Here is a 115,343-nt window from a genome sequence, read left to right as displayed (position 1 = left end):
GAAGACGAGACAGGTGCTGATTACAAGCCTACAGACGTAAAGATTGCCATCAAATTAAAAGAAGAAGGCAAAGCTTTTAAAGTAGAGAAATACGAGCACACGTACCCGCATTGCTGGCGTACCGATAAACCTGTTCTTTATTATCCGCTGGATAGCTGGTTCATTAAAACCACAGCAGTTAAAGACAGGCTGATCGAGCTGAACAAAACCATCAACTGGAAACCAGAATCTACGGGTACAGGCCGTTTCGGTAACTGGCTCGAGAACCTGGTGGACTGGAACCTTTCCCGTTCGCGCTATTGGGGAACGCCGCTGCCGATCTGGAGAACAGAAGACGGTGAAGAAGAACTTTGCATCGGCTCTATCGCGCAGCTAAACGAAGAAATGGCGAAAGCGGTGGAAGCAGGTGTAATGGACGCCGCTGTAGACATACAAGACCTGCACCGCCCGTACGTGGATAACATCGTGTTGGTAAGCAAGTCAGGGAAGCCAATGCGCAGAGAAACAGACCTAATCGACGTATGGTTCGACTCTGGTGCGATGCCTTATGCACAGTGGCATTACCCAATCGAGAACAAAGAAATATTTGAGCAGAATTTCCCAGCCGACTATATAGCAGAAGGTGTAGACCAGACACGTGGTTGGTTCTTTACGCTGCACGCGCTGGCGGTGATGCTGGAGGACAGCGTAGCCTATAAAAACGTAGTCGCAAACGGCCTGGTGCTGGACAAGAACGGTAACAAGATGAGCAAGCGCCTCGGCAATGCTGTCGATCCATTTGAGATGATTGGAAAGTATGGCCCTGATGCGGTGCGTTGGTACATGATCTCGAATGCGCCACCTTGGGACAACCTAAAGTTTAATGCTGATGGCGTGGTAGAAACACAGCGTCGCTTCTTCGGTACGCTGCAGAACACGTACTCTTTCTTTGCGCTGTACGCCAACCTTGACAACTTTACGTATGCCGAAGCCGATGTGCCGCTGGAAAGAAGAACCGAAAGCGACCGCTGGATCATCTCGAAACTGAACACGCTGGTGCAGGAGGTAGACAGCTATCTGGCGGATTACGATCCGACCAAGGCTGCCCGTGCGATACAGGATTTTGTGGTAGATGATTTGAGTAACTGGTACGTGCGCCTGAACCGCAAACGTTACTGGAAAGGTGAGTACAACGAAGATAAGATCGCTGCTTACCAAACGCTTTACACTTGTTTGGAAACTATCGCAAAGCTGGCTTCGCCTATCGCACCATTCTACACCGAACAACTGTTCCGCGACCTGAATAGCGTGAGCGGCAAGAACAATGTTGAGTCTGTGCACCTGGCCGATTTCCCTGTAGTAGCCGAAGGCGCGGTAGACAAAGACCTGGAAGAGCGTATGCAACTGGCGCAGACTGTTTCGTCGCTGGTGCACTCGCTACGCAAGAAGCACATGATCAAAGTTCGTCAGCCGTTACAGCGTATCCTAATTCCTGTACTGAATGATCATACAAGAGAGCAGATACAGGCGGTGGAAGATCTGATCCTGAGCGAGGTGAACGTGAAAGAGGTGGAATATATCGACGATACCTCAGGCATTTTGGTGAAGAAGATCAAGCCGAACTTCAAGAAATTGGGTCAGGTTTTTGGTCCGAAGATGAAATTAGTAGCCGCCGCCGTGCAGCAAATGACGCAGGAGGATATTGCCCAACTGGAGCGTGAAGGTGGTTTTGAGGTGCTTTTGAATGATGATGAGCGTGCGATATTAACACCAGAAGATGTGGAAATCTCTTCGGAAGATATACCAGGCTGGCTTGTTGCTAACGAAGGCAAACTGACCGTGGCGCTGGACATCACCATTACGGAAGAGCTGAAGCAGGAAGGTATTGCCCGTGATTTGGTAAACCGTATCCAGAATCTGCGTAAAGATAATAACCTGGAAGTACAGGATAAGATACATATTGCGTTACAAGTATCTGATGCAGACGTAAAAGCTGCCGTAGAAAACTTCCGCGATTATATCTGTGCCGAAACGCAGGCGCTTTCGCTGAATTTGGTGGAAGAACTGCAGGGTGCCACGCTACTGGATATAGATGAATACCAGGTGTTCATCCAGCTTCAGACAGAGGCCAACGTAAACGCTTAGACACAAATGAGGCGCAGCGGTAAGTAGAAGCCTGCCGTTGCGCCTGCATTTGCTCATGAAGTATAGGTACAGCCATCGTTTAAATATAAAATGGCTGTTTAATTCTTTTTTATGAAATATTGGAAGTATTACCTGGCGAGTTTAATCGTCATTCTGATTGATCAGGCTGTGAAGCTCATCGTGCATTACAACATGGAGATGGGTATGCCAGGTGAAATTCATTTGATTGGCGATTGGTTGAAGCTGCACTATACCTTGAACCCAGGTATGGCCTTTGGTGTGGAGTTAGGCTCCGACTACGGCAAACTGATCCTGACGCTGTTCCGTTTGGTTGCCATGTTCGGTATCAGCTATTACCTGTATTACCTGGCCAGCCACAAAGCTCCTAAAGGCTTAATCTGGTGCATAGCGCTTATCTTAGGTGGTGCTATTGGTAATCTCATCGACAGTACCTTTTACGGTGTATGGTTCGATAATGCGCCTTATGGTTCGTCTACGCCTTGGTTTCATGGGCAGGTAATCGATATGTTTTATGTGGATATATGGGAAGGTTACATACCTGAATGGGTGCCGTTACTTGGTGGCCGTCCTATGTCATTATGGCCAATCTTCAACGTTGCCGATTCTGCCATCTTTATAGGTGTGCTGTTAATCCTGTTAAACCAGAAGCGTTTCTTCGGCACAAATGAAGAACCAGCACGGCAACATCAACCTACTTTTGAGCGAGAGCAGGAGCAAGGACTGTAGTGCTGCGCTTAATTAAGAATTAAAAATTATAAAATAGAAATGAGGCATACACTGCCGCATTCAATAGTTGACCCAAAGCATAAAAATAGAAGGGGCTGTTCCACATGGAGCAGCCCCTTCTATTTTTATATGATGCCGCATGACCTCACAGTGTCTTCCAGACCTGTTAGTGTCTTGCCAGCTACAGAGCAAAATGGTTTTGATCTTTTACGCCAGTACTCCTTTTTCCTGCAGCGCCTCCCGTAAGGCCTCAGGCGAAGTGAAATGTATAGACGGTATACCTATTTCCTCAGCTGCTTTTATATTGCGCAGGTTATCATCAATAAACAGCGTTTCCTCTGGCTTTAGATTATACCTGTTCAGTAGCGTGTTGTAAAAACTAGGGAAAGGCTTGCGGTCTTTTTCAGTACCCGACACCACAATGCCATCAAACCAGTTCAGGAATTCAAAACGTTCCTGCGCAATTGGAAACGTCTCCTCTGACCAATTCGTAAGAGCATAGAATTTATACTTGTTTTTTTCCTTCAACTCATTGAATATCTCAACTGTACCTTCAATAGCACCGCCTAGCATCTCCTCCCAGCGGCCGTAAAAAGCCTTGATGTTCTCCTCATGCTCAGGACACTGTGCTACCAGCAAATCAGTAGCTTCCTGCAACGAGCGGCCAGCATCCTGCTCCTCGTTCCAGTCGGGGGTGCAGATATTTTCGAGGAAGTGCAGCATATCGGCTTCTTCTTTAAACAGCTTGCGGTACAGGTAGTGCGGGTTCCAGTCGATCAGTACAGCGCCCAGATCGAAGATGATCGTATTTGTCATAGTTTATATTTTATCACTTTAATATTGTGGCTAAAGATAGCACCTCCTGTATCGGCTATCAAGCTTCAAGGTTTCAAAATCTAGGATGGAATTAAAAGCTTCAGTATAAAAACTCTTACTTTTACAACAACACAAACTTTCAACAAACTTGCCCAAAACAGCACCTATACTGCAGGTAAAGCACCTCCAAACTACTTTTTCCACACCGCATGGCACTACAAAAGCCGTCGATAATATTTCGTTTGAAGTATATCCTGGCGAAACAGTGGCGATAGTGGGAGAGTCGGGATCAGGGAAATCGGTAACGGCTTTGTCGCTGATGCGGCTGTTGCATACGCCACCAGCTAAGATAGCGGCAGGCGAGGCTATTTTTCAGTCGCAGAAGCTGGGGCAAGTGGACTTGTTGGCTTTACCTGAAAAGCAGATGCAACAGGTGCGGGGCAACGAGATTTCTATGATTTTCCAGGAGCCGATGTCGTCGCTGAACCCCGTTTTTACCTGTGGAAAACAAGTGGCAGAGGTACTGTTGCTTCACAAGAATGTTTCCAGAAAAGAGGGCAAAGAAAGAACTATAGCGCTTTTTGAACAGGCTAAGCTGCCAAATCCAGAGAAAATTTATGCCGCTTATCCACACCAGATTTCGGGAGGGCAGAAGCAGCGGGTAATGATAGCCATGGCCATGGCCTGCAAGCCCAGCCTACTTATGGCCGATGAACCCACCACTGCTTTAGATGTAACGGTACAGGCACGCATCCTGCAGCTGATGGATGAACTGCGGGTAAAGGAAAACACAGCGGTGCTGTTTATTTCGCACGACTTTGGGGTAGTAGCCGAAGTTGCGGATCGTGTGCTGGTAATGTATAAGGGCAAAATAGTAGAGCAGGGAAAGGTGCTGGATATCTTCACTAATCCGCAGCACCCTTACACTAAAGGCTTGCTGGCTTGTCGTCCGAAGATGTCGTTTAAGCCGCAGTATATACTTCCTACCGTTTCAGATTTTATGGAGGAGGATGCGTTTGGGAACATCATAAAGCAGACAAGAGAGGTACGGGAGCCATTGCTGGTTGGTGTGGTGAGTAACCATGAAAACATGGTGACAGACCTAAAGCAGCAGCAGGAGAAGCGCCTACAGCCGCCTTTATTGCAGGTGGAAAACCTGAAAGTATACTTCCCCCTCAGGAAAGGCTTCTTCTCCCGCACCATTGACTACACAAAGGCTGTAGATGGAGTCAGTTTTGAGATAAAAACAGGTGAAACAGTTGCCTTGGTAGGCGAATCAGGTTGTGGAAAAACTACCCTAGGCCGTGTGCTTATACGGCTTATAGAGCCTACAGAAGGAAATATTCTTTTTGAAGGCAGAGATCTTACAAAGCTTCAGGCAGAAGACTTGCGCAAAAGCCGCCGTGATTTTCAGATTGTTTTCCAGGACCCTTACGCTTCCCTCAACCCGATGCATACGATAGGCGAGGCTGTAATGGAGCCGATGCACGTGCATAAACTGTATGCCAGCACAAAAGAACGCCGTGGAAAAGCAATGGAACTGCTTGAGAAAGTGGGACTTTTGCCAGAGCATTTCGATCGTTATCCACATGAGTTCTCGGGTGGGCAGCGGCAGCGGATAAGTATAGCCAGAGCCTTGGCCCTGCAGCCGAAGTTTATTATCTGTGATGAAGCTGTTTCTTCCTTGGATGTTTCGGTGCAGGCGCAGGTGCTGAACCTGCTGAACCAGTTGAAGCAGGAGTTCCAGATGACATACCTTTTCATCACCCACGATCTTTCCGTAGCTAGGTACATGGCAGACAGCATCCTGGTGATGAACAAAGGGCAGATCGTGGAAAGCGACACACCAGATCAGATCTTTCAGAATCCGCAGCAGGAATACACCCGCACCCTCATCAGTGCCATCCCGAAAGGGGAACCAGCAGATATTATGGCGGCACAGGAGAGACGGCAGGCGATGCGGGTAAACTAAACCTGTCACCATTGCTTTTACGAGAGCGTTCGATATACCATAAATTGATATCTTGCGGCTGTACTAAGCATATCCGAAGTAATGTTTTGCTGTTGTTGTGTTTTCGTCACCACTTCCTTCCGCATCACTAATTCCCCTACAAAACCGTTTATATAGAAATTTCTCTATAACTTCACCTCAAATTACCCGCCTACTTTAACCTAAGCCCCTGCCTAAGGCGTATAGTATCTAAACTGCTTGGGTTAAAGAATTTTGGATTCGGCTGTCACATTGAAAGCCATCCATAGAGATAATATTGATACATGAGAAGTAAAAAAGACAACAAAGGCGGCAGAGACAAAGACAGCCGCAACGACAGAAGCAGCTCCCGCAGAGGAGATTCAGCCTCTAACAGAAGTTCATCAGGTAAAGGAGGCGAATCATCCTCCAGAAGAGGCGGCTCTTCTAAAAGGGGCAGCTCCCGTAGCGACAGAGAGCGCAAATCGGCCAAAACCATTGTGCTGGAGTCATTCTCCGACAGCCCTGATACCGTTTTCACGCAACGCCAGATTTTCCGCCGCTTAGGCATCGTAGATCAGAAAGGCCGTGAGTCGGTAACGGAAATACTCAAGAACCTGGTGCACGAAAACAAACTGCTGCTGATAGACGGCGATAAGTACCAACTGAACTTGCGCGTGAACATTATTACGGGCCGTGTGGATCTGGCTAACAGTAAGTATGCCTACATTGTGTCGGAGGAGATGGAAGAGGACGTGCGTGTTTTCAGGGAGCACCTGAAATATGCCATGGACGGTGACCTGGTGAAGGTGGAAGTGCTGCCAACTGTTCGCGGTGGTCGTGCCGAAGGCATGGTAGTAGAGGTGCTGGAGCGCTCGCGCACCGAACTGGTAGGCATTATGGAGCTCTCTAAGAACTTTGGTTTTGTGGTGCCCGATTTCAAGAAACTATATTTTGATGTGTTTGTGGGCGAAAGCGGCCTAAACGGGGCACAGGCTGGTGATAAGGTATTGGTGAAGATTGTGGAGTGGCCAAAAGGCGCTGGCAAAAACCCGACAGGCGAGGTAATTCGTGTGTTTGGTCCTGCTGGTGAGCACGAGGCCGAGATTCACTCTATTATGGCAGAGTTCGGTTTGCCTTTTGAATTTCCTGAAGAGGTAGAAGAAGAATCGGAAAAGATATCGGAGAAGATAACAGCAGGCGAGATTGCAAAGCGCCGTGACTTTAGAGATGTAACCACCTTTACCATAGACCCTGCCGATGCGAAAGACTTTGACGATGCCCTATCGATACAGAAGCTGGAGAACGGGCACTGGGAAATTGGGGTGCATATTGCCGATGTAACGCATTATGTAACACCACGCAGCGTGCTGGAGAAGGAAGCTTTCCACAGAGCCACCTCGGTTTATCTTGTGGATAGAACGATACCAATGTTGCCTGAGCGCCTCTCAAACGGCCTTTGCTCCCTTCGCCCGAACGAAGAAAAGCTGACTTTCTCCGCTGTTTTTGAACTCGATGATAACGGTAAGATTTACGACCAGTGGTTTGGCCGTACCATTATCTATTCCGACCGCCGCTTTGCTTATGAAGAGGCGCAGGAGCGTATCGAAACAGGCGAAGGCGACTTTGCAGAAGAGATCAACATTCTGAACAACATTGCACATAAGCTAAAAGACAAGCGCTTTAAAAACGGTGCTATCAGCTTTGAAACAACAGAGGTTAAGTTTAAGCTGGATGAGAACGGAAAGCCGCTGTACATCTATGTGAAGGAGCGCAAGGATGCACACAAGATGATTGAGGAATTTATGCTACTCGCAAACAAAAAGGTAGCAGAGTATGTTTACAACCTCGGAAAAGGCAAGCGTCGCCCTACCATGGTATACCGTACGCACGGAGCACCAGACCCAGACAGGCTGAGCACTTTCTCGTTGTTTGCCCTTAAATTCGGCTATAAAGTCGATCCTGAAGGCGACATTTCGGAAGAGTTGAACAACCTGGCCGAGGAAACAGTGGGCAAGCCTGAACAGAGCGTACTGCAGAACTTGGCCATCAGAACTATGGCGAAAGCAAAGTATAGTACCGAGCCAGAAGGGCATTTCGGTCTTGCCTTCGATCATTATTCACACTTTACATCGCCTATTCGTCGTTATCCTGATATGATGGCGCATCGCCTGTTACAGCATTACTTAGATGGTGGCAAGTCAGAAGACAAGGAGGAGTACGAAGAGCGTTGCCGCCATTCTTCGGAGATGGAGAAACGTGCCGCCGACGCAGAACGTGCCTCAATCAAATACAAGCAGGTGGAGTTTATGAAAGATACCATCGGCAACCAATACAAAGGCATTGTGTCTGGTGTAACAGAATGGGGTATCTTTGTGGAGATCGAAGAAAACAAGTGCGAAGGCATGGTGCGCTTATCCGACCTGAACGATGATTACTATGAGCTGGATGCAAACAACTACCGCATTATAGGTCGCCAGAGCAAACGCATTATTTCGTTTGGCGATGAGGTGATGGTAGAAGTAAAAAGTGTGAACATGAACGACCGTACCATCGATCTGGAACTAGTAGAGACACTAAAACAACATTAAAATTTCTGTGGATATCAGCACCCTTTCTGACAAGATAAACTATACTTTATCCACCCTCCGCTACGGCGAAAATCCTGCGGAACTGTACGAACCGATCCGCTACATTATGTCGTTGGGCGGAAAGCGCATAAGGCCTTTATTGGTGCTTTTGGCTGCAAAAATGTATGATGAGGATGTGGAAAGCGCACTTTTGCCCGCTGCGGCAGTAGAGGTTTTCCACAACTTCACGCTGATGCACGACGACATAATGGATAAGGCTCCGCTGCGACGTGGGCAGCAAACCGTGCACGAAAAATGGAATGCCAACATAGCTATTCTGAGTGGCGATGTGATGCTGGTGCAGGCTTACCAGTTGTTGCTGGGCGTAGAGCAGGACAAGCTGTCGCAGGTGCTGAAACTCTTCAGCAAAACCGCCGCCGACGTATGCGAAGGCCAGCAGTACGACATGAATTTTGAGCAGCGCGAGCAGGTAAGCATACAGGAGTACATCCACATGATTACGCTGAAGACGGCAGTGCTGCTTGGGTTTAGTTTAGAATTAGGTGCTGTACTACAGGGAGCACCAGCTGCCGATGCCGAGCACCTGCGGCTTTTCGGCAACAACATTGGCATTGCCTTTCAGCTCCGCGACGACCTGCTGGATGTGTACGGCGACAAAGACAAGTTTGGAAAGCAGGTGGGCGGCGATATCCTCTCTGATAAAAAGACTTTCCTGATGCTAACGGCGCTGGAGCAGGCGAACCAGGAGCAATTGCAAACGATAGTTGGCTGGCGCAGCCATACCAACGAAAGTATAGCCGAGGAAAAAGTACGAGCCATTACTCAAGTATACGACCAACTCAACATTCGTCAGCAAACCGAACAGCAGATAGAGCTATACTTCCAGAAAGCTATTGAGCATTTAGATTCGGTGCAGGTGCCAGAGGGGCAGAAAGCAGTTATCCGCGGCCTGGCTCTGCAGCTGATGGAGCGGGATAGCTAATCGCTAACTTGTTGTTAAATGGTTGGTTCTCTGAAATATTAGAACCCTTCATGAACCGTTTAACTATGTATCCAGTCAGTTATTCAATCATTCAGTCATTCAAAATTTAAAAATGAGCGTTACCATAATTCTAATTATCATCACCGTAGGCATCTCTTGGTATGCTTGGCAAAATGCTGACATTATGCATAAATGGATTTTCCAGCCCTATGCCGTGCAGCGCGATAATTCCTGGTACCGCTTCATCACCTCTGGTTTTCTGCATGCCGATTTCACGCACCTGCTGTTTAACATGCTAACGCTGTTTTTCTTTGGAGATGCTGTAGAAATGACTTTTAGTATGATTTTCGGCCCAACAACAGGTATACTGCTGTACCTTTTGGTTTATTTGGGAGGTATTATTGTAGCAGATATTCCTACTTATATCAAGCACCGTAACAACCCTGTTTATCGTGCCTTGGGTGCTTCTGGTGGAGTTTCTTCTGTGGTATTTGCTAGTATTCTTTTTTACCCGACAAATAATATTTGTCTATACTTTCTGCTTTGCCTCCCTGGGTTTATACTTGGTGTGCTGTATATTATGTACTCCTATTACCAAGACAAGCGTATGGGCGACAACGTGAATCACAGTGCGCACTTGGTGGGTGCCCTTTACGGCTTTGTGCTAAGCCTGATACTGGTGCCACAGGCCTTGCCTAACTTTTTTGAGCAGATCAGTAACTGGCGCATGTTTGGGTAATCAGTAATATCTTAATTAGCGGCTGGTAGAAGTATGAAGCTTGTTCAATATAAAAGGAGTATGGCTTTTGCTGCTCCTTTATAAATGTGATCTAGATAGGCATATAACACAGTGTAGATTAAGCTGTGTGGTGGGCTAAGCAGGATAGAAAGTTTGGTTGCTAAAGCATTAAAGTACAATAACTTTTGTACGGTTAAATGGTGTACAGTATATGTATAGTATTGGTTTTTTGCAGCTTAATAGCAATATTTATAAAATAAGTCTAATTTTGGAAGGAATAATATAATCCATTTTAATACTATCCACGTAAGAGGATGTAAGATTATGTACAACTCTAACATCCAGATATCCCAAGAGAAGTCTATAGTACAGGTTGCCCAAAACCTGTGCTACAAGTTGCTATACAACCCTAGCAAGAACAGGGTTTATTTCACTATTATTGGCTATTGGAAAAATAAAGATGCTGTGCCAGAGTTTTTGCAACATTGGAAAACAGCGTTACGTCTTGTTAAGCCCAATTTTACTATTCTTACGGATATGAGCTCAATGATTACTCATCCGCAAGAGCTAAACGATCTACACGCTCAGGCGCATAAACTTGTAATGCAAGCAGGTGTTGCAAGAACAGCCCACGTTATACCTGCCGATAAAATTGCTAATCTCCAAGCTAAGGCTATAGCCGATCATACAGGCTTTGTTGTAGGAAACTTTGCTACATTAAAGGAAGCTGATGAATGGTTGAACAAGGTTTCTGTGGAATATTAATTCATAAAACTTTACTCATCATCTCTGCTTTTATCTTTCCCTTATTTTACCGCCCGTGTAACCGTATCTGATTAATTGAAGTTATAGTTACCATTTTAATGGTTACGCCGCTATCAGGCTATTTTCTGCGCTTTTGTATATTAGCAAAAGAACAAAGGCAGTTTTTGCTAAACTATAACTTACCACCCATGTATGACTCTTGAAATTTGGCTGGTTCTAACCATTATAGGCATAGCTGTAGCACTTTTCGTAAGCGAAAAATTGCAGATAGACACGGTGGCAATGCTTACCATGGTGCTGTTTATGGCTACGGGTGTGCTTACTCCTGCCGAAGGATTAGCTGGTTTCAGTAATCCTGCTACTATAACGGTAGCAGCCATGTTCATTATCAGTACAGCTATTTTCAAGTCTGGGGCATTGAATAGCATAAGCACCATGCTCACGCGCGTGGGCCGCAAAAACTATCTGTTTTGTTTGTTGTCACTTATGCTAATCGCAGGAGGTTTATCGGCATTTATAAACGATACGGCTGTTGTGGCACTGCTTATGCCAGTTGTAATACAAGTAAGCCAGGAAACTAAAATTAGTCCATCAAAACTCTTGATACCTCTATCTTTCGGAGCACTAATGGGAGGTGTCTGCACGCTTATAGGTACTTCTACCAATATTTTGGTAAGCGGCATTGTACAGGCACATGGAGAGGAGTCTCTAAAAATGTTTGAATTTGCTCCCTTAGGCATTGTTTTTCTACTCTCTGGAGTTGCTTATATCTTTTTTATAGGAAGGCATTTGTTGCCAAACCGTAAATTATCTAAAGACCTTACAGAAGACTTTAAAATGGGCAAATATCTGACAGAAATCATTCTGCTGCCCGATTCTTCTTCTGTGGGGAGTTCTATAATCGATTCAAGCCTTGTACAAAATCTAGATATAGAAGTGCTGCAGGTAACACGTGATCAGGGCAAAGTACTTAAGGCATACCCATCTATGGTACTGCACGCAAACGATGTGCTGAAAGTACGTTGCGATGTAGAAAAACTGAAGAAGCTGAAAGCAGAAAAGGGCATAGAATTAAAATCGGAGCGTAAAATCAGAGAAAAGGATCTATACCTGAGCCACACGAAACTTTTTGAGGCGATCATACCCCCAAACTCTTACATAGAGGGAAAATCTTTGAAAGAGTTAAACTTTAGAGCCTATAATTACGGGGCTTCAGTTCTTGCCATACGGCATCGTGATGAGATTCTGCATGAAAAGTTAACACATGTAAAGCTTTCGCCAGGAGACGTTCTTTTAATTGCTGCTGATGCCTACCAGGCGGAGAAGCTTCGGATGAATGAGGATATTCTTTTAATATCGGAAACAGAACGTAGCTCTTACGACTACAGTAAAATTATTCCAGTGCTGTTGATCAGTACAGGGGTTATACTTACTGCGGCCATCGGTTTAGTTTCTATTGTGGTCAGTGCTTTGGTGGGTGTCATGCTGCTGCTTCTTTTTCGTTGCATCCGTGTAGATGAAATCTATAAAGCAATAGACTGGAAGGTAGTTATTATGCTGGCAGGCGTGCTTTCTATGGGTGCTGCTTTAGATAAAACTGGAGCTTCAAGGCTTTTGTCTGGCTTTATGGTAGAAGGAATTGGCAAGTATGGACCTCATGCGCTTCTATCGGCTTTTTTCTTTATTACGTTTATGGCTACCAACTTTATGTCTAATAATGCCACGGCAGCCTTGCTAGCTCCTATAGCTATTGTTGCAGCAGAGCAAATGGGGGTAAGTGTTAAACCTTTCCTGATGGCAGTTACCTACGCCGCCTCCCTCAGTTTTATGACGCCCATGGGTTACCAAACCAACACCATGATCTACGGCCCAGGCAACTACAGATTCTCTGATTTTTTAAAAGTAGGAACTCCTCTAAACCTCCTGTTCTGGCTGATCGCTTCTCTACTCATACCTTTTTTCTTTCCGTTTTAAGCAATGTTCCACGTGTGGCGTTGTAAAGGCAGATCACCTTTTGTTTTCACTGTGGTTGATTATGTGACTAAGTGCTAGAGTTGTTAGAGGCTGCTTTAGAGATAATCTTCTTTGGTAGAACTTAGTATTCTCTATTGCCATTTCAGATATCAACCGTGCCTTCCTCTTTCAATTCTTTATGTTATAGCTATACAAATTTCACCTTTACAAGCCTCACTTTTTCTGTAAAGTAACTCTAACCAATCATTTGATAGCTAAATATCAATTTATATCTTAACAATTTATGTTAAGTTAACGTTACTAAAACATTAACAAATCATTAACTAGCATAGTTGGTAACAATGCCACGCCTGAAGCATTTGCTAAGGTAAATTTTAGGGAGCGTGTACTTTTCTAAAAAATTACCAGATGTTATAACAATTAAATCCTACTGTTTGTTGGTAGAGGAATTAACTGTATTCAAGCCAGCTAATGTTTCTAATGCATGATACAGTGATGAAGGCTTGTTGTGAAGAGGAGTAAGAAATAGCATTAGTTAGCTATACTTATTGAAAGCAGAATAAAGAATACTATATTTTAAGATACCGTTTTGACATAGTTAGAAGAGTATATTCAACTATGTAGTACACCTTTTGAAAGCTCTCTGAATTCTCTAACTGTTATGAAAATATCTTTACAAGTTAAACCTTCCTCCATCTACCTCTTTTTGCTGAAAGTATTGGCAGTACTTATTCTGCTAAATTTCGTCTCCATCTTTGTAGATTCTTACCTAACCCGTATAGGTAAAGCCACCATGGCAGATAGCTTCACGCTTAAAACCTATGTGGTTCTTCTCTTCGATTTTAATGCGGAGAGAAACCTCCCAACCTACTTTAATACCTTGATTTTGGCTGCCAGCGCAGGGCTGCTATTCTACGTCTCCAAACTTACAAAGAGACAGGCAAACCCTCAATATCATAAGCAGTGGCTTTATTTAGGCTGCATTTTTGCATTTTTAGCTCTGGACGAGTTGTTCATGCTGCATGAGTTGTTGGGAACACCTTTCAGCTCCTTTTTAAGGAATACCTTTCAGCAGCAGGAGCTAGGTGTGCTGTACTACGCCTGGATTGTACCTTACCTGGTTATCTGCGCCTTTATAGCAGTATATTACTTCAAGTTTATTTTTTCCTTACCCAAGAAAATCTCTGTCAACTTTGTTATAGCAGGGACCATGTTTGTGACTGGAGCTGTAGGAATGGAAATGATAGAGGGCTATCTGGCTGACTTAGCAGGAGGTGATGCCGTGTATTCCGATATTTATTTCAAGTTGTGTGTAACTGTAGAAGAAACATTAGAGATGCTCGGTATTATCTTCTTTATAAGAGCCCTGCTTTCATACCTGGCTATGCAAGAGTACCCTGCCTCTCTTTCTTTAAATTTGGATATTGCCAACAGAAGTAAGCAGCCAAAAATAAAGCTTTCAGAAGTGGAGCAAATAGCTTTGAAAGATAAAGAAGTAGTATTAGGACTTTCTGATAACTAAAAAGCTGCCACTCTTCAGCCTACTAACTCTTTAATCCTCTAACTCTCAAAATCTCTAACTCAAAATAACATTTTACCTTACAAGTACCCCCTCGCTTGCAGCGTAAACAGTTCAGCATACTTGCCATTCTTTGCAAGCAGCTCCTCATGTGAGCCTAGTTCTTTTAACTGGCCCTGTTCCAGAAACAGGATACGGTCCGCCATACGCACGGTAGAAAAACGATGGGAGATGAGCACAGCTGTTTTACCCTGAATAAGCTCCGAGAAGCGCTGAAACACCTCGTGTTCGGCGCGTGCATCAAGGGCAGAAGTAGGCTCATCCAATATTAGTAACTGGGCCTCGCGCATATAGGCACGGGCTAAAGCTACTTTCTGCCACTCGCCTCCAGATAATTCTACTCCTTTGTTGAAGCGCTTACCCAGCACCTGCTCATACTTACCTGGCAGGCGTTGGATTACATTATCAGCGAGGCTTTTGCGGGCAGATGTTTGAATACGTTCGCTGTCGCTTATGTTGCTGATCTGGCCTATGGCGATGTTATCGGAGGCCGACATCTGGAAGCGCACGTAGTCCTGGAAAATGATGCCCACCTGGTGGCGCAGGTCGTTCAGGTCATAGTCGCGGAGGTCGGTTCCGTCCAGCAGTATACGTCCTTCTGTTGGTTCATACAGCCTGGCCAGCAGCTTTACTAAAGTGGTTTTGCCTGCACCGTTTTCGCCTACCAAAGCTAGTTTTTCGCCTGCTTTTAAATGAAACGACAGGTGGCGCACCGCCCAGCGTTCGCTGTTATGGTACTTAAAACCGACATTTTCGAAGGTAAAGCCGTGCTGTATAGGGCGAGGGATAGGCAGAGGGTTGGCAGGAGGCGTAATCTGCGGCTGCAGCTCCAGAAAATCAAACAAATCCTGCAGGTATAAGGCGCTCTCCGCAATCTGGGAGAAGCGTGTCATGATGCCTTGCAGCAGGCCACGCATATTGTTGAAGGAGCCTGCCAAAAAGGTTAAAGTACCCACCGTTATTGCGCCTGCCACCGTTTGGAAAAGTATAAACACATAAGCTCCATAGTAGGCAAGCGTTCCTATAGCAGAAAGTAAAGTTCCCCATATTGCTCTGCGCACAATCAGACTTTTGTTCAGATAGTAATATCTATCCGAGAGTGTTTTGAAACGCCCTGATAGAAAACCTGAAAGGTTAAATGTTTTAATCTCTTTGGCGGTTTCGTCGCTGGCCCCAATGTAGCGCAGGTAATCCAGTTCACGGCGTTCAGGCGTCCAGGAACGTGAAAGGGAGTAGGTACGCTCATTAAAATGACTTTCTCCCAGAAAAGAGGGTACAACGGCTACTAAGAGTATGAGTATAAGCCACGGGTTAAAGGCCACCAAACCAACGGCCAGAAAGGCAATGGTAATTACATCCTGCACCTGCGAGAGCACCTGCGACATAAGTACCACCCGCGTAACTGTTTGCCGCCTGGCCCGCTCCAGTTTGTCGTAAAAAGTGGCATCTTCAAACTGCGCCAGGTCCAGCTTGGCGGCATGTTCTATCAGGGATATAGAAGTTCTGTTAGAGAAAAGATCGCCCAGAAGGCTGTCCAGCAGCGTTATGCCTCTGTTTATAATATCTGAAAGCAGCGCCAGCCCCAGCTCTAGCGCCACCAGTATCCAGAGGTAAGATAAATTACCGCCATCTGTCACGTCTATCAGCCTGATCACCTCATCAATAATCAGTTTTGCCACATAAAGCATAGACAGGGGAATGGCCGCTTTTACCAGGCGCAGCAGCAGGTTGCCAATGGTCATGCGCTTGCTCGTTTCCCAGATCAGGCGAAAGAACTTTGGCAGATTCTTCAGGGCTCCCAGCTGCTCTTTAAAACTCTTTTTCTCTTCTCCTTCGGTTGCCGCGGAGGCTCTTCTTCCTTTTTTAATATCACTCATTACAGTTATAACAGCTGCTGTTCCAAACTTGTTCTTTCTGTACCTGCTCCTGGTGCTAATATTTTGATAACCAGAACAGAAAAATCATGGCGCGAAACAACAGTATACCAAAATTAAATTATATTTAGAAAGAAATATAGCTGTAGGAAGCATGAAGCATTTTTACCCCCTAAACAAACTTAACGGTGCCCGTTTTGCCTTTTTATTACTGGCCTTTTTCTGGCATTTCTCTGCCTTAGCGGCACCTCGCCATGTAAAGCATGCACCAGAGCCTACCTGGGTTAAAAAGCTCCCGCACAATATTCAAACTAAAATAGATCCGAAAAATGTAAACGGCGGCTATTATTACCTGCTGCTCGACAAGCAGTACGAGGTGGAGCAGGAAGAGGTGTTTTATCACAACATCTATAAGATCACATCAGAGGAAGGCGTTCAGAACAACTCCGAGCTTAGTTTTTACTTCGACCCGAACCACGAGCAACTGTTGATGCACAAGGTAATAATCTGGCGAAACGGTAAACCGCTCGATAAGCTGAACATAGACAAAGTGAAGGTGCTGCAGCGGGAGGAGGGAATGGAAAGTAAAATTTACGATGAAAGCCTGACAGCTGTGCTGGTGCTGGAGGATGTGCGCGTGGGCGATATTGTAGAATATGCAGCTACGATAAAAGGGGCAAATCCTGTTTTTGGAGGCAAGTTCTTTAATGTTTTTAACCTGCAGAACTACGACCCGACAGATGAACTGTTTGTACACATTGTAGTGCCGCAGCAACGCAAGCTTAACTTTAAGCTTTACCTTTCAGATCAAAAACCAACCATAGCCACTGCCAACGGCAAAACCAGTTATACCTGGCATGCCAAAAACGTACCTGCCACCGTAGTGGATGGAGAGGTGCCTGAGTGGTATGATCCCTATCCTGGTGTTTATGTGTCGGAGTTTAGTTCGTGGGGGCAGGTGGCGGAGTGGGCGCTTCCGCTATACGATATAAAAGCAAAGCCAAGTAAAGCACTCTCTGCCAAAATTGATAGTATAAAAGCCCAATATAGTACAGAAAGCGATCGTATTGTAGCAGCTTTACGCTTTGTACAGGACGAAGTGCGTTATTTGGGTTTGGAGGCAGGTATAGGAGGCTTCAAGCCACGCGATCCATCGGTGGTATTTGCGCAGCGCTTCGGCGACTGTAAAGACAAAGCTTTGCTGTTGTGCACCATGCTGCGGCAGATGGGTATTACGGCTTATCCCGCTTTAGTAAGTTCGTCTTCTCAGAAGCATGTTGAGGATGTTTTGCCTTCGCCACACGCTTTTAACCACTGCATTGTGCAGGTAGTGCAAAAAGGAAAGACGCTATGGTACGATGCCACCATGAGCAAACAGCGTGGCACTTACTATAATATTTACCTGCCCGAGTACGGCAAAGCACTTGTGATAGCGCCACATACCAAAGGCCTGGAAACAGTGCAGAGCAATGCTGCCAAAACAGCCAGGGTGAAGGTGCAGGAGATTTTTAACATCAACAGCGTAGGAGGTGCAGCAGAACTGGAGGTACACACAGAATACCACGGTTCCCAGGCCGACTACCAGCGCAGTTACTTTGCCTCTACCAGTTTAAAAGACATAGCGAAGTCTTACCTAAACTTTTACGCCAGCAGTTATCCCGAAATTGAAGCAGCAGCGGAAATACGATATGAAGATGACGAAGCCTCTAATACTTTCACCACCATAGAAAAATACAATGTAGCCGAACTCTGGGTGGAGCAGAAAGAGAACAAAGAAATAGTAGAGGCCAGTTTTTACCCGCAGGTACTGCGCGGCTATGTTAGCCTGCCAAAGACAACCAAGCGTACCATGCCATTGGCCCTAAGCTATCCGACAGCTGTTGAGCATAAGATAACAGTGTTGCTGCCCGAAGAATGGCCAGTAGCTAACGAAAACTACAATGTAGAAGACGATGCTTTCACCTTCACAAAAGATGTACATTATGGCCCTGATGGCAGAGAAGTAAATTTACTTTACACTTACCAAACCTTACAGGATCATGTGCCTGCTGACGCAGTAGCTTCTTTTGTGAAGAAGCAGAACGAAATACTGGATGAAATGAGCTATGGCCTTACCTATAATAAAGCCTTGACTGGTGGTGGCACCGCTACAGACTTTAGCTCAGTGTCTATTCTCTTTGCTTTACTTGTACTTGGTGCTGCCGCTTTTGGAGCCTACAAACTATATTATTATGATCCAGCTCCAGCACCCAGCTACAGTTTGGCCGATGGAGAGCCGATAGGAGGATGGCTTATTCTGGTAGCTATAGGATTGTTTTTAACGCCGCTGCGCATGCTGTTTGTTATTTTTGACGAAGTTTACTTTCAGCAAACAGTGTGGGATGGGTTTTGGGGGAACTCTGCTGCGGTCTCTGGTGCGTTAGCTGGAGTTGTAGTAGCTGAATTGGCATTCAACATAGCGTTCTTTGTGTATAGCTGTATACTTGTTTACTTGTTCTACAGGCGTAGAACAAGCGTGCCGCGCCTTATGGTTATCTTTTACGCCTCTAACTTTGTTTTTATAGTTGCAGAATACCCGCTAATGTACTTGCTAGACTTACCCTTGGATGGAGGAGGAGATGACACTACAACAGAAACGTTTCGTGCCTTTATAGCAGCGGCAGTGTGGATACCTTATTTTTACCTGTCGCATCGGGTTAAAGGCACTTTTGTAGAGCAATTACATCCTGCGCCAATTATAGAACCTATTATAACAGATGAGGCTGAGCAAGCAGGAGTACTAAACTAGCAGAGTAGTTAATTGCTGAAAATCAGGATAAATAGTACCTTCGTGTGTTGTAACATCAGAATTTAGCATCAACATCATTAATAGGGAAAAGTGAAAAAGATAAGAATGGCTATAGCCATAATAGCCACCATTTGTTTAGGGACCTCTGCCCAGGCGCAGGAGGTACGGTATTTCAATAGATGGAATCAGGAGGTGAACAAGGCTGAGGCTGATCATTATGATGTGATTGATGTTCAGAGTGACGGTTCAGCAGTTGTAAAAAGTTATACCTTGGGCGACACGCTTGTAAAGGAGAGCCATTTTAAAGATTTTGTACAGAACAGGAGTGGTAAGTGGGTTAGTCACGGCTTATTCCGAGAGTGGCACACGAACGGGCAACTGAAAAGCGCTGTCAATTATCAGCATAATAAAATTGTGGGGCAGTACACCTCCTGGTACAAAAACGGGCAGAAGCATTTTGAGAAGCGCTATGTAAATGGGGAGTTGCAGGATACCCTGAAAGGTTTTTACGATGATGGAGCACTCCGCCGATTGGAGATTTACCTTTCTGGTAAAATGATGAAAGGGGAGGTGTACGCGAAAGACGGTAGTATTTTGCCTTATTATCCTGCCGAGGAAATGCCTGAGTTTCCAGGAGGCATACCGCAGCTAATGAACTTCATAAGGTCTAATGTTAATTATCCTAAAGCTGCTCGCAAGGCTAAAGCTTCGGGAATGGTAGTGGCTTCTTTTATTGTAGAACGAGACGGCACGATAGGAGACATTATGATAGTGAGAGGTGTTCATCCTGATTTAGATGCAGAGGCGGTAAGAGTGGTGAAAGCTATGCCAAGGTGGAGAGCAGGTTCGCAGGAAGGAGAGCTTGTGCCTGTTCGTTATAATTTGCCAATAAGGTTCTCGCTATAACACGGCATTAAAAACATCATAAAGCCCATCTTCTGACTTGCTTTTGGCCGTGGCTTATACCTCTTTAGCACGGAACAAAGTTTTTAAAAGCTACAATGGATTACGAATCAAGATAAGTCAATGTAGATCAGCGCACTCGTAGCTATACTTTATTGGGTGCCTTTTTGCTGTCTTGAATGTGATGATTAGCATTAAGTTGAAATAAGTTTACCAGGAGCGTGTGTTTCTGAAGTTACAGGAGGATAACTTGTATAAGGCTCTGGAAACTTCTAAAATATATGCTATACTCAAGTTACCTGTCATAATGAAGAAACAGATTTTAATTTTTATTCTTGCCCTGTTCGTGCAAACAGCTCTCTTTGCTCAGGAAGTATTATATGTTTGGAGTCTGACAGGAACTGAATTAAAAAGAATGCCATCACAGGCAAGTGAAACACTTGAAAGCTTTCCATTTTCAAGCAAGGTAGTATTCAAATCAAGAAAGGAAGATTCAGTTCCTACCATTCAGTCAAGGGAGAGCGGATATTGGCTGCAGGGCTACTGGATGAAGATAGAATCGAAAGGTTTAGTAGGTTATATTTTCAGTGCAGATTTTTCAGCAACAGCTCCACCCAAGGTTATAGAAAATGGATTCGAAAGAATTAATATGGAAGCAATACTTGGGAGTAAACTTTCCGACACCTTGATCCTTGGTTCCACAACCATAGAGTCACAGGTGTATCAGACAGAGAATCACCTTACCAAATTCCAAAATGGCAGATATACTTATGAACCCTTTGATGGGTGCTTTGACCATACCTATACTTTTTATAGCTTAGATAAAGCTCAAGTGTTTCATTTAGCTTTGAGCATGTACCGTTCTAAAGTTGGTGACCAGTTGGCTACCCTTCAATTTTTTGAAGAACAGAATGGAGAGATAAAATTCTGGGGAACAGAAGCCACTGTGGAAGTAAAAATCAGCAAGTCAGATTTGGGATGGCAGATATTCTCCTACGACTGTACTTGATAAAATGACATCAGGTAACACGACACAGGCTTTATACTCGGCTTTGCCTCGTTCACAGCCTGTCCAATTCCGTTATAGAAAGCTACAGAAATGAGAAAAGCCCCACCAAAATGGCTGGGGCTTTCTCTCACCTCAAACAAACTAAACTAATCTAAACTTTACTAATCTTATCTTTTGCCTTGATAGGCTTTGTACTCAGTTACTCAAATTTTGATTTTTTTAGGGAATGGCAGGAAAAAATCAAAATAAAGCATCTCGTAACTTGCTTTATTAAAATCTGCATTAGATATTAACCTGCCGAAGTGTTCCTTCCCTTAAATCGGGTGCAAAATTACACTTTCTATTTCCTATTAGAAAGTAAAAAGCAAAATATTTTTCATTTTCTGAGAAACGGCGTCTGGAGAGCGTATAACCGCTCTTTTAACACAGATTATATATCTGCAGAACCTCTACGAACAGAGCCAAAAGAAAGAAGGAGGAATAGGACAGGTGCTGTTATAAAATTAAAACTGTTGTGTAGCTATTTGGAAAAAGGTTTTCGAGAGAGAAGAAGTGGATGAGCAGGAGGGTGTAAGGATATAACAAAAGTAAGGCAAGCGCCTTAACTTTTCATTTGCTTTTTTACACCTCTTGCACAATCAGATGCTCTTGCTACCCCAAACAATGTTCAGCGAAACACGCGCCGCAATGTACAGTATTTCCTCTTATACTATAATATCTGCCTGTTCAACACAATTAGGCGTAATCTCCTTCAGTTGTATCTTATATATATACTATATTTCTAATATTTTTTATATTGTATTAGGTTAAATATATTTAAAAGAACAAAAAGTAGTGGTTTGAGTATAGTAAAGTTCTGTTGTTAGTGTCATTTACGCTCTATTCGCTTCTCGCATGAAACATGTCTACACTATTCTGCATCCTTTGGCTGTTTTTGTTATCGCTGTGTTAATGCATTATGCCCGCACCGAAGCTTTCTATGCGGTTCCGTTAGTTGTTTTAGGGCTGCTGTATGTAGTGGGAATGGTTTGCGGAACAATGAGACATTCCTACTCCCTGCGTACAGAATAGATTACTACGAATTGTTGCTGCCTTTTCTCCCTCTTTCAGCAATTGGAGTAAGGCCTGACAACAGGCTCCAGCTAAAAAAGAGTATAGAGCCAAGGTTTCGCTAGTACGTTCTCCTGTCTTTTTAGCTGCTGCCTAGCAGCTTTCTTTTAATGAGCCTATACAACTTAGCAGGCAGTTTGGGAGTAAAAAAGAAGGATATGTAGTTTTGGTGCCAAATAAACCTGCAATGCTCTACGATTCAAGTCCTCAAAAAGAAGTTGTTTGTCCGAACTGCGGAAAAGTAGTGCCGCCCACTAAAAGGTGCCCGAACTGTGGCAATTACCTGCCGCGAAAAAAGAGGTTTGATTTTGAGAAGCTAACCGTGGGCGAAATACTTTTATTGATACTAGGCGCGATTATGTTGGGAATAGGCTTCGTGGCGCTTTAATTCTATCTAAAATATAATGAAGACACTGTCCCATCCTGTCTTCCTGGTCTGTTCATTCCTTTTCTGCCTTAACCGATTACTGGAGTTCAACGAAGTTTACCTGTGGCCACTCTACGCGTACCTCGATGACTTGCTCTGCATGCCTCTTTCTCTTTCTGTTGTTTTAGTAGCAGAACGCCTATACTTTAAAAACAATGACTTCATATTAGCCAATCGGTACATTGTATGGGCGGTGGTACTTTTTGCTTTTTTCTTCGAGCTGCTGCTGCCCCTCTTTTCCAATAAGTATACTGCCGATGTTTTCGATATAGTAGCCTATGCTGTTGGGGCGGTAGTATTCAATATAAGCATAAATAGGCCTATTTTAAAAAAGGCAGAGAGTTGAAGTAAACAAAGGTTTCGGGCTTCTTCTGTAGTTTCTGAATTATAAATTTTATAGCCTCAGGCAACCTTTCTGATTTTACTGCATCTTTAGATTGAGAGTCGCAGCTTACTTATACAATGCCCTTTCTTTTTCTAAGAAAATCAAGTTAAATCATAAATCAAGAAACTATGAAAGTCATGAAATCTCTTACCTCTTCTTTGGTTCTTTCTCTGATGGCCTTACTGTTTTTAGGTGTGCCAGCCTTTGCCCAAACCTTAAAGGGGAATGGCAACTTAAAATCTCAGACAAGAAAGGTTTCTGGTATTAGTGGTATAGATGTGAGCGGAGGATTTCAGGTAGAACTGACGCTAGGCAATAACGAGTCGGTGAGGCTGGAGGCAGAGGAAAACCTGCTGAGCAACATTAAAACAGTGGTAAGAAACGGGGTGCTGCATATCTATAACGACAAAAGCATCAGTTCCTCCAAAAGCATGAAAGCCTACATAACCTTGCGCGACCTGACGAGCATTGATATAAGCGGTGGTGTGAAAGTAGTAGGCAAATCGGTGTTTAAGCCGAGCAAGCTGACGCTAGATATGAGCGGCGGCACATCTGTAAAGCTGGCGGTAGAAACCAGCAGCATTAATGCCGATATGAGCGGCGCGAGCAAGATAGAACTTACAGGTAGAACGAATACTTTAGTAATGGATATGTCTGGTGCCTCTAACGTGAACGCAGAAGGTTTACAGGCTAAAAGGGTAAGTGTAGAGGCAAGCGGAGCCAGCAAAATAAGGGTGCATGCCACAGAGTCTTTAGATATAGATGCCTCTGGTGCATCCAACATCGCCTACAAAGGTAACCCAAGAGTCACTTCTGATACTTCTGGCGGTACTAAAATTTCAAAGATTTAAGCAAGAGAATACAACCGAAATACAACCGAAAGCTAATGAAAGGAGCAGCCTGCTGGGTTGCTCCTTTTTAGTGGCTGATGGTATACTTATCCTTCGGGAGTTGCAGTGCGTATAGGTATAGCAGAAATCAAAAAACTGTAAAACTATGAGCGAAGCTAAGAAAACAACTAACCATGATGAGATAAAGAAGTGGGCTGAACAGCATGGGGGCAAGCCTTCCATTATAAAAGGCACCGAAAAAGACGGGGGCGGCGAAGGCGTACTGCGCATCCATTTTCCAGAGAAGAGCGACAGCAACGGCAGCTTTGAGGAAGTAAGCTGGGATGAGTTCTTTGATGAGTTCGAGAACAGCAAGCTAGCCCTGCTCCACGACCCAAGCGGCAACTTTAATAAGCTGGTAAGTCGGGATTAGGTTCTTTGACAAAGGATGATTTGAAAAAAGACAGTTTGACAAAAGACTTCTTATAAATCATAAAGGCCGATGCAATCCAGCATCGGCCTTTATGATTTATAGCATTTCCCGATCGTTTGATTAACGAACAACGTTCAACGAAAATCTATCGCACAGGCGTTGGCAGCACAGGTAAACTTGCATTGCCATCAGCATCTACAGATTGTACTGCAAAATAGTAGTTGTCTTTGGAGTAAGGTAGCGTAACCGTAGTGCCATCTACAGCAAAAGAGCGCTCCCAAGTTGGGGCAGATGTTTCACGCATCAGTACTACATAACCTGCTGGCTTTTTTCCTTTGGCAGGAGTTTCCCACTTCAGCTCAGTTTTATTCGTCAAGCCAGAAGTAACCACTCCTACTTTTTCTGGAGCATAAGGAGCCATAGCCAAGCTTGCCATACTTGCCAGGTTTAGGCCAGCATTTTTGCGCAGGTAATTAAAGTCCATGTACTCTACCAGGTCGCCGTACTGCACACCGTTTTCTTTGCGCACGTTCTGGTGCTGGTGGTCAAAGTCTTCGTTCATTTCGCTCATGCGTACTGCGGCAAAGCCCTGCTGATTGAATGGTGTGTGGTCGCCGCCACGCAGGAAACGGTCAGCACGGTAGCCTAACACCACTTCAATCTGGTCTACATATTTTTCGCCTACCATTTTCATATAGCGGGCCAACTGGCGGCTGTCGCCATCATTTTCAGAGCCCAGAGTTCTGCGCATTCTTGCTGCACGCTCGTCTTCAACAGAAGGAGTGGCCTCGCTGAAGATACGTACACGAGAATTGTCATGTATGCCCATCTCAGAAGAGAAAGAGTTACCTAAAATGTCGTTGTTTTGCATGGCGATCAGGTTCCAGCCTTCTTCTTTAGCTCTTTTTGCTAAGTGGCTGGAGCCGTACAGGCCTTGCTCTTCACCCTGAAAAGCGACAAACTTAAGAGTTGCAGGAAAGTTACGAGAAGCCATTACGCGTGCCATTTCCATTACCAAGGCTACCCCAGAGGCATCGTCGTTGGCACCTGGAGCTTTGCTTTTGGCATCCATTACGTCAGTAGCACGAGAGTCTAAGTGCGCGCCGACTATAATTACGCGGTCATCGTTCGGGTCAGAGCCTTTTAGCGTAGCGATTACGTTGGCCATTTCGGTGTCGTTGGGTACGCGTCTGCCGTCGGCTTTCACCACGAACTTGTCCATCTCTACGGTCATGCGTCCGTTAGAGGCCTGGGCATACTTCTCAAACTCTGATTTTACCCATTCACGTGCAGCGCCTATACCGCGTTTCTTATCGGTAGTGGTGCTTAGAGTATGGCGAGTCTCAAACGACACCATTTTCTCTACCAGCGCCTTCAGGTTCTGGGCCGAGATCTCGTCCACCATCTTTTTGATTTCGTTATCCTGGCGGGCAATGGTTTGTGCGGTACTTATAGTAGTGCCAGCAATAGAGAAAGCTATTAGCAGCAAAACGGCCTTCAGGTGGGCAGTTAAATTAGTTTTGGTCATATTTAGAGTGTTAAGCTTAGTTTATCTTTTAAAGATAAGCCTAATTCTAAAAAGAGGCAAAACGACTTTATCCTATGTTAGAGTGAAAGTGGTAGGCTTAAGAGTAGCAAAGCCTGCATCGCTCGTTCTCCAGCTTGTATAGTTCCTGCTCCACGCTCAATACGCTTTTAGCCTCCGATAATTCAGTTTGGTAACGGCGGGAGAGGTCGCGGCGGCGGATAGCTTCCAGAAAGCGGCGGGTATCTTCGCGGTTTTCCAGTACCAGGCCAGGCACCTGGGCAGGTTTATCGTCTTCGCCTTTGGCCACCAAGGTAAAGTAAGATGTGTTAGTATGTTTTACAGTGCCTTTCTTTACGTTTTCAGCAATTACTTTTATACCTACCATCAGCGAAGTATTGCCAACATAGTTTACAGAGGCCAGCAAAGACACAAGATCGCCTACCTCCACGGGTTGTAGAAAGTTTACGGCATCAACAGAAACGGTGACACAGTAATTGCCCGCGTGTTTGGCGGCACAGGCGTAAGCCACTTTGTCCATCAGGGAAAGCAGGATACCGCCGTGTATTTTGCCACCGAAGTTGGCGTAGCTCGGTATCATGAGTTCAGTAAGTGTGGTACGGGAGTAGGAAGCCGTACGGAAAGCTGGTGTTGTCATGGGAGCAGAGAATTTAAATATAAGTATGACCCTATACTTAGTTTTCTGCTTTTCGGTTGTGCTATAGTTTACAGGAAAATTACATCTTTCACCACCTCCGTGCCAGCCTCACGGTTTAGCAATTCTATCACTTTGGATTTAGACATGTTCAGCTCGTGCTTGAGTGGAGCAGAGGTGAGCCGCACGAACAGTTTATGGTCTTTAAAGTATAGCTGCTGCGTTTTAATAGCAATTGGCTTGCCCATAATCCTTTCCCAGCTTTGCACAATATTTACCTCGCTCAGTTTGCCATCCAAATGGTACGCCTGCAGCAAGGCTTTTATACTTTCACCGATCGGTTGTGTATCGGCCTTGCGTTTGTCAATCGCCTCTTTCTTCTTATAATAGCGCACAGGGGAGTTTAATTTTGAATAACTGAATTTTGAATGACTGAATAAGGCAAAGATAGGGGATGTATTGTTAATCTTCGGTTTCCAGTGCTTTTATTACGGTTGTCTTCAATGGTAATAAATAGCGTTTTAGAATTGCCCAAACAATGGTGTTATCCATACTATCATAAGCATGAATCAATCTGTTGCGGAAGCCCACTATTTGCCGTGCATTGTCAAGAATTGTGTGTTGGCTCAATTTGTCAAATCGGTTTACGGCTTCGCCTATAATGCTTAGCTGCCTTTCAACAGCGCTTTGCGTCTTGATGTCCTGAACGTAAGATTCGCAAGTAGGTGTATCCTGAACAAAAAGCTCAATCTTCCTGACCGTTTTAATATATCAGACAAGTACTTTTTTCTCCTGATCCGTCATAAACAAGTACTTTTGTTTCGTCTATTGATTTTCGTAAGAAAGGATTTTTGATAGATGATTCTGTTAGCAGGTCTACCTTTCGTTGAAACAAAGCTTCCAGTGCATCCCAAAGAGACATCAACTTTTCGCCTCTTTCCACAGGATCAGGCGCGTCAATATCAACTAATAAATCAATATCGCTCGTGTCATAGTTGAACCTCTCTGTAACAGAAGACCCAAATGCATAAATATACTTTACCCAGTGGCTTCTGCAAAGTTCCAGAAAGCGCTTTTGGTTGGCTTTTATCTCTTCCTGTATGGTCATGGGGTTGATAAGAAAGGTTGATCAGTTATTGTTATACGTTAGTTATAGTTGCGCTTGTTGGTAGAAGTAGAACAAAAGTAGACTTTCATACCAAAGCAGTCTCACACGGCTTCTCGATGTTTAAAAGTGATTAATTTCCTGCTATTTTTAAAACGGCCACTACCATATTTTAGCTACTAAAATATTAAAAAGTAATTAGACAACTACCCAATTACCTTCACCGCTCCTTCCTTCACATCAAACCTAAGGATACTCTCCGAAAGTCCTTCCAAAATTTTATCTGTCCGCTCTAAATGCGTGTCAGTCAGGAAAATTTGGCCGAAGGTGTGGGCGGCAACCATTTCCATGAGTTTGGTGATGCGCTTTTCATCCAGGCGGTCGAAGATGTCGTCGAGGAGAAGGAGGGGCTTGTGCTGCTGTCTGTCGGCCATAATCTCGAAGTGCGCCAGTTTTAGGGCAATCACATAGCTTTTCTGCTGCCCCTGCGAGCCAAAGTTCTTTATAGGGTTTCCGTCCATCAAAAAAACAAAGTCGTCTTTGTGCGGACCTACCGTAGTGCGTTGCAGCGCTAGGTCTTTTCGCTCCGCCTGCTGTAGTTGGTGGGCAAAATCCGAGCCTAATAATTGGCTTTTATAGGTAAGCGTAACGTTTTCGCTACTGTCGGAAATGTGGCGGTAGTGCTTCTGAAACAGCGGAATAAACTCATCCAAGAATGCCTGCCGCTCCTGCGCCAGCTGCACCCCATACGGCACCAACTGCTCGGTAAGTATAGCCAGGTAATCGCGGTCGAAGTAGTTGCGATCGGCAAATTGCTTTAATAGCGAGTTGCGCTGCTTCAGAATGTAGTTGTACTGAATCAGCTGCTCCAGGTAGTGGTGGTTCAGCTGCGACATGAGGCTGTCAAAATATTTGCGGCGTTCTTCGCTACCCTCCCGAATCAGGTCGGTATCGTAAGGCGAAATAAGCACCACAGGAAAGCGGCCGATGTGGTCGCTGATCTTATCATAGATGGCTTTGTTGTGGGTAACGGTTTTTTTCTGCCCCTGCTTTAGGCTTACCTGTACCGTGTGCTTTTCCTCCTCCACTAGGAAACGCCCCTTCACCATAAAAAAATCTTCGCCTTGTTTTATGTTCTGTACATCAGAACCCATAAAAGCGCTTTTCGTGATAGAAAGGTAATGTATAGCGTCCAGCAGGTTAGTTTTGCCGCTTCCGTTGTTGCCGATAAAGCAATTTATATGCGAAGAGAAACTAAGCGAGGCTTCGTCGTAGTTCTTGAAAAAGAGCAAACTGAGATTTTCGAGGAGCATTAGTTTCTACTTTGATTTCTTTTTCCTTAATTTCGCATGCTAAACCCGCGAAAGGCTTTCAAAGCTACTGCTTTTAGGCTGTTAAACCTGCCGAAAATGCTAAACGGGTAATTTTTAACATAAAGACATTTACCAATGGCTGATACGAAAGATAAGGCACAAGCAAAGAAGCCTGCAAAGGCAAAGGTACAGGCTGAACCAAAATTTTCAAAAGAGACCTATATGTGGTGGTATGAGTCGATGAAACTTATGCGCCGTTTCGAGGAGAAGACAGGTCAGTTATACGGGCAGCAGAAAATCAAAGGCTTTTGCCATTTATACATCGGCCAGGAGGCAAGTGCGGCAGGTGCCGTTAGCGCGCTAACCAAAGACGATAAGTGGATAACAGCTTACCGCGACCACGCACACCCGCTGGCATTAGGCACTAGCCCGAATGCCATTATGGCCGAGATGTTCGCAAAAGCTACTGGATGCTCTAAAGGCAAAGGTGGTTCTATGCACATCTTCGATAAAGAAGTAAATTTTGTGGGTGGCCACGGTATTGTGGGCGCTCAGGTGCCAATAGGCGCTGGTATCGCGTTTGCTGAGAAGTATAACAAAACCGGCAACGTTTGTATTTGCTATATGGGCGATGGTGCTGTGCGCCAGGGAGCTTTCCACGAGGCCCTGAACATGGCCCAGACCTGGAAGCTGCCAGTTATCTTCGTAATTGAGAACAACGGCTACGCCATGGGTACTTCTGTGCAGCGTACTTCTAACGTAACGGAGCTTTACAAACTAGGGTCGGCTTACGATATGCCATCTGAGCCAGTAGAAGCCATGAGTGTAGAGAATGTACACGAAGCAGTGGCAAGAGCTGCTGAGCGTGCCCGTGCGGGTGAAGGGCCAACTTTGCTCGAGTTCAGGACTTACCGCTACAAAGGCCACTCTATGTCTGACCCTGCCAAGTATAGAACCAAAGTAGAATTAGAAGAATATAAGAGCCGCGACTCTATAGAAGCTGTAAGAGCAACTATTCTGCTAAATGAATGGGCGACAGAAGAAGAGCTTGACGCGATAGACGAAAAGATTAAAGAGCAGGTGGCTGAATCTGTGCAATTTGCCGAGGACTCTCCGTATCCAGACCCGAAAGAGCTTTACACAGATATTTACGTTGAAAGCGATTACCCTTATATTTTAGACTAATTTTATAGCAAGATTAAAAATTAGGAATTAAAATAGGTAAGTTGGTTGTTCATCAGTTAATTACCGAAAAAGGGAATCATTTTTAATACTAATTTTGAATTTCTAATTCAATTTATACTAATGGCAAAAGAAACAGTAAAGAAACACAATGATTTTGAGGAGCTGGTAGAGAACCCAGATGTGTTGGCAGATCGCCTTACAACGGGTTCTGAGGACTTTGTGAAGAAAAACAAAGCCACGCTGCTCGGTGTGTTTATCGCGATTGCCGCTCTTATTGTAGGAGGTTTCCTCTATTACAACTACCGAAGCACTCAGAACCAGGAGGCGCAGGAAGCCATGTTTCAGGCTGTATATTATTTCGAGTCTGACTCTCTTGACAAAGCTTTGAACGGCGATGGCCAGTACGATGGTTTGCTTTCGATTGCTGATGAGTATAGCGGAACAGATGCTGGCAACCTGGCTAATTTTTATGCTGGTGTGGCTTTACTGAAACAAGGACAATTTGCCGAGGCTTACAATCACCTGGAGGATTTCAGCTCTGATGATTACCTTTTGCAGGCCCGCGCTTATAGCCTGATGGGCGATGCGCAGTTAGAGCAAGGTAAAAACCAGGAGGCTGCTAACCTGTATACGAAAGCTGCTAACCACAATGCAAACCCGTTCTTCTCACCACAGTACCTGATGAAGGCTGGTATAGCATACGAGGCTGGCAACGATTACAGCGGAGCAGTAAAAGCATACGACAAAATCATCTCTGACTTTGTTGCTTCTGCCGAAGTGGCTGATGCCAGAAAGTATAAAGCACGTGCCGAAGCTTTGGCTGGAGGCACTAACTAAGATTTAAAAGGCTTCTGCCTGCTTATAAAAGCACCTTTGCCCTCTGGCAAAGGTGCTTTCTTTTTTACGTATACTTTATTTATACTTTACCTGTGCTTAGTTTTGCCTTTGAAGTATAAATATTGCTGTAGATGCCTGTTAGCCGTAAAAGCTTGTTCAGCACATCAGCTCATGAAATAAATTAGTACATTAAAAACAGCACATAAACTATGGCTACTGCTCTAAAGAACCTGAACGATTATAATAAAGAAAACTTCTCCGACATTTCTGAAAAGAAATTCGGTATTGTGCAAGCCGAGTGGCACAGCGATATAACCGATGTGCTTTGCCAGGGAGCTATTGACACACTTCTGGAGCACGGAGCGCAGAAAGAGAATATCTTCCGCAACATGGTGCCTGGTAGCTTTGAGTTAACATTAGGAGCACAGCTATTGGCGCAGCAGGAAGAAATAGATGCCGTAATTTGCATAGGCGTAGTGATAAAAGGAGATACGAAGCACGACGACTATATAAACAATGCTGTAGCCAACGGGTTAACCACTGTCTCTCTGAAGTATAACAAACCTGTTTCTTTTGGCCTTGTAACCACCAACAACCTGGAGCAGGCACTGGACAGAGCAGGTGGCAAACACGGTAACAAAGGCATAGAAGCCGCTGCCGCCGCTATTCAGATGCTATCTTTTTAATATTTCGAATCAGGATTCACAGGATTAAAAGATTTTCAGGATGTAGCGAACAACTGAAAATCTGGAAAAAAGCAGGCCAGCTATACTTATAAATATGTAAGTATAGCTGGCCTGTCTGTTCCTGCATTTCTAGTTTCTGACTTAGCGCAACATTAAAAGCTGTACCCAACAGTTAACCCAGGTCTGATGCGGAAACCGCTGCCGAGAATATCTAGCCAGCCTGTGTCGAAGTCTTGTTCTGTGCCTGTGTTCACTTGTAAGCTACCTCCGTTGTAGCCTCCCCCCAAGAAAATATCAAGCGCAATGTGGTTGTTAAATATCCACTGGTTACCGATGGCAACACCTGCTCCAATAGGTTTATAAGTGGCAGTATACTCCTTATCTGCGGATTCATCCTGTACCGTTAGTTTAAAGTTCTGGATGCGGCTATAACCAGCTACATAAGGTCCTGCTGGCGCTTCCTTATTTTCAGATAAATAATAACGTACCTCAGGCGTAAAGCCGTAGCCTTTAAAATTTACATCCGAAATAGAGGCACCAGTTACAAAAGCACCTATTTGCCCGCTGATACGTGGCGAAAAAGCATGTTCTATAAAGCCTGACCCAGTTAATACAAAGGGGCTTAGCACATTTACTTTTATAACTGTATTAGGTGTGTTAGAAGCTGCCTGAGAGCGTTGCGGGGCACGTCTGGGCGCACGATATTGCGCGGTAGCTTCCTGTGCCAATCCTGCTCCTAAGAGCACTGCTGCTATACAAGTAAAAAATAGTTTCTTCATAAGTATGCTGTTCGTTAGTAAGAACCAATTTGGTCTTGTGCTACTATAGCAACATCTGTTCCAGAAATCGGTTGCCTCATTTTCAAACATTTAGCACATGTTAAGAAACTATAAAATATGGCAAAATTACAGGCGACAGTAGTGAAGTATAAATAATACTTATATTTTTGCACGAAAATTAGCTAAACATGTTTGGAGTAAAGCATATTAGCCAGAGCCACTTAAGAGAATTGCAGCAATGTAAACTAAAGTGAGTTAATGGCTGTTATGCGGCAAAGAACTTCTAGTAAAGCCAAAGAATTGACTTACCTGCTGAAGGGTATCAAAAGATAAAGTTCTATAACAACATAATGAGCACAAACGAAGAAAAACAGCGTTACTCTAAAGAGGATCTAGCAGAGTTCGAAACCATCATTCAGGAGAAACTCACGAATGCAAGAAAGGAAGTAGTCTTTATTAAAGAGACCCTGAGCCGCAAAAACGATTCTGGTACCGATAATACGGCTTCTCCTACAAAAGTGTTGGAAGATGGTGCTGATACGGCAGAAAAGGAAAGCCTTAATCAGTTAGCTTCGCGCCAGATGAAGTTCATCCAGCAGCTAGAAAATGCTTTGATCCGCATTAAAAATGGCACCTATGGCGTTTGTATCGTAACAGGCAAGCTTATCCCGAAAGAGAGATTGCGTGCCGTGCCGCATACACAGCATACCATAGAGGCTAAATTGCAGCGTAACGACTAAGCGTAAACACCAGATTACATTTACCACTTGAATATACTCCAAAATCATATTCAGGCACTCGTTTTTTGTGCCCAATCGCCTATTAGTATAGAAGAAATTCAGCGCTGCTTGCAAGAGTCGCTGGAGATGGAAGTGCTTGTAAGCGATGTGTTGGAAGCAGTTGAAGGAATAAACGAGCAATTAAGGGAACAGCATTTCGCATTCCAGATCTACGCGATCGGGGGCGGCTACCAATTCCTGACCAAGCCCGAGTACCAGGATTCTGTTAGTACCTATCTTAAGCACAAGTCCAAGAAAAAACTGTCAGCGTCTTCGTTGGAGACGCTGGCAATTATTGCCTATAAGCAGCCTATTACCAGATCGCAGGTAGAGCAGATACGTGGGGTGGGCTGCGACTACGCCATTCAGAAACTCCTGGAAAAAGAGCTGCTGGAAATAAAGGGCAAAGCTGAAACAATTGGCCGCCCCGTGCTCTACGGCACCTCTCAGAAGTTTATGGATTACTTTGGCATCAACCACATCAAAGACCTTCCGCAGCTAAAAGATTTCGCCTCAGAAGAAAACGTGATAGGCGAAACAGCTGATTAAAGTTACGGCAAATCAGACATTAGAAGTTAAAAGCTATCTATGAGATGAATAAGAGGCCATTCATCTCATAGATAAGGCTTATTCTAAAGTTTATTTTGATTCGGCACCAGCATCCCTTAGCTAAACTTTATAGTATACATTACAATAACATTGCAATACTGCACATACAAGGTACAGTAGAGATACTGCATCATTAACATTAACATAATGGCAAGAGATAACGAAAGACCTGACCGCGATAGCGAAGGAACAGGTAGAAGAGGCTCAGACAGAAGCTCGTCTGACAGACCAAACAACGACAGGGGAGAAAAGAAAATTTTTAATAGAAGAGATAAAGCCGAAGGAAGAGAGGGCGGTGAACGCCGTAGCTTCGGAGGCGAAAAACGTTCTTTCGGAGGCGATAGAAGAGAGGGTGGTGAAAAACGCTCATTTGGCTCTGACAGAAGAGAAAGTGGCGAAAGACGCTCTTTTAATTCGGATCGTAGAGAGGGCGGAGAGCGTCGTTCGTTCGGTGGCGACCGCAGAGAAGGCGGAGAAAAAAGAAGCTTTAACAGTGACCGACCAAACCGTGAAGGTAGAGAAGGAGGCGAGCGCAGGTCTTTTGGCGGTGACCGTAGAGAGGGCGGCGAAAGACGCAGCTTCGGTGGAGACCGTGAAAACCGTTCTTTCACACCAAGACGCGAAGAAGGCGACAGAAAACCTTTTAACAGAGATCGTAGAGAAGATGGCGGCGAACATCGTTCTTTCAACACTGACAGAAGAGAGGGTGGCGACAGAAAACCATATGGTGACCGCCGTGAAGGAGGCGAAAAACGCAACTTCGGAAATGACCGTTCAAAGCGTCCTGAACGCGAGGGCGGCGAAGAGCGTCATTCTTTTAATTCTGAAAGAGGAGACAACCGTTTTGGTTCTGACCGCAGGGATGATAGAAGAGAAAGCGGCGAACGCCGTAGCTTCGGAGGTGAAAAACGTTCTTTTGGAAACGATAGAAGAGAAGACGGCGAAAGACGCTCTTTCAATTCAGATCGTAGAGAGGGCGGAGAGCGCCGTTCGTTCGGCGGCGACCGCAGAGAAGGTGGCGAGAGAAAAAGCTTCGGCGGCGACCGTGAAAAGCGCAGCTTTAGCCCGAAACGCGAAGAAGGCGACAAAAAGTCGTTCGGCAGTGGCGACCGCAGAGGCCGTTTCAACGACGGCGAACGTACTCAGGAGGCTCCAAGCTATAACCTGAGCCGCTACGACAACAATCCTCGCATTAAAAAATCAAACATAAAAGATAAAGATGATGACGGTACAATCCGCCTGAATCGATATATAGCCAATGCAGGTGTTTGTTCCAGAAGAGAGGCTGATAGCTTAATCGAATCTGGTGAAATAAAAGTAAACGGTGAGGTAATTACGGAAATGGGCTATAAGGTAAAGCCTTCAGACACCATCCAGTATGGTAAAAAAATACTGAACCGCGAAAAGCTGGTGTACGTGTTACTGAACAAGCCAAAAGATTTCATTACCACGACAGAAGATCCAGAAGGAAGAAAGACAGTAATGAGCCTGGTGGAGAAAGCTTCTAGTGAGCGTATTTTCCCAGTTGGCCGCCTGGACCGCAATACTACAGGTTTACTGCTATTTACCAACGATGGCGAACTGGCGCAAAAGCTAACGCATCCGTCTAACGATGTGCGAAAGATTTATCAGGTAGAGCTTGATAAGCCGATCACGAAGGAAGACTTTGCCAAAGTAGCAGAAGGTGTGGAACTGGAGGATGGTAAAGCAGAAGTAGATGACGTGGCCATGCTGGGTGATACGAAGAAATTTTTGGGACTGGAAATCCACATTGGCCGTAACCGCATTGTGCGCCGCATTTTTGAGCACCTGGGCTACGAAGTGGTAACTCTGGACCGCGTACAGTACGCTGGCTTAACCAAAAAAGACCTTCCTCGTGGTAACTGGCGTTACCTAACCGAGAAAGAAGTTGTACGCCTGAAGTACTTCATGTAAGCATACATGCGCAATTTGGTTGTAGACATAGGCAACACAGGCACGAAGTATGGTGTCTTTGAAAATAGCCAGCTGGTAAAGCAAGGTTATTTTGAAGCGAAAAGCCAGTTGCCAGAAGTAGTGGCAAACTCTACTTTTGACAATGCTATAGTTGCCTCAGTAGCCAAAGAAACGCAAAATATAAGGCAAGAGCTGTCTGTGCGGGGTAAGTTGTTAGAGCTTACACCACAGGCAGCTTTGCCTATTAATATTCTTTACAAAACCCCCGAAACCTTAGGGGTAGACAGAATTGCAGGAGCAGTAGGAGCTAAATTTCTTTTCCCGCAGCGCAACTGCCTGGTAATAGACGCTGGCACCTGCATCACCTACGATTTCACCGATAACCAGGGGCAGTACCACGGTGGAGGTATTTCGCCAGGCATCAACATGAAATTCAAAGCCCTGCATACTTTTACAGGGCGCCTGCCGTTAGTACAGCAAACCTCAGAGCATTTTCCTTTGACAGGCCAAACCACTCAAGAATCTATACTAAGCGGTGTGTTAGCTGGAACTTGTGCCGAGGTAAACGGCATCATTCAAGCTTACGAGCAAAAGTCAGAAGATTTGCTTGTTATACTTTGCGGAGGCGATGCAGGATTTTTTGAAACTAACTTAAAAGGACGCATCTTTGTGATTCCCGAGTTAGTTTTATTGGGGCTTCACAGAATATTGATACATAATGCATAAAACATTTCGTGTGCTGATTTGTGCTGTATTGCTAGGCTTTACACATAGCTTACAGGCACAAAACATAGGTAACACACCTTATTCCCGCTACGGTTTGGGCGAGTTAAATACAAACCTCGGCACTATACGCAATGCAGGTATGGCAGGTGTGGGAATAAGTGCAGCGAATAGCTTTCAGCCAAATACTGCAAACCCAGCCTTGCTGTATTATAATAGCATAACTGTATTCGATGTAGGTATTGGGGGGCAGTTTAAAAGCCTAAGCGATGGCAATACGTCGCAGTTGGACGGTAACGCTAACATAAACCTCTTAACGATAGGTGTGCCATTATCAAAACGTTGGAGCACAGCCTTAAGCCTACGCCCTTACAGCTCTGTTGATTATCAGATTAATACTGTAGCTCCGCTTGTCAGTAATCCAAATGCTACTGTAAACGAGCAGTACTCAGGAGAGGGCGGTATTTCCGAATTGTACTTCGGGCACGGATTCAGAATAGTGAACGGACTTACCATAGGTGCCAGTGCATCTTACTTGTTTGGTACTATTGCAAAAGAATCTTCTTCACTTGTTCGGGATGAGACGCTGTCAGGTATAAACGAAGAGCGTGTAGTCTACAGTGAGCGCACTCGTTACAGTGGTTTGTTGTTTAGAGGAGGCGCAAACTATAGGCAGAAGCTAAAAGACAAGCTGTTTGTTAGTGCAGCAGGCCTTTACAGTTTAGAGGCTGACCTTAATGCAAAGCAAAAGTCGTCGTACGAGCGTAGGACTGTTTATGAAAGCGTACTCGCAGAAAATATTTTGCCAGACTCCTCTGAAACAACTCTTCAGTTACCAGCTAGCTTACGTGCTGGTATTAGCATAGATAACGGTTCTAACTTAACGGTTGGGGCAGAGTTCCATAGCCAGCAATGGTCACAGTTCAGGAGCTACAGCGGAGAGCAGGAGCTAGCTGACAGTTACCGTGTGGCTTTGGGCGGTGAGTATACGCCAAATGCAACATCTGTAAACAATTACTTTGCGCGTGTTACTTACAGAGGAGGACTTTACTATAGCAATACGCAGTACCAGATAGGAAACGAGCAGGTAAAAGATAAGGGGGCAACTATAGGATTTTCTTTCCCAATCGGTCGCTCATCTCTTTACGAAATGTATAACCTGAACACATCTTTTGCCTTCGGAAACAGAGGCACTACTGATAATGGTTTGATTTCTGAGAACTACTTGCAGTTTAATGTTGGCTTTACAGTTAACAGCAGGTGGTTTATCAAGCGTAGAATTGAATAAGTACTAAACTTATTTTACAAAAAAGAAAAGCCGTTGAAAAGCGGCTTTTTTTATGGCTCAATAGTTGGATAGGGAACAGAAACTTATAAATTTCTCTTGTATCTATTAATTTTACATTCTATTAAAATATCTATGCATATGCGCAAAGCATGGGTGCCAGTGCTTTTAACTATTTTAGCTGTTGTTGGCTTTGGTTGTAATAAAGATCTAAAGGACCCTGATAGCGAACTAAAATATTCAGGGCCGCTTATAGAAAACAAAAATGTTACAACCCTCTACAGCGACTCGGCTAAGGTGCTTGTAAAGCTGGAGGCTCCTGTGCAGCAGGAATTTGATGATGGAAACAGCGTTTATCCTGATGGCCTGTATGTAGAGTTTTACGAGCAGAAGCCAGGAGAGATTTCGTCTACCCTACGAGCAAATTACGGCAAGCAGGAGCGTAACAAGAGCCTGTACTTAGCCAGAGGCAACGTGGTGGTAGAAAATATCATTAAAAAAGAGAAGCTGGAGACCGAAGAGTTGTATTGGGACCAAAGAAAGGGCGATATTTATACCGATAAGTTTGTGAAAATCACAACCCCAGAAAGGATACTAATGGGCAATGGCCTCAAGGCAAAGCAGGACTTTTCTGATTATGTAATACTCAACCCGACTGGTACATTCGATTTAAAGCAACAATGAACCAAAGTTTAGTTAATACAATTTTATTATCATTGGCCTTCGTGGCGATGGTTATTGGTGTACATCAAAGTATAACTGGGGCAGGAGTTGCTGAGAACTACTGGATATTTATGATTGGCCTCGCATTTTATATAATTTATGGTTACCGCAAAAAGAATAAAAAGGCTTAACCAAATTATTTAAGTGTTCAGGTGACTGGCTCCATTAGAGTCATAAATGGAGCATTTAATACTGTGTGGCTACTAAAAGGAAGTAGTCAAGAAACAATGGAAATCGCTCTAAAGCCCTTTTGTAATATTATCATTTGTAAATGGTAGAACCCAATCAGCTTATTCTACTTCTTGTAGCTTTGTTACTTTCTGCGTTTTTCTCTGGTGTAGAGGTAGCGTTTATGACAGCGAACAAACTACAAATTGAGCTGGATGAAAAAAACGGACAGTTGTCAGGACGCATATTGTGGCACTTGCTGCAGCGGCCAGCGCGCCTGATGGGCACCACGCTTATAGGCAACACTATTGCGCTGGTATTATATGGCTTTGTGATAGCTGGCGTGCTGAACAACCTGCTGTATAGCTATTTGCCAGATCCGTTACAAATAACTGCCCTTATTCTAGTGCTACAGGTAATGCTGGCCACAGTAGTCGTGCTTCTTACGGCTGAGTTCCTTCCTAAAAGTCTGTTTGTTATAAACCCCAACTTTATGTTGCAGGCACTTGCAGTGCCTATCCTTTTCTTTTATTACCTGCTGTACCCCGTGGTGTTCCTAATTGTGGGCATGAGCAAATTGGTGGCAGAAAAGTTTTTCAAAATCGAGTTTTCAGAAGATAAACCCGTTTTCGGAAATACAGACCTAGATGCCTACATCAAGAACAGACTATATAAGCCTAGCCCAAACAATAGTGCCCCTGAAGTAGATTCTGATATCTTCCATAACGCGTTAGAGTTTAAGAACGTGCGGGTGCGGGAGTGTATGGTGCCACGCACCGAGATTGAGGCAGTAGAAGTGAACGACTCTATCGAAAAGCTGAGGCAGACATTTATAGATACAGGCCACTCAAAGCTGCTTGTCTACAAAAACAACATTGACAACATTATTGGGTATTGCCACCAAATGGCTATGTTTAAGCAGCCAAAAAGCTTGAGCGATGTTATAGCGCCAGTAAGCGTAGTGCCTGAAAGTATGCTGGCTAGCGAACTGTTTGTGCATTTCGTGACGGAGCACCGAACAATGGCGGTAGTGGTAGATGAGTTTGGCGGTACGGCAGGAATAGTTACAGTAGAAGATATCATAGAAGAAATTTTTGGGGATATACAGGACGAGTACGATGACGGAGACAAACTGCTGGAGCAGGTGTTTCCAGAAAAGAACATGTACCTGCTTAGTGCTCGCCTCGAAATAGATTACCTGAACGAGAAGTATGAGCTTGAATTGCCAAAAGGAGATTATGAAACCCTTGGAGGCCTGATCTTCTCGGTACTAGGGGAGATTCCTTTTCCAGGAGAAATCATTGAATTCGAACCTTTTACCATCGCAGTTTTGTCTATGGATGAGAACCGAATCAATTCTGTGAAGCTTATAAAGCGCTCAGATTTACAGACAGATGCAGGTTCTTAAGCATCATTTTATAAAATTTTGAATTTTAGCTCGATTAACCTTATTTTGCACATCCTTTTATAAGTTGTATAACAAATGGCATTAATTAACAAGATTAGAGAAAAGTCTGGTTGGGCAGTTGGCGCTATAGCCATCGGGCTTGGTGTTTTTGTGGTAGGCGGCGATTTGCTGGGCCCTAACTCAAGACTTTTAGGTAACAATGCAACCACTGTGGGCGAAATAGCTGGCGAAGAAATAGAGTATCAGGAATTTGACCTGGTATACCAGCAGCTAAGAGCAAACTATGAGAACCAATCAGGACGTGCTGCAACAGAAAATGAACTGGCTATGCTGCGCGAACAGGCTTGGAACCAACTAATCTATAAAATTGCGCTTCAGAAGGAGTACGACCGTTTAGGTATAGAAGTAACGGAAGAAGAGCTTGCCGACATGGTACAGGGTAATAACATTCACCCTTCTGTAAGACAGGCTTTCACAAACCCGCAGACAGGTGAGTTTGATCGTAACCAGGTCGTTCAGTATCTGCAGAACTTAGACCAGATGGGCCCTGAGTCACGACCTATGTGGGTTAATTTCGAGCAAGGACTGGCAGCAGAGAGAGCACAAACAAAGTACTCTAACCTGCTTTCTAAATCTGTGTACATAACAGATGCAGAGGCCAAAAACCATTACTACGCGCAGAACTCTTCTGCAAGCCTGAGGGTGCTTTATGTCCCTTACGGAACTGTATCTGATTCTACTGTGCAGGTTACAGATGCGCAACTGAGAGACTACTTTGAGCGCCACAAAGCCCTTTACAAGGTAGAAGAAGGTCGCTCTATACAATATGTTACTATTCCTGTTACAGCTTCTGGAGAAGACAGCACGTATTATCAGCAGGATGTTGAAAGCTTGACACAGCAGTTTGCTGCAGCATCTAACGATTCTGCTTTTGTAAATGCTAACTCAGATGTGCCTTATGATGGAACATATGCTCATCCAGGGGAGTTGCCTTCGCAACTGACGGATCAACTGCCATTAGAAGAGGGCAAAGTATATGGTCCTTTCACAAACAACAACTCTATGGCACTACACAAAGTAGTGGACGTTAGAGAAGGTGATGTAGCTGCAGCCAAAGCAAGCCATATCCTGTTTAAACCAGAAGGAGATTCTCCTGAAGCAAAAGCAGCAGCTCTTGCTAGAGCAAACGAAGTGTTGGCCCAGCTGAAAGGTGGTGCCGATTTTGCTCAGATGGCTGCGCAACATGGTACCGACGGAACTGCTTCTGTAGGCGGTAACTTAGGTTGGTTCCAGGAAGGCCGTATGGTGGCACCGTTTGATAAAGCTGTTTTTGGGGCTTCTTCTACTGGCTTGTTGCCAAACCCTGTAGAGACGGAGTATGGTTACCACATCATCAAAATTACAGCTCCTAAAACAAAGCAACAGTTTAAAATTGCTTCTTTAGAGCGAACACTAGAGCCAAGCGATGCAACTCGTGATGCTGCCTATGCAGTAGCTGACGAACTTTCTGGTACTAGCGAAAACTTGAAAGAGTTCGACGAAAATGTGGCTGCAAATAAATCTCTTGTTAAAGAAGAGGCTGTTAACATCGGAAAGAACAACATTTTAGTAAATAACCTGACAACTGCCAGAGAGCTAGTTCGCTGGACTTATGCAAAAGATACGGAAGTTGGTGATGTATCTCCTGTATTTGAAATAAATGATCAGTTTGTGGTAGCGGTACTTACAGGTAAGCGTGAGAAAGGCTATGCTGATATTGAGAGTGTAAGAGAAGAACTTACTGCTGCCGTTCGTGATGAGCTGAAAGCAGAGCAGATCATTAACAAACTGAAAGGTGCTACAGGCACTTTAGATCAGATAGCTGCTAGCTACGGCGCAGATGCTATTGTTAGATCAGTTGATAATATCTCTTTAACCAATGGTTCTATCGATGGTTTAGGTTTTGAGCCAAAGGTTGTAGGCAGAGCGTTCGGATTGAAAGAAGGTTCTCGTTCAGCACCAATTGATGGACAGGGTGGCGTAGCTATTGTAGAGCTGCAGAGCCTGAACAAAGCTGCAGAACCAACTAGCCTTGTATCTGTAAAAGAGCAACTGCGCAACATGCGTAGCAGCCAAGCGGAAAGCAACGCTTTCGAAGCAATTAAAGAAAAAGCTGAAATTAAAGATAACCGCGTAAGGTTCTTTTAATCTAAGCCAGCAAAAACAAAAAAGGCGCTACCTAAAGCAGGTAGCGCCTTTTTTGTTTTTGAAAGTTTAGTGCGGCTAAGTTGCTATCGGTACCCATCTTCCTGCTATAGCCTTAACAGCAGGAAGATGTGGGCGTTAGCATAATTTATTTATCTTAAGGGTAAATATAAACTTTGGCTAAGCGAACGTTGTATAGTATGTATGAATATGTTTAAGAGAGCCACATACTTAATTCTTGTGTTATTGGTGCTGGTAGTATCTACTGGTATGGCCCAAACGCAAGATTTGCAGTTGGCACGAGAATACCTTTCTAAAGGAGATTATACGAAAGCAGAGGCTATCTACAGCAAGCTTATCGATGATCAGCGCCTCTTTCATGTTGTTTATCCTGATTATCTGAAAACGCTACTGGCACAGCAGAATTACAAGGAGGCGGAAAAGCTGGTGAAAAAAACAACGAAGCGTTTTCCGGATGTAGTTGCCTATAGCATTGATCTTGGTACTGTGTATCATGCATCAGGCGACAAAGCCTCGGCAGAAAAGTATTATGAGAAACTTATTGAGCAGGTGCAGCCCAAGGATGTCTTTGCAGTGTCTAATGCCTTTATCCAGCATGAGCTTTACGATTTTGCCGAGAAAACTTACCTGAGGGGCAGAACCAAGAGCAGCAATCCGCAGGAATATAACCGTCAGTTAATAGCGCTTTATACCTATACCCGCAAAAGTGAGAAGCTGATACCAGAAGCCATAAATCTGGTGCAAGAGGAGGAAAAGGAGCTGGGGTATGTCAGGAACATGCTGCAAAACAGCCTGCGGGAAGAAAAGGACCTGGATATGCTGGAGAAGGAGCTGATTGTGCGGGTACAACAGCACCCTGATAAAATAGCTATAAATGAGTTGCTGATCTGGCTCTATACTCAACGCAAGGATTTTTACAGTGCACTAATTCAGGCCCGTTCTGTAGACAAACGAGTGCGCAGCGGCGGTGCGCGTGTAATGGAGTTAGGAACAATCAGTGCCAAAAACAAGAACTACGAAGGAGCTATTGAGGCTTTCGAATATGTGGTAAGTGAGTATCCAGAGGGCCCTTACTACTTGGTAGCGCGACATCGGTTAATAAATGCACGTGAAGAACAGGTACAGAACACCTTTCCAGTAGATAAAGAAAAGATTCGTGCGCTTATAGCCGACTACGAAACGCTGACAACAGAGGTAGGAAAAAATGCGCAAACTGTTGAAGCTTTACAACATATGGCTGGCCTTTATGCCTTTTACCTTGATGAAAAAGATAAGGCCATAGATTTGCTGCAGGAGGCTATCAATGTACCTCGAGCAAATGCAGACCTTGTAGCAGAATGTAAACTAACGTTAGGTGACATCTACCTGCTAAAGGAAGAGCCGTGGGAGAGTACGCTCTTATACTCTCAGGTAGAAAAGTCGCATAAAGAAACCCATATAGGCCACGATGCCAAGCTGCGAAATGCCCGCCTTAACTACTATAAGGGAGACTTCGAACTAGCCCAGGCACATCTCGATATTCTGAAACTGGCTACTAGCCGCGAAATAGCGAACGATGCTATGGATCTGAGCCTGCTGATTACGGACAACACAGGTTTGGATACCTCTACAACGGCTATGGCAGAATTTGCAGCCTTAGAGTTGCTGGTTTTTCAGAATAAGATGCAGGAGGCGCTGACTGGCTTAGATGCTATGCTAAAAAAATACCCAGGCCATAGCCTTACTGATGAGATATACTACCAGAAAGCAAACCTATTAGAGCGTAAAGGTGATTTTCGGGAAGCTATAACCAATCTGGAAAAGATTGTGAGCAACCCTCAGTTCGATATTCTGAGCGATGATGCCTTGTACAGAATGGCTTTTATATATGAAGAGAGCCTGGATGATAAGGAAAAAGCGATGCAACTGTACAACGACCTACTGGTGAAACACCAAGGAAGTATTTATGTAGCCGATGCACGCAAGCGTTTCAGAAAACTGCGGGGAGACTCACTTGCAAATTAGCGTAGTAGCGCTAAAAAAATAGGAACAGGATCAGGAGAAAAACGATGAAGAACCCGTACATCAGCAGGTCCAGCGAATAATTCTTGTACTTGTCGAAAATTTCTTTTAAACGTTTCACTCTTAGTTGTATAGCTGATAACCTGCGCATTGCAAAGGTAAGAAACTTAGCTGAGAGTGGCACAGTGCGGTGCAGGCGCAGACTATAAATCCTGTACAATTGTGTACCTTTGCAAAAAGGTACGAGTTTAAGTATATGGAGAAACGGTGGGTATTTAAGCAGGATGCACCTGAGGAAGTTGTTGCAAATCTGTCGGAGGAGTTAAAGATTAGTCCAACGCTTGCCAATATTTTGTGCCAACGCGGCATCTGCTCTTTTCAAGATGCAAAATCCTTTTTTCGCCCTGCTCTAGATGACCTGCACGACCCCTTTCTTATGAAGGACATGGACCGTGCCGTTAACCGTTTATCAGAAGCCCTTCATACTTCCGAAAAAATATTGGTTTATGGCGATTATGATGTAGACGGCACTACTTCTGTGGCGCTTATGTACAGCTTTCTGCGCCAGTATACGCACCAGGTTGAGTTCTACATACCTGACCGTTATAAAGAAGGCTACGGTGTATCGCAGCAGGGCATAGACTGGGCTGCAGAGCATGGCTATACCTTAATCATTAGCTTAGACTGTGGCATAAAGTCAGCTGATAAAGTAGCTTATGCCTCTAGCTTAGGTATAGATTTCATTATCTGCGACCACCATTTGCCAGATGAGGATATACCACAGGCTGTAGCCGTACTAGACCCGAAACAAGTAGACTGCCCCTATCCTTACAAGGAGCTTTCTGGCTGTGGCGTTGGCTTTAAGCTTATTCAAGCCTTCTGCATTCAGAATAACATAGAAATGGAAGCTGTGTACCAGCTCCTCGATGTACTGGTGGTAAGTATAGCCTCCGACATTGTGCCCATAACAGGGGAAAACCGAGTGCTGGCTTACTACGGCTTGTTGCGCCTGAATAACCCACAGGCTTCTCGGCCTGGTTTAGATGCCCTGAAAGAACTGGCTAATATCACCAGCGACATGGATATAACCAGCATCGTGTTCGGCTTTGCCCCACGCATAAACGCAGCTGGGCGTATGGGCGATGCAAAGCGGGCTGTGAGCATGCTATTGGCGCAGACAAAGGAACAGGCTTTTCAGATGGCCGATGTTATAAACGAGTCTAATAAGGCTCGCCGTACCAAAGATACAGACATCACCAGAGAAGCCCTGCAAATGATTGAAGAGGATGACTTCCTGCGCATAGCTAATTCGACAGTATTGTATAAAGAGAGCTGGCATAAAGGGGTTATTGGTATTGTAGCTTCACGCTGCATCGAAAAATACTACAGACCTACCATCATCCTGACGCATTCGAATGGCAAAGCATCTGGTTCGGCGCGTTCTGTACATGGCTTTAATGTGCACAGCGCCATAGAGAGTTGTGCCGATCTGCTGGATCAGTTTGGAGGGCACATGTATGCAGCAGGTCTAACCCTGCCAATAGAGAATATTCCTGCCTTTAGAGAGCGTTTTGAGCAGATAGTAGCCAATACCATTACAGAAGAGCAGAAGATCCCACAGATAGAAATAGACGCCAAAATTAACCTGAACCAGATTACACGCAACTTCTATAACATCTTAAGCCAAATGGAGCCTTTTGGCCCAGGAAATATGCGCCCAGTGTTTATGTCGGAGTGCGTTTATGATACAGGAAGTGTGCGTGTTGTAGGAGACTCCCATCTGAAGCTGCGCCTGACCCAAGACGGTTATGCTACGATAGATGCCATCGGTTTTGGCCTAAGCGATCACTACAACGCTATTTCAAAAGGAATACCCTTCAATGTCTGTTATACAATAGAAGAAAACATATACCGCGGTAATGTTTCGTTACAACTACGTATAAAAGACATCAGGCTGCAGTAGTAGCTGTTGTAGGTCATACGATTTAAGCTACTACAAGTCACAAAGCTTTTGTCTAAGCATAACCACTCTCGCGCGCTGCACTAGAGAACAATCAACAAAAATGATTAACGGTTTTAAGGTAGCGGGTGCTTGTGCTTGAGCTGTGCCAGAGGGTTAATGTAAGGTTCGCTCGGTTCTGGAACGCACATGCCCGCAAGTGTCTCCATATCACCTACAAAGAAATTCATATCGACGGCAGATTTAATTCCTGATATCCTACCACTGTCGGTATACTGCCAAAACATCCACTTATCTGTATGGTGCGTTTCAGGTTCTACAGGGCTGTAGCGGGCAATCCAAAAATGGTAATCCTGAAAATGCCCTTTTAGCCAGCGGCGGTAATAATTCTGATTGGTATAGATGATGGGTTTGATGCCGTAATGCTGCTCAACTGCTTGTAGCCAGGTGTGCATTTTCTGGCGTAGCGCCTCAGCACTCACATTCTTATCCCATACTTCAATATCCAAAACAGGCGGTAAGTCGCCAGGCTCCAGGCGAACAGTATTGATGAACATATCAATCTGGCCTTCTATAGGTGCTTCAGGTATAAAAAAATGATACGCGCCGCGCTTAATGCCTACGCGCTTCGTTTCACTCCAGTTAGTGTCGAAGTAAGGGTCTAATCTAAAATCGGCTTGGGTGGCTTTTACAAAAGCAAAAGTAATTTCCGATTCCTTTACGAGTGGCCAATTCACCTCTTTCTGCCACCTCGATACATCTACCCCTTTTAAGGTAGTTGTTGTAGCCTTTGTACTGGCAGGGGTGGTCGGATCGTTAGTATTACCTGTATTACCCGGAAATGTAGCAGAAATATTAACTACCCCCACAGATAGCAATAAACCAGTACAAAACAGCTTTTGGCAAGCTGACGCGAGTATAGAAAAAGCCATAGAAATAAAAAGTTGGAATATGGAGTATCAAGCTATTAACTAAGAAGTTAAAAAGCAAGTTTCAAAGAGCAGGTTTATAGATATTGTTTAATTATTTCAAATGAACGAAGTGCTTTTACCACCCTCATACTATAGAGCACCTGCAGCCCGTTGCAGGGTGTGGCATTAATGTTTAACTTTAGCACGATGATACTGAGAGCAGACAACTTATTTAAAAAGTATAAGTCGCGCATGGTCGTGAACGACGTGAGCGTAGAGGTGAATCAAGGAGAGATTGTAGGGTTGCTGGGGCCAAACGGTGCTGGTAAAACAACATCTTTCTACATGATTGTAGGCTTAGTGAAGCCAAACAGAGGCAAGATTTTCCTTGATTCTGAGGATATAACTGACCTGCCTATGTACAAGCGGGCCACACGCGGAGTGGGGTATCTGGCGCAGGAGGCTTCCGTTTTCAGGCAGCTTACAGTAGAGGAGAACATTATGGCCGTGCTCGAAATGACAAAAAAGCCCAAGCAGGAGCAACGTGAAAAAGTAGAGGAGTTGCTGGAGGAGTTCTCGCTGACGCACGTGCGCAAAAACAAGGGTATTGTGCTGTCAGGAGGGGAGCGCCGTCGTACCGAAATTGCCCGTGCTCTGGCCGTAGATCCTAAATTCGTGCTGCTCGATGAACCCTTTGCTGGTGTAGACCCGATTGCCGTGGAAGAGATTCAGACGATAGTTGCCAAGCTAAAAAGCAAAAATATTGGTATCCTCATCACCGACCACAACGTAAACGAGACACTTTCTATTACCGACCGTGCCTATCTGCTGTTTGAAGGAAGAATACTAAAGGCTGGTACTGCCGAAGAACTGGCTGCCGATGAGCAAGTGCGCCGTGTGTACTTAGGCAAGCACTTCGAGCTGAAGCGAAAAGTCTGATAGTCAGTTGTTAATGGTGTTTCAGCTAACATTGCAGAAGGCTTTGGCCGTTATGGAAAGAAGGAGAAAGTATAGCTTTTGAGTTTACCCGACGTTTTGGTCATGAGTGCTTAGGCTGGAACGAGAAGTTCAGCACCAGGAAGCTACTAGTACTGTGAAGGGTATAACTACTTTTTCTTTATGCTGTAAAAGTTGCCCAAAATGCTGAACGGCAAAAAAAGGCAATTAATTTAAATCTACAGAAGTAGATTTCCATCAACTAACTATTAACAACAAGCAACCAACTTTGGAAATAATAAACTCAATAGTAACGTGGGTAATGAAGAAGCGGATTCATGACATAGATCTGTTTCGGAAGTACCCGCATGAAGTACAGGAGGAGCTTTTCCGTAACCTGGTTAGCACCGCTAAACATACGGAATGGGGTAAGAAGTATGGCTATAGCGACATCAAATCTGTAAAGGAGTTTCAGGAGCGCGTGCCAATCAGCACCTACGAAGATCTGTTTCCCTACATAGATCGTGTGATGAAGGGCGAGCAAAACCTTCTGTGGCCAAGTACCATCGAATGGTTTGCCAAATCGTCGGGTACTACCAATGCCCGCAGCAAGTTTATACCCGTCAGCCCTGAGTCTTTGGAAGACTGCCACTACAAAGGGGGCAAAGACATGTTGTCTATCTACGTAAACCTGTACCCCGACACAAAGCTTTTTACAGGCAAAGGTTTGTCGATAGGTGGCAGCCATCACCCAAGCGAACATAACTCCAAAATATCTTGTGGCGACGTATCTGCCGTAATCATGCAAAACCTGCCAGTTTGGGCAGAGGCCATGCGAACACCACCGCTAAAGGTGGCACTAATGGATAAGTGGGAGGAGAAGATAGAGAAGATGGTGGAGGTAACAGTACTAGAGAATGTAACCAGCCTGAGTGGTGTGCCTACTTGGACTTACGTGTTGCTAAAGCGTATTCTGGAAGTTACGGGTAAGCAGAACATACTGGAGGTGTGGCCTAACCTGGAGCTGTTTACACACGGTGCCGTCGCATTTGGGCCTTACCGTCAGCTGTTTCGGGATATCATTCCTACAAACAACATGCATTACCTTGAAGTATATAATGCTTCTGAGGGCTTTTTTGGCATACAAGACCAACGTGGTACAGAAGATGAAATGCTGTTGATGCTGGACTATGGCGTTTACTATGAGTTTATACCCATGGATCAGTTTGAGGAGGAGCAGCCACAAACCCTTACACTGGACCAAGTGGAGTTGGGCAAGAACTACGCGTTGGTAATATCTACCAATGCTGGTCTGTGGCGCTATAAAATTGGCGATACAATTCGTTTTACCAGCATAAGCCCTTACCGCATCAAAATTTCTGGGCGCACCAAACACTTCATTAATGCTTTTGGCGAAGAAGTGATAGTGGAAAACGCAGAGGTGGCAGTAACGAAAGCCTGTGAAGAGACAGGCGCTGTAATTTCTAATTTCACGGCGGCACCGATTTACATAGAGAGCGAAAAGCGCGGTGGGCACGAATGGCTTATCGAATTTGAGAAACAACCAGATAATTTGGAACGGTTTACTCAGGTGTTAGATGATACATTACGTGAGGTAAACTCAGACTACGATGCCAAGCGCCAGAAAGACATAGCACTGTTGCAACCTGTTGTGCATGCTGTTCCACAAGGAACCTTTATGAACTGGCTCAGCAAGAAAGGCAAGTTGGGGGGGCAAAATAAGATACCTAGGCTATCGAACACCAGAGAGTACCTGGAGGAGATTATGGAAGTGAACGGGCTTTAGTTTCTTTAACCGTAGATAGGCCTTGTCATCTAACAAATAAACTCGCTAAAAAGGCCACTCTAACAATTAAGAGTTGCTAGAGTGGCCTTAAATATGGGTTGCAGTGCTCTTTACTCGAGAAAGCTACTAAAAGTGCCGCCTTCTTTCTTTGCGTTCTCCCCGCGGGGCATCAATGCTTCAATTAGTTTCTTCACAGGCATAGACTGTAGCCATACTCTGCCTGTGCCGCGAAGCGTGGCCAGGAAAATTCCTTCGCCACCGAATATCATGGATTTTAAGCCGCCAGCGCGTGCAATGCTAAAGTCTATTCCTTCTTCAAAAGCAACCACACAGCCTGTATCTACTCTTAACGTTTGGTTGTTAAGCTGCTTTTCTACCACAGTGCCGCCTGCATGCACAAAAGCCAATCCGTCGCCTTGCATGCGCTGCAGTATAAACCCTTCGCCACCAAAAAAGCCAGAACCTAAGCGTTGGTTAAAGTGCACGCTTAACTTGGTACCCAAAGCAGCTGCCAAAAAAGCATCTTTTTGCGTAATAAGGCTATTGTTACGCATGCCGCTTAAATCTACAGGTAAAATAGTACCAGGGTAAGGCGCAGAAAATGCCACACGGCTCTTGCCATAGCCACGGTGCGTGAAGTGCGTCATAAACAACGATTCTCCAGTGATGAGGCGGCTACCTACCGAAACAAGTTTGCCAAAAAAGCCTTGGCTTGGGTTAGAGCCATCACCCATTTTGGCTTCAAAATCGATGCCTTCTTCCATGTATACCATGGCACCAGCTTCGGCAATGACAGTCTCGTTTGGGTCTAGCTCAATTTCAAGGACTTGTATGTCGTTGCCGAAAATCTTGTAATCTACTTCGTGTGAGTTTCTCATAGTCTTTTGGTCTGGTTGTTATAGAAGCAAGATAGTTTTTAATCTTATTTATGCAAAAGAAGAAACCTCCGCTTCACTCCTGATCTTAAAACTACCTCTTTGTAATTCATTCCCGACTTATAAGTTATGGCTCACGGCTCTAATTAGTCCTCATCCTCTTCGTCGCCCTTAGTACCCTTACGGCGGCCTTTAGGCAAGTCTTCGTCCTCATCGTCAGAGGTATTATTCGTGTTTTTGATGAAGTCCTCATCTGTTTCTTCTGCTTCTTCTTCGCCCTCCTCAATATGGTACTGTTCTTCTTCCTCACGCTTGGCACGTTCGGCGGCATCACGTTTCAGCAACTTCTTATCGTCCACGTTTTGGTTTAGAAAATCATTTATTTTATCGATGCTATAGTTCGAGATAATCTCGCCATGCTCATTTACTTTTATTTCGAAACCTTCCAGGTCCTTGTGTACTCTGGATTTTTTCTTGCTTTTGCCCTCTTTTTTATTTTTAGCCATGATTCTTTCAGGTTAGGTTACTGATGTATAAGCATGGCAGGACTAATTTGTTTCAGAGAGTGTAAAATTACCCATAAACAAGAAAGGCTGACCCTGAGGCCAGCCTTTCTTGTTTAAAGCTTTACTGTTTATGCAGAAGCATAAGCTGCTAGTTTTTCGATAGCGGCCTCTATTCTTGCTTTGGTCTCTTCCGCACCTATAATTTCAATGATGTGCATCAGGTCAGGACCAGCTTCCAGGCCAGTTACAGCCAAACGAAGCGCCTGCATTACCTGGCCAATCTTCATGCCGTGGCGCTCGAGCACATTGTTGAGTAGCTCTTTTATAGCATCAGCATTATAGTCAGCTAGGCTTGGCAGCTCGTTCTTGAAATCTTCGAACACGGCTACAGCCTGGCTATTCCATTTCTTAGAGGCTACTTTCTCATTGTAAGAAGTTGGGGCTTCGAAAAAGTAAGACGATTCACGCCAGAAGTCGCTCGGGAACGTTACGCGCTCTTTCATTAGGCTGCATATTTTTACAGCTTGCTCAAAAGAGCATTCTATATTATGCTCCTCCAGCGCCTGAAGCAGGTATTGCGCCAGTTCCTCATCTGGTTTTGATCTTAGATACTGCTCGTTAAACCAACGTGCCTTTTGCCAGTCGAATTTAGTGCCCGATTTGCCGATGCGGTCAACGCTGAATGCTTCAATAAGCTCTGGCATGGTAAAGATCTCCTGCTGTGTGCCAGGGTTCCAGCCCAAGAACGCCAGGAAGTTAACAAAGGCCTCTGGCAGGAAGCCGTTTTCACGATAACCAATAGATATATCTCCAGAGAAAGGATCTTTCCACTCTAGCGGGAACACAGGGAAACCGAATTTATCACCGTCGCGCTTGCTCAGTTTGCCATTGCCATCAGGCTTTAACAACAACGGAAGGTGAGCAAACTCTGGCATCGTATCTTCCCAGCCCAGGTAACGGTAAAGCAGCACGTGTAGTGGTGCAGATGGTAGCCACTCTTCACCGCGGATTACGTGGGTAATCTTCATCAGGTGGTCGTCTACAATGTTTGCCAGGTGGTAAGTCGGCATACCATCCGATTTCATCAGCACTTTATCGTCTATGGCAGAAGAATGTACCATTACCCAGCCACGAATCATATCTTTTAAGCGTACTTCCTCTTTGCGCGGTACCTTCAAGCGTATTACATAAGCCTCCCCAGACTCCAGACGACGCTTTACTTCATCTTCTGGTAGCGTAAGCGAGTTCTTCATCGTCATACGCGTAATAGCGTTGTACTGAGGAGTTGCCACTTTGGCCGCTTTCAACCGTTCACGCATTTCATCCAGCTCTTCAGAGGTGTCGAAGGCATAGTAGGCGTGGCCGCTTTCTACCAGCTGTAGGGCGTACTGCATGTACATCGGCTTGCGCTCTGACTGGCGGTAAGGACCATAAGGACCATCTTTCCAAGGACTCTCATCCAACTCTACGCCGCACCATTCCAGCGATTCTCGGATGTAATCCTCGGCGCCAGGCACAAAACGCGTTTGGTCAGTATCTTCAATACGAAGAATCATGGTTCCACCCATTTTACGGGCAAACAAGTAATTGTATAAGGCTGTTCGCACGCCGCCAATATGAAGTGGGCCAGTTGGGCTTGGGGCAAAACGTACTCTAACTTCTCTTTCCATGTATGGTTATTTCTATACAGATCTACTCAAATCAGGCACAAAGGTACAAAATATTGCGAGCTTGTGGCAACCCATTATGGCTGGCGGAGTTAAGAGTGAGCAGCTAAACGGACTTATTACATCAAAAAGCTTATCATAAACATAATCAATTAATTGCGTATGGATGAAAAACAGATTTGTGCCTTATGCTGCTGAAACGCTTAAATAAAATCTGGTGTCTGCTTAAAGAAACTGTTTTAGAATTTGTAGATAATAATTCCTTCCAAAAGGGGGCGGCTTTGTCTTACTACAGCATTTTTGCACTGCCTCCTATGCTAATCATCATTATCAACGCAACTGGTTACTTCTTTAGCGAACAGGCTGTTTCTGGCGAAATATACTACCAGATAAAGGAGTTGATCGGCTCTGCTAATGCGTATGAGGTACAGAAGATGGTGGAGAGTATTAACGAATTTACGGACTTCAACTTGGCTACAATGATAGGTGTTATCACACTTTTTATAGCAGCCACAGGTGTTTTTATATCCTTACAAGATTCACTTAACGAAATATGGTGTGTAAAGCCACTCCCTAAGCGTGGTTACCTAAAGCTGATCAGAGACCGATTTCTTTCCTTCGGGATGATTTTAGGTATAGCGGCGGTGGTGACCATATTCTTGCTATCAAATACACTGCTTGTCGCGATCGGTAATTTTCTGACCGATCGGTTTTCTGGATGGGTGGTATACGTGCTGCACTTTGCCAATTTCGTGCTAACAATGCTGATCGTGACCTTCCTGTTTTCTTGTGTTTATAAATTTCTGCCAGACGCTAAAATAAGATGGCGTGATGTGTGGGTTGGCGGCGTGGTAACAGCTTTTCTTTTTACTATTACCAGGAGTATTATCGGTTATTATTTAGGGTCTACTGGTGTAGGGTCTATTTACGGAGCTGCTGGCTCGGTTATCGTTATTCTTACCTGGGTGTTTTTGGTGTCGCAAATCATATTTTTTGGGGCCGTGTTCACTTTTGTCTACTCTAGAAAATACGGCTACAACATTTACCCTGCCGACTATGCCGTGCGAGTGGTGAGGCAAGAGATAGAAGTAGGAAAATCGGCGGTAAATGCGGAGCCTGGCAAGTATGCAGTAGAAATTTATGCCTCTAAAGAGGAGGAGAATGAGGGGTCGCAGGATGTTTTTATATCCGCAGGGCAGGATATTTAGGTATAAAACAAAATTACCAAAGCAGTACAATTAGCACTGCCTTGGTAATTCTAATTCTACTTCTGTGATGACTTATTTAGCTGCGATACATGAAATTTCAACGTTTACATCTTTCGGTAAACGACTTACTTCCACTGTTTCGCGCGCAGGCGGATTGCTAGAGAAGTAGCTGCCATAAGTTTCGTTGATGCGGCCAAAGTTGTTCAGGTCCTTTACAAATATGGTGCACTTCAACACATTGCTAAAGTTTAAACCTGCTTCCTCTAATATGGCTTTAACGTTTTTCATTACCTGGTGCGTTTCCTCTTCAATGCTTCCATTTACTAATTCTCCGCTTTCAGGATCGAGCGCTATTTGCCCAGACGCATACAAAATACCATTGGCCATGGTCGCCTGGCTATAAGGTCCTATTGGAGCTGGTGCGTTTTGGGAGTTGATGATAGTGTGTGCCATAGTTTTTAATTTGTTCGTTGCTTAAAATTAAGAAATTATCGTCGGAATTCCTTCAAAAGCTCATCCAGCGGCTTCCGATAATGCGTAACGCTTGCTTCTTTAAAAGCCGAACATTATGGGACAAGGGCAAAGAAAAAGGGAAGCTGATAAAGCTTCCCTTTCTTAATATTGGAGTGTATAAGTCTACTCTACAGTAACTGATTTTGCTAAGTTACGAGGTTGGTCTACGTTGCAACCACGCATTACAGCTATGTGGTAAGAAAGCAACTGTAGTGGAATAACAGAAAGCAGCGGAGCTAAATGCTCGCTTGTTTCAGGTACCTCAATCACATGGTCAGCCATAGAAGGAATAGTTGTGTCACCTTCGGTAACAATAGCAATCACTTTTCCTTTACGGGCTCTTACTTCCTGCAAGTTTGATACAACTTTTTCATAAGAGCTGTCTTTTGTAGCAATTACTACCACTGGCATGTGCTCGTCTATCAGGGCGATAGGTCCGTGCTTCATTTCCGCCGCAGGATATCCCTCAGCGTGTATGTAAGAAATTTCCTTCAGTTTAAGAGCACCCTCTAAAGCCACTGGATAGTTATAACCGCGACCTAGGTAGATAAAGTTTGTAGCATCTTTATACTGCGCAGAGATCTTTTCTATTTCTTCGTCAAGCTTCAGAATTTGCTCTACTTTGGCAGGTATATTCTCCAGTTCTACCATAAGCTGGCGAAGTTTGGTTGTTTCTAGGGTGCCGCGCTTACTTCCAACTATCATGGCAATAAGCGTAAGCACCGTTACCTGAGCCGTAAAGGCTTTAGTACTAGCAACACCAATTTCAGGACCAGCATGCGTATAAGCACCTGCATCTGTTGCTCTGGCGATAGAAGAGCCAACTACGTTGCATATACCAAATATGGTAGCACCTTTAGATTTAGCCAGTTCTATTGCTGCCAATGTATCGGCTGTTTCACCAGATTGAGAAATAGCGATAACAATATCTCTCTCACTGATAATAGGGTTACGGTAACGGAATTCAGAGGCATACTCTACCTCTACTGGTACACGTGCCAAGTCCTCAATAAGATACTCCGCTACCAGTCCCGCATGCCATGATGTTCCACATGCAACAATGATGATACGATCGGCATTAACGAACTTATTTTCAAACTCGCGTAGGCCACTCATTATTAATTGATTGCTTTCTACTACCATACGGCCGCGCATGCTGTCTAAAATAGAGCGTGGCTGCTCGTATATTTCTTTCAGCATGAAGTGCTCGTAACCGCCTTTTTCAATCTGCTCCAGAGCCATCTCCAGTCGCTGTACATAAGGCGTCTGCTTAACGTCTTCTCTAGAGCGTATTTCCAACTCTCCATCATGAATCATGGCGATTTCATGATCTTTCAGATATACGACATCGCTGGTGTACTCAATAATAGGAGTGGCATCAGAAGCCAGGAAATATTCTCCTTGGCCTATACCCAATACGAGTGGGCTTCCTTTGCGTGCTGCTATAAGCTGGTTAGGTGCATCTTTGGCAAGTACTACTATGGCATAAGCACCAACTACCTCATGTAAAGCCAAACGTACGGCTTCTACAAGCGTGCATTTGCTGTCAAGTCTGATGTCTTCAATCAGGTTGATGAATACTTCAGAGTCAGTTTCACTTTGGAAAGTATGGCCCTTGCTGATTAAGTGTTTCTTAAGCGTGGCGTAGTTCTCTATAATACCATTATGAATAATGGCGATATTGCGCGAAGTAGAATAGTGAGGGTGCGCGTTAGCATCGTTAGGCTCACCGTGCGTTGCCCAACGAGTGTGGCCCATACCTATAGTGGCGTGAGTATCTTTGTCAGCAATAAATGCCTCTAACTCACTTACCTTGCCCTTCTTTTTGTATACATCCAGAGAGCCATTCATCAGGGCAACCCCTGCACTGTCATAACCTCTGTACTCTAGGCGTTTAAGCCCCTTAATAACAATAGGGCAAGCTTCTCTATGCCCTACATATGCAACAATTCCACACATAGTTCGGAAAATAAATGTTAGTAGGTACCCACGTGGGTACCTACTAACATAAGGTTATGAATAAATAGTTTATTGAAGTTTTGAAAAGTACAGGCGTAGCTTAACAGGCTGTGCTTCTGTATTGCTGATAACTGCTCTGTAAGGGAACGGCTCTGTTACGATCTGGCGCGTAGATTGTCCAGAAACGGCTACTGAAACTCCAGGGGATAATAATAAGCCATTATTCTGCTTTTGACCCATCAGGAGGTTCTGTACATACGAAGTAACATTTATTGTATAGGCACTTTTCTCGCTGTTGTATGCAACAGGAGCTGGGTAACTTGTTGTATTGGCAGCACCAACGGCACTTAATTGTACAGCCAATGGTGTTCCACTAGAATTTGTAGCTATACGGTTAGCATTGGTTGCTTCATACAACACCAGTTGTGGCGATGGTGCTAATACATTTGTAGAGGCTGCTTTAACAGGAATGATAAGCTCTGCGCGGTTTACAATAATGTTGCCTTGCTCCTCTTTAAATTTATTTAAAGAAGGGAACATAAGCTTTGTCAGAAGCTGTGTATTCGCCTGTACGTAACTATCTCCGTTTGTTTCTTCGGCAGAAAGGTACTGGCCTTTGGTTTGCAAATCTGCTACAGCTGTGCCCGTACGGTCAGGAACTACATTGTTGAAGTAATATAGGCCTGAGGTAGCGAATCTGAAATCATGATGCTTTACTTCTGTTCCTGTTTTATAATGCAGCCTAAGCCTTGTATTCGTTGATGTTAAATTTATACCAATCACACTCCCAGAAGTAGTGCTGGTTGTAATAAATGCTAAGCCCTTTAAGTAGTTGTTAAAGTTTTCCTGCGTCCTTAATGGATCGGTGCCAGAAAGTGAAACTAGTTCATTAGCAAGTGCTGGGTCTAGCTTGATTTTTACTAAGACAGCCGAATCTACCTCCACGTTATTACGCTTGATAGGGATAAGCCTTGGGCGGAAAGTGCTAGACCCTAGCGGAGTTTCCTCATACGCTAAAGCTGAATTAGTGAAATAGGATGTTTTTTCGTCAAAGCCTTCTTGCAGTCTATGCACGCTTACAGAAATATCACTATCCCTGTTACCGTAAATTGTACTATAGTCTAACGTTAACACCAACGAGTCGGCTACAGCAGGATTATCAGACGACCCAAACATAACCGTGCTACCGTTCAACCCTAGTTGGGTGAAGGTATTAGTGGTAATGCTACCCAACACAGGATCTGTATACCTGCCGATAAGAGCAGGTTGCTGCCTGAACGACAAAATAGAGTCGTTTAGCAGAACAGTTCCTGTGCTTATGCTAAAGGTATCGGTATAGCTAGTCCCAATTTGGTTCTCATCCTGCAAGTTTAGCCCTATTTCGGTAGGGTCTTCGCAGGAGGCAAGGGTGGCGATAGAGAAGAAGAATAGAAGAAATCTTCTAGCGGCTAAGTTCATTATACAGGTTATAGTAAGAATCTAACAGGTCATCGTCTGCGCTAATCGTGTTAATGCTGTTTGTCTTTACAAAATCTGTAAATAAAGCATCAATGTTTTCGCAGAAGCTTTCGTTTGTCTTAATTACTGAATCAGCATATTCCATGCCGATTTTTATAAAGCTATCAACATCAGAAGACTGCAGGTTTGTCAGCATGCTGTCATCGATATCAAGCATTTTTACTTTTTCAGCTAAATCACCATCAAATTTCTGCTGACAGTTGTGGTTATAAACTGTAAACATAGACTTAGCATCTTTAAAGATCGGGTCCTTCTTGTAAGTCGTCTTCAGGTACATTGGTATTAAACCAGTCATCCAGTCGTTGCAATGTACAATGTCTGGTGCCCATCCCAGCTTCTTAACAGTTTCTAGCACGCCCTTGCAAAAGAAGATGGCGCGCTCATCATTATCCTGGTGGAATTTGTTGTTCTTATCAACAAAAACGGACTTTCTATGGAAATAGTCTTCGTTGTCTATAAAATATACTTGTAACTTGGCGTTCGGAATGGAAGCCACCTTAATTACAAGCGGTTTTTCATCGTCTCCGATGGCGATATTTATACCTGAAAGTCGTACAACCTCATGTAAGCGGTTCTTACGCTCGTTAATAAGCCCGAACCGAGGAACAAAGATTCGAATCTCCATTCCGCGTTCCTGCATCCCCTGTGGTAGTGTGTTTAAAAATTCTGCTACTTTCGTGGTTTGTAGGAAAGGAAGGATTTCTGTGGCAGCGTATAAGATTCGCAATTTAGACATGGATAATTATATTAAAAATTAATAAGCAAAAAGTATGGGACGTGCAAAATTAGCATTTTTTATTCTGATTTTCAATTTTCTGCGCTGCAACTTACATTTGCCAACTTTTACAAATTACAGAATAAGCCAAACATTGTATGCAAGTTATAGAGCAGGTTAGTGCCATCAGAGCCAAGGTGCAGGAGTTACGGTGCAGTGGTAAAACCATCGGCCTTGTACCCACCATGGGGGCTTTGCACGAGGGCCACTTGCAACTGCTAAGGGCATCGGCCCAACAGAATGATATTACCATCTGTAGTATATTTGTAAACCCCACCCAGTTCAATAATCCCGATGATTATAAGTTGTATCCTCGTACACAGGTGCAGGACGTGGCACTGCTACAAGCAGTAGCATGCGATTACCTGTTTGTGCCCGATGTGGAGGAGGTATATCAGCAACAGACACAATTAAAATTTAGTTTCGGAGCGCTGGAAACAGTAATGGAAGGGGCGCATCGGCCTGGCCATTTTAGCGGTGTTGCCACTATTGTAAGCAAGCTTTTCCATTATGTGCAGCCTCACAGAGCTTATTTTGGACAAAAAGACATACAACAGGTCGCTATCATCAGGCAACTGGTAGATGCGCTGAGTTTCGACCTGGAACTGGTTTGCTATCCTACAGTGCGAGAGGCAAGCGGTTTGGCCATGTCCTCCAGAAATACAAGGTTAAGCCAGGAGGAGCGTGAGCAGGCAGCGCATCTGTACAAAGCACTGCAACTGGCGAAGGAGCAATTGCTGCAAGGCCAACCAGTGGTTCTTGTAAAGGCGGAGGTGCAGCGCTATTTACATGAAATAAAACAAGTGGCGCTGGAGTATTTTGAAGTGGCAGATGCCTACACCATGCAGCCTGTGCAGGATGCGCACGAAACGCAGGAACTGGCGCTCTGTCTGGCCGCCAACGTGGGGCCAGTGCGCCTGATAGATAACATGCTGATGAATTTAAACGAGCGCAATACTGTTACGCTTGGTATAGCAGGCACAGGCGTGGCCTAGGTAGCTAATGTGCTGCTTATTATCTAACTTTGCGCCCAATTATAAAATAAACCATGTATATCGAGGTTTTAAAGTCTAAAATTCACCGTTGTAAGGTAACACAGGCGGAATTACACTACGTTGGCAGCATCACGATTGACGAAGATCTGATGGACGCGGCCAATATGGTGGAAAATGAGAAGGTGCAGATCGTTAACATCAATAACGGTGAGCGGTTTGAAACTTATGTAATAAAAGGAGAGCGCGGTACAGGAACCGTTTGCTTAAATGGCCCTGCTGCCCGCAAAGTACAGGTAGGAGACGTTGTTATTATTATCTCTTACTGCAGCATCAAGTTTGAAGACGCCAAAAACCACAAACCAACCCTTATTTTCCCTGATCAGCATAATAAACTGGTGTAGCCGCCGTGCATGAAGAAACTACTGTCTTTTCTAAAATATAGCTTGCTTTTGGCCCTGTCGGCGTTGCTGATGTGGTATGCACTGAAAGAGCTTGATTTTGAAAAGATGTGGGCAGAGCTTCGGAATGCAGATGTGCTATGGGTGTTAGTATCTGTAGTGATGGGAGCTGCAGCTTATTTTAGCCGCGCCTACCGCTGGCAAATGCAGATTAAACCTACAGGGTACCATCCCTCTCTCAGAAATACTTACAACGCCATGATGGTTGGCTACTTAGCTAACCTAGTGCTTCCGCGCATGGGAGAGCTAGCCCGCTGTAGTGTGCTGAAGCGTACAGAAGGCCTGCCCGTTGATACAGGGTTTGGCACTGTTATAGCCGAGCGTGTTATTGATATGGTGATGTTGCTGTTTGTGCTGGGACTTACCTTTCTGGTTGAGTTTGGCAGAATACAGGAGTTTTTCCTTGGTCTGTTAACAGATAGGTACAACAGCTTAGAGCAAACAGTAACATCCTTATATTGGCTGATTGGACTGCTTGCGGCACTAGCTGTCGTGCTGGCTGCTACTATGCTTGTTTTCCTGAAGAGACTGCACCGCAATAGCTATTTCAATAAAGCCGTGGCATTTATGAAGGGTGTCATAAAAGGCATCTTTAGTATAGGCAAGGTAAAAAACCAAGGCTCCTTTTGGGGACACACCATTTTTGTGTGGTTTATGTACTATGCTTGTGCGGTAGTGGTTTTTTATGCCTTGCCTAGTACCAGCGACCTGACTTGGCGAGCAGGCCTTTCGGTGCTTGTTGCCGGAAGCTTAGGTATGGCCGCGCCTGTGCAGGGTGGGGTGGGGGTGTACCACTTGGTAGTACAGTCAACGCTGCTGCTGTACGGAGTGCCTAAAGAGGCTGGCATGGCCTATGCGCTGTTAGCACATACTTCTCAAACACTTTTGGTTGTTCTGATGGGAGTCATTAGTTTTATGGCAACTATGCTGAAGCGCAGAAATCCTGTGGCTCAGGTAGCCAAAACTAAAGTGACCGCTGATGAAATCCACCGATAAGATCTATACTTTACCTCAACTTAAAGAGCAGCTGCAAAGCTGGCAAAACCAAGGCCAAAAAATTGTTTTTACAAACGGCTGCTTCGACCTTCTGCACCTTGGGCACGTAGATTACCTGGAAAAAGCCCGACAACTTGGCGATAAGTTAGTGCTCGGGCTTAACACAGATGCTTCTATTAGCCGTATAAAAGGGCCAACACGCCCGCTGCAGGACGAAATGTCACGCGCGCGCGTTATGGCATCTTTATTGTTTATTGATGCAGTAGTGCTTTTCGATGAAGATACACCGCTTGAACTGGTTAAGGCTGTACAGCCAGATATTTTGGTGAAGGGCGATGATTATACAGTCGAAAATATAGTAGGCCACGATGTCGTTATGGCTAAGGGCGGCGATGTGAAAACGGTGCCACTTGTAAAAGGCTATTCCACTACAAACATCGTAAAGAAAATTGAGAGTCAAGTTAAGTCTTAAAAAAAGGTAAATTCAAAATGGGTATATATGCAATTGTAATACTCTTCATGCTGCTGAGCATGTGGGTTAGTTGGCGCTTAAAAAGCAAATTCCAGAAGTATTCGCAGATTCCGCTTAGCTCTGGCCTTACGGGTCGGGAGATTGCAGAAATGATGCTGGCAGATAATGGTATTACCGATGTGCGCGTTATTTCGGTGGCGGGTAGGTTGACAGACCATTATAACCCTGCCGATAAAACAGTAAATCTGAGCGAGTATGTGTATGAGGCCAGAAGTGCGGCCGCAGCAGCAGTAGCAGCGCACGAATGTGGGCACGCTGTGCAGCATGCTAAAGCATATAGCTTCCTCAAGTTCCGTTCGGCCATGGTGCCTGCGTTAAGTATAGCTTCGCGCTACATGCAGTGGATCATCCTGATCGGTATTTTTATGCTGCAGACTACGCCAATACCGTTGGCAGTTGGTGTGGCTTTGTTTGCTTTAACCACCTTGTTTAGCTTTATAACGCTGCCTGTTGAGTTTGATGCGAGTAAGCGTGCACTAAACTGGATAAGCACAAATAACGTTGTAACACAGCAGGAGTACGGTATGTCGAAAGATGCGCTTAAATGGGCTGCCATGACGTATGTGGTTGCTGCCCTTGGTTCGCTGGCAACATTATTATATTATGCTTCGTTGCTGATGGGCCGTCGCGATTAAAAGAACCTACAGTTTATTACATATTTACTGCGCCACCCGTACTACAGCGGGTGGCGCTTTTTTTATGCTTGAGAATAAGCCTTACAACACCTCAAAATAAAGGTATCTGGTTTACGTTTTGTATTAGTTAGTTGTATGTAGCGAGGGCTTACTAGAAAGTTGCACTGATAATTCTAGAACCTATCACTAATTATATTTTTTAGCTTAGAAAAAGCTCTGCAAGCATAACATTTTATATGGTTATGGGAGTATATATACTGTATTTTTTACCTTTGTAAGGTCTAACTATAATCAACAGTAAACTTTTTCAGTTATAAATTATGAATTTTCAACTAACAGAAGAACAGTTAGCGGTGCAGGCTGCTGCCCGAGAATTTGCACAGACAGAACTGCTTCCTGGTGTTATTGAGCGCGATGAGCATCAAAGGTTCCCAGCGGAGCAAGTAAAGAAAATGGGCGAGCTTGGCTTTTTAGGAATGATGGTAGATCCGAAATACGGAGGTGGCGGTATGGATACTGTGGCCTATGTGCTGGCCATGGAAGAAATCTCTAAAGTCGATGCTTCTGCTTCTGTTGTCATGTCTGTTAACAATTCACTTGTTTGCTGGGGCCTGGAGCACTACGGAACAGAAGAGCAAAAGCAGAAGTACTTGACTCGCCTGGCGACAGGAGAGATTATCGGAGCGTTCTGCTTATCGGAGCCAGAGGCAGGTTCTGACGCCACCTCTCAACGCACTACAGCAGAGGATAAAGGCGATTACTACCTGCTGAATGGCACGAAGAACTGGATCACGAATGGTAGCACTGCATCTGTATACATTGTAATAGCGCAAACAAACCCAGAGAAGGGCCACAAAGGTATAAACGCGCTGATAGTGGAGCGCGACATGGAAGGTTTTGTGGTTGGAACAAAAGAAAACAAACTGGGTATTCGTGGCTCCGACACGCACTCCCTTATGTTCACCGATGTGAAAGTTCCTAAAGAAAATAAGATTGGTGAAGACGGCTTTGGTTTTAAATTTGCCATGAGCACCTTAGCAGGTGGTCGAATAGGCATTGCTTCTCAGGCACTAGGCATTGCTTCTGGAGCATACGAGTTAGCGCTGAAATATTCAAAAGAGCGCAAAGCGTTTGGAGTAGAAATTTCGAAGCATCAAGCCATTCAGTTTAAGCTAGCAGATATGGCGACAAACATTGAGGCTGCTCGATTGTTATGCTTAAAGGCTGCCCACGATAAAGACACACACCAAGATTATGGTAAATCAGGTGCTATGGCTAAGGTTTTTGCATCGCAGGTAGCAATGGACACCGCTGTAGAGGCAGTGCAGGTACATGGAGGGTATGGATTCGTGAAAGAATACCATGTAGAGCGCTTAATGCGTGATGCAAAGATCACCCAGATTTACGAAGGTACTTCTGAGATACAGAAAATAGTAATTTCAAGAGAATTGCTGAAGTAAAAACTGAAGCAAAACCTTATTTCCATGGTGCTTTTGAGGAAAATAGTGTTTCTTTAATTAAAACTTAATTTTTAGAAATAATTTGAATTTTATAAAGATTAGCCTTAGCTTTATGCCAAAATTTAATGGGTTTATAGTATAAAGTTTCTTCGTAACACACATGGAAGATTACAATAAAATTATTGAATCGCTTGGGGTGCGGTTCATTAAGGCTAAGAATCTGGTGTTGCAGCAGCCGTTTAAGGTTCGCAACTACTACGATGTTGGTAATAACTTGATATTGCTTCATAAAGGCAGCATCTTCTTTGGCGACGAGGAGCAAATGGTAGAAGAAGGGGAACTACTGTTTATTCCTGGAGGTCGAAGCACAAAAGTTACCTATGGCTCTATAGATGGAAGAACCATCTCTAACGACGATTTGATTACAAACAGGGAAAAGTTCTTTAAAAGCAACAACGATCTTGATTTGATAGGTGATGCTGAGGACAGCCACAGTTATGTTAGCTTCGAGGCGAAAGTTTTCGATTCAGTTAACTTCTTTGCATCCTTGGACCTACCTGCCTTCTTAATCTCGAACAATAACAAATTAGCCAACCTGGTTATAAAAGTTGTAGAAGAGAATATGCAAGGGTTGCCAGGTAAGGAGCGTCTGATTAACCTGTACACCGAGCAAATTGTGGTAGAGATTGTGCGCCATATTCTTAAGAACAGAATGTTTGTGGAGCAATTGGCTACTAACAGCACCTACTTCAAAGACCCTCGTTTGATCGACCTGTTCAACTATATCAAGGAGAATTTGGGTGGAGACCTTTCGAACAAAGTGCTTTCTAACGTTGCGAACGTTTCGGAAGACTATGTTGGGCAGTACTTCAAAATGCTGACAGGCATTAACCCGCAGGACTACATCGAGTACCAGCGTATGGAACGTGCAGTATTCTTGCTAAGAACTACTAAAAAGAGTATCCGTGAGATTGGTAAGGATGTGGGCTACAAAGATACAGCTTACTTCTGCCGTCGCTTTAAGATGATGTTTGGTATACCAGCTGGTAAGATGCGTCGCCGTGAATCAGCGATGAACATCTAAGGCAATATTGAAAGAAGCTACAACTTTAGAAACCTCAGCCAAAAAGCTGGGGTTTTTTTCTATGTGGTTCCCAATAACAACTACATCAGCTCCCGATGCTAGAGCTGTTCTTGCTTTTTCGGGGGTGTTTATGCCGCCGCCAACTATAAGAGGCACTTCTACTGCCTGGCGGACAGCAGCAATCATTTCGGGGCTAACGGGCTTCTGGGCTCCGCTGCCACCGTCTAAGTACATATAGCGCAAACCTAGCTGCTCGCCAGCCATGGCAGTGCAGGCGGCAATGGCTGGTTTATCATAAGGAATAGGAGTGGTGCCGCTCATGTAAGAGGCAGTGGTTTGCTTGCCAGTGTCTACAAGCATATAACCTGTTGGGTATATCTGTAGCTGGCTAGCTTTAAGAATGGGCGCGGCAATTACGTGTTGTCCTATCAAGAACTCAGGGTTGCGGCCAGAAATAAGGGATAACAGCAATATGCCGTCGGCTTGTTTGTCGAGGTGTAGGCTGCTGCTTGGAAAAAGTATAACAGGAATGCTGGAATTGTCCTTTATTAGCTGGATGAGAGCGCTCTGGCTTTGTGAGGTAATCAGGCTGCCGCCTACTAAGAAAAAATCTACCTGATGAAGCTCACTCAGCGAAAGGATCTGCAGGCAGGAAGCCTCATTTAAGTTATCTGGATCTAGTAGTACTGCAAAGTACTTCCTGCCTGGTGATGGTTGTTGTTGCTTGTTCTGGTAAAAAATATCAAATGGCATCCTTTTCGGGAATAATATACTCAGTAGTCTCTATTTCAGTAACCTCTACCTGGTCCGCTGCAATATCGTTATTTTCAGAGACACTACTTAAGTATTCTTCCACCTTTTTGGTAGCATACACTACCGCCAGAGCCATTAGCTGCTGCGATATAGCTTTGGCCACATCAGACTTAAAGAAGCTGTTAGACTTACTCTTCTTGTCCTTCTGAGACTTAGGCTGCTTATCGTGGTGTGCATGTGGCATACGCTCCGACGATAAGGTATAGTCATCTTCCTGGTCATGCGAGAAAGAATTATACCCAGCAGGGTTAGTGCCCATATCGCTGGAGGCAACATGCACTACCTCTAATTTAGATTTGTCTTCTTTAGAGCTTTTGCTTTTTTGCTTTTTCTTCTTTTTAGAGTCGCTGCTACCGCCACTAAAAGCACGGGTTATCAGAGCGCCTACCAATAAAACACCGCCAGCTATGGCCACTTTTTTGCCAATTTCCTGACTCTGTGTTTTGATGGTATCTACATCTCCCATTAGGGCATTTTTATATTCTTCCTTTTGGCGTTCCAGGAGTTCTCTTTCGCTGTCGAACAGGGGGTTGCTTAACTCGCTCATATAGATTTTTCTCTTTTGTCGTTCTTGTATAAGGTATTGTCAAATGTTTTATCGGCTAAGCCCTGAAATACTTTTTTGTCTACACCAATCACTAGGATCACCAACAGGATAATATAAAACAACGCCACAATTCCGAACCCCCAAAAAGAACTATCGAGCAAGTGATTTAGCAGTAAACCTAAAAAGATATTTACAAAAATAAGGCTCATAAAAGCAGCGAACCCTAGTAAAATGGCATGTATGGTGCCTACAAAGGCTCCTTTGAGCTTTTCTTGTATTTCGAGGCGAATAATATCGATACGGGTATCGATGTAGCCCATCAGGTTTTCGACGAGATTAGTGCTTTTTTCTTTTGTTCCGTTGTCTGGTTCGGCCATAGTGCTAAGCTTTTTAGTTTTTCGTATACGATGCTATACTTAAAAATTTACATTAAGTATAAGAGTTTATAGAAAAGTAGTACGGAATTTGAGCGGTCGTGTACGAATTTCGTTAATTTTATAGTTATTACTATTAGTAAAAAGCAAGGTTGGAACAGAATTTCTATACAATTTTAGGAATAAGCTCAAGTGCCACCACACATGAAATAAAATTGGCTTACAAAAAGCTTGCGCTGCAGTATCACCCAGACAGAAACCCAGGTGATGCGCAGTCGGAGGAGCGGTTTAAGCTGGTTAATACTGCCTACCAAACACTTTCTGACGCAGGAAAACGTGCTATTTATGACATGAAGCTGCAAATATTGCGGGAGCAAAGCCATATTCTGCAGCAGCAAGCCTATCAGAATGCGCGTTATTACCAGACAAGGCCTCCTGCTTCAGTTTCAGAGCGCCACTACCGTAACATACCGCGGCAGCAGAAGCGGCGCTTTTCCCGCAAAGACTGGTATATAACAGTTGCTTTTGTTGGTGGTATTCTGCTGTTCAGCTTTCTGCTGAAAGTTACAATGGATTATATTTCGGGGGAAGAGAATTATAAATCGGCTTTAACTTTTATGGCCGAAGGTAAATATAGCAGTGCCCATAGCTTTTTAACTGATGCCATCCATTTTCAGCCAGACCATGCAGAGGCCTACCTTACCCGCGCCAGCATTGAGATGAACGTGTATGAGAACTATGAAGCCGCTGTGCGAGATCTGAACCAGGCTATCGCCTTACAGGAGAATGTGGCTGGTGAAACGTACTTTATGCGCGGTAAGTGCTTATCAAAGCTGTCGCGCTACAAGATGGCAGAGAGAGACTTTTCTCAGGCTTTACAGAAGGATAGTACTCTTCATGCTGTATACCTGCAACGAGGTGAAGTAAGGCTCTTTTATCTGAAGGAGTACAAATCGGCTATTGAGGACCTCACAAAATACTTAAAGCATAACAAAGGCGGTGAGGCTTGGGCCACAGCGCTAACCTACAGGGGCTTTGGCTACTATAAAATAGGTGCTTATGCCTTATCTGAAACAGATTATAAACGTGTGTTGGCGGCTGATGCCAATAACGGGCGCGTGTACTATCTGCTTGGCCGAACAGAACTGGAGCAGGAGTTAAATGATACTGCCTGCGAGCATTTTGTGGAGGCGTATCGCTTAGGGTACTCCGCTGCTATGTTAGAAATGCGAGCGAATTGTTTGTAATATTAGTTCTGCCTTCTTAATTCTTTTATTGATTGCAAATGGCTCTTTCACTGACATGCCAGTCATTCTATTCAGAAGTATCTTAAAACTATATCTGTTTTAGCAAGCTCTAGTTCCGCTTGAAGAAGATGCGCGATTTTACCTGCAATAATTAGCGATGAACTTTATACTTGAAATAAAGTATATAAAGGCCTGTAGCGGTAGAAGAGGACCATAAAAATAAAAAACCCTCACCGTTAAAGGAGAGGGTTTCTGTGGTGATGATTGGAATCGAACCAACGACACAAGGATTTTCAGTCCTTTGCTCTACCAACTGAGCTACATCACCAGCTCTTGGTGTGCCCCTTTGTTCTGTAAGGGTATGCAAAAGTAGCAGGTTGTTTTGAAAAGTCAAACGTTAAGTCAAAAAAAATTTAAAAAAATACGCATACATGCATTTTAGCGCCAGAACAGCTATATTTAAGTGTTAAATGGTATGCATAACGAATAATTTGCCGTGATAGGAGTCGAAAATATTATCTTCTTAATAGTGGCCACCATAGGCATAGGTCTGTTTGTGTGGCAAATCAGAAACATCCGCAAGAACGTGCTCATGGGCCGCGATTTGGATGTCACTGATAATCCTTCGGAGCGTGTTAAAAAGACATTACTGGTGGCATTTGGGCAGCAAAAAATGTTTAAGCGCATGTTGCCAGCAGTACTGCATTTGTTTGTGTATGTAGGCTTCCTGGTAATAAACGTGGAGGTGATTGAGATTCTGATAGACGGAATAACAGGTTCGCATCGGGTATTGGGCTTTCTAGGGCCAGTATACACTGCCCTGATGTTTATAAATGAAATTCTGGCGGCGCTGGTAATTGTGTCTTGTGCCATTTTTCTGTGGCGCCGAAATGTAACGAAAGTGCCGCGCCTGTCGAGTGGGGTAGAGTTGCGCGCCTGGCCTAAGGTAGATGCCAACACCATTCTGGTTACAGAAATTGTGCTGATGCTGGCGCTGTTTGTCTTTAACATTGCTGGGCTAAAGTTGGTGCAGTTGCAAGGAGGCGAAGTGGCTGGTAGCTACCCGATCAGCAGCGCGTTCGTGAACATTTTTGGAGATAACCCTACTACATTGCATATTATTGAGCGTGTAGGCTGGTGGTTCCATATCATCGGTATCTTGGCTTTTATGAATTACCTGCCAAGCTCCAAGCACTTCCATATTATCATGGCATTCCCGAACGTGTACTACTCTAAGCTGCTGCCAAAAGGTAAGTTCACCACTAACCCTGCTATAACGCATGAGATTAAAGCCATGCTGGATCCAAGCTATCAGCCGCCAGCACCAGAAATGGATGCCGAAGGAAACCCAGTTATCCAGCGCTTTGGGGCAAAGGATGTGGAAGACCTGACCTGGAAGCAACTGATGGATTCTTACACCTGTACCGAGTGTGGGCGCTGTACGTCGGTTTGCCCTGCCAACATAACTGGCAAGTTATTGTCGCCGCGAAAGATCGTAATGGATACCCGCGACCGTATGGAGGAGAAAGGCGTGCATCCTGCTATCTTTGCTCCAAATCACTATAAAGAGTTAGGCGAGGAGCGTGTAGAGGTAACAGATGAAAAGACGCTACTACGTGGCTACATCACACCAGAGGAGCTTTGGGCCTGCACTACCTGTAATGCCTGCGTAGAGTCTTGCCCTGTTAACATCGACCAGTTGTCTACTATCATGGACCTGCGCCGTTTCCTGGTATTGGAAGAATCGGCTGCTCCTGCGGCACTGAACTCCATGTTCACGAACATCGAGAACAACGGAGCGCCATGGGCCTTCTCGCCTTCAGATCGCTTTAACTGGGCCGAAGACCTTTATGTACCAAGTAAAAACTAGAAGTTAGACCTTAGATTTATAGATATTAGATTTTAGACAGATGTTTAAGCAGAAGTTTAGGTGAGTCAGAACTGGCTGAGTTGCGCAGGAAAGTCAACGGCTTTAGTTGATTGTAACTTCAGGTGCAAAAGAAGTCTAAAGTCTAGCATCTACATAAAATATCAGATGGAAGAAAATAAAAGATTAGTAAAGGTGCCTACCATGGCCGAGATGGCTGCGAATGGAGAGGAACCTGAAGTATTGTTTTGGGTGGGTTGTGCTGGCTCTTTCGACGATCGCTACAAGCGAGTAACCCGTGCTTTTGTGCAGATACTGGAGCATGTGGGCGTAAAGTATGCTGTGCTGGGCACCGAAGAAAGCTGCACAGGCGAGCCAGCCAAACGTGCGGGTAACGAGTTTCTGTTCCAGATGCAGGCCATTACCAACATTGAAGTAATGAATGCCTATAATGTGAAGAAGATCGTGACGGCTTGTCCGCATTGCTTTAACACCCTGAAGAACGAATACCCTGACCTGGGTGGTAACTATGAGGTTATCCATCATTCTACCTTTTTGCAGCAACTGATAAACGAAGGCAAAGTGCATGTAAAAGGTGGCGAGGCTTTCCAGGGCAAGCGCATTACCTACCACGATTCTTGCTACCTGGGCCGTGCCAACGATATTTATGAAGCGCCACGCGAAGTGCTGGCTGCCCTTGATGCCGACCTGGTAGAGATGAAGCGTGTACGAGCCAACGGCCTTTGCTGCGGAGCTGGCGGTGCGCAAATGTTTAAAGACGCAGAGCCAGGGAAAAAGGAAATCAATATAGAAAGAACAGAGGAAGCTTTAGCTACTTTAGGTGGAGGCAACAGCGTGATAGCTACAGCCTGCCCTTTTTGTATGGTAATGATGAGCGACGGCGTGAAGAACAAGGAGCAGGAAGAAAACGTAAAAGTTTTTGACATTGCCGAATTGATCGCACAAGCAGAAGGACTAAGTAAATAAATGATTACCTGTTGGTTTAAGGTGCTGTTATTAGGGAAATACTAATAACTCAGTCATCTACTAATTTAGTATTGGAAAACCAGCAACAGGCAATCAGCAACCAACAATTAACCTAAACAATGTATATTCCGTTTGACCAACTGCCGCCGCACGCACGCCTCTGGATTTACCAGTCTAGCAGACCGTTAACCGAAGCTGAGCAGGCTGAAATAAATCCGCTTTTAGAACGTTTTGCTACCGAATGGAGTAGCCATGGCAAAGGTTTGCAGGCATCGGCAGTATTGCTGCATAACCAGTTTGTCGTTTTAGCGAATAACGAAACAGCCGCTTCTGCGAGTGGTTGCTCTATAGATGCATCTGTCAAATTTGTTCGGGCGCTAGAAGAGAAGCTGAACGTTTCGTTCTTTGACCGTACCCAATTAGCTTTTATGAAGGAGGGGCAGGTGCGGTTAGTAGGGCTGAATGAGCTAAAAAGTAAAGTAGCGGCTGGTGAGATAAATGAAAATTCGTTATACTTCGATACCTTAGTAAATAATTACGGAGAGCTACAGTCGGAGTGGCCGAGGCCTGCCCGAAACAGCTGGCTTTCCCGCTACTTCTGAGCAGGCTACTTATAACTCTAAAAGTTCATGTACTACACGACAGATACCAGGCCAAGGGCACCCAAAATAAACTTTATGGTTGTAATGCTGTTGGCGCTGCTGCTCAGCGCTTGCGGCACTGGCAGGTATATCAGCAAAGGCGACAAAAGGTTTGGGCAGGAGCAGTACCAGCGTGCTATTGAGTTTTATAAGCAGGCACTGCCAAATGCCGATAACAAAGGCGAGCTAAACTATAAAATAGCCGAAGCCTACCGCCTGTCGAACAGGATATCGGAGGCAGAGCCTTTTTACCAGGCAGCCATTAGTGGTAACTTCCGCAAAGAGGATGCTTACTACTACTATGGCCTGGCCTTAAAAGCCAACGGTAAGTATGAGCAGTCCCTAAAAGAGCTTCAGGATTACATTAGAGTGGGTAGCAACAACCGCCTGAAAGCACTGGCTCAGCAGGAGGTAGAAAACTATAGCAACTTAACTGAAATCCTGCGCAAGAACGAAAACTTTGAGGTGCGACCTATACCAGGGCTTAATACAGATGCCTCAGAGTTCGCGCCTTTTGTGCTCAACAATGAACTTGTGTTTTCGTCTACCCGTGGGGGAAAAGAGTATATGGGCAATGGCGAGGGCTTCTTAAACCTATATGCCGCCGCTTTAACTGATACTGCCGTTGGTGCTATTCGTCCTTTTGAAGGTGTAAACCAGGAGGAAATTCATGAAGCCTTTGCCACTTTTATAGACGAAGGCAGAACGATGGTATTTGCCCGAGGCAACGAAGGCAGCCGTAAAGGCCGCCAAAACGTAGACCTGTTCTGGTCTACTTTCCGCTCTGGAGCCTGGACCGAGGCAAAACTGCTGAACATAAACAGCCCACAAGCCTGGGATTCTTCTCCTGCGTTCTCTCCTGATGGCAAAACACTCTATTTTTCCTCTAACCGCAGAGGCGGGCAAGGTGGGCACGACATTTATAAATCGACTTTAGAAAATGGTCGTTTCTCTACACCCGTAAATCTCGGCCCTGAAATCAACACAAAAGGAAATGAAAGCTTTGTGTCTGTAGGACCAGACGGAACAGTATACATTGCCTCAGACGGACATCCTGGCTTGGGCAACCTTGATCTTTTCAGAATTGAGGACGGCAAACCTATAAACTTAGGCAAACCAGTGAACTCACCTGGCGACGACTTCGGAATTTATTTTCAGGATGAGTATACGGGGTATTTTTCCTCTAACCGTGAAGGAGGCCAGGGAGGTGACGATATCTATGCCTTCTCCAGGTCTAAGCGTAAAACAGTTAACTTCTTTGTAGACGGTACACTGTATCAACGTCGTGAAGGAGCCAAGCAAACAACAGTATCCAACAACGTAGTAGTGCTGCAGAACGAACAGGGCCAGAAAGTAGACGAAACAACAACCGATGCTAACGGTAACTTCACGTTTCCTTTAGATTCGGCTTCTACGTACTCATTGGTGTCAGAGAAGCAAGGTTTCTTTACGGCACGTCAGCGTGTAACAACCGTTGGTAAAATGCCTTCGCAGGATCAGTTGCCAGAGCAGGAGAATGAGGTGCGCTTAACGGCAGAACTGGTGCTGAACCAGATTGTGAAGGAGCGTGCAATTGTGCTGGAGAATATCTTCTACGACTACGATAAAGCCGACATCAGGCCAGACGCTGCCGAAGAACTGGATAAGCTGGTACAGATACTGGTAGATAACCCACGCATTTCGATAGAGCTTAGCTCCCACACTGATGCCCGCGGTAGCGATGCCTATAACCAGGATCTGTCGCAACGCCGTGCAGAGTCTGCGGTAGAGTACATCATTTCGAAGGGTATAGATCGTTCGCGCATTACAGCCAGGGGCTATGGCGAGAGCCGCCCTGTGGTAAGAAACGCGCAAACAGAAGCACAGCACCAGCGCAACCGCCGTACAGAGTTCAAAGTGGTTAGAGTGGACTAGCTTTGCTTAATTAAGAATTAAAAATTAAAAATGGGGGCTGCTTCAATAGTTTGAGCCCACAATAAAAAAGAAAAGGGCGGAGGCTATAGTTAAACAACCTATAGTCTCCGCCTTTTCTTTTTAACTTTCTAAATCTCTAACTTTTTAACTCTCTAACTCTCTAACTCCATCCTGTTTTCTTAAATTTGTAGGAAACCTAAGTAACTATGGAAAATAGATATTTGCGACGTGGTGTGTCGGCCTCGAAAGAGGATGTGCACAATGCTATCAAGAACATTGACAAAGGCTTATTCCCGAAGGCATTCTGCAAAATTATACCTGATATACTTACTGGCGATCCCGAGTACTGCGCCATTATGCATGCTGACGGTGCGGGTACAAAATCGTCTTTGGCGTATATGTACTGGAAAGAAACTGGCGATCTGGATGTTTGGAAAGGGATAGCACAGGATGCTGTAGTGATGAACACCGACGACCTGATGTGTGTAGGAGCCACAGATAATATTCTGCTTTCCTCCACCATCGGCAGAAACAAGAACCATATTCCAGGCGAGGTAATTGCAGCCATTATAAACGGTACCGAAGAGGTGCTGCAGATGCTGCGCGATAATGGCATCGGTATTTACAGCACAGGCGGCGAAACAGCCGATGTAGGAGATTTGGTGCGCACTATTATAGTAGACAGCACAGTTACGGCACGTATGCGCCGCGATGAGGTAATCTCGAACCATACCATACAGCCTGGCGATGTAATTGTAGGTTTTGCCTCTTACGGGCAGGCAAACTACGAAACAGAATACAACGGTGGCATGGGCAGCAACGGCCTTACCTCCGCCCGGCATGATGTGTTTCATACGTACCTGGAGGCCTCTTACCCCGAAAGCTTCGATCCTGAACTGCCTGCCGACTTGGTGTACGCTGGTACAAAACGCTTAACAGACATAGAGCCTGAAACAGGTGTAGAGGTGGGCAAATTGGTATTATCGCCTACGCGTACGTATGCGCCAATTGTAAAAGAAATTCTGAAGGAGTACCGTCCACACCTGCATGGCATGGTGCATTGCAGCGGCGGTGCCCAAACGAAGGTGCTGCACTTTACTCAGAACGTGCATATCATAAAAGATAATCTCTTCCCGACGCCTCCGCTGTTCCGCCTGATACAGCAGGAAAGCAACACCGACTGGAAAGAAATGTACAAAGTGTTTAACATGGGCCACCGCCTGGAAGTATACCTGCCAGAGCAGTATGCCGCAGACCTGATCGCTATCTCCAAATCTTTTGGCGTAGATGCAAAAGTTATAGGCCGTGTAAAAGACAGCAAAACAAACGAACTCACGCTAAAGAGCAGCCACGGAGAGTTTTATTACGAAGGCTGATTTAGGTGTACTAGTTAGAAATTTTAATTCAGGAAAATAGCCATGGACAAGTTGCCCATGGCTATTTTTTTTACAGCTCATGTTACAAAATATTGCTTTTGTGGAAGCACAATGAACTGTTGGAGCCTTTTTAAGCACTTCATGCTGAAAAAGCGTGGCAAAAGTGATGTTACAAATGGTTGTAAAATAGCCTTTTTTATATAGGTGTAGCTGGGTATATTGCTTTGCTGTAAAACATTGAAAGTCAAGGCGGCTTGACTAAACAAGCTGTTACCCTTCTGTGAAAAAATTGGCGGTTAATATATTTGCTCTTATGAAAACATACCTCATTTCCTTGTTGCTCTCATGTGTATTCTTTTCCGCGATGGCGCAACAACCTGCTGCTTCAGACTCAGCTAGTAGTAAGCTATATTTAGGCATAGAGCTCAGTACCATATCCTACGGAATGCAAAACTATGCTACAATGGTCGGAGGGAATTTTACTCCCATAGTCCATTTAAATGCGGGCTACAGGTTAACCAAGAGAATAAACCTACAGGTTGGCTTAACTTACGGGAGGGAGAAGGAAAGTGGTTTATCAGGAATTTACTATGGATACGGTGATACCATCATCTACGATCACAGAAGTTGGAATAACTATGGAATAGCTGTTCCGCTTACTATCCAATATACTCCTTTTAACCCAGCCAAACGTTGGAATCTTTATGCAACAGTTTCTCTAATTCCAGTTATAGGCGAGGTGAATCATCAGACTACTAAAACTTTTGAAGGTGAGACTAAAATCACTTATAAAGGGCATGACTCAGGCATATATTTACTTGGCACAGCTGGTGTGGTACTTAACTATAAAATAAGCAAGCGCTTTGAAGCATACGGAAAAGTAAATCTGTTTTATAAAGACATAGGCCACAACAGTTACTACGCGCAAAGAGCCAAATCTATAGGTTTAGGCCTTAACTATAACTTGTACTAGTCAATATTAAAGTAAATAACAATTATGACCACTAAACCACACGCAACTGAAAAGCGGATTAAGACGCTGGAGACACTTAGTGTGTTCTGAGCCATTTTACCAATAGGAATGGTTGCTTGGGCTGGTATAAAAGCTTTACAGATCGGGTTTGGAATAGGGCTCACACTGCAAGTATGGATTTATCTATCCTACAAAAGTATTGGGGAGGAGAAGAAGTATCTGAAGAATAAGCTAGGCGCTGTGCTTGGAGGTGTTCTGATAATTATTTACTTCGTTGTTAAAAAGTATTTTTTCACATCCTAGCCAATCACTACTGCTTAAAGCTGGTTCAGATACTAAAAAGAGGCCTATCTCAAAACGATAGGCCTCTTTTTAGTATCTGGAGTGTAGGTTGTAGAAAGGCATTGATTTAGCTACTGATCTGGCACAGAAATTGGTACGGCAGAAGTATAAGAGAAAACCTATACTCCTATGAAAAAGCTATTACTACTTCCGCTCCTGCTTGTGCTGCTGGTGTTGCCAGCAAGTTTACAGGCCTCTGTTATTACGTTTGCCACCCGCCACGGCGAGCCTTTTCAGGTGAGGCTGAACGGGGAAATTGTGAACCACAGAGCCACTAACTTTATCAGGATAGACCACCTGCGACCAGGGCAGCATTACGTGGAGTTTAAAGTGATGGGGCCACGTGGCGTGTATCGTATGGGAACTAACATTACTGCTGCGGTTGGTTATGAGCGCAACTTTGGCCTGCGTGTTACGGGCCGAAGAGGGAGAGTAGCTATAAACCTCTTGAGCCAGGTGCCACTGGTGCCGCCAGTTGTAGTGCCTGATCCAATGCCTGCACCCGTACCAGTGCCACTTCCGCCACGCTACCCCGACCAAGGGCCAATTAATCCTGAAAACCCATATCACAACCCAAACGACAGGTGCCGCAACCTGCTCACCAGCTATGATATGGACAGGCTGATTGAATCGATGAAGAGCAGAAGCTTTGAGAGCACCAGACTTTCCATTGCCCGTGAAGCGCTGCGCAATGCAAGCATTCTTTCCGAAGACCTGAAGTTTCTGCTAGACCAGTTCGAATATGAAAGCACACGCCTCGAGTACGCTAAGTTCGCCTATGATTATGTATGCGACAAAGAGCGCTTCTATTATGTATACGATGCCCTAAAGTTTGATATGAGCGTGCGCGAACTGGAGGAGTATACCAGAAGAAGATGATTCTAATGTGCTGATGTGCTAAATTTTTAATGTGCTAAAACAAGTAAGGCTTTAAATCAGCAAGGGCTTCTGTGTATCACAGAAGCCCTTGCTGATTTAGGTTCGTTAATTCAAACTACGTTTTGCTGACTGTCGTGTAAACTTACCCACCCCTAACCCCTCCCGAGAGGAGGTTTCGGGAAAGAGTATAAAATTCTCCTCCTTGTAGAGTTAGATAGGACTTCCCCTATTTAAATCTGATAACCCCGATAACATGCTTCAAGTTTTCAACTTGCGTAAGGGAAATTTCCAGCCAGCACTTCCACGAAAGTTGAAAACTTTCCCCATTTCAACCACAAGATGAAATCTTGCGGTAGTTTATTTTTTTCCTACAAGATCAGCCTTGGTGGGTTTACAGTGGGTTCACAGCAGAAGGTGCTATGTAAATGAAACTAAGTAAGGAGCCAAAATTAGTTTTACTTGAAGAAAAGTGTATCATGCTCTGTAATATACTGAACATCAGTACTGTCTTCAGTAAAAAGTCGTGTGTCTTGTGTCGTGATACTTGTGTCCCTTTACTTAGCACATCAGCAACCACCTAGCGTAATCGGTCTGCTGATCTTACCAGATCTTCGTCGCGTTTGATGAAGCGGTTGGCCAGCGCATTTAGCAACAGGGCAAGCAGTGGCATGTAAAAGCCAGCTTCGTAAGAGCCGTTGTCAGCTCCGGTTACCATTTCTGGCCCTACGTAAGCTGCGTAGTAAAAAGTAGTGCCTAGCAAAGCAGCCAGTATAATAGCGTTTAAGAGGCCAAGCTTCATTTGTGTAAGGCGGCTTTTGTATCTGAAAATCTCGACAGCGGCAATAACAGCGGCGGCAATCGCCAGCATGCCAATAGCAATGGTGCCTCGCTGTGGCAGGTTACCAGCAGTGCTAGGCTCTCCTTCAGCATCTAAAAAATAAGATTTTAAATTCCAGGCAGTAAGTACCGCCGTTTCGCCAGTAGTAGTATCGGTTTTAGACCACAGCGGCAGGAAAAGCATACACACCATCGCTATTACCAACAGGAACAGGAATACGGATTGAATTCTTTGTATCATAAGTAATTTTTCTAAATAGGATTTGCAAAATTAGCCAAAGACCTGTAAAACAAAAATCAATGATTTCTTCTGCCAGTTTTAGCTACGGCTCAGTGGTGTGGGGTTGGCTTTACTTTAGAAGGAAGTCTTATCTTTGCAGGCATGCGGTATTTTTTAGAAATAGCTTACGATGGCACCCGTTTTCATGGTTGGCAGGTGCAGCCAAATGCACTATCGGTGCAGGAGGTGCTGGACGATTGCCTGACCAAAGTGCTGCGCCAGCCTGTTAGTTCTACTGGCAGTGGCCGCACCGATACTGGAGTACACGCCAGCCAGCAATTTGTGCATTTCGATGTGGCGGAGGAGCTGGATACGGAGCAGGCGCTGTACCGCTTCAACCGCATTTTACCTGCCGATGTGGTGGCTAAGAACCTGTACTTAGTTCCTGACGAGGCACATGCCCGGTTTGATGCTTTTGCCCGCACCTATCACTATCACATCAGCTTAAATAAAAATCCTTTTAAACGCTACTACGCCTACTACCTGAGCCGCTCCGTAGATGTAGCCAAAATGAACGAGGCTGCTGCTGTACTCTTAAAGTATGACGACTTTACCACCTTCAGCAAAGTGAAAGGCGATACCAAGCACTACAACTGCAACATGTACGAAGCTGTTTGGCGGCAGGAGGGAGACGAACTGCAATTCACCATCAGAGCTAACCGCTTTCTGCGCGGTATGGTGCGGCTGGTGGTGGGCACACTACTGGATGTGGGCCGTGGTAAACTTACCGTAGCGCAGTTTGAGCAGGTAATTGCCAGCAAAGACCGCAGCAAAGCTAGTGGTGCTGCGCCTGCAGAAGGCTTGTACCTAGCCAAGGTGGAGTATCCAGAAGGATTGTTCTTGAAGTAAATTGTCTGCAGCATCAGCCTCATATTCTAAACCGATAAGCTTCCGTCGCTAAGTATAAAACCATTAACTTTGCAGTCGGTTAAGAGTATGTGCTCGTAAAGAGAAAATAGTGCTGTGGCGAGCGCTGCACTCTAACCGCTTTACAGTTTAGAAATAGCTTTGGAAGATAAACCTAAAAATACAGGACAGTTTTTTGATGCGGATATACTGCGACGGCTTTTTTCCTTCGTAAAGCCTCACATCAAGACTTTCTACTTTATTGTGTTCCTCACTTTTGCCTCGGCGGTGCTGGCTGCTATTCGGCCATTCCTGATTCAATACACAGTAGATAACGAGATTTTACAGAACGACTGGGAGGGCCTGAACAGGATGTTTGTGGTGCTGGCTGTGCTGCTGGTAATACATGCCATTGTGCAGTACCTGCATACCTATTTTGCCGGCTGGCTGGGGCAGCACGTGGTACGCGATATTCGCATCAAGCTGTACCGCCATATTTTGGACCTGCGCCTCAAGTTCTTCGACCGTACCCCGATTGGCACCCTCGTTACCCGAAACGTTTCTGATGTAGAAACCCTTTCAGATGTGTTTAGTGAGGGGCTGGCCGCTATGATCGGCGATATTCTGCAGCTTGTGTTTATAGTAGGCTTTATGTTCTACATCGATTGGGAGCTGACGCTGGTGAGCCTTTCTACATTCCCGCTCATGATCATCAGTACCTATATCTTTAAAGAAAAGATAAAAGATACTTTTCAGGAGGTGCGTACGGCGGTGGCAAGGCTAAACTCTTTTGTGCAGGAGCATATTACGGGTATGAGCATCGTGCAGATATTCAACAACGAGAAGCGCGAGATGGAGAAATTCCAGGCCATCAACAAAGAGCATACCCGCGCCAATATCCGTTCTGTGCTGTATTATTCTATTTATTTTCCTGTGGCTGAAATTATAGCGGCGGCTGGTTTAGGCTTGCTGGTGTGGTACGGTGCCCACGGCGTAATAGATAACGACACCTCGTTAGGCACGCTCATGGCGTTTATACTTTACATCCAGATGTTCTTTCGGCCCATACGGCAGATTGCCGACCGCTTTAATACACTACAGTTGGGGGTGGTAAGTACAGAACGCCTCATGCGCCTGCTCGATAGCCGTGAGATGATACCTGATAACGGCAACTATGCCCCCGAAAGAATAAAAGGCGAAATTAGCTTTAGGAACGTATGGTTTGCCTATAAGGAGGAGGATTGGGTGCTGCGCGATCTTTCTTTTGAAGTGAAGGCGGGCCAGACGGTGGCTTTTGTGGGAGCTACGGGTGCTGGCAAAACTTCGGTTATCAACCTGCTGAACCGTTTCTACGAGATTAATAAAGGAAACATTGTGATTGATGGGCACGACCTGAAGGAGTATGACCTGAGCGTGCTGCGCCACCATATTGGTGTGGTACTGCAGGATGTATTCTTATTCTCTGGAAGTATAGCCGACAACATCAGCCTCGGAAATAAGAACATAACCGAAGAGCAGATGTGGCATGCGGCAGATTTAGTTGGTGCCCGTAAGTTTATTGAGCGGTTGCCTGGCGGTCTGCATTATAATGTAATGGAGCGTGGGGCAACCCTATCGGTGGGGCAGCGACAGCTGATCTCTTTTGTGCGGGCCATGGTATATAACCCAGAGGTAATTATTCTGGATGAGGCCACCTCCAGCGTAGATTCCGAAACAGAGGAACTGATACAATACGCCATAGACCAACTGATGCACGGCCGTACCTCCATCGTAATTGCACACCGTCTGTCTACCATCCAGAAAGCAGATAAAATTATTGTGCTGGATAGGGGCGAGCTGAAAGAAATGGGTAACCACGAAGAGCTCCTGAAGCACGGTGGCTACTATGCCCAGCTTTACCAGATGCAGTATAAGAACATGATTGATTTATGAAAAAACTTTTCTACGTAGTGGCTGCCTTGGGCGTCCTGTTTCTAACATTTTATACGTACATCGGCGGTTTTACAGAGCCTGATGTAACAGTTGCCACTTCTGAGATAAGATATGTGGCAGGCCAACCCTTTTTAGGCTCTACAGATGACAGGGCTTTAGGTAAGGTTTTTCAGCGGGCGGCAGAAGTGCTGGATAAAAAGGAACTGGAGGGTATGCTGGGAAGCATCTATTACAACAACCCCGTAAAAAAAGGTGATACCATCAGTGCCTTCATAGGGGTTATCATTCCAGATACAACCGTTCAGTTGCCTGAAGGCTATGAGTTGAGAGTAGTGCCAGGAAACAGGAAGGTGCTAAGAGGGCAGGTAAAAGCGCATTATTCGCTGGCGCCAAGTAAGTTGTATAACGCCGTATTCGATTATGCCAAAGAAGAAAATATGGAATTAGAGCAGTTTTACCTGGAGTGGTTTCCGCAAGATGATGAAGCCATGCTAGAGGTGCCTGTAAAGCAGTAAGCTCGATAAGTGTTTAAGCTAAAAAAGCGCTAGCTCCTCGTAGAGGCGGCTAGCGCTTTTCTTTTTTCTTAGGTCTTAGACCAGGCTACTGCTCTTGTTGAGCTTTGTACTCATCTAGTTTTGCTTTCAAAGCGTCCACATCAGCATGATGGCCTTTTGCTACCTCAGCTGCGTCAAGCTCCACCAGCATATCTTTCATCTGTTGCAGGTAAGCAGTTTTATCTTTTTTCAGGCAGCCTTTGGCGCTGTCGTGGCAGTTGCCGTCTTCATCCATTGGCTTAAACATGCTGCCTTCGCCGTAAATCAGCCATTGTGAACTCAGGTCTGGGAAGTTCTTTATGATGGCAACCAGGTCATCCAGCAAGTAATTCTGCCCACAAATAATATTAGAAAGGGTTTGCTCGTCGCTGCCAGTTATGGATTTCAGCTGTTCCATTTCTAGCTCTTTCAGATTAGTGTAAAACCTAAACCTTTTGCCGATTTGCTGTAAGTCGATTGCCATACTGTTACGTTTTTAAGAATTTCTAGACTGCTATACGTACATATAACAGAATTTGTCCTAAAAAATTCCTGCCGATCGTTTTTAGCATGCCAGCAGAACCATATACCCTGTTAACAAAGCTTATAGCGTGGTGGAGTCCAAAAGACGACAAAGTTTTCCTTTCCTGAATAAATCTTCATATTAATGCGATACGCTTATTGGGACAAGATAATTATTGCGCCAGAATGTTGATGCTCAAAAAGGTCGTATGTCTTGATACGTGCTACCTGTGTCTGTTTAATCCAGATCCTCCGTCTGCAACTGCCGCTCGTAAAGCACTTTGTAAAGCCCCTCTACCTGTATCAGTTCCTCGTGGCTGCCATGTTGCACAATCTCACCGTCTTCCATCACCAGAATGCGATCTGCTAGTTTCACCGACGATACCCTATGCGATATGATGATAGAGGTGCGGTTATTCATAATGCGGCGCAGGCTGTTCAGAATCGCATTCTCTGTTTTGGTGTCTACAGCCGAAAGTGAATCATCAAGAATAAGAATGCTAGGCTCCCGTACCAGTGCCCGCGCAATAGACACACGCTGCTTCTGCCCACCCGATAAAGTGATGCCGCGTTCGCCCAGTTTAGTGTCGAACTGCTCTGGGAAACGGATGATGTTTTCATACACATCGGCATCTTTAGCAGACTGTATCATTTGCTCTTCGGTTATGCTAGGCAAACCAAAGCCAATGTTGTTGCGGATAGAATCGGAGAAAAGGAACACATCTTGCGGCACATAACCAATTTGGCTACGCAGGCTCTCTAGGTTGTATTCGCGCACATCAATGCCGTCAATCAGAATACGGCCGCTGCTGGCATCGTACATGCGAGGCAGCAGGTTGGCAATGGTGCTTTTGCCAGAGCCTGTATTGCCGATAACAGCCAAGGTCTCGCCATGGTTTATGCGGAACGAAACGCCTTTCAGTGCATGTATGTTAGTGTCGGGGTAAATGAAGTCTACATTCTCAAAAACAATGTCGCCAGCAATAGGCCTGCTGATGTTGCGGGTGGTAACAATTTCGGTTTTGGTGCGCAGAAACTCATTTATACGCTCTTGCGAGGCAGCAGCACGCTGCACCAAACTTGCTGTCCAGCCGAGGGCGGTAACTGGCCAGGTAAGCATATTTACGTAAATCAGGAACTCGGCAATGTTACCAGTTGTAATGCTGCCGTTCATCACTTCCTGCCCACCAATATACACGGTGATTATGGTGCTCAGGCCTACCATGAACAATATCAGCGGGAAGAAGAGGGAGTTTACAAAGTTTAGCTCCAACGATTTGTCTTTGTAGGTGTTGCTGGCGGTGGTAAAGTTGTTGTGCGAATCGTCTTCACGCACAAAAGATTTTAATACTCTTATACCCGAAAAAGCCTCCTGCACAAAGGTGGTTATGCCCGAAAGGCTGCGCTGTATCTCATCAGATTTACGCTGTATAATATTGTTTACATAATAAATGCTGATGGCCAGTATCGGTAGCGGAATCAAAGTATACAGTGTCAGCTTCACGTTTACCGACAGCATGTACGGAATAACCATCAGGAACAGGATGATGAGGTTAAGGCCGTACATAATGGCTGGACCCAAGTACATGCGCACACGGCTCACATCCTCTGATATGCGCGACATCAGGTCGCCTGTATTGTTCTTGCGGTAAAAGCTTAGTGGCAGGCTTTGGTAGTGCTCGTAAATCTCGTTCTTCAGGTCGTTCTCTATGAGTCGGCTCATCACAATAATGGTTTGGCGCACAAAAAACAGGAACAGGCCGCGGAGCAGTGCCAGGGCCAGAATAACCACACCGTATATCAGAATACTTTTTGCAAAAATCTCATATACTGCTTCTTGCTGCCCCGATCCTTCGTACAAACCATGTAGGCTAATGCCTTCCCTGATCAGGTTGAAAGCATGCCGCACGATTTGGGCAGGCAGAATTTGGAAGAAGTTAGAGATAATGGTGAACAGCAAACCCAGAATGAGTCTGTATTTATATTTAAGGAGGTACTTATTTAGGTGTTTTAATGATTTCACAGTTTGATCTTAAAGCCTTTGAGCTTTTACGTGGAGTTACAAAGGACAAATTGAAATAATAAAAAAAAGAGCTAATTTTGCGGTCAAATCAGGAGACATACTTTCTTCCTTACGCTCTACAAATATAAGCTAACACTTAATCATTTAATAAATGGCTGAATTAAAAGAAGAGGAAGTACAGCGGGAGAAGTCAGTTTTTGCCCAAATTTCAGAGTACAATCACGAGAAAGTGGTGTTCTGCCATGATAAAGATACTGGCTTAAAAGCAATCATCGCCATTCATAATACAGTATTAGGCCCTGCGTTGGGTGGCACGCGTATGTGGCAATATGCGTCTGAGGCAGAAGCGCTTGAAGATGTGCTGAAGCTTTCCAGAAGCATGACCTATAAGGCGGCTATTTCTGGCCTGAACCTGGGCGGTGGCAAAGCCGTGATTATCGGTGATGCAAAAAAAGATAAAAACGAGGCGCTGCTTCGTAAGTTCGGTCGTTTTATCAAAAACCTGAACGGAGCTTACATCACTGCCGAAGACGTTGGCATGACAACCAAAGATATGGAGTTTATCCGTATGGAGACGGAGCACGTGTCAGGGTTGCCAGAGTCTATGGGCGGCGGTGGCGATCCTTCTCCTGTAGTGGCTTACGGCACTTATATGGGAATGAAAGCCGCAGCAAAAAAAGTTTACGGCTCTGATTCTTTAGAAGGAAGAACGATTTCGGTGCAAGGTGTAGGCAACGTAGGAGGCTATTTGGTAGAGCTGCTGGCAAAGGAGAAAGCGCACGTATACATTGCCGATATTTATGAAGACCGCTTGAAAGAGGTGTCTTCTAAGTATAAAGCGAAAATAGTGGGCATGGATGAGGTGTATGACCTGAATGTAGATATTCATGCGCCGTGTGCACTTGGTGGCACCATAAACGATGATACAGTTAACAGGCTAAAATGCCAGATAATTGCAGGTAGTGCCAACAACCAGCTGCGCGACGAGGATGTGCATGGGGCAGCCCTGCAGGAACGCGATATAGTTTATGCGCCAGATTTCCTGATAAATGCAGGCGGTTTGATAAATGTTTATTCTGAGCTGGTGGGTTACAACCGCGAAAGAGCTTATGCGCAAACAGAGCGCATCTATAGCTACACGCTGGAAATTCTTAACCTGGCCGAAAAAGAAGGCATTAGTACGCATTTGGCAGCAAAACAGCTTGCTGAGAAACGCATTGAAAGTATGGCGAAAGTTCGCTCTACATTCTAAGATAAATATAAGGTAAAAGTGCTGCATTAACCTGTAGCACTTTGCTGTAGATAGATTGATAAGTACACGGAACTATAAGCGCATAGCTTACATTTCCTTTATAGTTTTTAAGGTGCTGATGTTTAGCCTTGGGGCTTCATCTTATTTTATCTTTGCCAGCGAGCAGCTTCATGTTCTGAAGATTATGCTTAGCGGTGTGAAAGATGACGTTAAAATATGCTTGCGGATAGCATCAGCCAAACAAATACAACATTAACAAAACACGCTCTTTAAAATAAGATTATGCTCAACCGCAGAACACTACGAATCAAGGCAATGCAAGCGATCTATGCCTACAAGCAGGCCGAAGGTTCTGACTATCTGCTGGCCCTAGACCAGATAAGTGAAGAATTTGCACCCAACCTCAACTCTATGGAGGTGCAGGATAAGAAGTTGCTCGAAGGCAAAAAACAAATGGCTCAGCTTCATTTTAAAGAATGGTTCGAAACAAGCCAGATGGAAAGTGAAGAGACGGACCAGGAAATTATCAGTGCGGTAAACAGAGCCGTTGTATACTACAAAAACCTTCTCAGCAAAGACAAGAAGTACTATGGTAACCAGATGCTGAATGCTGTAGAGCGCATTTACGACCACTACCTGAGCACCTTGCAAATACTGGAAGTGCTGGTGAACCTGATAGCGGAAGAGGAAGAGAAGAAAGAAAAGCGTTTTACAGTAGCCAAAGGTCCTGATGTAAAGCGTTTCACAAACAACAGCGTTGTGCAGCGCCTGTTGCAAAACAAGTCTTACCAGCAGCACATTATTCGCAGAAATATTAGCTGGGGCTCTGATATAAGCGAAATTCGCTCTATCTATAAAAACGTTCTGAAGCAGGATGAAGTGTTTTTGAACTACCTGAGCTTGTCTGCTCCCACTCTGGAAGAGGACCTGGTAGTGGTGCAACATATTTTCAAAAACATTATCTTTAAAGAAAAAAACTTACAATCTTTGTTTGAAGAGCAGGATCTGAATTGGGTAGAAAACAAATCCATTGTAAAGAGCCTGGCAAACAAAACGATTAAAATCTTTGGCGAAGAAGCCGAAGAAGACCAGGTGTTGCTCGACCTTTCTGCCAACTGGGAAGAGGATAGGGCATTCTTTGAAGAGCTTTATAAGCAAACTCTCGAAGACGATGAGCGTTACGAAGAACTGATTTCTTCTAGCGTGAAAAACTGGGATGTGGAGCGTGTGGCCCTGCTCGATAAAATTATACTCAAAATGGCCCTTTGTGAGATGCAGATTTTCAGAAGCATCCCTGTAAAGGTAACCATCAACGAGTACATCGAAATTTCTAAACTGTATAGCACACCAAAGAGTAAACAGTTTATAAATGGTGTATTAGACAAAATGGCACAAGAGCTTACTACTAAAGGAGAGATCAGGAAGTCTGGTCGCGGACTGATAGACAATAAGTAGGCGGGCATACTATATGCCTTATATGCCGTAGAACTAACTATAAAAAATGATTCCGAAAGAATAGAACACAAAACTATGGGTAAGAAAACAACCGCTTTGGTTGCCTTTGTGTCAGGCACCGCTGTGGGTGCCGTTGCTGGCATCTTATTTGCTCCTGAAAAAGGAAGAGAGACACGTTCATGGTTTAGCTACAGACTAGAGAAATACAGGGATTCACTTTCCGATTTGCTGGAGCAATTGATGGCAGATCGTGAAAAGTTGCCTACTAGTGCTAAATCAGAAGGACAGCGAGTTATACAGGATGCCAAAAACAAAGCAGAGCAACTGCTTGGCGATGTAGATTCGCTTATAAAGGAAATAAACAGTAGGAAAGAACTATAAGCATGAGACAAGTAACTCTTATTCCTGGCGATGGAATTGGCCCAGAAATTACCGAAGCTGTTAAGGCGATCTTTAGCGCGGCAAATGTGCCTTTGACCTGGGAAGAAGAAAACGCTGGGCAAACTACCTTTGATGCAGTAGGCGAACTTATACCAGAGTCCCTTAATGCTTCTTTAAACAAGAACAAGGTTGCCCTAAAAGGCCCTATTACTACACCCGTAGGAAAAGGCTTCAAAAGTGTAAATGTGCAGTTGCGCCAAATGTTTGACCTTTACTCGAACGTGCGCCCTGCGAAAACAACAAAAGGTGTAAACACCCGCTTCGATAATGTGAACCTGGTGCTGTTCCGCGAGAACACCGAAGGTTTGTATGCAGGCCTTGAGACGTTTGATGAGCGCCTACAGATATCAGATTCTATTGCACGTGTTACACGCACAGGCAGCGAGAAAATTATACGTGCTGCTTTTGAGTATGCCAACAGACATGGCTGCAAAAAAATAACTGTAGCCCACAAAGCCAACATACTTAAAAGTGCAGGAGCCCTGTTTTTAGGTGTTGCTGCCGAGATTGCGAAAGATTATCCAAACATTCAGATGGAGGATAAGATTATCGACAACATGTGTATGCAGTTGGTGGCTAAGCCAGAGCAGTTTGATGTGGTAGTGACGACTAACTTGTTTGGTGATATTCTGTCTGATCTTTGTGCTGGACTGGTTGGTGGACTTGGCGTAGTAGCTGGAGCCAATATTGGCGATAACATGGCCATTTTTGAGGCTGTACACGGCTCTGCCCCTGATATTGCTGGCAAAGGAATTGCCAACCCTACAGCTTTGTTGCGCTCTGCTATTATGATGCTGCACCACTTAGATTTGAAAGAGGAGGCAAACCGTATAGAAACAGCGCTGGAAGCGACGTTGGCTAATAAAGAAGAATGCACAGGCGATTTGGGTGGACGTGCCAGCACCACGGAGTTCGCTCAGAACATCATCGCTAAACTATAAGTAAGCTTAAATTTTATTTTTTATGAAAAAGAACCTGATTCTGGTAGCAAGTTTGGCAGTGGCTGTTTTTACAACCAGTTGCGACAATACAACTACAACAAGTGAAGAAGCTGTAGTTACAGAGAATGCATCATCAAATACACAGGCTCAACCAATAGTAGATAATCCCAACCTTGTGCCTGTGGCAGAACAACAGGAGGCCGCTCCAGAAAATGCGCCTGCTATTTCTTTTGAGCAGGCTGTTTATGACTTCGGTACAGTAAGGCAAGGAGAGGTAATTGAGCATGCCTTCAAATTTACCAACACAGGTAAGTCTCCGCTTATAATCGAAAGCGCTTCTGCCACTTGTGGTTGTACAGTGCCTAAGCCACCAACAGAGCCTATTGCTCCAGGCGAGTCTGCCGAAATTCAGGTTAGGTTTAACACTAGCGGCAAAATGGGACAGCAATCTCCTGTAGTAACTGTTAGAGCTAATACAACTCCTAACATCACAACAGTATCCATGAAGGGCACTGTAGAATCTAACAACATACCAACGGCTGGTGTAGAAGGTCCTATCAGAAGGAACTAACTTCTATCAGCTTATATAAAAGAGAATACATACATGCAGACTATATTTCTACAAGCCACAACAGACGGAGGCATGATGCCTCAGTTGCTTATGTTTGGCGCCATCATCCTTGTTTTTTACTTTTTCATGATCAGGCCGCAGCAGAAGAAGGCGAAGGACCAGAAAAAGTTTCGGGATGAGCTCACAAAAGGCATGAACGTTGTAACCATAGGCGGCCTGCACGGCAGAATTGTTGCAATGGAAAACGATACAGTTGTAATAGAAGTAGATAAAGGTGTCCGTCTGACATTCGAAAAATCTTCTATTTCTATGGAAGCCACCGCTAAGGTGAATTAAAGCTAAAGACGTTGCCGTTTGGGAAATCAAGAAATATAGTTCAATGGTTTAGTGGGCCGTTTAAGCCACAAACAAATCAATACTGGCGTGTGGTATTGCTTTGCTTTGTGGCGGCCACTACCTTTTGGCTTCTTAACGCGCTTAATAAAAGCTACTCTACCCAAATTACCTACCCCATTCATTTCGTTTACAACGAAAACAACCTGGTGCCGATAAAGTCGCTTCCCGAAGAAGTAACTATAAACGTAACAGGTAAAGGCTGGAAGCTCTTCAGAAAGTCGTTGAGGCTAGAAGTGCAACCTGCCGAAATATATATCAAGAGCCTTCCTAGCAGAAATTATTTACTTGGTTCTGCTTTACGCCCAGCATTAGTAAATGCCTTAGATGGCATGGAGCTGAACTTCGTGGTTACGGATACGGTGTATTTTAACTTCGACAGGAAAATAACGCGTACGGTTGGCCTGAAGTTAGACCCTAAGCAGAAAGTGGCTGCCGATCAGTTTGCACAGGTAGGGCCAGTAAAGTTCTCTCCAGACTCTGTTACTTTTATAGGGCCATCTTCTATGGTGGATAGTATTGCCAATCCTTTCCTGGTGCGCCTGCCAACAGAGTCTTTAACGGCCTCTGCTCAGGTAGAAGTGCCGCTTAACTACGATTATAAAGCGCTGGTAAAATCTAACGTGAACCAGGTGCGTGCAAGCGTAAATATTAGGAATCTAGTTCAGGAAGAACGCCAGCTGTTACCTGAACTTGTAAATGTGCCTGCCCAGCGCGAACTTTCCCTTCGTCCTCCTTTTGTTCTGGTGCGTTATCAATTATTGGCAGACTCTGTGGCAACCTTAAACAGAGAGGCATTTAAGGTAGTACTCGATTTCGCAAAGTTTAATCCTCTCGATTCTACCATTGTGCCAGAGCTAGTGCAAATGCCAAGTGGCGTAAGAAACATAACCCTTCGGCCTGAGCGCGTAAAAGCTATACTAGAAAGACAAAACGATTAAGCATGTTGATAATAGGTATAACTGGCGGAATTGGAGTAGGTAAAACAGTGGTTTGCCGCATGTTCCAACTGCTGGGAGTGCCTGTCTACGACTCTGATGCCCGTGCAAAGTGGGTAATGCACCATAACAGTACGCTTAAAGAGGAGTTGATCGCTTCATTCGGGCCAGAAACCTATAATGAGCAAGGGCAGTTGGACAGAGTGTATCTGGGCAAGCTAGCCTTCAATAATCCTGAGCGCTTGTCGCAACTCAATGCCTTAGTGCACCCGCATGTAGGTTCAGACTTCAAACAGTGGTCCGATGCCAATGCAGCCGCCCCTTATCTGATAAAAGAAGCCGCCATTATGTATGAGTCTGAGGTGTGGAGACAGATGAACCGTGTAATAACGGTTTACGCGCCGTTAGAGGTGCGTATAAAGCGTTTGCTGCAACGAGACCCTCATCGTACAGAAGCTGACATAAAAGGCATTGTAGCCAAGCAACTAAGCGAGGAAGAAAAGATAGCGCGTGCCGACCATGTTGTCTACAACAACGATAAGCAGCTTGTTATACTTCAGGTGCTGGCGTTGCACCAGCAGTTCCTTTCTCTCAGTTCATCATTAGGCTAGACAGCCTGTCTCGCTTATTACTTTTATTAGTGTTTCGCTGAGCGAGCGAATACTGCGCCTATTTAGATCAAATCGCATAAAGGAGCTTTCATTGCTTCAGACGTTCTACAAACCCACAAGTCCCTCTGCAACTGGTGAAGTACGCTGCTCCCTGCTGGCTTTTCGCCTCGCCAGCGGGGCCTTACTTTTCTCCTTGATGAGAAAAGTAAGCAAAAGAATCAAGACGATTTTGAACTCGCTGAACGCTCAAACAAAAAATTGTCGTTGGTGCACCTGGCAGAAGCTTTATGCTCTGTAGGAGAAATGTAAAACCTAATTTATTATACTGATATGGAAGAAGCTAAATACTAACTGGTATAATATAAGATCTACAATCTAACGTCATGGTCTATTATCAATCTGTCGTGCGGGATGGTGAAACAACTTTGGCAGGATTTCTAAAGTATGAGCAGCTTTATACTTGAAGGGAAGAGTACTACGTTAAAACTATAACAGGCAAGAAGAAAGGTGCCAAGAAGCGGGATGAAGAAAAGGCTGTAAATAAAAAAAGGACAACTTTTTTAAGTTGTCCTTTTGTGGGGCGTACTGGATTCGAACCAGTGACCCCCTGCTTGTAAGGCAGGTGCTCTGAACCAGCTGAGCTAACACCCCGTTTTTTGTTTTTGAAGACCTTTTGTCCCCGTTTGATGATGCAAATATGGGGTGTTTTTTTTACAATGCAAAACATTCCGAAAAAAAATGTTAAATATTTTTTCTACCCCTCCTAAGCTATTGTTCGTGCCTTTTTGCCGCCGTACCTTTATGTTTTGTAAGGAGCTAAAAATCTGGACTTTCCATTGAAGCAGATACGAGTTGTGAAAAAAGTGCTATTTTATGCAGTTGCTGGTTTAGCAATTGTAATGGCCTTGGCGTTGGGAGGAGTTTATGCTTTTCAGGACAAGATTATTGCCATGTTTGTGGCAGAGGCTAACAAGCACGTTGTCACTAAAGTCGAGGTTGGAGAAATTTCGCTGTCTCTTTTCGAGAAATTTCCGCAAGTAGCTATCTCTCTTGACAAGGTAAATATAATAGAGGCTTTGCCTGAGAGCAACGAATCGCTGGCCCGTGCCGATAAGCTGTACTTTACGTTTAGCTTATGGGATGTGGTGATGGGAGATTATACCATAAAAGAACTGCACCTGGAGGAGGGGGAGATTTACGTAAAGGTGCTCCCCAACGGGCAGGTGAATTATAACATTGTTAAAACAGATACAACAGCACCAAGCGAGGGGTTTTCATTCAACCTGGAGAAAATTAACCTGCACGAGGTCGCTGTGAATTATATTGATCAGCAGCTAAAGCAAACATACGCCTTAACGGCACACGATATGTCGGCTGCTTTAGGTATAAGCCCTGAAACTACAGAGATAAAAGCAGTAGGCAAAGCTACCGTTCAGACTGTGAAAGTAGGTACAGGAGAATATTTTAAAGGAAAACAGATTGATTTGAATACTGCTCTGCTTGTAAACACACAAGATAAGAAGGTGCAATTGCAGCCATCGATTGTTAAAGTGGGGGAGGCAGCCTATGAAGTTGGAGGAAACATTGATTATGCAGATGTAACGCACCTTGATCTCAAGTTAAAGGGGCAGAACACGAATATCCAATCCTTGCTCTCCCTGCTGCCGCAAAACATTAGCGAAGACTATCGGCAGTACAGAAGCGAGGGCGATATTTATTTTAGTGGCACTGTTGTCGGCAATACCTCCGAAAAAGAAAGCCCAGAAATAAGCTTTGACTTTGGATGCACAAATGCGTCGTTTTATCATCCTGATGTAAAGCAACGGGTAGATAAGCTGTCTTTTAATGGAAGCTTTACAAACGGGAACAGGCAAGATGCCAGTACGTCTGTGTTGGAGTTGAAGGGAGTTTCTGGCGTTTTGAATGGCAGGCCGTTTTCAGGAAACCTTAACTACAAGAACTTCGATAACCCAACTGTGGCTTTCGATGCAAAAGGCAAAATAGATGTGGCTTATGTACTAGGGCTTTTAAGGTTAGATGAGGTGAGGAGCGGCAGTGGTATTGCAGATGTAAAGGTGGCCTTTGCGGGTAACCTGAATCGGTTTAAAGCAAAGCCTGGCAATAGCACGCTCAGCACTTCAGGAGATATTACACTGCACAACGTAGGTCTTTCGCTAAGCAGTTTACCGTTGCCGCTTACAGGCCTTAACGGCAATTTTATGTTCAAGCATAATGATGTGGCTGTTTCTGGTTTCAGTGGTAAAATAGGCGACTCAGATTTCCAGTTAAACGGCCTGTTCAGGAATGTAATTGCATGGCTCCTGCTCGATAAGCAGCGCTTGTTGGTAGAGGCAGATCTGCAAAGCAATTACCTAAACTTTGATCAGCTACTGAATGAGGAGCTCAATAACTCATCCGAAGCAAAAGGAAGCGCTTCGAGCTATAGGTTTACAGTTTCTCCTGATGTGGCTTTCGATCTAAGTACAGAGGTAAAACGGTTGCAATTTAGGCGTTTTAAGGGCAAGAATATAAAAGGAGAGGTAAAGCTTCGGAACCAGGTTGTTTCTTCGCCTAACATATCTTTTAATGCGATAGGAGGTAGGTTTGCTGTGAAAGGTACCTTAGATGCTCGCAAGCGTGACCATGTAAAAGTTACGACAGCTTCGGTGCTGCAAAACATGAGTGTAGACAGCCTCTTTTATGTATTCGAGAACTTTAAGCAAAGCTTTATCGAGGACAGGCATTTGCGTGGCGTATTATCGGCTAATATAGCTTCCGAAATATACTTTGATAGCCACCTGAACCCTAAAACAGATTTGTTGCAAGCAGAGATAGCAGCTACCGTTTTAAACGGAAAGCTTATAAATTTCTCTCCCATGCAAAAAATGTCGGCATTTGTAAAGCGGCATGAGCTAGCAAACTTGCACTTTGCCGAGCTGCGCAATAGCTTCTGGATTCAGCAGGGTACCATTTTCATTCCAGAAATGGATATTCGCTCCAGCCTTTCTGCAGTTCCTGTTGTGTCTATATCGGGCACACATACTTTTGACCAGGACATGGACTATAAAATTAAGCTGCCGCTTTCGAAGAACAAGAAGCTAGATAAAGACTCTGTTTATGGTGTGGTGGCCGATGATACGGACGCAGGGGATAGTATGCTCTTCCTGACGCTTAAAGGAAAGGAAAGTAATTTTAAGATTGCCTACGATAATATTCGTGTGCGAGAAAAAATATCTAAAGACCTACAGCAGGAAGGGAAAGAGTTGAAGGACCTGCTAAAAGGTAAAAAGCCGAGCGAAAAAGAGAAAAAGGTAGAACTACAGCAAGACGAATATTTTGATTTTGATGAGTAAAAGCGCTTAAATCTTTTTTTCTATAATTTTTAAATAAAATGTAATACTGGTTTTAAGATAAATATATATAAAATTATATTTTGTGTTTACTTCTAGATCTGGTCCCTTCACACTAAAAATACTAGGTTATATCAATAGAATTGTGTTTAAGTATAACCATTGCGCTTGATTGTCGTTTAGAGATATAAAATTGCACAAGTGGTTATGATAATACTACTTAGTAACAAATTTCGGATATAAGGGGTAACTATATAATATTATAATGTAATACATTAAAAGAGTTGAGATAGTACAATGTACTGGAAAATATAAGGGTGAAAAAAAAGCTGGAGCTTCTCCAGCTTTTTTGTTTCTGTACTATTCTGAACTAGGAACAGGCTCGAACCCAGGTTCTATAGGAGGTTGTTCTCTTAGAGGTGAAGAGGGGTTTAAGTAGACCGTAGAAGTTGGGAAAGCAAACTCTGCTTCATGCCGCTGTACAATGTCTACTATCTCATATGTAATCTCTTCTTTTATATCAACATACTCATTCCAGTCCATGGTGTCTACAAAATAAAGCACCATCACATCCTTTGAGTGCGGGCCTAGGTTCAAAAACCTGATGCGTCCGTCTTGGTTTGTGCGTGGGTGCTGATCTACAAAAGCTTGTATATCCCTAGCTATATTTCTGATTTGCTCTGATGTAGTATCGTAAGTCAGGTTAATATCAAAGTAAACCCTTCTGAAGGTGCGGAGGGAGAGGTTGTTCAGTGGCTTGTCAATCATGTTTTTATTAGGCACCGTCACAAACGTTTTCTCAAGCGTGCGTATGCGGGTGCTTCTGAAGCCAATTTTCTCTACAACGCCCGTTATACCGTTTACCTCCACCAGGTCTCCCACCACAAAAGGATGATCCAGGAAAATGGTAAAGGAGGCCAAGAGGTTCTCCAAGCTTTCTTTAGCGGCAAAGGCAATAGCCAAACCACCTACCCCTAGGCCTGCTACCAAACCTGCCACATTCACTTCAAACACAGAGCCCAGCATTATCAAAAAGGCAAAGATCCACACCATTACCTTAGCAAAGTCTTTGAAGAATGGCACAAGCTGATCATCTAGTTTAGAAACAGATGCGCTGGCACGGTGGCTGAATATAAAACCAATAAAATCAATGAGGCGAACAATGATCCAGGTGATCGATACAATTACAAATATTTCGTAAACACGAAATGTGAACCGCTTAAGGAATGGCTCATTTCCTCTGGCAGCTTCAGTGGGATCTAAAGGGTAATTCAGAACTTTGAAAGCAAAGTATAGAAAGATCAGGAAGAGTAATAATTCAAGCGGCTGAATGAGGAATCGCCTGAAAGTGGCTTGGTTTTCTTCTTCCGAAAAGCGCCTCACAAGCTTAAACATTGCATTCGTAAGCAACTTCGAAAGTACTGTCTTGAAGATATACCCAATGAGCAGAATGCCTATAAACCAAAGCAGGTTGGCTACAGTGTTGCCTAAGAAGCTGTACTCAAGAATTTCTTTATAATCTATCATGTGAAAAAAGTAGTAAAACAGTTGGCTTAAGGCTACCTATAGGGCAGATGAATTTCTGTGTGTACAGTCTTTCATTGCTCTTCGCTTTATGCTCTATCAGCCATCTACAAAGGTACGGAATAAGAGGCAAGCTGGTGCCTGCAAACCTTAACCTAAATATATGACACTAACACTGCTGCAGCCGTTTTGTTCTTGTCGCGCGCGCAGCTATAAACAGTAGAGCAAAGCTTCTTCTTTTGCGGTAGGAATTTTAAATGCTAGCCTTGGCTAATTTATTTCTTTATCATGCCATCAAGGATTGATGAAACGCACTACCGCTACTTATAAAAAAGTATGGCATCTATTCTGTTGCAGTACCAGAAGCGATTAGTCTAATTGGGAAGTATTAAGGTGGGCAGGTAAGGTTGAGTTTTACCTACCGCATATGCCTTAGCATAGGCAAGATTTGCCTATGCGTGCTTTAGAGCCCATTCTTTCCCTAACGATTTTAGTGTGTTTACTAGAAAATATAGAGGTTTATTTAACCCTTCCAGTAGCTGTTTTTATAGTATTCCTACCCTATGCGTGGTGCCATTTTTGGCAGAGTTCTTTCCCATAGGAGAGGCTAAATGGTGGAGCTGCATATTGTATGCACTTGTATCAAAAGCTATCGCTTGTGTACTTGTAGTATAGGAGATTTTGGCAGTTTTAAAGAGCTGTATACAGAAGGTGCTGTTGCTAAAAAACAGATTGTCTCAAATAAGGACGAGAAGGGCTCAAAAGCCCTTAAAAACTGCATCAAAAGTGTTAAAAACGCATATTTCAGGCAGTTGCACGTGTATGGCTATATAGGCGTTATGTATAATCTGTAGCGAAATATGTTGGTATGGCTATAGAGGAATGGTATGATTGTGTAAGGCTGTGGAGCTTGAACTTTAGAGGTATTGCTTTATGAATTTTTTTGCACTTTTTCTCATGAGGTTCCTTAAAGAGTGGCTGAGTACAATTAATTCTATTGCGGACGCGTTTCCATTATCACGGAGATAGACAATACAATTATCGGTATATTCTAATGTAGCAGCATTGAGTATTTCCTATATCCAATTTTCATTTTTCTACGTAAATCTACTGTGTGCAATGTTCAGGCTACCTAAAAGTGTGCCTGGCATAGGGCCAATTACGTGATAAAATGAGTTCCTGAGGCTAAGAACAGTAAAATGGATTCAAAGAATATTAGCCAAATATTGCTGGTACCGTATAAATGTAATTGTGAAAAGGAATGTTTAATGTATGTAGAAACTGATAGGTTATTTTTTTAATTATGAAAAGTTTATTATCCAGAATAGAATCTAAGAAGATAGATAAAGCGGCGGCTATGCTAAAGGTGCTGGCCCACCCCAAAAGACTAGCTATTGTCGACCTCTTAGGTAAGGAGGAGAAAATGACAGTAACTGAAATATACAAGTACCTCGATTTACCTCAGGCTATTGCTTCACAGCATTTAATCACTTTAAAAGATAAAGGCGTACTTTCTTCTTTCAAGGTGGGTACTAAGATATATTACTCTCTTGCCATTCCGAAGTTGATTGATGTGATAGATTGCCTGGAGGAGTGTTGCATTGATATTTAATTGAACTTTAGATTTAGAGAGGCTCTGGCCTGATCTAACACAGAAAGGGATTGCCACATGTGGCAATCCCTTTCTGTGTTATTTAACCTCTGTACGTTTAGTTTTTGCTAAGCTTGTAAAGGTGCAGAGACTCTTTGTATATATGCTGCCCCCAAATAAAGGCAAGTAACGGAAGCACTACAAAAGAAAGCTTGTTGTAGTATAATGCCTGCTCTGGCTCTAGGTGAATCAGGTGCATAACAGCACGTGTCATGCCGCAGCCGTAGCATTCTGTATTTGCCAAAAGCATGCTCAAACAAATAGACTGCCCTTCATCGAAAAAAGTGGCAGGCAAGAGCAGGAGCACTAACGGTAAAACTAGCAAACCAAATACTTTCGTACTGTTCCAGTAAATGTTGGCCTTTAGCTGTTGCTTAAAGTTTTTCCGAGTAATCGCCATTAGCTGGTTTCAAATCGCCGGTGATGATTCTGATAAGGTCTATCAAAGCCCAAATGCCGCAGCCACCCAATGTTAGAATCTGAATAATACCAATAGTGGTATAGCCTAAATAGAAACGGTGTATACCAAGTGCACCTATCAAGGCTGCCAGAATAAGCGCTACTAACTGGCTTTTACCAGTACCACCACCGCCAGCGTCTTGCTTGGTGGCTTCCTTAAGCTCTTTTTTAGCTTCTCTAATAGCATGCTTTACTTCTTTCTTGGTAATTGCATTTTCCGCAGCAACAGCGGTGGTAGCCTCTGATGTGCTTAGTTTAGGCTTAACTACAGCAGGTATGGCAACAACCGAAGCTGTAACAGTTGTTTCTTCGTCTGTTGTAGCTGTAGCTTCTGTGGTAGGCAAAGCCTCTACAGTTATAACAGCCTCTTCTTTAGTTGTAGCCGTGGCTTCAGCCTTTTGCTTCTTATGAAGCACTACAGGAGTGTGAGAGAAATAATTAGGCTCTTTAGAGCACGCGCTAAACAGGATAACAGCCATAAGGGCGAGCAGGGAGAATTGCTTTTTCATAGTTTTCAAACAGTTTTAAGTGGTTATAGATAGATAAGGTGTTGCGCGGCTACGTGGAAACCTTGTAAAGGAGTTTGACTATACAGGCATTTCTTTGTGCTTAAAGAGTGTTGCTGTAAATGTATATATAAATATGATAATTGAGCAATAGGGAAGGGCATAAAAAAAGCTGGCTTTTAGGCCAGCTTTTAAATTTTTGTTTAGTATTAAATTACTGTGAGTCAACAGTTTGATTTTCGAGGTCGAAGAGGTCGTTAAGTACATCTATCAAGGTATCTGCCTCTCCACGCTTGCACGCGGCTTTCAGTTGTAGTACAGGCAGCTTAAGTACCTTCTGCATCATCGATTTTGTGATGTTTTCTACTAGCTCTGATTCTTTAGGGCCGAGCTTCTTCATATAGCGTACCAACTCTTCCTGGCGGATTGTCTCAAGGGCATTCTTCAGCCTGTTTATAGTTGGCGAAACCATCATCTCCTTCGACCAATCATTAAACTGATCTATAGACTCGGTAATGATTTCTTTTACTTTAGGAATAGAGCTGATACGGCGCTGTAAAGCTTCGGAAGCTTTATTCTGGATGGTATCGATGTTATAAACCAGCACACCTGGCACCGTCTCTACATCAGGCTCTACGCTGCGAGGTACTGAAAGGTCGATGAAGAACTTGAACGTAAGCACATCCAGGCGCTTTACCATTTCCTTTGTGAAGAAAGGAGTTTCGCGGGCCACAGACGAAATAATAACGTCTGCTTCCTTCATGCCTTTAACTATATCCTCAAACGGAAGTACCTCTAGTCCACATTCCTCTGCCAGTGCTTTTGCCTTTGCTTGCGTGCGGTTAGAAATCTTTACGTTCGTATAGCCGCTGTCCTTCAGGTTACGAACTACATCGGCGCCAATCTCACCTAAACCAACCACCAGAATGGCAGGATCTGCCACTGTATCAGCTGTAAGCTCTTCAATCAGTTCGATAGCAGCATAAGAAGTAGAGGCGGCACCATCGCGGAAAGAGGTTTCCTGTACTACACGCTTATTCGTGAAGAAGATCGTGTGCATGAGGCGGTGCAGAAACGGACCAGCAGTCTCGTTGTCGGCAGCCCATTGGTAAGCCTGCTTTGCCTGGTTCGAAATCTGCATATCTCCTACCACCTGCGACTCCAGCCCCATCGACACATCAAAAAGATGCTGAACGGCATCGTCGTGCTCGTTTAGGATGGTGAAGTAATCCAAGTATTGGGAAATATTCTCGATGCCCTTCGTAATACCAAGCAGCTTTACAATCTCTGTACTATAGTCTTTGTCGGAGTTATAGTATACTTCGGTGCGGTTGCAGGTAGAAAGAACGAGTATGTCAGAAGCTTGAATAAAGCTCTTGAGCGACTGTAGAAACAGCCTGCATGAGGTTTCATCTAAGGCAATCAACTCCCTGATATCCAGCGGTGCTTTCTTATAAGATAGGCTGATTGCTTTAAAGTTCTGAAGCATAATAGTGTACGGAATACTTAAGCGCAAATTTACGGCTCATTTTCTTTAAAATGAAACCATACTTGTCCTTAATTCATCAATTTATACTAAATTCAAATAATTTTCGTGTAATCTGCATGCTTTCAATCTATTCTCAGAAGAACAGGATAAAACTGATCGTAGTTATTGTCGCCCTGTTTATTGGTGCTTTAACCATTACCTATACAAACATTTTAGTTAGCAAGTTATCGCAAAGGGAGCAAGAACTCGTGCAGCTATATGCTAAAGGGCTTCGCTACATGATTAATGCGCCCAGCGACGATAATATTGTGTTTATAGAGGAAGAAATCCTTTCTGCTAACAACACAGTGCCTGTTATTCTGACTGATGAGCACGAGAACATACTTGATTCTAAGAACATCAGTATGCCCGAAAACATTTCAGAAAAGCGAAAAAATCAGCTATTACAGCGCGAAATTAAAAAGATGAAGGCGCAACACCTTCCTATTGAGGTACCTTGGGCAGAGGGAAGCGTTAATTATGTTTTTTATAAAGACTCGGCCTTGCTGTCGCAGTTGCGTTTTTACCCTTACGTGCAACTAATTGTAATTGCTTGTTTTGCCCTAATGGCCTACTTCGCCTTTAGCTACTCTCGCCGTGCCGAGCAAAACCGTGTGTGGGTAGGGCTGGCAAAGGAAACGGCACATCAGCTAGGTACGCCGCTATCGTCGCTTATGGCCTGGTACGAGTATATAAAGTCGAGCCCTAAGTTTGAGCATGAGCCTATCATAGAGGAGTTGGGGAAAGACATTCGTAGGCTGGAGGTAATTACAGAGCGCTTTTCTAACATTGGTTCTGTGCCGCTGCTTCGCGACGAGAACGTTCTGCAGGTAACTGAAAATGCTATCAATTATCTTCAGAACCGCATATCAAAGAAAGTTGAGTTAAATGTTTACGCTACTTTTTCGCCAGATATTACGGCCAAAGTAAATATTCCGCTATTTGATTGGGTGATAGAGAACATCTGCAAAAATGCTGTGGATGCCATGGAAGGAAGAGGAAGTATAACGATAAAGATGGAGCTGTTGGGTAAAGCCAGTATAGCCGTAGATATTACCGATACTGGCAAAGGTATTCCGAAGAGCAAGCTAGATTCAGTATTCTTGCCTGGCTATACCACCAAAAAGCGTGGCTGGGGATTAGGTTTGGCCCTGGCTAAGCGCATTATCGATAATTACCACGATGGTAAGTTGTTCGTGAAATGGTCTGAGATAGGTAAAGGTACTACATTTCGTATTGTGCTGAACCGATAGAAGTTAAAGAGTTAGAAAGTTGGGAAGTTGTAGCGAAGCTTAGCAGTTATGGTCTCTGTTTTCCTTTGTCTAAAAGTCCTGTGTCAGATTTCTTCTGAATTATGGTAGAAGTAATAAAGTATAGTGCTGAACATAAAGCTGCATGGGATGCCTTTGTGGATGCCTCTAAGAACGGCACCTTTATGTTTCGTCGAGACTATATGGAGTACCATGCTGATCGGTTTCGTGACCACTCGCTGCTGTTTTACAAAAAGGACAAGCTGATAGGGTTTTTGCCTTCAAATGAGACTGGTGAAGAGATTCATTCACACGGAGGGCTTAGCTACGGCGGTATAATCAGTGGAGAAAAAATGACTGCGGCTGTCATGCTAGATGTTTTCGAGGCGATGCGGCTGTACTTTAAGCAGCTTGGTTTCCAGCGCCTAAAGTATAAGGTTATCCCTTCCATCTACCACCAAATTCCTGCGGAAGAAGATCTTTATGCTCTTTTTAGAAGCGAAGCCATACTTTACAGAAGAGACGTGAGTTCTGTAATCGATATGCAGAGCCAGTTGCTTTATACTATGCTGCGCAATAGAATGATAAAGCAAGCGCAACGCTTTTCTCTGGATATTAGAAGAAGTGAAAATTATGCCAGCTTTATGGAGCTGGAACGACAGCTGCTGCAGGAGAAATACAATACACAGCCCACCCATACAGCAGAAGAGATTACAAGCTTGGCTTCATTCTTTCCCAGTAACATTAAATTGTACACCGTTTGTGAGGCTACTGAAATAATAGCGGGTATTGTGGTATATGAGGCTGCCACGGTAGCGCATTGCCAATATATCAGTACGACCGCCAGGGGGCGAGAGGTTGGTGCTTTGGATGTGCTAGTAGACCATTTACTTACAAGAGAGTACGCTCATAAGAAGTACTTTAGCTTTGGCATTTCTACGGAGCAGCAGGGGCGTTATCTGAACAAGAACCTGATACAGAACAAGGAGAGTTTTGGAGCCAGGGCAATTGTACATGACTTTTATGAGCTTAAGCTATAAAGCAAGAGGGGCAGCTATTAGCTGCCCCTCTTGCTTTATAGCTTAAGCTAAGGTTGTGTCTAGTTCACTTTTCTTTCCTAAGAGCCTGATTATACACCAAAGAATAGCCGCACCTATGGCGTATACTAATAACCAATGCACACCCCAGCTAGCGAGGTTGGTGCATACAATATTTGCCACAAGGGCTACTGTAACTGCATAAGGCAATTGCGTTTTAACATGGTCTATGTGATTGCAGCCTGAGGCCAGAGAGCTCAAGATTGTCGTATCGGAGATTGGAGAACAGTGGTCGCCGAAAACAGACCCTGCCAGCACAACCGAGATGACGTTATAGATGATTGGCATAGTTTCTTCTAAGCTCATGCCCTGCATCTGGCATACATACCAGGCTGCCGGCAACATGAGCGGGTAAAGAATAGCCATAGTACCCCAACTAGAGCCTGTAGAAAAAGCAATGATAGCCGCTAAGAAGAACGTGATTTCGGGTAGAAACTGAGGCGAAATGTTGCCTGAGAATAAAGATGTCAGGTATTCTGCGGTATAAAGTTCCTGTGTAACCGATGCAAGCGACCATGCCAGCACAAGTATAAGTATAGCTGGCAACATGGTTTTAAAACCTGCCACCAATGATTCCATGGTTTCGGTAAGGCTCATGATACGCTGACTGACCGTAAGTACAACAGCAATGATAACACCTGTCAGAGATGCCCAGATAAGTGCTACATAAGAGTTTGAATCTCCAATGGTAATGGAAAGCTTTCGGAAAAAGCCGAGGCTGGCATCGGCCCAGGTGGCATCGTTGTAGCCTGTGTAAAGCAGGCCGACTACTGTACCGAGTATAACAGTAAGCACAGGCAACAGGGCATTAACGGCTCGAGTGCGATTTGGGTCAACGGGCTCAAACTCTGCCATTTCCTGTTGTTGCTTTTCCTCTCCTTTTCTATCTAAGCGTACGGCACTTACTGCTCCTGTTGTGCGGGCTCGCACTTCTGCTTTGTGCATCAGGCCATAGTCACGGTTCATCAGAATCAGCATCAGCATAAAGATCAAGGTAAGGATAGGGTAATAAGCATATTCCAGCGAGTGAAAGAACAGGGAATAAGCGCCTTCTTCTATGCCTAGTGTGCTTGCAGCATCTTTGATATAGCCGAGCTCGGCACCCACCCAAGTGGTTACAAAGGCAATAGCGGCAACAGGAGCCGCCGTGCTATCTACAAGATAAGCTAGTTTTTCTCGGGAGATGCGGTACTGATCTGTTACAGGGCGCATCGTGTTGCCCACTATAAGGGTGTTGGCATAATCGTCGAAGAAGATGGCGACACCTAAAAACCAGGTAACTACCTGCGAGCTCTTTGCGGATCGGGCGTATCGTGAAAGAAGGTTCACCACCCCAGCCATGCCTCCGTTTTTAGAAATGATAGCTACCATGCCCCCTATAAGCATCGAAAAAATGATAACAGATACGTGGTCAGCATCTGTGAGGGCGTGTAGCAGGTAGGTATCTCCTACGGCCAATAACCCTGTAAAAACAGATTTAAAAGATAACCCATAAATTACGAAGCCGCCTATCCAAACACCAGCGAAAAGTGCCAGTAATACTTCTCTGAAAATAAGGGCTAACACAATGGCAATAAGCGGCGGCAAAATGGACAACCACATAGGAAACTCCTGCAGGCCTCGTTCTGCTTCGTCGTCGAGGCGGTAGAGGCGGGCAAGCGTATGGGTGCCAAGGTTTGCGCTTACCTGCACCAGGTTGGCAGGTTCAGGTACTGAGAATTGCGTTTCGCCATCTACAAACACAAGTTCTTGCTGTGTGCCGTTAATGCGGGTAGGAAGCGGACCACTAAACTTTATCAGGTTGCCAGCCTCGTTTGTGGTGCGAAGGGTGAAGGCTGTATCGTTTACAACCTGTAGTTTCAGTTCTTCAATAGCTGCTTTATTGTCCTGCGCTTGTATTTGTAGCGATAGTACCAGGAGTGTAACAAAGACTAATAGCGTTTTGTAAAGCTTCATTTAAGGAGCGTGTCAGATTAGGATAACCCCTAAATAAGCAAAAAAAACCTAAAATAAGAAATCTGCTTTTGGTGGGGGTGATTTTAGCAGAAGCTATGTCTTTAAAATAGGTACGAAGGAGACTAGTGTTGACCTTGGATAAGGTGCAAATTATAAAGCAGCAGATGCTTAACAACACGCTACTTCGCCCTATTCACAATAAACACTCCTATCAGGATAACGACCATGCCGAGGTAGTGCCACAGTTGAATAGTTTCGCCATCAAGTACGCCCCACATGAGGGCCACTATGGGTATAAGGTAATTTGTGGTGCTGGCAAATAACGGTGTGGAAACGTGAATCAGTTTGTTGAGGAGGATCAGGCCAATAGCGGTACTGAAAATAGCAAGGGTGGCAATGTAAGCAAGCGCTTCCCACGCCTGAGGGGCATGCTGTAGTTTCTCCACAGCATCGGTGGTGAAAAGATAGGCAGTAGCCAATGGCCCCACCGTCAGGAGTGCCAAACTCGACATAACCACAGGGTTTATACCTTGCAACTTATACTTGATGATGTTGGCACTGCCGCCGTAGCAAATGGTAGCTACTACAATGTATAAGCCATAGAACTTATTATCAAGATCAGCTTGGCCGTTACCAGAAAAGATAAGCATGGCGGTGCCCGCTATACCTACTAAAATGCCCATCATACGCAGCCACGTAATGCGCTGGTGAAAGAAAGCAGCTCCGATCAGCAGCGTGAATAGAGCCGTAAGTGAATTAAGGACACCTGCCAAGCCACTGGCCAAACGCGTTTCGGCATAGGCAAACAGAAAGGCGGGGAATAGGTTGCCCAGTAAACCACTCGCAAACAAAAAACGCCAGCGGTGCAGCTCCACCTTGCGCAGGTTCCTTATTGCAAAAGGCAGCAGCGATGCGCTGGCAATAATAATCCGCAAAGCACCCAACTCATCCGAAGAAAAAACCGTGAGGCCCTTTTTTATAAGTATAAACGAGGTGCCCCAGATAAAAGTAAGCACCACCACCAGTAGCCACACAAGTGGCGAAGAAGCGGTTTTTTCTGGAGCGGAAGAAACTTGAGATTTGATAAGTTAGAGGGTTTAGGAATTAGAGATTTAGAGAGTGGCTATAAGTTAGAAAGGTAGAAATTTAAAAAGTTAGAGAGTTTAGGAGTTAAAGTGTTTAAGAGTGAAAATTTTCAAGTCACTCCTATTCAACAGTTCAACCCTTAGCTACAGGCACACAACTCTCTAACCCTCTAACCCCTAAACTCTCTAACTTTAAACATAGCTCATCGTCTGAGCAATTTCTTCCAGTGTATCGTAGATTTCCTGAATGTCTTCGGATTGCACGAGGCGCATGCGCAGGGGCTTGAAGTGCGACAGACCACGGAAGTAATTGGTATAGTGACGGCGCATCTCAAAAATACCTAGCTTTTCACCTTTCCACTCCAGCGAGTGCGTGAAATGCTGGCGACAAACGGCTACACGCTCTTCCAGTGTTGGGCCAGGCAGCATTTCGCCTGTTTTCATGTAGTGCTTTATCTCATTGAAAATCCACGGGTAACCGATAGAGGCACGGCCGATCATGATGCCGTCTACGCCATAGCGGTTGCGGTACTCTAGCGCCTTCTGCGGCGTATCAATATCACCGTTTCCGAAAATCGGGATTTTCATGCGAGGGTTATTCTTTACCTCGGAAATCAACGTCCAGTCGGCTTCGCCTTTGTACATCTGCACACGTGTGCGGCCGTGTATACTTAGCGCCTGTATACCTATATCCTGCAAGCGCTCGGCAGTTTCCACTATATTTTTGGTGTTTTCGTCCCAACCGAGGCGGGTTTTAACAGTAACGGGCAGGTTTGTCGATTTTACAATCTCCTCCGTCATCTTCACCATCTTAGGTATGTCGCGCAGCAGTGCCGCTCCCGCTCCCTTGCAGGCTACGTTTTTAACAGGGCAGCCATAGTTAATGTCAATCAGGTCGGGGCCAGCCTGTGCAGATACAATGGCAGCTTCCCGCATGGAGTCTATGTCAGAGCCGAAAATCTGTATGCCTATAGGGCGTTCGTAGTCGAAAATATCGAGTTTTTGCACACTTTTGGCTGCATCACGTATCAAACCTTCAGAGGAAATAAACTCGGTATACATTAAATCTGCGCCATTGGCCTTACACACCTTTCGGAACGGCGGATCGCTTACGTCCTCCATCGGTGCCAGCAACAACGGAAATTCACCCAATTCTATGTTCGCTATCTTTACCAAAACAAAATCTATTTTTCGCGTAAATTTACGTCAATAAAACCTAAACTCACCTATGAAAGGTTTCATCTCTAAAGATACACACCCTGTTTGGGTGCTGCTGTTATTGCTAGCCTTTATGCTGGGTGGCTATTTTGTGGCCACTTTTATATTTGCTTTACTTGTAGAGCCTGTCTTTGGCATCGGCTTTATGGACATGACAGGCGTTATGCTAGACCCCGCCACGCATCCGCAAGGCCCTGATGCTATGCTGATGTTTCAGGGGGTGGTACAGTTTATTTCTTTTGTGATTGCCCCGCTTTACCTCATTAAGGGCATGGGGCACAAAATAGGACCACATTTAAGCTGGAAGGTAGCGCCTATGCTGGGGCTCGTGCTGCTAAGCGGCCTGCTGATTATACTCATTATGCCCGTAAACTCTGTAATCATAGACTGGAATGTAAATTTCGACTTCCCAGATTTTATGCGTGGTTTCGAACAATGGACCCGTGCAAAAGAGGAAGAATTGGCAGAACTAACAAAACTGATCGCGAACTTCGGCACAGAGACCAGGTTGTTTTTAGGCTTGTTGGTTATAGCGGTTATTCCAGCCATTGGCGAAGAGCTGGTGTTTAGAGGCGTGGTGCAGCGGCAATTGTACCGTTGGGTCGATAACCAGCATGTGGCCATCTGGCTGGCAGCTATTGTGTTTAGTGCCATACATGTGCAGTTCTTCGGATTTGTGCCACGCGTTATACTAGGCGCCTTATTCGGATACCTATACTTCTGGTCGGGCAGAATAATTGTACCGATGGTGGCACACTTCGTGAACAACGGCTTTACTGTATTTCTACTTTACCTGCAGCAAACTGGCAGAATAGACGTTGATGTGGAGAGCACAGAGCCTATGCCATGGTATAGTGTGCTTGTATCGCTGGTGTTAAGTGCTGCAGTTATTTACTACCTTTACCAGCGTTTTTCTGCCTTGCCAGTACGGCAGGAGAGTATAGACGATGCAGAACCTGATCGAGGAGATGATCAGGACAAAATATAAACTATAAACCGATACCATTTCGCCTGCCCAGGCCGCTTTAGCATCTTTTCATGAGCAACAAAATATCTACCCTCAGCAATCTAAGTCAGCGAATAATAGTAGGAGTATTGGGTGGAGCCGTATTTATAGGAGGCATCTGGTTTAGCGAATGGACCTATTTCCTACTTTTTCTGGCACTCACGCTGCTGGGGGTGGCCGAGTTTTATAGGCTGGTAGCCACACAAGGTATAAAGCCAAACAGAACCTTAGGGTTAGTATTGAGCGGGCTTCTTTTTGTTTCCGTCTTTCTGGTGATAAAGGAGCTGATTCCAGCTACGCTGCTATACCTTTCGCTGCCTGTGCTTTTCCTTTCGCTGATACTGGAGATGTACCGCAAGAAGCCTCAACCGTTTACGAATATCTCATTTACCTTATTAGGCGTAGTATATGTGGCAGGGCCATTCGGGTTGCTGCATTTGCTAGGTTACTTGCGGGGCGCATACAGTTGGCAGCCTATCTTGGGCGTTTTGTTCCTGATATGGGCTGCCGATACAGGTGCTTACATTTTCGGCAAATCTTTTGGGAAACATAAATTATTTGAGCGGATTTCTCCAGGCAAAACTTGGGAAGGATGGGCTGGCGGTACTGTTGTTACTTTGTTGGTAGCTTATGTGCTGGCATTGTTCTTTACAGATCTGGTGCTTTACCAATGGATTGGGATTGGATTGATTGTGGCCATTTTCGGAGTGCTGGGCGATCTGGTGGAGTCGCTGCTGAAACGCAGTTTGGGTGTGAAAGACTCTGGTACTTTACTGCCAGGCCACGGCGGCATCCTCGACCGCTTCGATAGCCTGCTCATGGTCATTCCGTTCATAGTTGCTTTCCTGAAAGTGATCTGATTTTGTTTAAACTGAAACTAGAAAGTTGTCAGTTTAAATTACATAAATTAGCCCTGCTAAACTACCTACATATTTAACTATTAATCACGATTAAAATTTGCTTACATGATGCTGTACAAAGAACCAGCGCCGATTAAAGATCGGGAAAACCCGTTCGAATCGATGATGTCGCGCTTCAATATTGCTGCTGAAGTGCTTGGACTTGATGATGAAACTTATAACGTGCTAAAGTCTCCAACCCGCCAGGTAATCGTAAATGTGCCTGTAACAATGGACGACGGTAAAGTGCGTGTGTTTGAAGGCTTCCGTGTTATTCACTCTAACATTCTTGGGCCATCGAAAGGCGGTATCCGTTATGCCCCCGATGTGTTTCTGGACGAGGTGAAAGCCCTTGCCGCCTGGATGACCTGGAAGTGCGCCGTAGTAGACATCCCTTACGGTGGAGCCAAAGGCGGTATTGTCTGCGATCCGTATTCTATGTCGTCTGGCGAGATAGAGCGTTTAACAAGAGCCTATACTTCTTCGCTGATAGATATCTTTGGTCCCGATCAGGATATTCCTGCACCAGATATGGGTACAGGTCCGCGCGAAATGGCCTGGCTGATGGACGAATACTCAAAACTGAAAGGCTCTACAGTACATGGTGTGGTAACGGGTAAGCCTCTAGTATTGGGTGGCTCTTTAGGTCGTGTAGAAGCTACCGGCCGTGGCGTTATGGTATCGGCTATGGCGGCTATGGCCAAGCTTAAAATGAACCCAGCGCAATCTACTGCTGTGGTGCAGGGCTTTGGTAACGTGGGTGCCTGGGCTGCTAAGCTAATGGCAGAGCGCGGTGTGAAAATTTTGGGTATCAGCGATGTAAGCGGTGCTTACTGGAACGACAACGGCATTAATATAGAAGAAGCCATCGCGTACAAAAATGACCACAACGGACGTTTGGAAGGTTATAAAGAGGCCGAGAAAATAAATCCAGACGAGTTGCTGACAATGAATGTGGATGTGCTGGTGCCTGCTGCTGTAGAAGATGTTATCACGATTAAGAACGTAGATAAAATCAAGGCAAAGCTGATTGTAGAAGGAGCTAACGGGCCTACATCGTATAAAGCAGACAACATCATCAACGAAAAAGGCATAATGGTAGTGCCGGATATCCTGGCAAACTCGGGTGGTGTAACAGTGTCTTACTTTGAGTGGGTGCAGAATCGTATGGGCTTCAAATGGACGCTGAACCGCGTAAATGAGCGTGCGGAGCGTATTATGAAGGAGTCGTTTGAGCGTGTATATGCAGCCTCTAAAAAGTATAATGTGCCTATGCGCATAGCAGCTTATATAGTGGCGATAGACAAGGTAGCCATGACGTATAAGTACCGTGGTGGTTTCTAATTAAAATATTTTTATAAGAATAATCGAAAGTTTCTATAATTTTGAATGATAACAGCCCATCTACGAAACTGGATGGGCTGTTATAAGTTTTATAAATGCCTGCGGCAAAAGTTATTACTGATGAAAATTCATAAGGAAGGAAGAAGAATTTTATTTTTTACGTTGTTGATTTTAGTAGTTTTGAATTTACTGCTCTACAACTTTAATGCAGACAACAATACCTTTAACAGAATTTTCTCAGCTGTTTCTGTTGTTCTCTTCCTGCTTATTCTACAGTTTTTCCGTAGCCCATACCGTAACATACTGCTGCACGAAGATTTGCTGATAGCGCCAGCCGATGGTAAAGTGGTGGTGATAGAAGAAATTGAGGAGCCAGAGTACTTTAAGGATAAGCGTAAGCAGATCTCGATTTTCATGTCGCCGATAAACGTGCACGTAACGCGTAACCCTATTTCTGGTATTGTAAAGTATTTCAAGTACCACCCAGGAAATTATTTTGTAGCGTGGCACCCTAAGTCTAGCACGCAGAACGAGCGTACCACGGTAGTAGTAGAATCTACTGCTGGCCCCGAAGTGCTGTTCCGCCAGATTGCTGGCGCTATGGCTCGCCGAATAGTTTGGTATGTAAGCGAAGGCGACGAAGTAAGCCAGGGCGAGGAGTTCGGCTTTATTAAGTTCGGATCTAGAGTAGACGTTTTTGTGCCTTTAGATACCGAAGTGAAAGTGCAGCTAGGCCAGAAAACAAAAGGTGGCCAAACCGTTATCGCACAACTTAAAACAGCAACACCTACGCTGTTTGGATAGGAGATTCAAATAAAAGATTACCATACTCATAAAACAAAGGCCGCTGATATAGCTATATCAGCGGCCTTTGTTTTATAGAATCTACGAGCATCTGCTAGTGTTACACGAAGTAAGACGTAAGTGCCTATCAGCGATTAACCAAAAACAATCAACGAATAACTGTTACTGTAGATCCTCGGAGGTGAAGATTTTTTCAGCAACATAGCTTTTTGGCTCCAACAGTGGGTCGTTATAGATCGTGACAACAAGCGTATCGATATTCTGATTGCTTATATTCCGAATGGCCTCCATTGTTTCAGGAGAATAAGCTATTTCATTATACTGCATTTTGTTCTGTCGATAGCAATTTTCAGCAGTAACAGTAGTTGGTGATAAAGCGCCTTCTGTGGTATACCTGAAGTTGGTTTTGGTTTTAAATGAAATAGAGTAAAAGAATTTGGCTGTCTGGGCAGTGTCTTCGGGGGCATCCAGGCAAATGCTGAATTCTGTACCGACAGGCACATCTACAGACGTAACTTCTACCGACTTAGAGCAGGAGAAGGTTAATAGTGCAGTAGTAGAAAAAAGGATAAGGGTATAGAAGCTCTTTTTCATCATTGGGTTGAGTCAAACTCAAGTATAGTTAGTGTACAAGGAAATAAGGGAACAAAAATTTATCCATCCCAGAGACGACAGTGGCTAAGGCAGACCTTTTGTGTCTTTCAAACCTATGAGCGAAGCAACGGCTATTGGTGCAGACGCTGGCAGGAGCTGCGCGCACTGCGAACGTCTGCAAAGCGAAGGCTCTTAATACCAACTGGCCACCAACTGCATCAGCTGCTCCAGGTACTGCTGGTCTACTTCGTCAAAATCGTTGAGTTTGTCGCTGTCTACATCCAGAACGAGTTTTACCTCTCCGTCTTTTATTACAGGCACTACAATTTCTGATTTAGAGTCGCTGCTGCAGGCAATATGTCCAGGGAATGCTTCTACATCAGGCACAAGTATGGTTTCCTGGCGCGTGTAGCAGGCACCGCAAACGCCTTTGTGGTAAGGTATACGCGTACAGGCAATTGGCCCCTGAAATGGCCCTAGCACCAGCTGCCCCTCTTTATTGAAGTATACGCCTACCCAAAAAAAGCCGAAGCCTTGTTTAAGGGCGGCTACTAAATTAGAGATGTTGGCAATCAGGTCTGTTTCGCCTGTTACTAAGGCTTCTATCTGCGGAAGCAGCGCTTTATATTTCTCCTCTTTGCTGAGGTCTTGGTCTACGATAAGTGATTCTGCCATGTGGTTAATATTGAATGACTGAATTATGAATAGTTGAATGTAATGTGCTAAATGGGTAATGTGTTAATATGCTAATATTATTTAAGTGCTGACGTGGGCATAAGGTTCTCTGCAAAATTAATGCCTTTGTCCTTGCTGTCATTTTTTACTGTTTGGTTGTTGGTGAAAACACACAACAACGGCCTCTTTAATACGAGTATCAAACTACAAACTGCGAAAGTGCTTTCGAGCTGTTGAATCTTCAGAAACCAGCACCTACTGCTTGCGGTAATAAAACAAATTATCACTACCTATGGTTTGCGTTTCGTGCAGTTTGCCATAGTTCATAGCTGGTGCTTTTATGCCTGTACTTAATGTTTTGCTGAGGCTTTTAAGTATCAAAGCCTCGTCCCAAAGTCCCTCTTGCAGGAGGCTTTCCAGCAAAAAAGTGCCGCCTTCTACCATCACAGATAATACATTGCGCTGGTGCAGGTCTTGCATTAGCTGAGGCAGAAAAGGCTCTTCGGCCTGAAGCTGTACAAACTGCAAATTCTCATGTGCCTGCTCCTGCTTTTTGTAACTGTAAACGATGGTTGGCTGACTTTTATCAAATAAGTGCAGGTGCTCAGGCAGCGTCAGGTTCCGGTCTATCACAATACGTAACGGGCTTTTGCCGCTCCAGAAACGAACATCTAATCGAGGGTTATCGTGTAGCGCCGTACGGGTTGCCACCATAATGGCCTGTTCTTCTGATCGCCATTTGTGCACCAGCCGCCTTGCCAGCAAACTACTGATCTGGACAGGCTGATAATCAGGACCTGCTATAAAACCATCGGCAGTTTCGGCCCACTTCAAAACTAAAAAAGGGCGCTTTTGGCTAAGAAACGTAAAAAAGCGCTTGTTCAGCTCTAGTCCTTCCTCCTCCAGCACGCCTATCCTCACCTTTGCACCCGTATCTAACAGCTTTTTTATGCCGCGACCAGCTACTAGTGGGTTTGAATCGGTGTTGCAAATCACCACATCTTTCACGCCACTGTCTATCAGTAGATCGACGCAGGGTGGTGTTTTGCCATAGTGCGAGCAGGGTTCCAGCGTTACATACACACGGCTTTTGGGTAGCAGGCTTTTATCTTCAACCGCAGCAATGGCATTTACCTCTGCATGCGGCCCGCCGTACTGTTTGTGCCAGCCTTCACCAATAATCTGCCCCTGGTGCACCACCACGCAGCCAACCATTGGGTTAGGAGAGGTATAACCATTGCCAAGCTTTGCCAGCTCTAGCGCACGCCGCATGTAATTTTTGTCTATCAATTCAGTTCCGAATTATGAGTTTCGAGTTCCGAGTTAATTTGAGCGCGCCTGTATGGTTAAGATAAAACTATACTTAACTCAGAACTCGTAATTCGTGACTCAGAACTCAAAATGAGTTACTTTTGCAAAGATACCTAAAACAAAACAAAGTATAGTTGTGGCTACAGTTCAGGAGGTACAAGAGCAGATAAGGCAAAGCATAGCAGGTGTTTACCCTGAGCCAGAGGCTGGTGCGGTGGCACAGCTGGTGCTGGAGCATGTGCTGCAAAAATCGCGGCTGCAGTTGAGTTTGGGAAAGCAGGAGGCGGTAAGCACGGACCAGGAAGCAAAAATTGCTGCGGCTGTGCATAGGTTGCAGAAACAGGAGCCTGTGCAGTATGTGTTGGGCGTGGCGCACTTTTATGGGCTGGAGTTGCAGGTAGATGAACGTGTGCTGATTCCGAGGCCAGAAACCGAAGAACTGGTGGACCTGATTTTGAAAGAGCATAAAGGGCAGCAGCACCTGCGGATACTAGACATCTGTGCGGGCAGCGGCTGTATACCGTTGGCGTTGGCTGCTAACTTGCCTGCCAGTAAAGTTTATGGTCTTGAAATATCTGAAGGAGCAATAGAAATAGCAAAGGCCAATGCCGCTAAGTATAATTTGCCTGTGGAGTGGCTGCAGCAGGATGTGTTTGCACCTGTGCAAAGAATAGAGTCAAATTCCCTGGATGTGATCACCAGTAATCCGCCTTATGTGCTGGAGGAGGAAAAGCAGCAGATGCGACCGAACGTACTGGAATACGAGCCTCACCTGGCTTTATTTGTTCCAGATATAGACCCACTAAAATATTATATAAGAATAGCTGATTTGGGCACAGGGCTTCTGCGGAAAGGCGGTAAATTATACTTTGAGATAAACGAACGCTATGGTACAGAAACAAAAGATTTACTCCTGGAAAAAGGATTTGCGCAGGCCGAAGTGGTAAAAGACCTGTTCGGCAAGGATCGGATTGTAAGAGCAGTTTTGTAGCATGGCTGCAGAATTTTAGTTATGTTGCTAACATAAAAATAATATTGAATATCTACTCTTTTTTTAATATTAGTGCAACAAAATATAGTTATTTTAGTAGATAGCTGGGGCAGTAAAGTAATAAGGTAAAACTATAATGAAGAAAATTTTAGTAACAGGAGGTGCGGGCTACATAGGCTCTCATACAGTAGTAGAACTAGTAGAGGCAGGCTATGAGCCTATCATCGTAGATAATTTTTCTAACTCAGAAGAGAGTGCCCTGGAGGGTATTGCAGCTATAGTTGGCCGTAACGTTACCTGCCATCGCGTAGATTGTACCGACAGCAAAGCATTGCGCGAAGTATTCGAAAAGGAGCAAGACATTGTTGGTGTTATACATTTTGCAGCAAACAAAGCAGTTGGAGAATCTGTAGAGAACCCGCTGAAGTACTACCACAACAACGTTGGTTCTTTAGTGGCGCTGCTGCAGGTAATGGAAGAGTTTAAGGTTAATAAGCTTGTGTTCTCTTCGTCCTGTACAGTTTATGGCGTGCCAGAATCGCTGCCTGTAACAGAGGAAACGCCTGTGCAGAAAGCAAATTCTCCTTACGGTAACACCAAAAAGATATGCGAGGAAATTCTGACAGATGTAGCTGCCAGCGGTAGCACCCTAAAGAGTATCGCGCTGCGTTACTTTAACCCGATTGGAGCACATCCTTCTGCTAAAATAGGAGAGTTGCCGCTAGGCGTGCCAAGCAACCTGGTGCCTTTTATTACCCAGACGGCCATTGGCATGCGTGAGCAGTTAACAATATTCGGAAACGATTACGATACGCCAGACGGCACCAACATTCGTGATTATGTGCATGTAGTAGACCTGGCGAAGGCGCACGTGGTAGCTGTTGAAAGGCTGCTGGAAGAAAAAGGAGAGAGCCTGGAGTTCTTTAATATTGGCACTGGCAACGGAACTACTGTACTAGAGGCTGTAAAGGCTTTTGAAAGCGCTACGGGCGTTAAGCTTAATTATAAAATCGGACCGCGTCGTGCGGGCGATGTGCCTAAAATTTATGCTGATGTGGCCAAGGCTACGGAGGCTCTCGGTTTTAAAACAACCAGCACCCTGGAAGAAGCTATGAAGAGCGCTTGGGACTGGCAAGTATCTTTGAAAGAATCAACTGCTAAAGTATAATACATGAAAATTCTGATTACAGGCGGGGCTGGCTTTATCGGTTCCCACGTGGTAAGGCTATTTGTAAACAAATACCCATCTTACCAGATCTTCAACCTTGATAAACTTACCTACGCAGGCAACTTGGCTAACCTTTCTGATATAGAGAACAAGGAAAACTATACTTTCCTGAAAGGTGACATAGTGGATGCGGCATATCTGGAGGATATTTTCACGAATTACCAGTTTGATTCGGTTATACACCTGGCTGCTGAGTCGCATGTGGACCGCTCTATCACAGATCCGCTTTCTTTTGTAAACACCAACGTAATTGGTACAGTAAACCTGCTGAATGCGGCACGTAAGCTTTGGAAGGACGATATGCAGAACCACGTATTCTACCATATCTCTACCGATGAAGTATATGGTTCGCTGGGTGCGGAAGGTTTCTTTACAGAAGAGACTGCCTACGATCCGCGTTCGCCGTACTCTGCCTCCAAAGCAAGCTCAGATCATTTTGTGCGTGCCTACTACCACACGTATGGCTTGCCTGTAAAAGTGTCGAATTGCTCGAACAACTATGGCCCGAACCATTTCCCTGAGAAGCTGATTCCGCTGGCTATTTATAACATCAAAAACGAGCGCTCTGTGC

Annotated in this window: 103 protein-coding genes and 2 tRNA genes (2 of these 105 cut by a window edge); 70 read left to right on the top strand and 35 right to left on the bottom strand. The window is 44.6% G+C overall.

Annotated elements, in window-relative coordinates:
• Both ileS and LN893_RS00750 read left to right on the top strand, forming a co-directional pair.
• A protein-coding gene (gene ileS / locus LN893_RS00755) for an isoleucine--tRNA ligase (protein WP_229967306.1) crosses the window boundary here: on the top strand, positions 1-2,124 show its 3' portion. Its footprint begins 1,233 nt before the window's first position; only the last 2,124 of its 3,357 coding nucleotides appear in the window; the start codon falls outside the window, past its left edge; the stop codon is at positions 2,122-2,124.
• 111 nt (positions 2,125-2,235) lie between these two features.
• Positions 2,236-2,871: a lipoprotein signal peptidase gene (locus LN893_RS00750; RefSeq protein WP_229967304.1), complete on the top strand. Its 636-nt coding sequence runs from the start codon at positions 2,236-2,238 to the stop codon at positions 2,869-2,871.
• A gap of 207 nt (positions 2,872-3,078) precedes the next feature.
• On the opposite strand, the gene LN893_RS00745 is transcribed toward LN893_RS00750, so the two are convergent.
• Positions 3,079-3,687 carry an HAD family hydrolase gene (locus LN893_RS00745; RefSeq protein ID WP_229967302.1) on the bottom strand — a complete coding sequence of 203 codons (609 nt, stop codon included), beginning with the start codon at positions 3,685-3,687 and terminating at the stop codon, positions 3,079-3,081.
• A gap of 148 nt (positions 3,688-3,835) precedes the next feature.
• On the opposite strand from LN893_RS00745, the gene LN893_RS00740 reads away from it, so the two are divergent.
• The 7 genes from LN893_RS00740 to LN893_RS00710 all read left to right on the top strand — a co-directional run bounded on the left by LN893_RS00740 (position 3,836) and on the right by LN893_RS00710 (position 14,229).
• Positions 3,836-5,659 carry an ABC transporter ATP-binding protein gene (locus LN893_RS00740; protein ID WP_229967300.1) on the top strand — a complete coding sequence of 608 codons (1,824 nt, stop codon included), beginning with the start codon at positions 3,836-3,838 and terminating at the stop codon, positions 5,657-5,659.
• A gap of 302 nt (positions 5,660-5,961) precedes the next feature.
• On the top strand, positions 5,962-8,247 hold the full coding sequence (gene rnr / locus LN893_RS00735) for a ribonuclease R (RefSeq protein WP_229967298.1): 2,286 nt from the start codon (positions 5,962-5,964) through the stop codon (positions 8,245-8,247).
• Between the two features lie 7 nt (positions 8,248-8,254).
• On the top strand, positions 8,255-9,229 hold the full coding sequence (locus LN893_RS00730) for a polyprenyl synthetase family protein (RefSeq protein WP_229967296.1): 975 nt from the start codon (positions 8,255-8,257) through the stop codon (positions 9,227-9,229).
• A gap of 112 nt (positions 9,230-9,341) precedes the next feature.
• A complete protein-coding gene (locus LN893_RS00725; protein ID WP_229967294.1) occupies positions 9,342-9,968 on the top strand; it encodes a rhomboid family intramembrane serine protease in 627 nt (208 codons plus the stop codon).
• Positions 9,969-10,292: 324 nt separating this feature from the next.
• On the top strand, positions 10,293-10,733 hold the full coding sequence (locus tag LN893_RS00720; RefSeq protein ID WP_229967292.1) for a hypothetical protein: 441 nt from the start codon (positions 10,293-10,295) through the stop codon (positions 10,731-10,733).
• 192 nt (positions 10,734-10,925) lie between these two features.
• A complete protein-coding gene (locus tag LN893_RS00715) occupies positions 10,926-12,707 on the top strand; it encodes an SLC13 family permease (RefSeq protein WP_229967290.1) in 1,782 nt (593 codons plus the stop codon).
• 661 nt (positions 12,708-13,368) lie between these two features.
• Positions 13,369-14,229, top strand: a complete 861-nt coding sequence (locus LN893_RS00710; RefSeq protein WP_229967288.1) for a DUF8692 domain-containing protein — start codon at positions 13,369-13,371, stop codon at positions 14,227-14,229.
• 77 nt (positions 14,230-14,306) lie between these two features.
• Here LN893_RS00710 and LN893_RS00705 read toward each other — a convergent pair whose 3' ends face one another.
• Complete coding sequence (locus LN893_RS00705; RefSeq protein WP_229967286.1) at positions 14,307-16,163, bottom strand: ABC transporter ATP-binding protein; 1,857 nt, start codon at positions 16,161-16,163, stop codon at positions 14,307-14,309.
• Between the two features lie 151 nt (positions 16,164-16,314).
• Here LN893_RS00705 and LN893_RS00700 point away from each other — a divergent pair, with 151 nt between their 5' ends.
• From LN893_RS00700 to LN893_RS00665, 8 genes are all read left to right on the top strand, one after another.
• Positions 16,315-18,948 (top strand): DUF3857 domain-containing protein, encoded by a 2,634-nt coding sequence (locus tag LN893_RS00700; protein WP_229967284.1) that lies wholly within the window; start codon positions 16,315-16,317, stop codon positions 18,946-18,948.
• A gap of 105 nt (positions 18,949-19,053) precedes the next feature.
• The gene (locus LN893_RS00695; protein WP_229967282.1) at positions 19,054-19,854 is read left to right on the top strand and encodes an energy transducer TonB; all 801 of its coding nucleotides are present in this window, start codon (positions 19,054-19,056) and stop codon (positions 19,852-19,854) included.
• A 304-nt stretch (positions 19,855-20,158) separates the two neighbouring features.
• Positions 20,159-20,860 (top strand): hypothetical protein, encoded by a 702-nt coding sequence (locus LN893_RS00690; RefSeq protein WP_229967279.1) that lies wholly within the window; start codon positions 20,159-20,161, stop codon positions 20,858-20,860.
• An 894-nt stretch (positions 20,861-21,754) separates the two neighbouring features.
• Entirely contained in the window at positions 21,755-21,931 is a 177-nt protein-coding gene (locus LN893_RS00685; RefSeq protein WP_229967277.1) for a hypothetical protein, read from the top strand.
• Between the two features lie 226 nt (positions 21,932-22,157).
• Positions 22,158-22,358, top strand: coding sequence for a large ribosomal subunit protein bL32 (locus LN893_RS00680; RefSeq protein WP_229967276.1), 201 nt, complete (start codon positions 22,158-22,160; stop codon positions 22,356-22,358).
• A gap of 16 nt (positions 22,359-22,374) precedes the next feature.
• Positions 22,375-22,743, top strand: a complete 369-nt coding sequence (locus LN893_RS00675; RefSeq protein ID WP_229967274.1) for a magnesium citrate secondary transporter — start codon at positions 22,375-22,377, stop codon at positions 22,741-22,743.
• A 167-nt stretch (positions 22,744-22,910) separates the two neighbouring features.
• A complete protein-coding gene (locus LN893_RS00670; RefSeq protein ID WP_229967272.1) occupies positions 22,911-23,633 on the top strand; it encodes a head GIN domain-containing protein in 723 nt (240 codons plus the stop codon).
• A gap of 145 nt (positions 23,634-23,778) precedes the next feature.
• Positions 23,779-24,045: a hypothetical protein gene (locus tag LN893_RS00665; RefSeq protein ID WP_229967270.1), complete on the top strand. Its 267-nt coding sequence runs from the start codon at positions 23,779-23,781 to the stop codon at positions 24,043-24,045.
• Between the two features lie 145 nt (positions 24,046-24,190).
• Here LN893_RS00665 and LN893_RS00660 read toward each other — a convergent pair whose 3' ends face one another.
• The 6 genes from LN893_RS00660 to recF all read right to left on the bottom strand — a co-directional run bounded on the left by LN893_RS00660 (position 24,191) and on the right by recF (position 28,643).
• The gene (locus LN893_RS00660) at positions 24,191-25,573 is read right to left on the bottom strand and encodes a M28 family peptidase (RefSeq protein WP_229967268.1); all 1,383 of its coding nucleotides are present in this window, start codon (positions 25,571-25,573) and stop codon (positions 24,191-24,193) included.
• Between the two features lie 97 nt (positions 25,574-25,670).
• Positions 25,671-26,228, bottom strand: coding sequence for an acyl-CoA thioesterase (locus tag LN893_RS00655; RefSeq protein WP_229967266.1), 558 nt, complete (start codon positions 26,226-26,228; stop codon positions 25,671-25,673).
• Between the two features lie 68 nt (positions 26,229-26,296).
• On the bottom strand, positions 26,297-26,620 hold the full coding sequence (locus LN893_RS00650; protein WP_229967264.1) for a DciA family protein: 324 nt from the start codon (positions 26,618-26,620) through the stop codon (positions 26,297-26,299).
• 67 nt (positions 26,621-26,687) lie between these two features.
• Positions 26,688-26,975 (bottom strand): HepT-like ribonuclease domain-containing protein, encoded by a 288-nt coding sequence (locus LN893_RS20640; RefSeq protein ID WP_369427646.1) that lies wholly within the window; start codon positions 26,973-26,975, stop codon positions 26,688-26,690.
• 13 nt (positions 26,976-26,988) lie between these two features.
• Positions 26,989-27,333, bottom strand: a complete 345-nt coding sequence (locus tag LN893_RS00645) for a nucleotidyltransferase family protein (protein WP_229967262.1) — start codon at positions 27,331-27,333, stop codon at positions 26,989-26,991.
• A 203-nt stretch (positions 27,334-27,536) separates the two neighbouring features.
• The gene (gene recF, locus LN893_RS00640; RefSeq protein WP_229967260.1) at positions 27,537-28,643 is read right to left on the bottom strand and encodes a DNA replication/repair protein RecF; all 1,107 of its coding nucleotides are present in this window, start codon (positions 28,641-28,643) and stop codon (positions 27,537-27,539) included.
• A 135-nt stretch (positions 28,644-28,778) separates the two neighbouring features.
• On the opposite strand from recF, the gene pdhA reads away from it, so the two are divergent.
• From pdhA to ribH, 3 genes are all read left to right on the top strand, one after another.
• Positions 28,779-29,828, top strand: a complete 1,050-nt coding sequence (gene pdhA, locus LN893_RS00635) for a pyruvate dehydrogenase (acetyl-transferring) E1 component subunit alpha (RefSeq protein ID WP_229967258.1) — start codon at positions 28,779-28,781, stop codon at positions 29,826-29,828.
• A gap of 120 nt (positions 29,829-29,948) precedes the next feature.
• Positions 29,949-30,665 carry a tetratricopeptide repeat protein gene (locus tag LN893_RS00630; protein WP_229967256.1) on the top strand — a complete coding sequence of 239 codons (717 nt, stop codon included), beginning with the start codon at positions 29,949-29,951 and terminating at the stop codon, positions 30,663-30,665.
• Positions 30,666-30,874: 209 nt separating this feature from the next.
• Complete coding sequence (gene ribH, locus LN893_RS00625) at positions 30,875-31,351, top strand: 6,7-dimethyl-8-ribityllumazine synthase (RefSeq protein ID WP_229967254.1); 477 nt, start codon at positions 30,875-30,877, stop codon at positions 31,349-31,351.
• A 152-nt stretch (positions 31,352-31,503) separates the two neighbouring features.
• On the opposite strand, the gene LN893_RS00620 is transcribed toward ribH, so the two are convergent.
• Positions 31,504-32,130 carry a DUF3575 domain-containing protein gene (locus tag LN893_RS00620; protein WP_229967252.1) on the bottom strand — a complete coding sequence of 209 codons (627 nt, stop codon included), beginning with the start codon at positions 32,128-32,130 and terminating at the stop codon, positions 31,504-31,506.
• A 350-nt stretch (positions 32,131-32,480) separates the two neighbouring features.
• Here LN893_RS00620 and LN893_RS00615 point away from each other — a divergent pair, with 350 nt between their 5' ends.
• The 10 genes from LN893_RS00615 to recJ all read left to right on the top strand — a co-directional run bounded on the left by LN893_RS00615 (position 32,481) and on the right by recJ (position 45,929).
• A complete protein-coding gene (locus tag LN893_RS00615; RefSeq protein WP_229967250.1) occupies positions 32,481-32,870 on the top strand; it encodes a TraR/DksA family transcriptional regulator in 390 nt (129 codons plus the stop codon).
• Between the two features lie 27 nt (positions 32,871-32,897).
• The gene (gene scpB / locus LN893_RS00610) at positions 32,898-33,458 is read left to right on the top strand and encodes an SMC-Scp complex subunit ScpB (protein WP_229967248.1); all 561 of its coding nucleotides are present in this window, start codon (positions 32,898-32,900) and stop codon (positions 33,456-33,458) included.
• 207 nt (positions 33,459-33,665) lie between these two features.
• Entirely contained in the window at positions 33,666-35,453 is a 1,788-nt protein-coding gene (locus tag LN893_RS20635) for a pseudouridine synthase (RefSeq protein WP_304621755.1), read from the top strand.
• Positions 35,454-35,459: 6 nt separating this feature from the next.
• Positions 35,460-36,179: a type III pantothenate kinase gene (locus tag LN893_RS00600; protein WP_229967246.1), complete on the top strand. Its 720-nt coding sequence runs from the start codon at positions 35,460-35,462 to the stop codon at positions 36,177-36,179.
• The gene (gene bamG / locus LN893_RS00595) at positions 36,172-37,464 is read left to right on the top strand and encodes a BamG family beta-barrel-assembly machinery protein (RefSeq protein ID WP_229967228.1); all 1,293 of its coding nucleotides are present in this window, start codon (positions 36,172-36,174) and stop codon (positions 37,462-37,464) included. The genes LN893_RS00600 and bamG overlap by 8 nt, the downstream gene beginning before the upstream one ends.
• Positions 37,465-37,602: 138 nt before the next feature.
• Entirely contained in the window at positions 37,603-38,145 is a 543-nt protein-coding gene (gene lptC / locus LN893_RS00590) for an LPS export ABC transporter periplasmic protein LptC (protein ID WP_229967226.1), read from the top strand.
• Between the two features lie 310 nt (positions 38,146-38,455).
• Positions 38,456-39,760, top strand: coding sequence for a hemolysin family protein (locus LN893_RS00585; RefSeq protein WP_229967225.1), 1,305 nt, complete (start codon positions 38,456-38,458; stop codon positions 39,758-39,760).
• A 75-nt stretch (positions 39,761-39,835) separates the two neighbouring features.
• A complete protein-coding gene (locus LN893_RS00580) occupies positions 39,836-41,947 on the top strand; it encodes a peptidylprolyl isomerase (RefSeq protein WP_229967223.1) in 2,112 nt (703 codons plus the stop codon).
• Positions 41,948-42,154: 207 nt separating this feature from the next.
• On the top strand, positions 42,155-43,969 hold the full coding sequence (locus tag LN893_RS00575) for a tetratricopeptide repeat protein (protein WP_229967222.1): 1,815 nt from the start codon (positions 42,155-42,157) through the stop codon (positions 43,967-43,969).
• A 253-nt stretch (positions 43,970-44,222) separates the two neighbouring features.
• Complete coding sequence (recJ, locus tag LN893_RS00570; protein WP_229967219.1) at positions 44,223-45,929, top strand: single-stranded-DNA-specific exonuclease RecJ; 1,707 nt, start codon at positions 44,223-44,225, stop codon at positions 45,927-45,929.
• A gap of 113 nt (positions 45,930-46,042) precedes the next feature.
• On the opposite strand, the gene LN893_RS00565 is transcribed toward recJ, so the two are convergent.
• A complete protein-coding gene (locus tag LN893_RS00565) occupies positions 46,043-46,795 on the bottom strand; it encodes a glycoside hydrolase family 25 protein (RefSeq protein WP_229967217.1) in 753 nt (250 codons plus the stop codon).
• A 249-nt stretch (positions 46,796-47,044) separates the two neighbouring features.
• Between LN893_RS00565 and lptB the strand changes: the two genes are divergently transcribed.
• Together lptB and LN893_RS00555 are read left to right on the top strand one after the other, a co-directional pair.
• Positions 47,045-47,776, top strand: coding sequence for an LPS export ABC transporter ATP-binding protein (gene lptB / locus LN893_RS00560; protein WP_229967214.1), 732 nt, complete (start codon positions 47,045-47,047; stop codon positions 47,774-47,776).
• Positions 47,777-48,062: 286 nt separating this feature from the next.
• Complete coding sequence (locus LN893_RS00555; protein ID WP_500797089.1) at positions 48,063-49,580, top strand: GH3 auxin-responsive promoter family protein; 1,518 nt, start codon at positions 48,063-48,065, stop codon at positions 49,578-49,580.
• 110 nt (positions 49,581-49,690) lie between these two features.
• Here the strand turns inward: LN893_RS00555 and LN893_RS00550 are convergent, their stop codons facing one another.
• The 3 genes from LN893_RS00550 to gltX all read right to left on the bottom strand — a co-directional run bounded on the left by LN893_RS00550 (position 49,691) and on the right by gltX (position 52,631).
• A complete protein-coding gene (locus tag LN893_RS00550; RefSeq protein ID WP_229967210.1) occupies positions 49,691-50,458 on the bottom strand; it encodes a TIGR00266 family protein in 768 nt (255 codons plus the stop codon).
• 143 nt (positions 50,459-50,601) lie between these two features.
• Entirely contained in the window at positions 50,602-50,961 is a 360-nt protein-coding gene (locus LN893_RS00545) for a hypothetical protein (protein ID WP_229967208.1), read from the bottom strand.
• A 128-nt stretch (positions 50,962-51,089) separates the two neighbouring features.
• A complete protein-coding gene (gltX, locus tag LN893_RS00540; protein WP_229967206.1) occupies positions 51,090-52,631 on the bottom strand; it encodes a glutamate--tRNA ligase in 1,542 nt (513 codons plus the stop codon).
• Between the two features lie 185 nt (positions 52,632-52,816).
• On the opposite strand from gltX, the gene LN893_RS00535 reads away from it, so the two are divergent.
• Positions 52,817-53,836, top strand: coding sequence for a YihY/virulence factor BrkB family protein (locus tag LN893_RS00535; RefSeq protein WP_229967204.1), 1,020 nt, complete (start codon positions 52,817-52,819; stop codon positions 53,834-53,836).
• A 72-nt stretch (positions 53,837-53,908) separates the two neighbouring features.
• On the opposite strand, the gene LN893_RS00530 is transcribed toward LN893_RS00535, so the two are convergent.
• From LN893_RS00530 to LN893_RS00515, 4 genes are all read right to left on the bottom strand, one after another.
• Complete coding sequence (locus LN893_RS00530) at positions 53,909-54,289, bottom strand: RidA family protein (RefSeq protein ID WP_229967202.1); 381 nt, start codon at positions 54,287-54,289, stop codon at positions 53,909-53,911.
• Positions 54,290-54,472: 183 nt separating this feature from the next.
• Complete coding sequence (gene glmS / locus LN893_RS00525; protein WP_229967200.1) at positions 54,473-56,308, bottom strand: glutamine--fructose-6-phosphate transaminase (isomerizing); 1,836 nt, start codon at positions 56,306-56,308, stop codon at positions 54,473-54,475.
• Between the two features lie 69 nt (positions 56,309-56,377).
• The gene (locus LN893_RS00520; RefSeq protein WP_229967198.1) at positions 56,378-57,766 is read right to left on the bottom strand and encodes a DUF4270 family protein; all 1,389 of its coding nucleotides are present in this window, start codon (positions 57,764-57,766) and stop codon (positions 56,378-56,380) included.
• The gene (locus LN893_RS00515) at positions 57,750-58,562 is read right to left on the bottom strand and encodes a glycogen/starch synthase (protein WP_229967196.1); all 813 of its coding nucleotides are present in this window, start codon (positions 58,560-58,562) and stop codon (positions 57,750-57,752) included. The genes LN893_RS00520 and LN893_RS00515 overlap by 17 nt, the downstream gene beginning before the upstream one ends.
• Positions 58,563-58,699: 137 nt before the next feature.
• Between LN893_RS00515 and panC the strand changes: the two genes are divergently transcribed.
• The 7 genes from panC to LN893_RS00480 all read left to right on the top strand — a co-directional run bounded on the left by panC (position 58,700) and on the right by LN893_RS00480 (position 64,761).
• Positions 58,700-59,596: a pantoate--beta-alanine ligase gene (panC, locus tag LN893_RS00510; protein WP_229967194.1), complete on the top strand. Its 897-nt coding sequence runs from the start codon at positions 58,700-58,702 to the stop codon at positions 59,594-59,596.
• A 53-nt stretch (positions 59,597-59,649) separates the two neighbouring features.
• Positions 59,650-59,997 (top strand): aspartate 1-decarboxylase, encoded by a 348-nt coding sequence (gene panD, locus LN893_RS00505; RefSeq protein ID WP_229967192.1) that lies wholly within the window; start codon positions 59,650-59,652, stop codon positions 59,995-59,997.
• Between the two features lie 9 nt (positions 59,998-60,006).
• Complete coding sequence (locus tag LN893_RS00500; RefSeq protein ID WP_229967190.1) at positions 60,007-61,050, top strand: lysylphosphatidylglycerol synthase transmembrane domain-containing protein; 1,044 nt, start codon at positions 60,007-60,009, stop codon at positions 61,048-61,050.
• Positions 61,034-61,522, top strand: a complete 489-nt coding sequence (gene rfaE2 / locus LN893_RS00495; RefSeq protein ID WP_229967188.1) for a D-glycero-beta-D-manno-heptose 1-phosphate adenylyltransferase — start codon at positions 61,034-61,036, stop codon at positions 61,520-61,522. Before LN893_RS00500 ends, rfaE2 begins: the two co-directional genes overlap by 17 nt.
• A 17-nt stretch (positions 61,523-61,539) precedes the next feature.
• On the top strand, positions 61,540-62,217 hold the full coding sequence (locus LN893_RS00490; RefSeq protein WP_229967186.1) for a zinc metallopeptidase: 678 nt from the start codon (positions 61,540-61,542) through the stop codon (positions 62,215-62,217).
• 320 nt (positions 62,218-62,537) lie between these two features.
• The gene (locus LN893_RS00485; protein ID WP_229967184.1) at positions 62,538-63,677 is read left to right on the top strand and encodes an acyl-CoA dehydrogenase; all 1,140 of its coding nucleotides are present in this window, start codon (positions 62,538-62,540) and stop codon (positions 63,675-63,677) included.
• A gap of 160 nt (positions 63,678-63,837) precedes the next feature.
• Positions 63,838-64,761, top strand: coding sequence for an AraC family transcriptional regulator (locus tag LN893_RS00480; RefSeq protein ID WP_229967182.1), 924 nt, complete (start codon positions 63,838-63,840; stop codon positions 64,759-64,761).
• Here the strand turns inward: LN893_RS00480 and LN893_RS00475 are convergent.
• Genes LN893_RS00475 through LN893_RS00465 form a run of 3 tightly spaced genes read right to left on the bottom strand, consistent with a single transcriptional unit; the run spans position 64,744 to position 66,498 of the window.
• Entirely contained in the window at positions 64,744-65,514 is a 771-nt protein-coding gene (locus LN893_RS00475) for a phosphoglycerol geranylgeranyltransferase (protein WP_229967180.1), read from the bottom strand. The genes LN893_RS00480 and LN893_RS00475 overlap by 18 nt on opposite strands.
• Entirely contained in the window at positions 65,504-66,121 is a 618-nt protein-coding gene (locus LN893_RS00470) for a hypothetical protein (RefSeq protein ID WP_229967178.1), read from the bottom strand. The genes LN893_RS00475 and LN893_RS00470 overlap by 11 nt, the downstream gene beginning before the upstream one ends.
• Positions 66,118-66,498 (bottom strand): phage holin family protein, encoded by a 381-nt coding sequence (locus LN893_RS00465; protein ID WP_229967176.1) that lies wholly within the window; start codon positions 66,496-66,498, stop codon positions 66,118-66,120. The genes LN893_RS00470 and LN893_RS00465 overlap by 4 nt, the downstream gene beginning before the upstream one ends.
• A gap of 149 nt (positions 66,499-66,647) precedes the next feature.
• Between LN893_RS00465 and LN893_RS00460 the strand changes: the two genes are divergently transcribed.
• The gene (locus tag LN893_RS00460) at positions 66,648-67,742 is read left to right on the top strand and encodes a J domain-containing protein (RefSeq protein ID WP_229967174.1); all 1,095 of its coding nucleotides are present in this window, start codon (positions 66,648-66,650) and stop codon (positions 67,740-67,742) included.
• A gap of 255 nt (positions 67,743-67,997) precedes the next feature.
• On the opposite strand, the gene LN893_RS00455 is transcribed toward LN893_RS00460, so the two are convergent.
• Positions 67,998-68,070, bottom strand: a tRNA-Phe gene (locus LN893_RS00455).
• Between the two features lie 168 nt (positions 68,071-68,238).
• On the opposite strand from LN893_RS00455, the gene LN893_RS00450 reads away from it, so the two are divergent.
• From LN893_RS00450 to LN893_RS00420, 7 genes are all read left to right on the top strand, one after another.
• Positions 68,239-69,612 carry a 4Fe-4S dicluster domain-containing protein gene (locus tag LN893_RS00450; RefSeq protein ID WP_229967172.1) on the top strand — a complete coding sequence of 458 codons (1,374 nt, stop codon included), beginning with the start codon at positions 68,239-68,241 and terminating at the stop codon, positions 69,610-69,612.
• A gap of 201 nt (positions 69,613-69,813) precedes the next feature.
• Entirely contained in the window at positions 69,814-70,596 is a 783-nt protein-coding gene (locus LN893_RS00445; protein ID WP_439651158.1) for a (Fe-S)-binding protein, read from the top strand.
• 119 nt (positions 70,597-70,715) lie between these two features.
• Positions 70,716-71,198: a hypothetical protein gene (locus LN893_RS00440; RefSeq protein WP_229967168.1), complete on the top strand. Its 483-nt coding sequence runs from the start codon at positions 70,716-70,718 to the stop codon at positions 71,196-71,198.
• A 27-nt stretch (positions 71,199-71,225) separates the two neighbouring features.
• The gene (locus tag LN893_RS00435) at positions 71,226-73,151 is read left to right on the top strand and encodes a CHU_0125 family OmpA-like outer membrane integrity protein (RefSeq protein ID WP_229967165.1); all 1,926 of its coding nucleotides are present in this window, start codon (positions 71,226-71,228) and stop codon (positions 73,149-73,151) included.
• A gap of 206 nt (positions 73,152-73,357) precedes the next feature.
• Entirely contained in the window at positions 73,358-74,527 is a 1,170-nt protein-coding gene (locus tag LN893_RS00430; RefSeq protein WP_229967163.1) for an AIR synthase related protein, read from the top strand.
• 313 nt (positions 74,528-74,840) lie between these two features.
• The gene (locus LN893_RS00425; protein ID WP_229967161.1) at positions 74,841-75,500 is read left to right on the top strand and encodes an outer membrane beta-barrel protein; all 660 of its coding nucleotides are present in this window, start codon (positions 74,841-74,843) and stop codon (positions 75,498-75,500) included.
• 471 nt (positions 75,501-75,971) lie between these two features.
• Positions 75,972-76,721 carry a proline and serine-rich protein 1 family protein gene (locus tag LN893_RS00420; protein WP_229967159.1) on the top strand — a complete coding sequence of 250 codons (750 nt, stop codon included), beginning with the start codon at positions 75,972-75,974 and terminating at the stop codon, positions 76,719-76,721.
• A gap of 577 nt (positions 76,722-77,298) precedes the next feature.
• On the opposite strand, the gene LN893_RS00415 is transcribed toward LN893_RS00420, so the two are convergent.
• Positions 77,299-77,799 (bottom strand): DUF4293 domain-containing protein, encoded by a 501-nt coding sequence (locus LN893_RS00415; protein WP_229967157.1) that lies wholly within the window; start codon positions 77,797-77,799, stop codon positions 77,299-77,301.
• Between the two features lie 141 nt (positions 77,800-77,940).
• Between LN893_RS00415 and truA the strand changes: the two genes are divergently transcribed.
• The 3 genes from truA (at position 77,941) to LN893_RS00400 (ending at position 81,131) form a co-directional block, all read left to right on the top strand.
• On the top strand, positions 77,941-78,687 hold the full coding sequence (gene truA / locus LN893_RS00410; RefSeq protein ID WP_229967155.1) for a tRNA pseudouridine(38-40) synthase TruA: 747 nt from the start codon (positions 77,941-77,943) through the stop codon (positions 78,685-78,687).
• A 159-nt stretch (positions 78,688-78,846) separates the two neighbouring features.
• A complete protein-coding gene (locus LN893_RS00405) occupies positions 78,847-80,616 on the top strand; it encodes an ABC transporter ATP-binding protein (RefSeq protein WP_229967153.1) in 1,770 nt (589 codons plus the stop codon).
• Positions 80,613-81,131 (top strand): hypothetical protein, encoded by a 519-nt coding sequence (locus tag LN893_RS00400; protein WP_229967151.1) that lies wholly within the window; start codon positions 80,613-80,615, stop codon positions 81,129-81,131. The genes LN893_RS00405 and LN893_RS00400 overlap by 4 nt, the downstream gene beginning before the upstream one ends.
• A gap of 85 nt (positions 81,132-81,216) precedes the next feature.
• Here LN893_RS00400 and LN893_RS00395 read toward each other — a convergent pair whose 3' ends face one another.
• Positions 81,217-81,633, bottom strand: a complete 417-nt coding sequence (locus tag LN893_RS00395; RefSeq protein ID WP_229967149.1) for a hypothetical protein — start codon at positions 81,631-81,633, stop codon at positions 81,217-81,219.
• Positions 81,634-81,909: 276 nt separating this feature from the next.
• Positions 81,910-83,694: an ABC transporter ATP-binding protein gene (locus LN893_RS00390; protein WP_229967147.1), complete on the bottom strand. Its 1,785-nt coding sequence runs from the start codon at positions 83,692-83,694 to the stop codon at positions 81,910-81,912.
• Between the two features lie 151 nt (positions 83,695-83,845).
• Here LN893_RS00390 and LN893_RS00385 point away from each other — a divergent pair, with 151 nt between their 5' ends.
• The 8 genes from LN893_RS00385 to coaE all read left to right on the top strand — a co-directional run bounded on the left by LN893_RS00385 (position 83,846) and on the right by coaE (position 90,296).
• Positions 83,846-84,946: a Glu/Leu/Phe/Val family dehydrogenase gene (locus tag LN893_RS00385; protein WP_229967145.1), complete on the top strand. Its 1,101-nt coding sequence runs from the start codon at positions 83,846-83,848 to the stop codon at positions 84,944-84,946.
• Between the two features lie 282 nt (positions 84,947-85,228).
• Complete coding sequence (gene nusB / locus LN893_RS00380) at positions 85,229-86,401, top strand: transcription antitermination factor NusB (protein ID WP_229967143.1); 1,173 nt, start codon at positions 85,229-85,231, stop codon at positions 86,399-86,401.
• Between the two features lie 75 nt (positions 86,402-86,476).
• Positions 86,477-86,782, top strand: coding sequence for a YtxH domain-containing protein (locus tag LN893_RS00375; protein WP_229967141.1), 306 nt, complete (start codon positions 86,477-86,479; stop codon positions 86,780-86,782).
• Positions 86,783-86,784: 2 nt separating this feature from the next.
• Entirely contained in the window at positions 86,785-87,783 is a 999-nt protein-coding gene (locus tag LN893_RS00370) for an isocitrate/isopropylmalate dehydrogenase family protein (protein WP_229967139.1), read from the top strand.
• 22 nt (positions 87,784-87,805) lie between these two features.
• Positions 87,806-88,354: a DUF1573 domain-containing protein gene (locus LN893_RS00365; RefSeq protein ID WP_229967136.1), complete on the top strand. Its 549-nt coding sequence runs from the start codon at positions 87,806-87,808 to the stop codon at positions 88,352-88,354.
• Between the two features lie 33 nt (positions 88,355-88,387).
• The gene (gene yajC / locus LN893_RS00360) at positions 88,388-88,690 is read left to right on the top strand and encodes a preprotein translocase subunit YajC (protein ID WP_229967134.1); all 303 of its coding nucleotides are present in this window, start codon (positions 88,388-88,390) and stop codon (positions 88,688-88,690) included.
• 11 nt (positions 88,691-88,701) lie between these two features.
• Positions 88,702-89,688 carry a hypothetical protein gene (locus LN893_RS00355; RefSeq protein WP_229967133.1) on the top strand — a complete coding sequence of 329 codons (987 nt, stop codon included), beginning with the start codon at positions 88,702-88,704 and terminating at the stop codon, positions 89,686-89,688.
• A gap of 2 nt (positions 89,689-89,690) precedes the next feature.
• Positions 89,691-90,296: a dephospho-CoA kinase gene (gene coaE, locus LN893_RS00350; RefSeq protein WP_229967131.1), complete on the top strand. Its 606-nt coding sequence runs from the start codon at positions 89,691-89,693 to the stop codon at positions 90,294-90,296.
• Between the two features lie 576 nt (positions 90,297-90,872).
• On the opposite strand, the gene LN893_RS00345 is transcribed toward coaE, so the two are convergent.
• Positions 90,873-90,947 (bottom strand) — tRNA-Val (locus tag LN893_RS00345).
• A gap of 203 nt (positions 90,948-91,150) precedes the next feature.
• On the opposite strand from LN893_RS00345, the gene LN893_RS00340 reads away from it, so the two are divergent.
• Complete coding sequence (locus LN893_RS00340) at positions 91,151-93,649, top strand: AsmA-like C-terminal region-containing protein (RefSeq protein WP_229967129.1); 2,499 nt, start codon at positions 91,151-91,153, stop codon at positions 93,647-93,649.
• 357 nt (positions 93,650-94,006) lie between these two features.
• Here the strand turns inward: LN893_RS00340 and LN893_RS00335 are convergent, their stop codons facing one another.
• On the bottom strand, positions 94,007-95,173 hold the full coding sequence (locus tag LN893_RS00335; protein ID WP_229967127.1) for a mechanosensitive ion channel family protein: 1,167 nt from the start codon (positions 95,171-95,173) through the stop codon (positions 94,007-94,009).
• Between the two features lie 1,300 nt (positions 95,174-96,473).
• Here LN893_RS00335 and LN893_RS00330 point away from each other — a divergent pair.
• The gene (locus LN893_RS00330) at positions 96,474-96,782 is read left to right on the top strand and encodes an ArsR/SmtB family transcription factor (protein WP_137760616.1); all 309 of its coding nucleotides are present in this window, start codon (positions 96,474-96,476) and stop codon (positions 96,780-96,782) included.
• 97 nt (positions 96,783-96,879) lie between these two features.
• Here LN893_RS00330 and LN893_RS00325 read toward each other — a convergent pair whose 3' ends face one another.
• From LN893_RS00325 to hemA, 3 genes are all read right to left on the bottom strand, one after another.
• Complete coding sequence (locus tag LN893_RS00325; protein WP_229967125.1) at positions 96,880-97,221, bottom strand: DUF2752 domain-containing protein; 342 nt, start codon at positions 97,219-97,221, stop codon at positions 96,880-96,882.
• Positions 97,196-97,789, bottom strand: a complete 594-nt coding sequence (locus LN893_RS00320) for a TM2 domain-containing protein (protein ID WP_229967122.1) — start codon at positions 97,787-97,789, stop codon at positions 97,196-97,198. Before LN893_RS00320 ends, LN893_RS00325 begins: the two co-directional genes overlap by 26 nt.
• 211 nt (positions 97,790-98,000) lie before the next feature.
• Positions 98,001-99,275 (bottom strand): glutamyl-tRNA reductase, encoded by a 1,275-nt coding sequence (gene hemA / locus LN893_RS00315; RefSeq protein ID WP_229967120.1) that lies wholly within the window; start codon positions 99,273-99,275, stop codon positions 98,001-98,003.
• Positions 99,276-99,391: 116 nt separating this feature from the next.
• Here hemA and LN893_RS00310 point away from each other — a divergent pair, with 116 nt between their 5' ends.
• Both LN893_RS00310 and LN893_RS00305 read left to right on the top strand, forming a co-directional pair.
• Positions 99,392-100,567 (top strand): sensor histidine kinase, encoded by a 1,176-nt coding sequence (locus tag LN893_RS00310; RefSeq protein WP_229967118.1) that lies wholly within the window; start codon positions 99,392-99,394, stop codon positions 100,565-100,567.
• 101 nt (positions 100,568-100,668) lie between these two features.
• The gene (locus LN893_RS00305; protein ID WP_229967116.1) at positions 100,669-101,604 is read left to right on the top strand and encodes a GNAT family N-acetyltransferase; all 936 of its coding nucleotides are present in this window, start codon (positions 100,669-100,671) and stop codon (positions 101,602-101,604) included.
• 42 nt (positions 101,605-101,646) lie between these two features.
• Here the strand turns inward: LN893_RS00305 and LN893_RS00300 are convergent, their stop codons facing one another.
• The 3 genes from LN893_RS00300 to dusB all read right to left on the bottom strand — a co-directional run bounded on the left by LN893_RS00300 (position 101,647) and on the right by dusB (position 105,878).
• Positions 101,647-103,617: a Na+/H+ antiporter NhaC family protein gene (locus tag LN893_RS00300; protein WP_229967114.1), complete on the bottom strand. Its 1,971-nt coding sequence runs from the start codon at positions 103,615-103,617 to the stop codon at positions 101,647-101,649.
• A gap of 179 nt (positions 103,618-103,796) precedes the next feature.
• Positions 103,797-104,651 carry a DMT family transporter gene (locus LN893_RS00295; protein WP_229967112.1) on the bottom strand — a complete coding sequence of 285 codons (855 nt, stop codon included), beginning with the start codon at positions 104,649-104,651 and terminating at the stop codon, positions 103,797-103,799.
• A 243-nt stretch (positions 104,652-104,894) separates the two neighbouring features.
• Entirely contained in the window at positions 104,895-105,878 is a 984-nt protein-coding gene (dusB, locus tag LN893_RS00290) for a tRNA dihydrouridine synthase DusB (RefSeq protein ID WP_229967110.1), read from the bottom strand.
• A 52-nt stretch (positions 105,879-105,930) separates the two neighbouring features.
• Between dusB and LN893_RS00285 the strand changes: the two genes are divergently transcribed.
• The 4 genes from LN893_RS00285 (at position 105,931) to LN893_RS00270 (ending at position 109,973) form a co-directional block, all read left to right on the top strand.
• A complete protein-coding gene (locus LN893_RS00285; protein ID WP_229967108.1) occupies positions 105,931-106,908 on the top strand; it encodes a CPBP family intramembrane glutamic endopeptidase in 978 nt (325 codons plus the stop codon).
• Between the two features lie 50 nt (positions 106,909-106,958).
• Entirely contained in the window at positions 106,959-107,786 is an 828-nt protein-coding gene (locus LN893_RS00280) for a phosphatidate cytidylyltransferase (protein WP_229967106.1), read from the top strand.
• Positions 107,787-107,894: 108 nt separating this feature from the next.
• Positions 107,895-109,169, top strand: coding sequence for a Glu/Leu/Phe/Val family dehydrogenase (locus LN893_RS00275; RefSeq protein ID WP_229967524.1), 1,275 nt, complete (start codon positions 107,895-107,897; stop codon positions 109,167-109,169).
• 120 nt (positions 109,170-109,289) lie between these two features.
• Complete coding sequence (locus LN893_RS00270; protein ID WP_229967104.1) at positions 109,290-109,973, top strand: phosphatidylserine decarboxylase family protein; 684 nt, start codon at positions 109,290-109,292, stop codon at positions 109,971-109,973.
• A 162-nt stretch (positions 109,974-110,135) separates the two neighbouring features.
• Here LN893_RS00270 and LN893_RS00265 read toward each other — a convergent pair whose 3' ends face one another.
• The 3 genes from LN893_RS00265 to ribD all read right to left on the bottom strand — a co-directional run bounded on the left by LN893_RS00265 (position 110,136) and on the right by ribD (position 112,514).
• Entirely contained in the window at positions 110,136-110,570 is a 435-nt protein-coding gene (locus tag LN893_RS00265; RefSeq protein ID WP_229967102.1) for a hypothetical protein, read from the bottom strand.
• A 189-nt stretch (positions 110,571-110,759) separates the two neighbouring features.
• Entirely contained in the window at positions 110,760-111,242 is a 483-nt protein-coding gene (locus tag LN893_RS00260) for a free L-methionine (R)-S-oxide reductase MsrC (protein ID WP_229967100.1), read from the bottom strand.
• A gap of 255 nt (positions 111,243-111,497) precedes the next feature.
• Positions 111,498-112,514 carry a bifunctional diaminohydroxyphosphoribosylaminopyrimidine deaminase/5-amino-6-(5-phosphoribosylamino)uracil reductase RibD gene (gene ribD, locus LN893_RS00255; RefSeq protein WP_229967098.1) on the bottom strand — a complete coding sequence of 339 codons (1,017 nt, stop codon included), beginning with the start codon at positions 112,512-112,514 and terminating at the stop codon, positions 111,498-111,500.
• Positions 112,515-112,689: 175 nt separating this feature from the next.
• Between ribD and prmC the strand changes: the two genes are divergently transcribed.
• The 3 genes from prmC to rfbB form a co-directional block, all read left to right on the top strand.
• Entirely contained in the window at positions 112,690-113,544 is an 855-nt protein-coding gene (gene prmC, locus LN893_RS00250; protein ID WP_229967096.1) for a peptide chain release factor N(5)-glutamine methyltransferase, read from the top strand.
• A gap of 136 nt (positions 113,545-113,680) precedes the next feature.
• A complete protein-coding gene (gene galE / locus LN893_RS00245; protein ID WP_229967094.1) occupies positions 113,681-114,712 on the top strand; it encodes a UDP-glucose 4-epimerase GalE in 1,032 nt (343 codons plus the stop codon).
• Positions 114,713-114,715: 3 nt separating this feature from the next.
• Positions 114,716-115,343: the 5' portion of a dTDP-glucose 4,6-dehydratase gene (gene rfbB, locus LN893_RS00240; RefSeq protein WP_229967092.1), read on the top strand. The gene runs 422 nt beyond the window's last position; only the first 628 of its 1,050 coding nucleotides appear in the window; it begins with the start codon at positions 114,716-114,718; its stop codon lies off the right edge, out of view.

Origin of the sequence: Pontibacter harenae (assembly GCF_020907245.1) — a bacterium.
Lineage (GTDB): Bacteria > Bacteroidota > Bacteroidia > Cytophagales > Hymenobacteraceae > Pontibacter > Pontibacter harenae.
This window is presented reverse-complemented; position numbering and strand designations above follow the sequence as displayed.

Coding starts and splice junctions, on each gene's coding strand:
- LN893_RS00675 (WP_229967274.1), top strand. CDS start 22,375: ATGAAGACACTGTCCCATCCTGTCTTCCTGGTCTGTTCATTCCTTTTC.
- LN893_RS00480 (WP_229967182.1), top strand. CDS start 63,838: ATGGAAGATTACAATAAAATTATTGAATCGCTTGGGGTGCGGTTCATT.
- LN893_RS00660 (WP_229967268.1), bottom strand. CDS start 25,573: ATGACCAAAACTAATTTAACTGCCCACCTGAAGGCCGTTTTGCTGCTA.
- LN893_RS00420 (WP_229967159.1), top strand. CDS start 75,972: ATGAAAAAGCTATTACTACTTCCGCTCCTGCTTGTGCTGCTGGTGTTG.
- LN893_RS00575 (WP_229967222.1), top strand. CDS start 42,155: ATGTTTAAGAGAGCCACATACTTAATTCTTGTGTTATTGGTGCTGGTA.
- LN893_RS00535 (WP_229967204.1), top strand. CDS start 52,817: ATGCTGCTGAAACGCTTAAATAAAATCTGGTGTCTGCTTAAAGAAACT.
- LN893_RS00285 (WP_229967108.1), top strand. CDS start 105,931: ATGAAAGGTTTCATCTCTAAAGATACACACCCTGTTTGGGTGCTGCTG.
- LN893_RS00580 (WP_229967223.1), top strand. CDS start 39,836: ATGGCATTAATTAACAAGATTAGAGAAAAGTCTGGTTGGGCAGTTGGC.
- LN893_RS00665 (WP_229967270.1), top strand. CDS start 23,779: ATGAGCGAAGCTAAGAAAACAACTAACCATGATGAGATAAAGAAGTGG.
- LN893_RS00500 (WP_229967190.1), top strand. CDS start 60,007: ATGAAGAAACTACTGTCTTTTCTAAAATATAGCTTGCTTTTGGCCCTG.
- LN893_RS00320 (WP_229967122.1), bottom strand. CDS start 97,789: ATGAAAAAGCAATTCTCCCTGCTCGCCCTTATGGCTGTTATCCTGTTT.
- LN893_RS00715 (WP_229967290.1), top strand. CDS start 10,926: ATGACTCTTGAAATTTGGCTGGTTCTAACCATTATAGGCATAGCTGTA.
- ribD (WP_229967098.1), bottom strand. CDS start 112,514: ATGCGGCGTGCGCTAGAGCTGGCAAAGCTTGGCAATGGTTATACCTCT.
- LN893_RS00620 (WP_229967252.1), bottom strand. CDS start 32,130: ATGAAGAAACTATTTTTTACTTGTATAGCAGCAGTGCTCTTAGGAGCA.
- LN893_RS00445 (WP_439651158.1), top strand. CDS start 69,814: ATGGCCGAGATGGCTGCGAATGGAGAGGAACCTGAAGTATTGTTTTGG.
- LN893_RS00270 (WP_229967104.1), top strand. CDS start 109,290: ATGAAAATTCATAAGGAAGGAAGAAGAATTTTATTTTTTACGTTGTTG.
- LN893_RS00750 (WP_229967304.1), top strand. CDS start 2,236: ATGAAATATTGGAAGTATTACCTGGCGAGTTTAATCGTCATTCTGATT.
- LN893_RS00385 (WP_229967145.1), top strand. CDS start 83,846: ATGGCTGAATTAAAAGAAGAGGAAGTACAGCGGGAGAAGTCAGTTTTT.
- LN893_RS00695 (WP_229967282.1), top strand. CDS start 19,054: ATGGCTATAGCCATAATAGCCACCATTTGTTTAGGGACCTCTGCCCAG.
- nusB (WP_229967143.1), top strand. CDS start 85,229: ATGCTCAACCGCAGAACACTACGAATCAAGGCAATGCAAGCGATCTAT.
- LN893_RS00395 (WP_229967149.1), bottom strand. CDS start 81,633: ATGGCAATCGACTTACAGCAAATCGGCAAAAGGTTTAGGTTTTACACT.
- LN893_RS00365 (WP_229967136.1), top strand. CDS start 87,806: ATGAAAAAGAACCTGATTCTGGTAGCAAGTTTGGCAGTGGCTGTTTTT.
- LN893_RS00370 (WP_229967139.1), top strand. CDS start 86,785: ATGAGACAAGTAACTCTTATTCCTGGCGATGGAATTGGCCCAGAAATT.
- LN893_RS00275 (WP_229967524.1), top strand. CDS start 107,895: ATGCTGTACAAAGAACCAGCGCCGATTAAAGATCGGGAAAACCCGTTC.
- LN893_RS00470 (WP_229967178.1), bottom strand. CDS start 66,121: ATGAGCGAGTTAAGCAACCCCCTGTTCGACAGCGAAAGAGAACTCCTG.
- LN893_RS00490 (WP_229967186.1), top strand. CDS start 61,540: ATGGGTATATATGCAATTGTAATACTCTTCATGCTGCTGAGCATGTGG.
- recF (WP_229967260.1), bottom strand. CDS start 28,643: ATGCTCCTCGAAAATCTCAGTTTGCTCTTTTTCAAGAACTACGACGAA.
- LN893_RS00440 (WP_229967168.1), top strand. CDS start 70,716: ATGTATATTCCGTTTGACCAACTGCCGCCGCACGCACGCCTCTGGATT.
- galE (WP_229967094.1), top strand. CDS start 113,681: ATGAAGAAAATTTTAGTAACAGGAGGTGCGGGCTACATAGGCTCTCAT.
- LN893_RS00745 (WP_229967302.1), bottom strand. CDS start 3,687: ATGACAAATACGATCATCTTCGATCTGGGCGCTGTACTGATCGACTGG.
- yajC (WP_229967134.1), top strand. CDS start 88,388: ATGCAGACTATATTTCTACAAGCCACAACAGACGGAGGCATGATGCCT.
- LN893_RS00260 (WP_229967100.1), bottom strand. CDS start 111,242: ATGGCAGAATCACTTATCGTAGACCAAGACCTCAGCAAAGAGGAGAAA.
- rnr (WP_229967298.1), top strand. CDS start 5,962: ATGAGAAGTAAAAAAGACAACAAAGGCGGCAGAGACAAAGACAGCCGC.
- panD (WP_229967192.1), top strand. CDS start 59,650: ATGTATATCGAGGTTTTAAAGTCTAAAATTCACCGTTGTAAGGTAACA.
- LN893_RS00530 (WP_229967202.1), bottom strand. CDS start 54,289: ATGGCACACACTATCATCAACTCCCAAAACGCACCAGCTCCAATAGGA.
- LN893_RS00630 (WP_229967256.1), top strand. CDS start 29,949: ATGGCAAAAGAAACAGTAAAGAAACACAATGATTTTGAGGAGCTGGTA.
- coaE (WP_229967131.1), top strand. CDS start 89,691: ATGTTGATAATAGGTATAACTGGCGGAATTGGAGTAGGTAAAACAGTG.
- LN893_RS00705 (WP_229967286.1), bottom strand. CDS start 16,163: ATGAGTGATATTAAAAAAGGAAGAAGAGCCTCCGCGGCAACCGAAGGA.
- recJ (WP_229967219.1), top strand. CDS start 44,223: ATGGAGAAACGGTGGGTATTTAAGCAGGATGCACCTGAGGAAGTTGTT.
- LN893_RS00330 (WP_137760616.1), top strand. CDS start 96,474: ATGAAAAGTTTATTATCCAGAATAGAATCTAAGAAGATAGATAAAGCG.
- LN893_RS00655 (WP_229967266.1), bottom strand. CDS start 26,228: ATGACAACACCAGCTTTCCGTACGGCTTCCTACTCCCGTACCACACTT.
- LN893_RS20635 (WP_304621755.1), top strand. CDS start 33,666: ATGGCAAGAGATAACGAAAGACCTGACCGCGATAGCGAAGGAACAGGT.
- LN893_RS00300 (WP_229967114.1), bottom strand. CDS start 103,617: ATGAAGCTTTACAAAACGCTATTAGTCTTTGTTACACTCCTGGTACTA.
- LN893_RS00720 (WP_229967292.1), top strand. CDS start 10,293: ATGTACAACTCTAACATCCAGATATCCCAAGAGAAGTCTATAGTACAG.
- LN893_RS00325 (WP_229967125.1), bottom strand. CDS start 97,221: ATGGCGATTACTCGGAAAAACTTTAAGCAACAGCTAAAGGCCAACATT.
- LN893_RS00280 (WP_229967106.1), top strand. CDS start 106,959: ATGAGCAACAAAATATCTACCCTCAGCAATCTAAGTCAGCGAATAATA.
- LN893_RS00400 (WP_229967151.1), top strand. CDS start 80,613: ATGAAAAAACTTTTCTACGTAGTGGCTGCCTTGGGCGTCCTGTTTCTA.
- LN893_RS00545 (WP_229967208.1), bottom strand. CDS start 50,961: ATGGCTAAAAATAAAAAAGAGGGCAAAAGCAAGAAAAAATCCAGAGTA.
- pdhA (WP_229967258.1), top strand. CDS start 28,779: ATGGCTGATACGAAAGATAAGGCACAAGCAAAGAAGCCTGCAAAGGCA.
- LN893_RS00265 (WP_229967102.1), bottom strand. CDS start 110,570: ATGATGAAAAAGAGCTTCTATACCCTTATCCTTTTTTCTACTACTGCA.
- LN893_RS00615 (WP_229967250.1), top strand. CDS start 32,481: ATGAGCACAAACGAAGAAAAACAGCGTTACTCTAAAGAGGATCTAGCA.
- LN893_RS00680 (WP_229967276.1), top strand. CDS start 22,158: ATGCTCTACGATTCAAGTCCTCAAAAAGAAGTTGTTTGTCCGAACTGC.
- LN893_RS00430 (WP_229967163.1), top strand. CDS start 73,358: ATGGAAAATAGATATTTGCGACGTGGTGTGTCGGCCTCGAAAGAGGAT.
- LN893_RS00550 (WP_229967210.1), bottom strand. CDS start 50,458: ATGAGAAACTCACACGAAGTAGATTACAAGATTTTCGGCAACGACATA.
- LN893_RS00415 (WP_229967157.1), bottom strand. CDS start 77,799: ATGATACAAAGAATTCAATCCGTATTCCTGTTCCTGTTGGTAATAGCG.
- truA (WP_229967155.1), top strand. CDS start 77,941: ATGCGGTATTTTTTAGAAATAGCTTACGATGGCACCCGTTTTCATGGT.
- LN893_RS00645 (WP_229967262.1), bottom strand. CDS start 27,333: ATGACCATACAGGAAGAGATAAAAGCCAACCAAAAGCGCTTTCTGGAA.
- LN893_RS00710 (WP_229967288.1), top strand. CDS start 13,369: ATGAAAATATCTTTACAAGTTAAACCTTCCTCCATCTACCTCTTTTTG.
- LN893_RS00670 (WP_229967272.1), top strand. CDS start 22,911: ATGAAAGTCATGAAATCTCTTACCTCTTCTTTGGTTCTTTCTCTGATG.
- LN893_RS00425 (WP_229967161.1), top strand. CDS start 74,841: ATGAAAACATACCTCATTTCCTTGTTGCTCTCATGTGTATTCTTTTCC.
- LN893_RS00685 (WP_229967277.1), top strand. CDS start 21,755: ATGAAACATGTCTACACTATTCTGCATCCTTTGGCTGTTTTTGTTATC.
- LN893_RS00475 (WP_229967180.1), bottom strand. CDS start 65,514: ATGCCATTTGATATTTTTTACCAGAACAAGCAACAACAACCATCACCA.
- LN893_RS00305 (WP_229967116.1), top strand. CDS start 100,669: ATGGTAGAAGTAATAAAGTATAGTGCTGAACATAAAGCTGCATGGGAT.
- LN893_RS00465 (WP_229967176.1), bottom strand. CDS start 66,498: ATGGCCGAACCAGACAACGGAACAAAAGAAAAAAGCACTAATCTCGTC.
- gltX (WP_229967206.1), bottom strand. CDS start 52,631: ATGGAAAGAGAAGTTAGAGTACGTTTTGCCCCAAGCCCAACTGGCCCA.
- LN893_RS00310 (WP_229967118.1), top strand. CDS start 99,392: ATGCTTTCAATCTATTCTCAGAAGAACAGGATAAAACTGATCGTAGTT.
- LN893_RS00335 (WP_229967127.1), bottom strand. CDS start 95,173: ATGATAGATTATAAAGAAATTCTTGAGTACAGCTTCTTAGGCAACACT.
- lptC (WP_229967226.1), top strand. CDS start 37,603: ATGCGCAAAGCATGGGTGCCAGTGCTTTTAACTATTTTAGCTGTTGTT.
- LN893_RS00600 (WP_229967246.1), top strand. CDS start 35,460: ATGCGCAATTTGGTTGTAGACATAGGCAACACAGGCACGAAGTATGGT.
- lptB (WP_229967214.1), top strand. CDS start 47,045: ATGATACTGAGAGCAGACAACTTATTTAAAAAGTATAAGTCGCGCATG.
- rfaE2 (WP_229967188.1), top strand. CDS start 61,034: ATGAAATCCACCGATAAGATCTATACTTTACCTCAACTTAAAGAGCAG.
- LN893_RS00435 (WP_229967165.1), top strand. CDS start 71,226: ATGTACTACACGACAGATACCAGGCCAAGGGCACCCAAAATAAACTTT.
- glmS (WP_229967200.1), bottom strand. CDS start 56,308: ATGTGTGGAATTGTTGCATATGTAGGGCATAGAGAAGCTTGCCCTATT.
- hemA (WP_229967120.1), bottom strand. CDS start 99,275: ATGCTTCAGAACTTTAAAGCAATCAGCCTATCTTATAAGAAAGCACCG.
- LN893_RS00725 (WP_229967294.1), top strand. CDS start 9,342: ATGAGCGTTACCATAATTCTAATTATCATCACCGTAGGCATCTCTTGG.
- ribH (WP_229967254.1), top strand. CDS start 30,875: ATGGCTACTGCTCTAAAGAACCTGAACGATTATAATAAAGAAAACTTC.
- LN893_RS00515 (WP_229967196.1), bottom strand. CDS start 58,562: ATGTCTAAATTGCGAATCTTATACGCTGCCACAGAAATCCTTCCTTTC.
- LN893_RS00520 (WP_229967198.1), bottom strand. CDS start 57,766: ATGAACTTAGCCGCTAGAAGATTTCTTCTATTCTTCTTCTCTATCGCC.
- LN893_RS00700 (WP_229967284.1), top strand. CDS start 16,315: ATGAAGCATTTTTACCCCCTAAACAAACTTAACGGTGCCCGTTTTGCC.
- LN893_RS00485 (WP_229967184.1), top strand. CDS start 62,538: ATGAATTTTCAACTAACAGAAGAACAGTTAGCGGTGCAGGCTGCTGCC.
- LN893_RS00690 (WP_229967279.1), top strand. CDS start 20,159: ATGAAGAAACAGATTTTAATTTTTATTCTTGCCCTGTTCGTGCAAACA.
- LN893_RS00585 (WP_229967225.1), top strand. CDS start 38,456: ATGGTAGAACCCAATCAGCTTATTCTACTTCTTGTAGCTTTGTTACTT.
- bamG (WP_229967228.1), top strand. CDS start 36,172: ATGCATAAAACATTTCGTGTGCTGATTTGTGCTGTATTGCTAGGCTTT.
- LN893_RS00375 (WP_229967141.1), top strand. CDS start 86,477: ATGGGTAAGAAAACAACCGCTTTGGTTGCCTTTGTGTCAGGCACCGCT.
- panC (WP_229967194.1), top strand. CDS start 58,700: ATGCAAGTTATAGAGCAGGTTAGTGCCATCAGAGCCAAGGTGCAGGAG.